At 27.3% G+C, this 115,343-nt stretch carries 96 protein-coding genes and 2 pseudogenes (1 of these 98 cut by a window edge); 49 read left to right on the forward strand and 49 right to left on the reverse strand.

All coding sequences use genetic code 11. From position 1 onward, the window contains the following. The 3 genes from BMUR_RS13720 to BMUR_RS13730 all read left to right on the forward strand — a co-directional run. Positions 1 to 938: the 3' portion of an NAD(P)-dependent oxidoreductase gene (locus tag BMUR_RS13720; RefSeq protein ID WP_013115145.1), read on the forward strand. 58 nt of this gene lie to the left of the window's left edge; 938 of the gene's 996 nt are visible here — the last part of the coding sequence; its start codon lies off the left edge, out of view; it ends in the stop codon at positions 936 to 938. A 143-nt stretch (positions 939 to 1,081) separates the two neighbouring features. Then, positions 1,082 to 2,710, forward strand: coding sequence for a peptide ABC transporter substrate-binding protein (locus BMUR_RS13725; protein ID WP_013115146.1), 1,629 nt, complete (start codon positions 1,082 to 1,084; stop codon positions 2,708 to 2,710). A 584-nt stretch (positions 2,711 to 3,294) separates the two neighbouring features. Continuing rightward, on the forward strand, positions 3,295 to 4,638 hold the full coding sequence (locus tag BMUR_RS13730) for a transglycosylase SLT domain-containing protein (RefSeq protein WP_041750020.1): 1,344 nt from the start codon (positions 3,295 to 3,297) through the stop codon (positions 4,636 to 4,638). A 223-nt stretch (positions 4,639 to 4,861) separates the two neighbouring features. Here BMUR_RS13730 and BMUR_RS13735 read toward each other — a convergent pair whose 3' ends face one another. Continuing rightward, complete coding sequence (locus BMUR_RS13735) at positions 4,862 to 6,532, reverse strand: Na/Pi cotransporter family protein (RefSeq protein WP_013115148.1); 1,671 nt, start codon at positions 6,530 to 6,532, stop codon at positions 4,862 to 4,864. A gap of 128 nt (positions 6,533 to 6,660) precedes the next feature. Beyond that, complete coding sequence (locus BMUR_RS13740) at positions 6,661 to 6,864, reverse strand: TM2 domain-containing protein (RefSeq protein ID WP_013115149.1); 204 nt, start codon at positions 6,862 to 6,864, stop codon at positions 6,661 to 6,663. 250 nt (positions 6,865 to 7,114) lie between these two features. Here BMUR_RS13740 and BMUR_RS13745 point away from each other — a divergent pair, with 250 nt between their 5' ends. From BMUR_RS13745 to BMUR_RS13765, 5 genes are all read left to right on the forward strand, one after another. After that, positions 7,115 to 8,719, forward strand: a complete 1,605-nt coding sequence (locus BMUR_RS13745; protein ID WP_013115150.1) for a tetratricopeptide repeat protein — start codon at positions 7,115 to 7,117, stop codon at positions 8,717 to 8,719. A 177-nt stretch (positions 8,720 to 8,896) separates the two neighbouring features. Continuing rightward, positions 8,897 to 10,810 carry a DNA topoisomerase (ATP-hydrolyzing) subunit B gene (gyrB, locus tag BMUR_RS13750; RefSeq protein ID WP_013115151.1) on the forward strand — a complete coding sequence of 638 codons (1,914 nt, stop codon included), beginning with the start codon at positions 8,897 to 8,899 and terminating at the stop codon, positions 10,808 to 10,810. 97 nt (positions 10,811 to 10,907) lie between these two features. Then, entirely contained in the window at positions 10,908 to 11,870 is a 963-nt protein-coding gene (locus tag BMUR_RS13755; protein WP_013115152.1) for an NAD(P)-binding domain-containing protein, read from the forward strand. 56 nt (positions 11,871 to 11,926) lie between these two features. Next, the gene (locus tag BMUR_RS13760; RefSeq protein ID WP_013115153.1) at positions 11,927 to 12,358 is read left to right on the forward strand and encodes a PTS sugar transporter subunit IIA; all 432 of its coding nucleotides are present in this window, start codon (positions 11,927 to 11,929) and stop codon (positions 12,356 to 12,358) included. A gap of 10 nt (positions 12,359 to 12,368) precedes the next feature. After that, positions 12,369 to 12,671 (forward strand): PTS sugar transporter subunit IIB, encoded by a 303-nt coding sequence (locus tag BMUR_RS13765; RefSeq protein WP_013115154.1) that lies wholly within the window; start codon positions 12,369 to 12,371, stop codon positions 12,669 to 12,671. 85 nt (positions 12,672 to 12,756) lie between these two features. Here BMUR_RS13765 and BMUR_RS13770 read toward each other — a convergent pair whose 3' ends face one another. Genes BMUR_RS13770 through BMUR_RS13780 form a run of 3 tightly spaced genes read right to left on the reverse strand, consistent with a single transcriptional unit; the run spans position 12,757 to position 15,343 of the window. Next, on the reverse strand, positions 12,757 to 14,598 hold the full coding sequence (locus BMUR_RS13770; RefSeq protein ID WP_013115155.1) for a bifunctional metallophosphatase/5'-nucleotidase: 1,842 nt from the start codon (positions 14,596 to 14,598) through the stop codon (positions 12,757 to 12,759). 58 nt (positions 14,599 to 14,656) lie between these two features. Then, positions 14,657 to 15,016 carry a hypothetical protein gene (locus BMUR_RS13775; RefSeq protein ID WP_013115156.1) on the reverse strand — a complete coding sequence of 120 codons (360 nt, stop codon included), beginning with the start codon at positions 15,014 to 15,016 and terminating at the stop codon, positions 14,657 to 14,659. Between the two features lie 27 nt (positions 15,017 to 15,043). Beyond that, a complete protein-coding gene (locus BMUR_RS13780) occupies positions 15,044 to 15,343 on the reverse strand; it encodes a hypothetical protein (protein WP_013115157.1) in 300 nt (99 codons plus the stop codon). 164 nt (positions 15,344 to 15,507) lie between these two features. On the opposite strand from BMUR_RS13780, the gene pepF reads away from it, so the two are divergent. Further along, on the forward strand, positions 15,508 to 17,328 hold the full coding sequence (pepF, locus tag BMUR_RS13785) for an oligoendopeptidase F (RefSeq protein WP_013115158.1): 1,821 nt from the start codon (positions 15,508 to 15,510) through the stop codon (positions 17,326 to 17,328). 126 nt (positions 17,329 to 17,454) lie between these two features. Then, a complete protein-coding gene (locus BMUR_RS13790; RefSeq protein WP_013115159.1) occupies positions 17,455 to 17,658 on the forward strand; it encodes a TM2 domain-containing protein in 204 nt (67 codons plus the stop codon). Between the two features lie 103 nt (positions 17,659 to 17,761). Here the strand turns inward: BMUR_RS13790 and BMUR_RS13795 are convergent, their stop codons facing one another. From BMUR_RS13795 to BMUR_RS13805, 3 genes are all read right to left on the reverse strand, one after another. Beyond that, the gene (locus tag BMUR_RS13795) at positions 17,762 to 18,577 is read right to left on the reverse strand and encodes a pyridoxamine kinase (protein WP_013115160.1); all 816 of its coding nucleotides are present in this window, start codon (positions 18,575 to 18,577) and stop codon (positions 17,762 to 17,764) included. A 10-nt stretch (positions 18,578 to 18,587) separates the two neighbouring features. Beyond that, complete coding sequence (locus tag BMUR_RS13800) at positions 18,588 to 18,812, reverse strand: hypothetical protein (RefSeq protein ID WP_013115161.1); 225 nt, start codon at positions 18,810 to 18,812, stop codon at positions 18,588 to 18,590. Positions 18,813 to 18,951: 139 nt separating this feature from the next. Further along, positions 18,952 to 20,004, reverse strand: a complete 1,053-nt coding sequence (locus tag BMUR_RS13805) for a hypothetical protein (protein WP_013115162.1) — start codon at positions 20,002 to 20,004, stop codon at positions 18,952 to 18,954. Positions 20,005 to 20,463: 459 nt separating this feature from the next. Between BMUR_RS13805 and BMUR_RS13810 the strand changes: the two genes are divergently transcribed. The 5 genes from BMUR_RS13810 (at position 20,464) to BMUR_RS13830 (ending at position 26,324) form a co-directional block, all read left to right on the forward strand. Beyond that, the gene (locus BMUR_RS13810) at positions 20,464 to 23,100 is read left to right on the forward strand and encodes a calcium-translocating P-type ATPase, PMCA-type (protein WP_013115163.1); all 2,637 of its coding nucleotides are present in this window, start codon (positions 20,464 to 20,466) and stop codon (positions 23,098 to 23,100) included. A gap of 200 nt (positions 23,101 to 23,300) precedes the next feature. Next, positions 23,301 to 24,707 carry a tetratricopeptide repeat protein gene (locus BMUR_RS13815; protein ID WP_013115164.1) on the forward strand — a complete coding sequence of 469 codons (1,407 nt, stop codon included), beginning with the start codon at positions 23,301 to 23,303 and terminating at the stop codon, positions 24,705 to 24,707. 121 nt (positions 24,708 to 24,828) lie between these two features. Beyond that, positions 24,829 to 25,410, forward strand: a complete 582-nt coding sequence (locus BMUR_RS13820; protein ID WP_013115165.1) for an SAM-dependent methyltransferase — start codon at positions 24,829 to 24,831, stop codon at positions 25,408 to 25,410. 23 nt (positions 25,411 to 25,433) lie between these two features. After that, positions 25,434 to 25,856, forward strand: coding sequence for a SoxR reducing system RseC family protein (locus tag BMUR_RS13825; RefSeq protein WP_013115166.1), 423 nt, complete (start codon positions 25,434 to 25,436; stop codon positions 25,854 to 25,856). Positions 25,857 to 25,874: 18 nt separating this feature from the next. Beyond that, on the forward strand, positions 25,875 to 26,324 hold the full coding sequence (locus BMUR_RS13830; RefSeq protein WP_013115167.1) for a hypothetical protein: 450 nt from the start codon (positions 25,875 to 25,877) through the stop codon (positions 26,322 to 26,324). A 7-nt stretch (positions 26,325 to 26,331) separates the two neighbouring features. Here BMUR_RS13830 and BMUR_RS13835 read toward each other — a convergent pair whose 3' ends face one another. Then, positions 26,332 to 28,632 (reverse strand): DUF3536 domain-containing protein, encoded by a 2,301-nt coding sequence (locus BMUR_RS13835; protein ID WP_013115168.1) that lies wholly within the window; start codon positions 28,630 to 28,632, stop codon positions 26,332 to 26,334. A gap of 186 nt (positions 28,633 to 28,818) precedes the next feature. Between BMUR_RS13835 and BMUR_RS13840 the strand changes: the two genes are divergently transcribed. Beyond that, entirely contained in the window at positions 28,819 to 30,324 is a 1,506-nt protein-coding gene (locus tag BMUR_RS13840) for a DUF4836 family protein (RefSeq protein WP_013115169.1), read from the forward strand. Between the two features lie 19 nt (positions 30,325 to 30,343). Next, the gene (locus BMUR_RS13845) at positions 30,344 to 31,066 is read left to right on the forward strand and encodes a TlyA family RNA methyltransferase (RefSeq protein WP_013115170.1); all 723 of its coding nucleotides are present in this window, start codon (positions 30,344 to 30,346) and stop codon (positions 31,064 to 31,066) included. Here the strand turns inward: BMUR_RS13845 and BMUR_RS13850 are convergent. The 9 genes from BMUR_RS13850 to trxA form a co-directional block, all read right to left on the reverse strand. After that, positions 31,063 to 32,268: a cyclic nucleotide-binding domain-containing protein gene (locus BMUR_RS13850; protein WP_013115171.1), complete on the reverse strand. Its 1,206-nt coding sequence runs from the start codon at positions 32,266 to 32,268 to the stop codon at positions 31,063 to 31,065. The two genes, BMUR_RS13845 and BMUR_RS13850, sit on opposite strands and share 4 nt — an antisense overlap. Positions 32,269 to 32,318: 50 nt before the next feature. Further along, entirely contained in the window at positions 32,319 to 33,479 is a 1,161-nt protein-coding gene (locus tag BMUR_RS13855) for a cyclic nucleotide-binding domain-containing protein (RefSeq protein ID WP_013115172.1), read from the reverse strand. Positions 33,480 to 33,640: 161 nt separating this feature from the next. Further along, a complete protein-coding gene (locus BMUR_RS13860; protein WP_013115173.1) occupies positions 33,641 to 34,795 on the reverse strand; it encodes a cyclic nucleotide-binding domain-containing protein in 1,155 nt (384 codons plus the stop codon). Positions 34,796 to 34,892: 97 nt separating this feature from the next. Continuing rightward, a complete protein-coding gene (locus tag BMUR_RS13865) occupies positions 34,893 to 36,047 on the reverse strand; it encodes a cyclic nucleotide-binding domain-containing protein (RefSeq protein ID WP_013115174.1) in 1,155 nt (384 codons plus the stop codon). Between the two features lie 62 nt (positions 36,048 to 36,109). Further along, positions 36,110 to 37,267 carry a cyclic nucleotide-binding domain-containing protein gene (locus BMUR_RS13870; protein WP_013115175.1) on the reverse strand — a complete coding sequence of 386 codons (1,158 nt, stop codon included), beginning with the start codon at positions 37,265 to 37,267 and terminating at the stop codon, positions 36,110 to 36,112. A gap of 139 nt (positions 37,268 to 37,406) precedes the next feature. Further along, positions 37,407 to 38,594, reverse strand: a complete 1,188-nt coding sequence (locus BMUR_RS13875; RefSeq protein ID WP_013115176.1) for a cyclic nucleotide-binding domain-containing protein — start codon at positions 38,592 to 38,594, stop codon at positions 37,407 to 37,409. 80 nt (positions 38,595 to 38,674) lie between these two features. Next, entirely contained in the window at positions 38,675 to 39,358 is a 684-nt protein-coding gene (locus tag BMUR_RS13880; protein ID WP_013115177.1) for a hypothetical protein, read from the reverse strand. Positions 39,359 to 39,394: 36 nt separating this feature from the next. Beyond that, the gene (locus BMUR_RS13885; RefSeq protein ID WP_013115178.1) at positions 39,395 to 41,212 is read right to left on the reverse strand and encodes a glycoside hydrolase family 10 protein; all 1,818 of its coding nucleotides are present in this window, start codon (positions 41,210 to 41,212) and stop codon (positions 39,395 to 39,397) included. A gap of 167 nt (positions 41,213 to 41,379) precedes the next feature. Continuing rightward, positions 41,380 to 41,697, reverse strand: a complete 318-nt coding sequence (trxA, locus tag BMUR_RS13890; RefSeq protein WP_013115179.1) for a thioredoxin TrxA — start codon at positions 41,695 to 41,697, stop codon at positions 41,380 to 41,382. Between the two features lie 171 nt (positions 41,698 to 41,868). Here trxA and BMUR_RS13895 point away from each other — a divergent pair, with 171 nt between their 5' ends. The 5 genes from BMUR_RS13895 to BMUR_RS13920 all read left to right on the forward strand — a co-directional run bounded on the left by BMUR_RS13895 (position 41,869) and on the right by BMUR_RS13920 (position 46,817). Next, positions 41,869 to 42,579 carry a hypothetical protein gene (locus tag BMUR_RS13895; protein ID WP_013115180.1) on the forward strand — a complete coding sequence of 237 codons (711 nt, stop codon included), beginning with the start codon at positions 41,869 to 41,871 and terminating at the stop codon, positions 42,577 to 42,579. A 19-nt stretch (positions 42,580 to 42,598) separates the two neighbouring features. Beyond that, a complete protein-coding gene (locus tag BMUR_RS13900; protein ID WP_013115181.1) occupies positions 42,599 to 43,816 on the forward strand; it encodes an HsdM family class I SAM-dependent methyltransferase in 1,218 nt (405 codons plus the stop codon). A 389-nt stretch (positions 43,817 to 44,205) separates the two neighbouring features. Further along, the gene (locus BMUR_RS13905) at positions 44,206 to 44,553 is read left to right on the forward strand and encodes an immunity 51 family protein (RefSeq protein WP_013115182.1); all 348 of its coding nucleotides are present in this window, start codon (positions 44,206 to 44,208) and stop codon (positions 44,551 to 44,553) included. Positions 44,554 to 44,612: 59 nt separating this feature from the next. Then, complete coding sequence (locus tag BMUR_RS13910) at positions 44,613 to 46,070, forward strand: tetratricopeptide repeat protein (protein ID WP_013115183.1); 1,458 nt, start codon at positions 44,613 to 44,615, stop codon at positions 46,068 to 46,070. A gap of 243 nt (positions 46,071 to 46,313) precedes the next feature. Beyond that, entirely contained in the window at positions 46,314 to 46,817 is a 504-nt protein-coding gene (locus BMUR_RS13920; RefSeq protein WP_013115184.1) for a flavin reductase family protein, read from the forward strand. Between the two features lie 115 nt (positions 46,818 to 46,932). Here the strand turns inward: BMUR_RS13920 and gdhA are convergent, their stop codons facing one another. After that, on the reverse strand, positions 46,933 to 48,273 hold the full coding sequence (gene gdhA, locus BMUR_RS13925; RefSeq protein WP_013115185.1) for an NADP-specific glutamate dehydrogenase: 1,341 nt from the start codon (positions 48,271 to 48,273) through the stop codon (positions 46,933 to 46,935). Positions 48,274 to 48,462: 189 nt separating this feature from the next. Between gdhA and BMUR_RS13930 the strand changes: the two genes are divergently transcribed. The 10 genes and pseudogenes from BMUR_RS13930 to BMUR_RS13975 all read left to right on the forward strand — a co-directional run bounded on the left by BMUR_RS13930 (position 48,463) and on the right by BMUR_RS13975 (position 65,753). Continuing rightward, the gene (locus BMUR_RS13930) at positions 48,463 to 49,005 is read left to right on the forward strand and encodes a BspA family leucine-rich repeat surface protein (RefSeq protein WP_013115186.1); all 543 of its coding nucleotides are present in this window, start codon (positions 48,463 to 48,465) and stop codon (positions 49,003 to 49,005) included. Positions 49,006 to 49,069: 64 nt separating this feature from the next. Next, on the forward strand, positions 49,070 to 50,530 hold the full coding sequence (locus BMUR_RS13935) for a BspA family leucine-rich repeat surface protein (RefSeq protein ID WP_013115187.1): 1,461 nt from the start codon (positions 49,070 to 49,072) through the stop codon (positions 50,528 to 50,530). 109 nt (positions 50,531 to 50,639) lie between these two features. Continuing rightward, positions 50,640 to 51,797 carry a M20 metallopeptidase family protein gene (locus tag BMUR_RS13940; protein WP_013115188.1) on the forward strand — a complete coding sequence of 386 codons (1,158 nt, stop codon included), beginning with the start codon at positions 50,640 to 50,642 and terminating at the stop codon, positions 51,795 to 51,797. Positions 51,798 to 52,010: 213 nt separating this feature from the next. After that, positions 52,011 to 54,584: a BspA family leucine-rich repeat surface protein gene (locus BMUR_RS13945; RefSeq protein ID WP_013115189.1), complete on the forward strand. Its 2,574-nt coding sequence runs from the start codon at positions 52,011 to 52,013 to the stop codon at positions 54,582 to 54,584. Positions 54,585 to 54,974: 390 nt separating this feature from the next. Then, complete coding sequence (locus tag BMUR_RS13950; protein WP_013115190.1) at positions 54,975 to 57,563, forward strand: BspA family leucine-rich repeat surface protein; 2,589 nt, start codon at positions 54,975 to 54,977, stop codon at positions 57,561 to 57,563. 100 nt (positions 57,564 to 57,663) lie between these two features. Beyond that, complete coding sequence (locus BMUR_RS13955; RefSeq protein WP_013115191.1) at positions 57,664 to 60,066, forward strand: BspA family leucine-rich repeat surface protein; 2,403 nt, start codon at positions 57,664 to 57,666, stop codon at positions 60,064 to 60,066. A 43-nt stretch (positions 60,067 to 60,109) separates the two neighbouring features. Next, a pseudogene (locus BMUR_RS13960) lies at positions 60,110 to 61,288 on the forward strand (BspA family leucine-rich repeat surface protein); the annotation flags it as partial. A gap of 64 nt (positions 61,289 to 61,352) precedes the next feature. After that, positions 61,353 to 63,941 (forward strand): BspA family leucine-rich repeat surface protein, encoded by a 2,589-nt coding sequence (locus BMUR_RS13965; protein WP_013115193.1) that lies wholly within the window; start codon positions 61,353 to 61,355, stop codon positions 63,939 to 63,941. A 274-nt stretch (positions 63,942 to 64,215) separates the two neighbouring features. Next, on the forward strand, positions 64,216 to 65,019 hold the full coding sequence (locus tag BMUR_RS13970) for a flagellin N-terminal helical domain-containing protein (protein WP_013115194.1): 804 nt from the start codon (positions 64,216 to 64,218) through the stop codon (positions 65,017 to 65,019). Positions 65,020 to 65,237: 218 nt separating this feature from the next. Then, positions 65,238 to 65,753, forward strand: coding sequence for a ferritin (locus tag BMUR_RS13975; protein ID WP_013115195.1), 516 nt, complete (start codon positions 65,238 to 65,240; stop codon positions 65,751 to 65,753). A gap of 54 nt (positions 65,754 to 65,807) precedes the next feature. On the opposite strand, the gene speB is transcribed toward BMUR_RS13975, so the two are convergent. From speB to speD, 4 genes are read right to left on the reverse strand one after another with little or no spacing between them, the layout of a single operon-like run. Beyond that, a complete protein-coding gene (gene speB / locus BMUR_RS13980; RefSeq protein ID WP_013115196.1) occupies positions 65,808 to 66,650 on the reverse strand; it encodes an agmatinase in 843 nt (280 codons plus the stop codon). Beyond that, complete coding sequence (gene speE, locus BMUR_RS13985; protein WP_013115197.1) at positions 66,643 to 67,503, reverse strand: polyamine aminopropyltransferase; 861 nt, start codon at positions 67,501 to 67,503, stop codon at positions 66,643 to 66,645. Before speE ends, speB begins: the two co-directional genes overlap by 8 nt. 1 nt (position 67,504) lies before the next feature. Continuing rightward, a complete protein-coding gene (locus BMUR_RS13990) occupies positions 67,505 to 68,950 on the reverse strand; it encodes an aminotransferase class I/II-fold pyridoxal phosphate-dependent enzyme (RefSeq protein ID WP_222832568.1) in 1,446 nt (481 codons plus the stop codon). Further along, positions 68,943 to 69,755, reverse strand: a complete 813-nt coding sequence (speD, locus tag BMUR_RS13995) for an adenosylmethionine decarboxylase (RefSeq protein ID WP_013115199.1) — start codon at positions 69,753 to 69,755, stop codon at positions 68,943 to 68,945. The genes BMUR_RS13990 and speD overlap by 8 nt, the downstream gene beginning before the upstream one ends. Before the next feature lie 578 nt (positions 69,756 to 70,333). Between speD and BMUR_RS14000 the strand changes: the two genes are divergently transcribed. Beyond that, positions 70,334 to 70,864, forward strand: coding sequence for a ferritin (locus BMUR_RS14000; protein ID WP_013115200.1), 531 nt, complete (start codon positions 70,334 to 70,336; stop codon positions 70,862 to 70,864). A gap of 32 nt (positions 70,865 to 70,896) precedes the next feature. Further along, the gene (gene lptB / locus BMUR_RS14005; RefSeq protein ID WP_013115201.1) at positions 70,897 to 71,730 is read left to right on the forward strand and encodes an LPS export ABC transporter ATP-binding protein; all 834 of its coding nucleotides are present in this window, start codon (positions 70,897 to 70,899) and stop codon (positions 71,728 to 71,730) included. 64 nt (positions 71,731 to 71,794) lie between these two features. Here lptB and BMUR_RS14010 read toward each other — a convergent pair whose 3' ends face one another. The 4 genes from BMUR_RS14010 to BMUR_RS14025 form a co-directional block, all read right to left on the reverse strand. Next, positions 71,795 to 72,724, reverse strand: a complete 930-nt coding sequence (locus BMUR_RS14010) for a DUF4340 domain-containing protein (RefSeq protein ID WP_013115202.1) — start codon at positions 72,722 to 72,724, stop codon at positions 71,795 to 71,797. Positions 72,725 to 72,796: 72 nt separating this feature from the next. Beyond that, a complete protein-coding gene (ruvX, locus tag BMUR_RS14015; RefSeq protein ID WP_013115203.1) occupies positions 72,797 to 73,222 on the reverse strand; it encodes a Holliday junction resolvase RuvX in 426 nt (141 codons plus the stop codon). A 16-nt stretch (positions 73,223 to 73,238) separates the two neighbouring features. Further along, complete coding sequence (locus tag BMUR_RS14020; RefSeq protein ID WP_013115204.1) at positions 73,239 to 74,474, reverse strand: peptidase U32 family protein; 1,236 nt, start codon at positions 74,472 to 74,474, stop codon at positions 73,239 to 73,241. A 486-nt stretch (positions 74,475 to 74,960) separates the two neighbouring features. Continuing rightward, positions 74,961 to 76,487 carry a UDP-N-acetylmuramoyl-L-alanyl-D-glutamate--2,6-diaminopimelate ligase gene (locus tag BMUR_RS14025; RefSeq protein ID WP_013115205.1) on the reverse strand — a complete coding sequence of 509 codons (1,527 nt, stop codon included), beginning with the start codon at positions 76,485 to 76,487 and terminating at the stop codon, positions 74,961 to 74,963. 177 nt (positions 76,488 to 76,664) lie between these two features. On the opposite strand from BMUR_RS14025, the gene BMUR_RS14030 reads away from it, so the two are divergent. Beyond that, the gene (locus BMUR_RS14030; RefSeq protein ID WP_013115206.1) at positions 76,665 to 78,167 is read left to right on the forward strand and encodes a glycogen synthase; all 1,503 of its coding nucleotides are present in this window, start codon (positions 76,665 to 76,667) and stop codon (positions 78,165 to 78,167) included. Between the two features lie 42 nt (positions 78,168 to 78,209). Further along, complete coding sequence (locus tag BMUR_RS14035) at positions 78,210 to 78,707, forward strand: YajQ family cyclic di-GMP-binding protein (RefSeq protein WP_013115207.1); 498 nt, start codon at positions 78,210 to 78,212, stop codon at positions 78,705 to 78,707. 80 nt (positions 78,708 to 78,787) lie between these two features. Here the strand turns inward: BMUR_RS14035 and lexA are convergent, their stop codons facing one another. The 5 genes from lexA to BMUR_RS14060 form a co-directional block, all read right to left on the reverse strand. After that, positions 78,788 to 79,414, reverse strand: coding sequence for a transcriptional repressor LexA (gene lexA, locus BMUR_RS14040; RefSeq protein ID WP_013115208.1), 627 nt, complete (start codon positions 79,412 to 79,414; stop codon positions 78,788 to 78,790). 172 nt (positions 79,415 to 79,586) lie between these two features. Then, a complete protein-coding gene (gene rpe, locus BMUR_RS14045; RefSeq protein ID WP_013115209.1) occupies positions 79,587 to 80,237 on the reverse strand; it encodes a ribulose-phosphate 3-epimerase in 651 nt (216 codons plus the stop codon). A 39-nt stretch (positions 80,238 to 80,276) separates the two neighbouring features. After that, positions 80,277 to 81,017, reverse strand: a complete 741-nt coding sequence (rnc, locus tag BMUR_RS14050) for a ribonuclease III (protein ID WP_013115210.1) — start codon at positions 81,015 to 81,017, stop codon at positions 80,277 to 80,279. A gap of 96 nt (positions 81,018 to 81,113) precedes the next feature. After that, positions 81,114 to 82,703 (reverse strand): VWA domain-containing protein, encoded by a 1,590-nt coding sequence (locus tag BMUR_RS14055; RefSeq protein WP_013115211.1) that lies wholly within the window; start codon positions 82,701 to 82,703, stop codon positions 81,114 to 81,116. 31 nt (positions 82,704 to 82,734) lie between these two features. After that, positions 82,735 to 84,315, reverse strand: coding sequence for an AAA family ATPase (locus BMUR_RS14060; RefSeq protein WP_013115212.1), 1,581 nt, complete (start codon positions 84,313 to 84,315; stop codon positions 82,735 to 82,737). 529 nt (positions 84,316 to 84,844) lie between these two features. Between BMUR_RS14060 and BMUR_RS14065 the strand changes: the two genes are divergently transcribed. Genes BMUR_RS14065 through pgsA form a run of 4 tightly spaced genes read left to right on the forward strand, consistent with a single transcriptional unit; the run spans position 84,845 to position 88,177 of the window. After that, positions 84,845 to 85,792 carry an ABC transporter ATP-binding protein gene (locus BMUR_RS14065; protein ID WP_013115213.1) on the forward strand — a complete coding sequence of 316 codons (948 nt, stop codon included), beginning with the start codon at positions 84,845 to 84,847 and terminating at the stop codon, positions 85,790 to 85,792. Then, complete coding sequence (locus BMUR_RS14070; RefSeq protein ID WP_013115214.1) at positions 85,793 to 86,536, forward strand: ABC-2 transporter permease; 744 nt, start codon at positions 85,793 to 85,795, stop codon at positions 86,534 to 86,536. Between the two features lie 38 nt (positions 86,537 to 86,574). Then, positions 86,575 to 87,603, forward strand: a complete 1,029-nt coding sequence (locus tag BMUR_RS14075; protein WP_013115215.1) for a DUF4340 domain-containing protein — start codon at positions 86,575 to 86,577, stop codon at positions 87,601 to 87,603. Positions 87,604 to 87,619: 16 nt separating this feature from the next. Further along, on the forward strand, positions 87,620 to 88,177 hold the full coding sequence (pgsA, locus tag BMUR_RS14080) for a CDP-diacylglycerol--glycerol-3-phosphate 3-phosphatidyltransferase (protein ID WP_013115216.1): 558 nt from the start codon (positions 87,620 to 87,622) through the stop codon (positions 88,175 to 88,177). A 481-nt stretch (positions 88,178 to 88,658) separates the two neighbouring features. Here the strand turns inward: pgsA and BMUR_RS14085 are convergent, their stop codons facing one another. Continuing rightward, a complete protein-coding gene (locus BMUR_RS14085; RefSeq protein ID WP_013115217.1) occupies positions 88,659 to 89,861 on the reverse strand; it encodes a dicarboxylate/amino acid:cation symporter in 1,203 nt (400 codons plus the stop codon). Between the two features lie 428 nt (positions 89,862 to 90,289). On the opposite strand from BMUR_RS14085, the pseudogene BMUR_RS14695 reads away from it, so the two are divergent. The 4 genes and pseudogenes from BMUR_RS14695 (at position 90,290) to BMUR_RS15125 (ending at position 92,830) form a co-directional block, all read left to right on the forward strand. Further along, positions 90,290 to 91,540: pseudogene (locus BMUR_RS14695) on the forward strand (hypothetical protein). A 12-nt stretch (positions 91,541 to 91,552) separates the two neighbouring features. Continuing rightward, positions 91,553 to 92,146, forward strand: coding sequence for an OmpA family protein (locus BMUR_RS14095; protein WP_013115221.1), 594 nt, complete (start codon positions 91,553 to 91,555; stop codon positions 92,144 to 92,146). 17 nt (positions 92,147 to 92,163) lie between these two features. Further along, the gene (locus tag BMUR_RS15120; protein ID WP_013115222.1) at positions 92,164 to 92,511 is read left to right on the forward strand and encodes a hypothetical protein; all 348 of its coding nucleotides are present in this window, start codon (positions 92,164 to 92,166) and stop codon (positions 92,509 to 92,511) included. Then, positions 92,486 to 92,830, forward strand: a complete 345-nt coding sequence (locus tag BMUR_RS15125; protein ID WP_013115223.1) for a hypothetical protein — start codon at positions 92,486 to 92,488, stop codon at positions 92,828 to 92,830. The genes BMUR_RS15120 and BMUR_RS15125 overlap by 26 nt, the downstream gene beginning before the upstream one ends. Positions 92,831 to 92,933: 103 nt before the next feature. On the opposite strand, the gene BMUR_RS14105 is transcribed toward BMUR_RS15125, so the two are convergent. Further along, positions 92,934 to 93,833 (reverse strand): SAM hydrolase/SAM-dependent halogenase family protein, encoded by a 900-nt coding sequence (locus tag BMUR_RS14105; protein ID WP_013115224.1) that lies wholly within the window; start codon positions 93,831 to 93,833, stop codon positions 92,934 to 92,936. A gap of 248 nt (positions 93,834 to 94,081) precedes the next feature. Beyond that, a complete protein-coding gene (locus tag BMUR_RS14110; RefSeq protein WP_013115225.1) occupies positions 94,082 to 95,044 on the reverse strand; it encodes a class II fructose-bisphosphate aldolase in 963 nt (320 codons plus the stop codon). A 351-nt stretch (positions 95,045 to 95,395) separates the two neighbouring features. Between BMUR_RS14110 and thrS the strand changes: the two genes are divergently transcribed. The 4 genes from thrS to rplT all read left to right on the forward strand — a co-directional run bounded on the left by thrS (position 95,396) and on the right by rplT (position 98,585). Beyond that, positions 95,396 to 97,327, forward strand: coding sequence for a threonine--tRNA ligase (thrS, locus tag BMUR_RS14115; RefSeq protein ID WP_013115226.1), 1,932 nt, complete (start codon positions 95,396 to 95,398; stop codon positions 97,325 to 97,327). A gap of 12 nt (positions 97,328 to 97,339) precedes the next feature. Next, positions 97,340 to 97,918, forward strand: coding sequence for a translation initiation factor IF-3 (gene infC, locus BMUR_RS14120; RefSeq protein ID WP_013115227.1), 579 nt, complete (start codon positions 97,340 to 97,342; stop codon positions 97,916 to 97,918). Positions 97,919 to 98,012: 94 nt separating this feature from the next. After that, the gene (gene rpmI / locus BMUR_RS14125; protein WP_008725923.1) at positions 98,013 to 98,216 is read left to right on the forward strand and encodes a 50S ribosomal protein L35; all 204 of its coding nucleotides are present in this window, start codon (positions 98,013 to 98,015) and stop codon (positions 98,214 to 98,216) included. Positions 98,217 to 98,231: 15 nt separating this feature from the next. Continuing rightward, positions 98,232 to 98,585, forward strand: coding sequence for a 50S ribosomal protein L20 (gene rplT, locus BMUR_RS14130; protein ID WP_008725909.1), 354 nt, complete (start codon positions 98,232 to 98,234; stop codon positions 98,583 to 98,585). 242 nt (positions 98,586 to 98,827) lie between these two features. Here the strand turns inward: rplT and BMUR_RS14135 are convergent, their stop codons facing one another. From BMUR_RS14135 to BMUR_RS14170, 8 genes are all read right to left on the reverse strand, one after another. Then, positions 98,828 to 99,991 carry an OmpA family protein gene (locus BMUR_RS14135; protein ID WP_041750022.1) on the reverse strand — a complete coding sequence of 388 codons (1,164 nt, stop codon included), beginning with the start codon at positions 99,989 to 99,991 and terminating at the stop codon, positions 98,828 to 98,830. A gap of 18 nt (positions 99,992 to 100,009) precedes the next feature. Further along, the gene (locus BMUR_RS14385) at positions 100,010 to 101,515 is read right to left on the reverse strand and encodes a hypothetical protein (RefSeq protein ID WP_013115229.1); all 1,506 of its coding nucleotides are present in this window, start codon (positions 101,513 to 101,515) and stop codon (positions 100,010 to 100,012) included. Positions 101,516 to 101,541: 26 nt separating this feature from the next. Next, a complete protein-coding gene (locus BMUR_RS14145) occupies positions 101,542 to 102,765 on the reverse strand; it encodes a hypothetical protein (protein ID WP_013115230.1) in 1,224 nt (407 codons plus the stop codon). 40 nt (positions 102,766 to 102,805) lie between these two features. Continuing rightward, positions 102,806 to 104,026 (reverse strand): hypothetical protein, encoded by a 1,221-nt coding sequence (locus tag BMUR_RS14150; RefSeq protein WP_013115231.1) that lies wholly within the window; start codon positions 104,024 to 104,026, stop codon positions 102,806 to 102,808. A gap of 15 nt (positions 104,027 to 104,041) precedes the next feature. Then, the gene (locus BMUR_RS14155; protein ID WP_013115232.1) at positions 104,042 to 105,256 is read right to left on the reverse strand and encodes a hypothetical protein; all 1,215 of its coding nucleotides are present in this window, start codon (positions 105,254 to 105,256) and stop codon (positions 104,042 to 104,044) included. A gap of 12 nt (positions 105,257 to 105,268) precedes the next feature. Beyond that, entirely contained in the window at positions 105,269 to 105,448 is a 180-nt protein-coding gene (locus BMUR_RS14160) for a hypothetical protein (RefSeq protein ID WP_148218327.1), read from the reverse strand. A gap of 965 nt (positions 105,449 to 106,413) precedes the next feature. Continuing rightward, positions 106,414 to 107,289, reverse strand: coding sequence for a tRNA pseudouridine(55) synthase TruB (gene truB, locus BMUR_RS14165; RefSeq protein ID WP_013115234.1), 876 nt, complete (start codon positions 107,287 to 107,289; stop codon positions 106,414 to 106,416). Positions 107,290 to 107,330: 41 nt separating this feature from the next. Further along, complete coding sequence (locus BMUR_RS14170; protein ID WP_013115235.1) at positions 107,331 to 108,074, reverse strand: hypothetical protein; 744 nt, start codon at positions 108,072 to 108,074, stop codon at positions 107,331 to 107,333. Between the two features lie 117 nt (positions 108,075 to 108,191). On the opposite strand from BMUR_RS14170, the gene BMUR_RS14175 reads away from it, so the two are divergent. Further along, positions 108,192 to 108,815, forward strand: coding sequence for a hypothetical protein (locus BMUR_RS14175; RefSeq protein ID WP_013115236.1), 624 nt, complete (start codon positions 108,192 to 108,194; stop codon positions 108,813 to 108,815). A gap of 57 nt (positions 108,816 to 108,872) precedes the next feature. Here BMUR_RS14175 and BMUR_RS14180 read toward each other — a convergent pair whose 3' ends face one another. The 6 genes from BMUR_RS14180 to BMUR_RS14205 all read right to left on the reverse strand — a co-directional run bounded on the left by BMUR_RS14180 (position 108,873) and on the right by BMUR_RS14205 (position 115,211). After that, a complete protein-coding gene (locus BMUR_RS14180) occupies positions 108,873 to 110,045 on the reverse strand; it encodes an MFS transporter (protein ID WP_013115237.1) in 1,173 nt (390 codons plus the stop codon). Positions 110,046 to 110,229: 184 nt separating this feature from the next. Beyond that, positions 110,230 to 110,874 (reverse strand): phosphate signaling complex protein PhoU, encoded by a 645-nt coding sequence (phoU, locus tag BMUR_RS14185; RefSeq protein ID WP_013115238.1) that lies wholly within the window; start codon positions 110,872 to 110,874, stop codon positions 110,230 to 110,232. Positions 110,875 to 110,925: 51 nt separating this feature from the next. Then, complete coding sequence (gene pstB, locus BMUR_RS14190; protein WP_013115239.1) at positions 110,926 to 111,723, reverse strand: phosphate ABC transporter ATP-binding protein PstB; 798 nt, start codon at positions 111,721 to 111,723, stop codon at positions 110,926 to 110,928. Positions 111,724 to 111,755: 32 nt separating this feature from the next. Then, positions 111,756 to 113,546: a phosphate ABC transporter permease subunit PstC gene (pstC, locus tag BMUR_RS14195; protein WP_013115240.1), complete on the reverse strand. Its 1,791-nt coding sequence runs from the start codon at positions 113,544 to 113,546 to the stop codon at positions 111,756 to 111,758. Positions 113,547 to 113,666: 120 nt separating this feature from the next. After that, positions 113,667 to 114,473 carry a substrate-binding domain-containing protein gene (locus BMUR_RS14200; protein WP_013115241.1) on the reverse strand — a complete coding sequence of 269 codons (807 nt, stop codon included), beginning with the start codon at positions 114,471 to 114,473 and terminating at the stop codon, positions 113,667 to 113,669. Positions 114,474 to 114,698: 225 nt separating this feature from the next. After that, positions 114,699 to 115,211, reverse strand: coding sequence for a DUF2147 domain-containing protein (locus BMUR_RS14205; protein ID WP_013115242.1), 513 nt, complete (start codon positions 115,209 to 115,211; stop codon positions 114,699 to 114,701). Positions 115,212 to 115,343: the final 132 nt, after the last annotated feature.

Genomic DNA, 115,343 nt, shown 5'->3' on the forward strand with positions numbered 1-115,343 from the left:
AGAAAAAATACAATACAAAATTTACATTCTATAAACATTATTTAAATATTGATAATGCTAAAGAGATTCAAGGCTTTGACAGTATAGTTGTTAATGCAAGAGATGAAATAAATTCTGAAGTTCTTGATAAATTGAAAGAATACGGTATAAAATATATGAGTACAAGATCTGCAGGTTATGATAATATTGATGTTGATTATGCTGATAAAATAGGAATAAAAATAGCAAATGTTCCTTCATATTCTCCTAATTCTGTAAGCGAGTTTACAGTACTTTCTCTTCTTGCTCTCATTAAAAATTATAATAATTTGATTATAAACGGATACAATAGAAATTTTATAAGAAACGGGCTTGTAGCAAAGGAATTGAGAAATTTAAATATTGGTATTATAGGAACAGGCAGAATAGGAACTCTAACTATAAAACATCTTAAAGGTTTTTATCCGAAAAATATATTCGTGTATTCAAGAACAGAAAAAGATGAAATAAAAAATTATGCTGAGTATGTAAGTTTAGATGAACTATATAAAAATAGCGATGTTATAATATATCATATACCATTAAGTAAAGAAACTAAAGATATGGTATGTAAGGATTCTATAAATAAAATGAAAAAAGGAGTTTATATTATCAATGTAAGCCGCGGCGGTATAGTTAATAATGAAGATTTGCTTGAGGGATTAAAAAGCGGACATATTGGAGGGGCTGCTTTAGATGTTTATACTAATGAAATAGAATATGTTAATAAAAATATAAAAGATATAGTTTTAAAAGATAGTGTTATAGAAGAATTGTTTAAAATGAAAAATGTTATAATAACTCCTCACTATGCATTTTATACTGATGAGGCACTACTCAATATGGTAACTACCTCTATTGATAATATATTCGAATTTATGAATACAGGAAAATGCATAAACAAAATAATAAAGTCTTAATTTATTTAATAACTTTTTATTTTTTTTAATTGACTAAGTTTATAAAATTATATAAAATATTTTTACATAGATTTGATTAGTAATTATTTTTTATAACTCATACATCTAATCAAAATAAAAATAGTTTAATCATGGAGTTTGATATGAAAAGTGTAAGAGTATTTTTATCATCTATTATCAGCATTGGCTTAGTGATATTGTTAATGCTTTCTTCAATATCATGTTCTAAAGGTAAAAATGAAAATGACGGGATTATTGTCAATCTTAGTGTTGAACCAAAGACTATAGACCCAAGTTTGAATGCCCAAATATACGGAGTAATTTATATTTCTCATGTATTTGAGGGTTTAACTGTAAGAGATAGAAACAATAAAATAGTTCCGGGTGTTGCAGAATCTTGGGAAATAAGTCCGGACGGAAAAACTTATACATTTTATCTTAGAACTAATTCTGCTTGGTCTGACGGTAAACCAGTTGTAGCTGAAGACTTTGTTTACAGCTGGCAGAGACAAGTTGACCCAAAAGTTGCAAGCGAATACAGTTATCAGCATGAACCTGTAAAAAATGCTATGGCTATTACAAGAGGTGAGATGCCAGTAGATGCTCTAGGTGTTAAGGCTATTGATGATCATACTTTAGTTGTAGAATTGGAAGCTCCTACTGCTTATTTCTTGGAGGTAGCAGCATTCCCTACATTTGCACCTTTAAGAAAAGATATAATAGAACAATACGGCGACAGTTGGACTTTAAAGCCTGAAACTTATATAGGAAATGGTCCTTATATTATGTCTGAACGCAATATTGATGAAAATATTGTTATGGTAAAAAATCCTAATTATTGGAATGCTGACAGTATAGTTGCTGAAAAAATAACATTTGTGCTTATGCAAAATGGTGCATCTGCTGTAGCTGGTATAAAGGACGGATCTTTGCATATGGCTTATGAACCTCCTCAGCAGGATATACCTACACTTATGGAGGAAGGATTAATACAGATTAAGCCCCTTATAGCTACTTATTATTATCCTATAAACGTAACTAATGAATATTTAAAAGATCCTAGAGTAAGAAAAGCATTATCTTTGGCTATAGACAGAAACTATATAGTAGAAAATGTTACCAAAGGCGGACAGAAACCTGCAAGCGGCTGGGTGCCTTATGCTGTTAATGATGTTGACGGAGATTTTAGAATAAATGGCGGTGATTTGTATGATGTATCAAAAGAAGGATATTCTAATAATGTTGAAATGGCTAAACAGCTTTTGGCTGAAGCTGGATATCCTAATGGAGAAGGTTTCCCTGTAATAGAGTTTAAAACTGATCCGGGTAATCATGTAGGTATATTTGAAGCAGTACAGCAAATGTGGAAAGAGCATCTTAATATAGATTCTACTATTACTCAGATAGATAATGCATTATTAGGTCAGACTTTACTTGAGAAAAACTTTATGATAGGAAGACTTTATTGGTCAGCAGATTACAGTGATCCTATGTCTATGATGAGTTTATTTACTAGCTACAATACTCAAAATAATGGCGGATACAGCAATCAAAGATATGATGAGCTTATAGGTGAGGCTATGTCTACTGATGATAATAATATAAGAATGAAAGCTATGCATGAAGCTGAAAAAATACTTATACAGGAAGATATGGGAGCTATACCTATATATTTCTTTACAGAGCCTTTGCTTGTTAATCCTAAATTGAAAGATGTTGTATATAATCCATTAGGTTTTCATAAGTTTTTCTATGCATATTTAGAAGAATAATATAAAGTTGTGTGAAATTAGCAGGCGGTATATTTAATTTATACTGCCTGTTTTTTTATATAATTTTTATATTACATACTGATTTTTTATGTGTAATTCTAATTTATTTAGCTAATATTGACAAAAACACTAGACTTGTTTCAAAATTACTTGACAAGATTATATATAAAATTTTGATAATTTATAAATTATCAAAGCAATGTTTTACATGTTGTATAACTTATTATTTTAGTATGTAAATATGCAGTCCTTCGAGACTGCGGGCTGTGCCTGCTTCTTTGGGGCACCAAAAGAAGTGGGCACATACGTGTGGGGCAAAGCCCCAGTTATAAAATACTAAAAATTAAAATAGTGTAAATATTTTTTAATTTAGTTTTGAAACAAATCTACTATATAAATATATACTTTATATAATAAAATCTAAACTTATTTACCATAATATCCGATTTTTTAAATGTTAAAAAAGTTGCAAATCTTTAAATAATAATGTTAAATATATTAATTAAAAAAATAAATAATTTTGAGGCAGGTTTATTATTAAAAAAATAAAGAAGACTATAATAGTTATTTTTCTTGTAATAATGATGTTGTTTGTTAACTCTTGTGATACTTTCGATATGTACATCAGAAAAGCACTTGAAGGAGTTAATCTTTATGAGCTTAGTGTGTTCGGAGAATCTCTTGGACGTGATATAAAAGTAGTTGAGCTTAGAGGGTTTGATGTAAATGATTTTAGAAATGATAGAGTTTCTTATTATATAAATAGATATCAAGGCAGTTGGAAGCCTTATATGCAGAAAATTATAGACAGAGCTCAAATATATTTGCCTTATATTAAAGAAGTATTTGCAGAGAAAGGTGTTCCAGAGGATTTGGTATATTTACCTATAATAGAAAGCGATTTTAATCCTCAGGCAGTTTCGCATGCTGGAGCAGCTGGTCTTTGGCAGTTTATGCCTATGACTGGTGCTATATATAATCTTAAAGTAAATTATTGGTCTGATGACAGATTTGACCCTGAGCGTTCTACAAAGGCAGCTGCTGACCATTTAGTAAGGCTTGATAAAAACTTCAAATCTTGGGTAATTGCATTAATAGCTTATAATGCAGGAGGCGGAAGAATATCAAGAGCTATTAGAGAAGTAAAAAGTAATGATTTTGGAGATTTACTTGATGCAGGTGTGCTTCCAAAAGAAACTGAAGAGTATATACCAAAATATGTCGCTGCTGTTATAATTGCTAAAAATCCTGAAAGATTTGGTTTTAAAATTAATAAACCTAAAGTTGTTTTTCCTCAGGGGGATTTAGTTTATGTTGATGATGCAGCTGATTTATCTGTGATAGCTAAGATGATAGAAGCTGATACTGAAGATTTAAAGGCTTTAAATCCGCATTTGGCTAGAGGGGTAACTCCTCCTGGTATGGTTAGATATCCTTTAAGGGTTCCGGAAGGATTGGGTAATAAATTTAATGAAACATTTGCTAAAATACCAGCAAGCGAGAGAGTTACTTTCAGACGCCATGAAGTAAAAATGAATGAAACACTTTCTCATCTTTCTAAATTTTATGGTGTTCCTATAAATGCTATTGTAGAAATAAATAAATTAAAATCAAAAAGTCTTAATATAGGTCAGCAGGTTATGATACCTATACAGGGGCTTGATAATGCAAAGCAGGTTGATTTAGCTCAGTATGAAGAGGAGCAGGAGAGAATAAGAGAAGGTAAATTTGTTTATTTTGAATCTTTGCCTCCTCCTGATTATGAATATAAGGATATAATGTATCATGTTAGAAGCGGAGATACTCTTTGGATAATTGCAAGAAGATTTAATATAGATATATCCGAAATAAAGGCTTGGAACAGACTTAATAGTAATGTACTTTCTATAGGTACAGAGATATTTTTAAGGATACCAACAAATAAATAAAATAATTATAAATATTTATTTTAATCTTTCATTAATTAGGCTTTCAAGTCTACTTAATACTTTTATCCTTCTCTCCCAAATATAATCTACAATAGAGTCATATATTTTTATTTGATTTTGAAAACAGCAGTGCATTTTTATGATCCAAATTAAATTATATTTTTTGCTAAAGATTTACAACTAGCTATTATATTTTCTTTATAAGTATATTCCCAATAATAAATTATTTATCTTTTCCTGTTATGGCTTCTACTATGTTTACGAGATTAGAAATTGAACGGTTAAAATATACTAATACATCTCCGTATAAATGAGCATTTAAAGCAGGTATCAATGATTTATCAACATTGTCATAATGTCTTTGCCTTGCCTCATAATAGAATGCTTTTATTTCATGATATTTCTGCATAGCTTCATCATATGTTTTTTCTTTATTTAAAGAATAGTATTGAAGTATTAGCTCTGATAAATAGTCTATGAATTTTTTATTATTATCTATCATTTTTAATATATCTGATTTTTGTGTTTCATTAAATAAAGTCTTTTTTTCACTTCCTTTTATAATTGCTTTACCTAAATCTTTTAAATTATCTCCTAGATTTTCATAGTATGTACTTATATTTATAAGAGAAGCGATATTTGCTGAGTTTAAAGTATTTTTTCCAAGCAGTTTGAGTAGGAATGAATGTATTTCCTGATCTGTATTATCAAGCATTTTTTCATGATCTCTTATTTTAGTAAGAAGTCTTTCACTAGGGTTTTCAAATAGCTGTTCTATTCTTGAAAGCATTTTTTTAGCAATTTCGCCCATATAAGTTACTTCTTTTCTTACCTCTATTTCTGCTGATACTGGCATATTAAGTAATTTATCAGAAAGTACACTGACATGTTTTTCATCTTCTTTGTCTTTGATTAGGAAGCATACTATTTTTTCTAGTTTTTCTGTTAGGAAGTAGAATACTATAACGTTTATAATATTAAATATTGTGTGAGCAGCCGCTATATAGAATGATATATTAACATATTTATTATTTACTACGAGGTTAGGATCTCCTATATTCATAAATCCTACAACTATATCAACTAATTTTATATAGTATGGGAATAAGAAGAACATATATATAACACCGAATATATTAAATAAGCAGTGAACTAAAGCAGCTCTTTTAGCATTTGTAGAAGCCCCCAAAGTTGCCAATACGGCTGTAATTGTAGTACCTATATTTTGCCCAAGTATTAATGCTACACTAGTAGGGTAATCTATCAAACCAACTGAAGCCAATGATATAGTAACACCCAAAGCGGCACTGCTTGACTGTATTATAGCAGTAACAATCATACCAATCATTACGCATAAAAATCTGCCGTACATAGTATTTGCATTTGCCATTAAGAAAACTTTTTCAAAATCCTTGGATCCTCTTACTCCTTCAAAAGCCATTTTCATAAGAATAAGACCGTAAAATATCATACCAAAACCCATCAGTATTTCACCAAAGAATCTCAATCTTCTATTTTCCGAGCCGAATGTTACTATAATAGAACCTAAACCTAAAGCAGGTAATGCTAATACATCTATATTTAATGATATTATCCAGCCTGTAACAGTAGTACCTATATTGGCACCTAGTATGATATTTATTGCTTGAGAAAGTGTAAGGATATTAGCATTAACAAAACTTACAGTCATTACAGTAACAGCACTGCTTGACTGAACTATTGCCGTTATTAAAAAACCTAGAGCTATTCCGAATATTTTATTTTGAGTTAATTTGTGGAGGATCTCTTTTAGTGCATTTTCTGTACTTTCCTGAAGTCCGTCAGAGAATACCTTAAGACCATACATAAAAAGTCCGAATCCGCCGATTAAAGAAAAAGCTAGGTTTAAAAACATATGGCATATCCTACTATTTTATTAAGCTAGGCGTGCTTAGTATATTATAAATGCAAAAAAAGTCAATAAAAATAAATTATTATGTTAATTGATTTTTATTGACTTTGCAATTTAATTTAATTAAAATATTATTTTTTTAATTTTCTGCCTTCTTTATCTGTAAACTTATCTAACAGTATCATTACAATATCTACTATGTACCATATTCCAAAACCTCCGGCTGTTATCCAATATAATATACCGGTACCGATTTTGCCAACATAAAATCTATGAACAGGTAAGAATATAGCTAATAAAAGAGTTATAATCCAGCTTCTATCTGATACTTCCATAAAAATCTCCTATAACTATATAATTTTTTATAATTATATAGTTATATGTAAAAAAAGTAAACAATTATTTTTTTAATAATTGTTTTTTTAAAATAAAAATTTTTATTATAAAAAAAATAAAAAATTTTGTTTAAATATAATTTTATGTCTATAATATATATTATGTTTGTATTTTATAAATAAATCATTAAAAAATAATTTATGAATATAATAAAAAGCATTATAAAACTTAAATAAATTGGAGCTTATTATGGCATTATTATCAAAAGAAGATATAGAAACATTAGAGTCATTTCATAGCGGAAACGGCGGATATTTTTATAAAATGTTAAACTATTTAGAAGAGTTTATTGAAAATGGTATAAAGGAGAATAAATTTACATTAGAAGAGGCTAGAGAAGATTTGGATATAGCATTATGGTATTCTTATGCCTGCAATAATATAGGCGATTATGAACATTATTATATGTCAAAGGAGTTTATGAAGTATTCTGAAAAAAATGCAAAAGGATGCGGCACTTGGTATTACAGATATACTGTTGCTCTTATATACTGCGGTAAATTGGAAGATGCATTAAAATACTCTGAACGGGGTGTTATAGAAGAGCCTAATTATCCTTGGGGCTGGCTTGAACTTGCTAAACTTAGACTTCATTTTGGAAATAAAGTTGGGGCAGTTGAAGCAAATAATAAAGGTCTTGAAATAGTGCCTAATGATTATGAGTTTTTAAGACAGGCTGATGAGATAGAGAATTATTATTCATTGGAGGCTTTGGAGTATCATTATATAAATGAAGAGAGTGATAAGAATTTACTTGAAGGACTTGATTACGGAGAGGATAAACTGAATGCTATAGCTTATATATTATGCGATGAAGAAAAATTAAAAGAAATAAAAAATATTATTAATCCTATAGAATGGGAAGCTGATAGTCCGTATTGTAATTTTAAGTTTTATATTGGTGATGAACTTATCGACGGTGTATTTACTATGAATGAAGCTGCTGTATCGAAATTAGATAAAGAGATGATAAAAAAATCTTTAGACGAACTTAAAGAAGTAAAAGAAATATTTGAAAATAATGAAAATTCTAAATTAATATCGGTAAAATTTAATATTGATTATACTATTGAAGCTGCCTTCAAAAATAATGAAACAGAAAAAACTTTTTCAATCAGAAAAATGTTTAATGAAGATTCTGAATATAAAAAAGTTGCAGATGAGATTTTTGATTCCTACGGTATGCCTTTAAATCCTTATTTAGAAGAACTGCCTAATATGGTTATTTTATATAAAAAGGAAGATGATTGTTTGTATTATGCTGAGTGCTGGATTAATGATGAGTTTATAGTAAAACATACTGGCATAGTAGGTAATACAGGAAAAACTGAAGAATATAAATATGATAATGCTAGAGATTATAAAAAATTTTTAGACAGTTTTTATGAAGAATATAGTGATTATACAGAAATATCAAAAGAAGAATATTTTTATTTAATTTTGCAGTTTGAGATAGAGCCGTTTGAAGGTGAATTGCCTAGCAAATATCATGATGCAGTGAATAATATAGGCAACGCTTTACACTCTGTTTTAACTTGGAATGCTTTGGGAAGTCTTGATTCTTGGAGTGCGGGGGAAACTGAAAATATAAAAGGAAAATATGTTATTAATTTCTTTTGTATTGTTATTAATGTTGATATAGCATTTAGACTTATATTAAACGAGGTAATAGAAAATATAAAAGATTATATTAGCTTATCATATGTAAAAATAGCATCCGCCCCTTATATGGATAATGGAGAAGATTATAATTTGTTATATTCTTCAGATTCAAGTACAGATTTTTCTATATAGTTATTAAAAATAAAGTATAAACAATATAAGCTATAAAAATTAGATAATTCTAACATTTTTATAGCTAAATACTGTAATTTAAATTTGTAATATTTAGTTATTCATTGTATAATGTGCACATTAAAATTTAAAAATATTATTAATAAATATTTAAAATAAAAGAGGAAAATTACAAATATGGCTGCTGCAGAAAAAACATATAGCTCGAAAAACATTCAAGTTTTGGAAGGGTTAGACCCTGTTAGAAAGCGTCCGGGTATGTATATAGGCTCTACAGGTGCTCAAGGTTTGCATCACTTGGTATATGAGGTTGTTGATAATAGTATAGATGAAGCTATGGCAGGATATTGTAAGAATATAACTGTTACTATAGAAAAAGATAATATAATAAAAGTAGAAGATGACGGAAGAGGAATACCAGTTGATATGCATCCGAAGTTAAAAATTTCTGCTTTGGAAGTTGTTATGACCAAGCTGCATGCCGGAGGTAAATTCGATAATGAAACATATAAAGTATCAGGCGGTTTGCATGGTGTAGGTGTATCTGTAGTTAATGCTTTAAGTACAGAGCTTATTGCGGAGGTAAGAAAAGACGGCAAATTGTACAGACAAGTATATCATAGAGGTGTTCCGGAAGAGCCTGTAAAAGAAGTAGGAACAAGCACAAAGAACGGAACTACTGTAATATTTAAAGCTGATGCTGATATATTTGAAACTACAGTATATGACTATAAAATTCTTGCAAATAGATTAAGAGAATTAGCTTTCTTAAATAGAGGTATAAGAATAACACTTACAGATAAAAGAGAAGCTGAAACTGTAAGCAATGAATTCTACTATGAGGGCGGTATAGAGATGTTTATTACTCACCTCAATGAGAATAAAAAAGCATTGCATGATAAGCCTATTTATCTTCATAAAACAGAGGATAAAACTGATGTAGAAGTAGCTATGCAGTATGTTGATGCTTATAATGAAAATATATTTACATACTGTAATAATATTAATACAACAGAGGGCGGTACTCATTTAGTGGGATTTAGAACTGCTTTAACTAGAGTTTATACAGATTTTGCTAAAAAATTGGAACTAGATAAAAAGAACAAAATAACATTTATGGGTGAAGATACAAGAGAGGGACTAGTTGCCGTAGTATCTGTAAAAATACCTAATCCGCAGTTTGAAGGTCAGACAAAAACAAAGTTAGGTAATACAGAGGTGCGTGCTGTAACTGAAAAACTTGTGGTAGAAGGATTAAATGACTACTTCTCACAAAACCCAAAAGTTATAAAAGCTATCTTAGAAAAAATTATATCTGCAGCAAATGCTAGAGAAGCTGCAAGAAAGGCTAGAGATTTAGCAAGAAGAAAAAATGCATTAGAAAGTGATTCTCTTCCGGGAAAATTGGCTGACTGTTCAGAACAGGAAGTTGATAAATGTGAAGTATATCTTGTAGAAGGAGACTCTGCAGGCGGTACTGCTAAAGGCGGAAGAGACAGACATTTCCAAGCTATACTTCCTCTTAGAGGTAAAGTTTTAAATGTTGAAAAAGCTAGACTTGATAAAATTATAGACAATGAAAGTTTGAAGCCTATAATTGCTGCATTAGGCTGCGGAGTAGGGGCTTCATTTGATATATCTAAAATAAGATACGGCAGAGTTATTATAATGGCCGATGCTGATATTGACGGCTCTCATATAAGAACCTTGCTTTTAACATTCTTCTTTAGGTATATGCGTCCTTTAATAGACTTGGGACATATATTTATAGCTGTTCCTCCTCTATATAAAATAAGTTTTGATAAGAAAAACTTTACTTATGCATATTCTGATGAACAGCGTGATAAAATATTATCTGAAAATAAAGATAGAAAATATGATATACAAAGATATAAAGGTTTGGGTGAAATGAATGCTGATCAATTATGGGAAACTACTATGAATCCGGAAACTAGACTTATGTATCAGGTATTAACAGAGGATGCTGAAAAGGCGGATCAGTTATTTTCTATGCTTATGGGAGATGAAGTTAAGCCTAGACGTGATTTTATTGAAGCTAATGCAAGATACGTTAAAAATTTAGACGTTTAATCGATATTTTTTAATTTTATATTTGTATTTTTCTTAAATATTTTTATTTTTAATGTAAAGTTAATTTTATAATTTTTGAAAATAAGGAGTAAAATTTATGGATAATAAATATAATTTAATTATAGTAGGCGGCGGTCCGGGCGGTATTGCTGCTTCTGTTGAGGCTTCTATATTAAAAATGGATAAGGTGCTTTTGATAGAAAAAGGAGATAATCACTCTACTACTATTAGAAAATTTTATAAAGATGATAAAAGAGTAGATAAAGATTATAAAGGTGAAGCTTTGGATTTGAAAGGTAATATCAAATTTGAAACAGCAACTAAAGGTGATGTATTAGATTTATTTAGTGAATGTTTGTTTGGTAACTATATAGAGGCTATGTTTAATACTGAAGTTGAATCTATCAAAAATAATGGTGAATATTTGGAAGTAACTACAGTTGATAATAAACAATATGAGGCAAAATATGTTGTAGCTTCTATAGGTAAAATGGGAAGACCAAATAGACCTGATTATGCTATACCTGCAAGTCTTAATGCTGTTGTAAACTTCAATATTTATAAATGTAAGGAAAATGAAAAGATATTAGTAGTGGGAGGAGGAAACTCTGCTGTTGAATATGCTTATCTTTTGGGAAAGGATAATGATGTTACTATAAACTATAGAAAAGCAGAGTTCACAAGACCTAATGAAAAGAATTTAGAGACTATTAAAGAAGATATTGCAAGCGGAAAAGTGAAAGCAAGATTAGGTGTTGATATAAAATCTATAGAAGATAAAGATGGCAAAGTATTAGTTCATTATACTGATGGTGTTGATGAAGTTTATGACAGAGTAATATATGCTTTGGGAGGAGTTGCACCTGTAGACTTCTTAAAAAGATGTGATATAGAATTGGATGAGGCTGGTGTTCCTATAGTTAATGATAAGCATGAAAGCTCTGTTAAAAACTTATTTATAGCTGGAGATATACTTTATAAATCTGGCGGTTCTATAGCTAAGGCTTTGAATGCTGGTTTTGATATAGTTGAACATATAGATAGTTTAATGAAAAAATAAAATATAGTTTTTTATAGGGGGGGTATAAAGCTCCTTTATATAAATATATAAATAAAATGTTAAAAGAGTTATTAAAAGATAATATACAGATAATAGACAGTGTTTCTGATTGGCAGGAAGCATTAAGTATAGGAGCTTACTGCCTGCTTAAAAAAGGTTTTATAAAAGAAGAATATATTAAGGCAATTATTAATGATGTTTATAAATATGGTCCTTATATTGTTCTTACTGATGGTGTTGCTATGCCTCATTCAAGACCTGAAAATGGGGTTATAAAAAAATCTATGAGTTTACTTAAAGTAAGAAACGCAGTAGATTTTTATAAAACAGAAAAAAAAGTATATTTATTTTTTACTTTAGCAGCAGAGGATTCTAACAGCCATCAGGACGCTGTTCTTGAACTTGCTGATTTTTTATGTGATAATGAAAAGTTAAATAAACTTATCACTGAAGATTTGAATGAAAAAGAAATCTTAAATTTAATATAAGGAGTTAATTATGTTAAAAGTATTAGTTGCTTGTGCTAACGGAGCAGGTACTAGTTTAATGATGAAAGAGAAAGCTCAAATGGCTTTAATAACATTGGGGATAAATGATTTGCATATTGATCATTGTGATTTACATAGCTGCAAAATGGATGATTATGATTTGATATTTTGTCCTATAGCTTTTGTTGATGATTTTAAACATGCAGAAGAAAAAGGTATCAAAGTTATAGCTATAAAAAATATTCTTTCTCAAGATGAGTTTAAACAAAAACTTGAAAGTTCTGGATATTTAGAAGAGTTAAAAAAGAAATAATAATTAAGAAGATTATTTTTTCATTATAATAAAAAAGCAGAAGCTATTTTTTATGAGCCTCTGCTTTTTTGTTATTCACTATATTTTAGTTATTAGGATATAAAAGTTTATAGTCTTTTTTTATTCCAGCTTTAAGATAATCATCAGGTATTACTTTCCAGTTATTGAGTTTCTCTACTGTAATAGCCCCATTCTGTGCTTCAAACCAATTTATTATATAATATCTTAAATCTTTATCAGTAGATTTTAAAACTAAATCCATGTTCTGTAAAGTTTTTAAATCTATCCCAGCACCTTGTGTAAGATGTCCGCCGCCGCCGCTTCCTCTGTATGAATTGATAGCAACTTTATATTCTTTATCTAATTCAAAATCTCTTCCATCGCTTAATGATTCTATAATAACTTTTTCTCCTCTTGGTTTTGTTACATCAACTGTATAATTTAATCCTCCTACACTGTCATAGTTATATGTAGGTGTGAGAGTGTCATAAGAGTTGTATCTGCTATTAAAAATTAATTCTCCGTCTGCATCCTTTTTGAAAAATATTATATGATCATTAATATTCGTCATAGTATTAAACCATCTGCCATAAGAATATTCCATAATATCTTTTATCTGCTTTCCTGTTAATTTCATCACATAGAAGAAATTTTCATAAGGATATAAATTGAACATATCTCTTACTTTTATAGTACCGCTATTTAAAACAGCGTCTTTACTTAAAGGGGCAGCAAATGAAAGATCTGCTTTTTCTCCTAATTCTTTTTGAGCTATTTCAAACTGCAGTTTATGTATGAAACTTAAAAAATAACTGTCGCCGAATATTGCTTCATCGGAAGTGAGTTTTGTATTTAAAGTTCCTATATCTCTTGACACCCATTTAATTATACTCTCTTTGGAATTATTAAATTTATCTAAAAACTCTTTATCAGGCTCAAAAGAGGAAGGATCTAATAGTTCTCCATCTAGTTTCATATTCCATTCTTTTTTATCTTTATTATACTGCATACTTACATCAATAGAAACTATAGCTCTGGCTGCATTAATGCCCCCATATATAGGGACTATCTTTCCGCTTGGGCTTTTTACTTCCTTAGTTTTTTGTCTTGTTTTTTCATCATAGCCCAATCCAGACCAGCCTTGATGATCATGACCTACAAGTATAATATCAAAACCATCTACTTGCTCAGCTACTAACTGACTTGCATTTTCATTTTTATATTTTTCTTTATCTTCTGTATAATTAGCCCCAGAATGAAAAAGCCCTATAATAATATCTGGTTTTTCTTTATCTTTTATAACCTTTATCCATTTTTTAGCTGATTCAACCATATCTTCTGCTTCTAAACCCTCATATAATACCTTAGGAAGCTGTCTATCTATAGCAGGCTCAGTAAGTCCTAGTATTGCTATTCTTATATTATTTTTTTCTATTATGCTGTATGGTTTGAAATAAGGTTCTTTTGTATTTTCATTTACTATATTTGCAGATATTAAAGGAGATTTTAATTCTTTTGATAATCTGTCATAAACACTATGTCCAGCCTCTATATCATGATTTCCAACTCCTACAGCATCATAATTCATATAGTTTAAAACTTCTGACCATATATGAGGTTTATTAGTAGCAACAAAATTATAATAGTATACTGTGGGCTGACCTTGAAGTGAATCTCCATTATCAAGAAGTAAAATAGTTTTTCCTTCATTTTTAAGCTGTTTTAAATATGAAGATACATGTGCCATAGATGTATTTTCTTCAGTATCTGTAATAAAATTATATGGAAAAATCATTCCATGAATATCAGTTGTCTGTACTATGGTAAAGTCAATTTTACCTTCTGGATAAACCCTATCTTTATTAGCATTACAGGATACAAGTAATGTTGATAAAAAAATACTCATTATTATATAACCCCTTCTCATACATTTCCCCAATATTTCATTTGTTTATTATAACATGAATAGAACAAAATATATATAATTATTCAATTTTTAAAACTTTTTTTACTACATCAATATTAGCAATTATAAAATTAATAGAATTAAATATATAATATAACGTAAATACAATAAGAATTATAAGAAAACCTCTTTTAAATATTGTTCTTCCTTTGCTGTCCTTATCTTCAGTCCAGAACAAGTCAATTATATCTTTCTTTTTTCTTTTATTTTTTGATTTATTTTTTTTGTTTTTATTTGTTTCATCTATTTTTTTCTTTTTTGAGAATATTCTAAATATTAAAGAAATAATTATATATATGATACATGCAAATATTACAAAGTTAAATATTAAATAAAAAGTCATTATTTGTTCTATATCGTTTAAATTTAAATTTTCCATTTTTTATTCTCCTTAATTTTTTATTTTTTAAAAATAACAGGCTACAGTCTGCTTATTTTGTAAATCTGTATATTCTTCTTTCCAATAATGCGGATCATTAATTTCTTTATATTTTACAGTATATACTTCTATTTTTGAAGTAAAGGGCTTATCTAAGAAAATAAACAAGTGTTCTTCATCACCAAAGCCTCCAACTGATACTTCTCTTATTTTATTTCCTGATTTTAACTCACTATAGAGTATTTTTTCTAATTCATTATTTAATTTAGATAGTTTGTTATCTTTTATAATTTTATTTAATTCTTTAATTTGCTGTTGTTTTTTCATTAAAAATAATATACTGCCTCAAAATAATTATTTTATACTATTTTATTATATAATTATTTTTTATTTTGTAAAATATAATATTATGTTATAATTTACAAACATTGATTATATATGTTTTTATATACGTTTTGATAGAAAATATTATTTTAAGGAGAAAATGTTATATGAGTAATGAAAATAAATTAAACACCCTAATAGAAAGAAAAGATGTAAAAATAGATGATACTTGGGATTTGAGTTTATTATATAAAACTGATGAAGAGTTTGAAAAAGATTTTAAGATAATGGAAGAGTTTTCAAAAGACGTTTCAAAGTTTAGAGGAAAATTATCAGATTCGGCAAATGAGCTAAAAAATATATTAGATACTATAATGAAAGCCTCTATAACTTTAGAAAAATTAGGCTCTTACGCTTTCTTAAGACAAACAGAAGATTTAACTAATAATGATTCTAATGTGAAAGTGGCTAGATTTGCAAAACTCTCTTCGGAGATTTCTGCTAATATGAGTTATTTTGAACCAGAATTAATGAGTATAGATGATGAAAAAATGAATAGTTTTTTGAAAGATGAATCATTAAAAGATTATTTAATTTATTTAAATAAAATACTAAAATACAAACCTCATACATTATCAGAAAAAGAAGAGAGAATATTGGCACTTCAAAGCGAATTATCTTCAACTGCTTCAAATGTATTTGATACTTTAAATGATGCCGATTTGAATTTCGGAGAAATTGAACATAATGGAGAGAAAATACCATTGACGCATGCAACATTCTCTAGTTTTCAGGAAAGCGATAACAGAGAATTAAGAAAAAAGAGTTATGAACAATTTTATAAAGAATATGATGAACATAAAAATACTTTGGCAGAACTTTATGCAAGTCAAATAAAACAGGATATATTTGATGCTAGAATAAGAAACTACAACAGCGTACGTGAAATGGAATTATTCGGCGATGATATACCAGTAAGCGTTTATGACAGTTTGATTGAAAGTGTACATAATGCCTTGCCTGCGGTTCACAGCTATTATAAATACTGTGCGGATAAATTAGGAATTACTGATTTCAGACAGTATGACAAATATGCTCCAGTAGTAAAAGATATTAAAATAAATCATACATTTAATGAGGCAGTAGACGTTTTGAAAAATGCTTTATCTCCATTGGGCGATGAATATGTATCTACTCTTGTAAAAGGTCTTAATTCAAGATGGGTTGATAAATATGAGAATAAAGGTAAGTCAAGCGGGGCATTCTCGTCTGGCTGTTATGTATCAGAGCCTTATATATTAATGAACTTCAGAGATGAAAGTATTGAATCAGTATTTACATTGGCACATGAGGCTGGACACAGTATGCATAGCTATTACAGCAGGAAAAATAATCCTTTTCAGCATCATGATTATACTATATTTGAAGCGGAAGTGGCATCTACTTTTAATGAAAAACTTTTATTTCATTATTTAATGCAAAATGAAAATAAAAAAGAAGTTAAAGCATTTTTACTTAATAAGGATATAAACGGATTTGTTGCTACAGTATTCAGACAGACTATGTTTGCAGAGTTTGAGCATATTATTCATAAAGAGGCTGAAGATGGTAATCCTACAACATTGGAGCTTATAAGAAGCGTTTATAAAGATTTGCTTAAAAAATATTTCGGAGATAATGCTGTGCTTGAGGAGACAAGCGATTTAGAGGCTTTGAGAATACCGCATTTTTACCGTTCATTCTATGTTTATAAATATGCTACTGGTATGTCAGCTGCTGTTGCTTTATCTAATGGAGTGCTTGAAGGCAATGCTAAAAATGACTATACTAACAGAGATAATTATTTGAAATTCTTAAAAAGCGGGGGAAGCAGAACTCCTATAGAGAATTTAAAAGTTGCTGGTGTTGATATGACCAAACCAGAAGTAGTAGAAAGTGCTTTAAAACTTTTTGCTAAAGAGGTTGAAGAATTGAAGTCATTGAACTAATTAATTATTAGTTATTAAAATTGCAAAGGCTGGTATTGTATTTGATGCTAGCCTTTTATTTTAGGTATTGCATTTTTTTATTATATAGTATACACTGGTACGGTAAATAAATTTTAAGGAGAGCTTATGGAAGTTTCAGAAAAGAGCTGGGTTGTTACATTAATTTTAGCAATATTCCTTCCAGTTCATAGATTCTATGTAGGAAAAATAGGAACAGGTATATTATATCTAATTACTGCAGGCGGATTTGGTATATGGTACATTATAGACATTGTAATGATTATATTAGACAAATTCACTGATAAGGAAGGCAGAAAATTAAAAAGATAATGTAAAAATGATAATTATTTAAGAAGAGAGTTAATTATTTTTTGACTCTCTTCTTTTTTATTTATATACATATTCGAAGATTAACTAATATTTATATTATTTTTTAATCGTCAAGCAAATGAAGTCTTTTTTCTATAGATATGCCGTATAGTCTGTCATCATTATCTTTTACTGATAGTTCTACCGCCTTGTATATAAATTTTGTAGCTTTTTCTAATGCTTCTTTTATTGAACAGCCTTTAAGTATATATCCTAATAAAGAAGAACCGAAAGCATCTCCAGTACCCGGTATCATTATATTTATTTTAGGATAATAGCTTGTAATGAAATTATTATTATCGTAACATAGACAGCCTACATATTCATCTTTTGATACGCTTGTAACTATTACAGTATTAGGTCCCATTTTTGAAATATCTTGAGCCATTTGTTTTACTTCATCTTCTGAATATTTTTTTAATGGGTCTTTATCTAGTAATACAGCTAATTCAGTTATATTAGGCGTTATTATATTGGCATGTTTTATTATGTTTTTCATAGACTTAACATGTTCGTTTGACATAGAAGGGTATAATTTGCCATTATCTCCAAGTATAGGGTCTATTAAAATAGTGTCTATATTAAAATGTTTTATAATGTCTATTACAATATCAGGCTGTTTTCCAGAAGATATCCAGCCAACATAAAAAGCGTTAAATTTAGGATTTCTTAATTTTAATTGTTCTATTATTTTTTCTAGCTGTTCAGTCAAATCAAAAGCACAGAACGATTCAAAAGCGGTATGATTTGAAAGCAGAACGCTTATAAGCGGTGAGACTTTTATTCCAAAATATGATAATACTGGTATATTAACAGTTAAAGAAGCCTTTCCGTATGAACATAAATCATTAAGAAGAAGTACATTAAAATCTTTTTTCATAATACTATTATTATTTAAATATAATAAGCGATTTGCTGTCGGCAAGCACTTTGTATCCTGCAATCTGAGCAAAATATGCAAACTGGTCAAGAGTTATATCGTATCTGTCTTCTATTTCTTCTTTAGTAACTTTCATTTTTTTAGTTCCAGACATGAAAGAATTAAGTTCAAATCCGCTGCTTCCAAATTTTCTTTCTACTTCTTTTTGAAACGGATTTTTTTTACCTCTTCTCATTTATTACTCCAAAAAGAATATTATTTATTAGGATATCATATAATAATTTTTTTTTCAATTATAAATTTTATTAAAAAACCTATACATATTAATTTATGAATAGGTTTTTTAAATAATTTATTTATTATTGTATTATTGGTTAAGCACCTTGTTTTGTTAATACGATAGTTCCGCCTCCGTCTGGTTTAGTATATACAGCTTGTGTCTTATCATTGCTAAATACAATTTTATGTTCTTTAGTAGGGTATCTTGAGGAGTATTGATATATTATTAAAGTATTTCCAATAATTACAGGCGTATATCCATATGTAATAGTATTTATTTTAGCATCAGTAGTTGTTACTGTTAAAGTTGTGTTATTATCTGCTGATTTGTATGTTCCATTATATGTGCTAAATAAATCATGTTTTACTAATTTTTCATACTGAAGCTCATTATTTATATAAGTATTTCCGTATATCAATTTATTATCATAGAAATATAAATCCTGCTTATTAGCAGTGCCTCCAGACTGAGTATATGTTATTGTGAGTACATTTCCATTAGTTAATGAAGCTTTTGAATAATTTATACCAAAGTTATCATCCATATATATTTGTCCAGATGTATCTATAAGTATATAGTATTTTTTACTGTCATCATAATCATAATAGTAGTAATTATAAGAATATGTTTTTAATCCTTCTATAGGCTCTCCAATAGTTGTTGTATATCCTTTTTGTGAGGAATATGTTTCTTGTTTAAATACCGCATTTGCAAAAAGATAAATATTTCCGTCTTCCCCAAAGTTTAAAGTATACATTTCATCATTCATATCATATCCGGATACCGTGCTAGTAGTTTTTCCTGCTATATATATTTGAAGTTTGTTTTCAAGCAATACTCTAGTTGCATCTATTAATGTTCCATATCCATTATATATTGTATTACCATCTATTATATATCTTACATCGAGGCTTCCATCTTCATATTGTGCATAATATACTCCATTATGATTTTGTAAAAATTCGTTTATTATAGAATTGTCTGTTGTTGCCTGAGGTTCTTTTGCTAGTTCTATGACATCGCCATTACCTATGAGCTCCTCATTACTTAAAGGCTGGGTTGAATCTACAATAGAAGCAGAACAGCTTATTAAAAAGAATGCTGCTAATAAACTTATTAATATTATTGATGAAAAATTCTTAATCATAATATTTTCCTACTTGTTTAATTTGAGATTGTTTTTAGATTTTGTTTTCATATGGTTTATTATAAAGATATCGCAAGTATATAAAAAATCAATACATAACATATATTTTTTTGTAACTATATATTACTTTTTTATGTTATTTAATTGTTTTGTGTAAAAATATAAAAAAAATTGTGTTTTTTATTTACAAATATTGACATTATTTTTTTTTATGTTATCATAGATGATATACATAATTAAATACTCATGAGGGAGTAATTGGCGTATTTACGCGGCAAAGCCAACATCGCAGCTCTTAATTAGTAGAGTTTGGTTAGCCTTAATTAATGAGACTCAAGTATAAATAAATCTTTAAAGATTAGTATGTCTTATATTCTTTGATGATTTATTTATACATGAGTCTTTTTTTATGCATTTTAAAATTAATTAAACAAAAAATAATTAAATGAGAGGTAATTAATGAACGGTTTTTTAGGAAGTAAAGATGATATTCTTAAAACCCTTAATGTTGATCCTAAAATCGGATTAAATGAAGAGGGCAGAAAGGCTAGTTTTGAAAAGTATGGTGCTAATAGCTTTACAAAAGAAAAAGGTACTACATTACTGCAGAAAATATTAGAATCATTAAAAGAGCCTATGATATTAATGCTTATATTTGCTGGCATTATAGCAATAGGCGTAAATACTGTTGCCTACTTTAATGGAGGACATGCTGACTTTTTGGAATGCTTAGGTATATTTTTAGCTATAAGTTTGTCTATCACTATTACTATAGTTATGGAAGGTAAAAGTGCCAAAGCATTTGAGGCATTAAATAGTATTAATGAAGATATTAGAGTAAAGGTTATAAGAGACGGAAATATAGAAATAATCAATCAGAAAGATTTGCTTGTAGGTGATATTGCTTTTATAGAGACTGGAAATAAACTTCCGGCTGACGGCAGATTATTAGAAAGCGTATCTTTAAATATTGATGAATCTGCTTTAACAGGAGAAAGCGAACCAGTAGAAAAAGATGCAGAAGCTATACTCACAGATGAAAAAACTCCAGTAGCTGAAAGAATAAATATGGCTTATTCCGGATCATTTGTTACTACAGGTAATGGTAAAATGGTAGTTACTTCTGTAGGCGATGCAACTGAATTTGGTAAAATAGCAAGAGAGCTTTCAAAAACAAAGAAAACATCTACACCTTTGCAGGAGAAATTGGCACAGCTTGGTAAAAGAATAGCTATGTTTGGTATAACTGCTGCTTTAATAGTATTTATAATTCAGGTGGTTAATTTTGTAAGAACAGGAAATGCTAATTTTACTACTATATCAGAGGCATTTATTACAAGCATAGTATTGATTGTAGCATCTGTTCCAGAGGGACTTCCTACAATAGTTGCAGTTTCACTTTCTATAAATATTATAAAAATGGCCAGACAAAATGCTTTAGTAAAAAAGATGGTAGCATGCGAGACTATAGGAAGTGTTAATGTTATTTGTTCTGACAAGACTGGTACTCTTACAGAAAATAAAATGACATTAAATAAACTATTTGCTAATGGTGAATATATAGAGCCTGAAAATATTAAAAATGAAAAGATTATAAAAAACTTTGCTATCAACTCTACAGCAGATGTAGATTATAAAGATAATCAGGCTAAGTTTTTGGGAAATCCCACAGAATGTGCATTACTTGTGGCAGCAAGCAAGTCCGGTTTTAATTATAAAGAGATAAGAGAAAAATCAAAAACTATATATGAATATCCTTTCTCATCAGATACAAAAAATATGACAACAGTTGCCAAGATAGATAATGAAACTATTGTATTTACAAAAGGAAGCCCGGAAAAAATAATGGCTATGTGTAGTATAGGAGAGGAAGAGAAAAAAGGTATTGAAAGTGCTATAGAAAAATTCCAAAATGAAGCCAAACGTGTAATAGCATTTGCTCATAAAATAGTTGATGATAATGTTGAAAATGTTAGAGAAAAACTTGAAAGCAATATGATATATGACGGATTTGTAGCAATATCAGACCCTGTTAGAAAAGAGGTTTATGATGCAGTTGAGCAATGCAGAAGTGCTGGCATAAACATAAAAATGCTTACAGGGGATAATATAGTTACTGCTACTGCAATAGCTAGAGAATTAAAAATACTTAATGAAAACAGCATAGTTCTTGAGGCAAAAGATATTGATGCTATGGACGATAATACATTAAAACAAAATTTAAGCAAAATATCAGTTATAGCAAGAAGCACTCCTACAGTAAAAATGCGTGTAGTTAATGCTATAAAAGAGATGGGAAATGTAGTTGCTGTTACAGGAGATGGTATTAATGATGCTCCAGCTATAAAAAATGCTGATGTTGGCGTAGCTATGGGTATAACAGGTACTGAAGTATCAAAAGAGGCTAGCGATATAGTTCTTCTTGATGATTCATTTGCTACTATTGTTAAAGCTGTTCAATGGGGACGCGGAATCTATGATAATTTTCAGAGATTTATACAGTTTCAGCTTACAGTTAATTTAGCTTCTGTAGTAGTTGTTCTTATTTCTACATTAACAGGTTTAAAATCTCCTTTTTCTGCTATACAGTTATTATGGATAAACATCATTATGGATGGACCTCCTGCTATAGCTTTGGGGCTTGAACCTATAAGAGATAATTTGATGAAGAGAATGCCTACAAAAAGAAATGCAAGCATAGTAACTAAAAAGATGATATTTAAAATAGTATTTTCAGCAGCAGTAATGATTACATTATTTATGCTTCAAAGCAAATTGAATATACTTAATGTTGCAGAGGCTGAGCAGTCTACAGTATTATTTGCTATGTTTGTAATGTTCCAGATATTTAATTCATTCAACAGCAGAGAATTAGGTTTTGACAGCGTATTTAAATATTTTTTGAATAATAAACTAATGCTTTTAAGTATGGGTATTACTTTTGTACTTCAAATACTAGCAACTCAGTATGCAGGAGCATTTTTCAATACAGTTCCTTTAAGCTTCAATACTTGGCTAAAAATTATAGGAATATCATTAGTTGTTATCATAGCTGCTGAAGTATTGAAGATATTTATAAGATTGTTTAAAAGATAATTGTGTTTGAGTAAAATTGATTTGCAGTTATGTGGAATTATTCTCATAACTGCTGATTTTATTTTTGATATAAAATTATATTATTTTACATAATAAAAAAAAGTTAGTTTTTATAGGAAAATTATTTTTAATACTTTAAAAGTATTGTAAAAAAAATCCGAATTTATATATAGAATAATAAAAAATAAAAAGAACAGAGTATGAACTATAGTATTTATATTTTAGTATTTATATGTGTATTTGTTACACTACTTCTCATATTAAAAAGATTTTTCTTTGGAAGTAAAAAAAATAAAAGTTCTGATATAGATAAAGTTAATTCATTTATTTCAGAAGGAAAAAATGATATGGCTTTACTTAAATTAAAAGATATTTTAGCCAAAGATAAATCCGGTACTAAAAGAGCGAAAATACATGCTATGATAGGAGATTGTTATGCTAATATGGAAGAGTATTCTTTTGCAATAGTAGAATACAGACATGCTATAGATGATGGGTACAATACTCCAGAAACTATTTTATCACTAGCAAGGGCTTTGGATAAAATAGACAGAAAAGAAGAGGCTTTAGCTCAGTATCTTACTTTATTAAAAGAAAATGATTATAAATTAATAGTTGATATAGAAATAGGCACTATATATTATAAAAACAGACAGTATGATACAGCTATAAAATATTTCTCTGATGCTATAGATATACAGCCTAATAATTCTGAAGCTTTAAAATATAAGGCTTTTTGTTTTGTAAATATGGGCAATTATAATGAAGCTATATCCATTATGAGTAATGTATATAAAAAAATGCCTGATGATCCAATACTAAACTATAATTTGGGAAGGGCATATAAAGGCAGAGATGATTATAAAACTGCTATTAGATATTATTCTGTATCTTATAAAGATAAAGAATATGCTGTAAAATCATTGTATGAAATGGGGCTTTGCTATATTAAGCTTGAAAATATAGAATCTGCTATAAAAACTTTAGAAAAAGCTATAAATTATGAAAGCTACGATAAAGACTTGAATTTGGCTATACTTTATACCTTATCAGAATGTTATGATATAGTAGGCAATATTAACAAATCTATGGAAATATTGGAAGGTATTATAGTAATAGATCCTAACTACAGAGATGCTAATGAAAAACTTAATAATTATAAAGATTCCAGATATAGTGAAAATATTAAAAAGTTTTTCAAATTGGAAGGCGAGGACTTTATCAATACAGCTTTAAAAATTACAGCAAGTATAGGACTTATACCTTATACATTAAAAACTACAGATAAAAAATATCTAATAATTTTTGCTAAAGAAAATAGCAGTCCTCATTCCCCTAAAAAAATAATATATTTCAGAACATCTTACAGCCCTATATTTAATGATGAGCTTGTACATTTGTATGAGTATGCTGTAAATGCTAATATTTCTAATGCTGTGCTTATAACTTGTGCTATGGTAAGCCCGGATGCTATAAGATATGCAGCTATGTCTAGGATAGATATAGTAGGAATAAAAAGGCTTGAAAATTTATTAGAAAAAGCTGTTCTTACTAATTTGCCTGTAGGAGTTACAAGAACTGAAGAGAAATTAAATTGGGTATTGTAAATTATAAATATTACAGAGATTATAAAGAGCAATAGATTTTATTCTATTGCTTTTATTTTTTTTATATTATAATATTTTATCATATTGCTGATTGATTATTAATGACAGGTTGAATTTTACAATGAAAAAGGTACAGGATTTTTATTTTAAAAAGGCTAAAGAAGAAAACTATAAGGCAAGAAGTGTTTTCAAATTGGAGGAGGCACAAAATAAATTTAAGTTTATAAAATCATCAGATACAGTTCTTGATGTAGGCTGTTCTCCGGGGTCTTTTAGTCAGTATATGCTTAATAAGATACTAAAAACAGGCTCTGTTGTAGGTGTTGATATACTTCCTAATTCATTTGCTCATCAGAGATTTACTTTTATGCTAGGCGATATAAAAGATATGGACGCTTCAAGTTTTAATAATACATTATTTGATGTTGTTGTAAGCGATGCTATGCCGAATACTACTTCGGACAGAGAAACTAATCATTTCAGGTCGGTTTCTTTATGCAGGGCTATATTTAATTTGGCTAAAGATGTATTAAAGGAGAATGGACATTTTTTTATAAAAGTTTTTGATGGTAAAGATTTGCAGATGTTCAAAAAAGAGCTTAGCGGATATTTTGAGAGTGTAAATGTATTTAAACCTAAAAGTTCGAGAGATGAGAGCAGGGAAGTGTTTTTGTTTTGCAAAAATTTTAAAAAGATTATTTAATCAAACATAAGGATATAATAAAAATGAGAAGAGAATTTGCTTTGGTATTAGAAACTTATAATAATAATGTAGCTAAAGTTGAACTTCAAAGAAGTGCAAGCTGCGATGGATGCACTATGTGTTCTAAGGGTAAGCCTATTGTCCTTAGGGCTTTTAATAATATAAATGCTGGTAAGGGAGACAGTGTAGTTATAGAAGTAGAAGAATTAAAAAAAGGAACTAATTTTTTTGTTTATGTTATTCCTCTTATATGTCTTATAGCAGGGTATTTTATAGGAGCATATATAACAAAATTGGCAAATATAGAACATGATTTAGGACCTATATTTTCTTTTGTTATATTTTTTGTATATGTTATTTTTGGTATATTAAGATTAAAAAAAGACAATAAAATAATAGCTAATATTATTTGCAGGAATGACGTTATTGAAAACTATAGCAAATAATATTTTAAGGCTTTATAAATGAAAAAAATAATATCTACTGTAATAACAATTGTCTTGGTATCAATTATAACATATTTATTTATTTCTAAAGATAAACCTTATGAAGAATTTTATACTATAGGTAATGATGCTGTTTCTTCTGTTAATAAGATTACTGGTCTTAAAATTCACCCAAGAACAGATATATCAGATGAAGGCGATATAAAAATATTAACTTTTAATAAAGTAGACGATGTTCTAGCTTATAGTGTAAGATATGCTGATTATCTATGGAAAAATGAGGGTTATTATATTACAACAAATTATAAATTTGGAAAAGAAGACTACGGAAAAGTGGAATTAGCTAAAAATTCTTCTGAAGCTGGTAAAGTTATTAGAATAAATGTTGACTGCAATACTAATAATTCTTTTAAAGTTGTTTTGAGTTTAATTAACGGAAGTTTAATAATGAGAAATACTAATGAGTGAAATATTTTTATATATTATCCATATTAAAGTTAAGCCAATATCCGAGCTCTTTAAATGATTTTTTCTCTTCATCTCTTTCAAATTTTATATCTCCGTTTTTATATTTCTGCAGTATTTTATAAAAAATATTTTCAAATGTGTTTCTGTCTATAGGCATATCATTATTTGATAGAAATTTTATATCTCTTAGAAGATCATAAGTTATAAACGGATTTCCAGTGTTATATAATTCATTTAATGCTGTTTTTATATTATCACCTATTAAACTTGATATACCGCTATTTGATATAAATATTCCGGCATTTCTAGCATCTTTCAAATTTTCAGAAACTTCATCGTATGCATCGCGTCCTCTTTCTGTAATTTTTTCTCTAAGTATAGGAGAAGCCATAGCTCCCATTATTCTTCTATAGTCATAGTCTGGGGTTATACTATTTAAATTAAAATATGTAAATAGTTTTCTGTATTCTGGGTATATTTGATGCATTAAAGTATCTAGTTTTTTGATATCCTCTTCAAATAAACTATCTGCTAATTTATCTCTTATATCTGATGTTAGATCTTTCAAATACATTGTGTAAATTGTAGCTTTATCTAAATTATCATAAACTTCCGATATTTGAATTTGATTTTTAAACTCATGGTTTTCTTTAATCATATGAACTTTGAAATATATATCAGCTGCTATATTATCTATTAATATACCTTCTACATAATTTTTTTCTATTTTAGTTGATTTTATTTCATGTTTGAAAATATTTATATTAATATCTCGGTATTCAGAAGCAGCAAGATTAAAGATAAAATAGTTTATAACATAAAGTTTAGTAAATACATCAACCTTAGCTTCTTTTTCATAAAAATATCTTGCATTATGATGTTCTGGCTTATTGCTTATAGATTTTTCTAATGTTTTTAAAAACTCTTTATGAGCATCATTTACAAAAGAAACACTTTTATCTTTTACTAATAATCTTGCATAATGGAAAGACTGCTCAGCGTACTGCATATTTTTTATAGGTTCAAGTCTTGATACATCTTCAAAGAACCAGCCGCATGAAGTATATGAGAATAGTGAGTATTTATAAGATTCCATTAAGAATACAAACTCTTTGAATGATATATATTTACTGCATATTTCGTATAAATCTTTTGCATCCAAATCATTATATATGGCACGCACATATTCTTCTCTTAAAGAGTTTCTAGTTTCATCAGTAAAGTCTAAAAATTCAGCGAATAATTTATCCTGCATTTTTCTTAATATATCGAAAGCATCACGCAAAGGACCTCTCCAAGATAAATCAAGCCCTTCCCAGCCTCCGCAGCCGCAGTTGCTTCTCCACCTTTCAACACCATGTGAACAGCTCCAAGATGTACCTCTTCTCCCTGTGCCTTCATGGAGTATAACCTCTTCTGTAGGAGGATACATACTTAAATAATGTTCATAATTAGTAGGGGTAATATTATCATAGTATACATTTTCTTTAAAATATCTTGCTAAACACATGTCGGCAAACGGCTCATGGTGTCCGTATGTTTCACCGTCAGTTGCTATATTAACAAGTCTTCTTTCTCCGTATGCATTTCTTATTCTCTCTGCGAGTTTATCTGAAGAGGTGAGTAAATGTTCAAATGCTATAGCTTGAGATACATAATGATCATAGAAAAATACAGCAACTCTTTTTCCATTATGTCCGTAAAGCCAATAAGGTTTTGATGTGTCAATTTTGGCACCTGAAACATCTATAGTGGTTATATTTTTTACATAATGTGCCTGATAAGGAGATAGTATTGTAAACTTAACTCCGCAGTCATATAAAGCATCAACTACATCCAAATTGATAGCAGTTTCTGAAAGCCACATACCGCTGGATTTTCTTCCGAAATATTTTTCAAAATTATATAGTCCCCATTTTATCTGCACTCTCATATCTTCTTTTTTTGCTAATGGAAGTATTATATGATTGTATACCTGAGCAATAGCGTTGCCGTATCCTAGTCTTGCTATACTTTTTTTATCAGCTTCTAATATTCGTTTTAACAGATCTTCTCTTGTTTTTGCTATATAATCAATAAGTGTAGGTCCGAAGTTAAAACTAATATATTCGTAGTTATTAGACATGTCAGTTATTCTGCCGTATCCGTCTAATATTCTTGAGTATGCATTAGGACTGTAGCATTCATTTGTTATTCTTTCATTCCAATCATGAGCTGGAGCTGCACTTGCTTCCTTCTGTATTTCCCCAAGAAAAGGATTTTCTCTAGGCGGCTGATAGAAGTGTCCGTGCAGTATTAAATATCTCATAATTTGTCCTGTAAAAATAAAAATAAAGTATATTTAATGATTATAAGTAATTTATATATATTTGCAAGATTTTTTTATATTATATCAAAATTTTTTATTTCTAAATTTGATTATACTTGACTTTTAATTACAGTCTAATATAATATGTTATAGGTAATAATATAACTTTTGAAGGAGCCATTCATTATGAAGAGAGTAGTATTAGCGGCATTATTTTTATTGATATTTAGCACATTTATATATGCTGTAGATAAAAAATATATACCTAACAATGCTGACAGCGTTTTTTCCTTAAATGCAGATACATTGGCACAAAAATCTGAAATTAATTTGCAGGATCTTTTAAATAAATGGTTTATGCAGAAATATGCTGACAGATATTTAGAATACAGAGATGATGAGTTTGTAGCTGAGGTTATGACTAATAGATTAAATGATTATATTGACTTTTCTAAAACAGCAAGAGTGGTTTTCTTCAATGGATATCAGCAAATGTCTATAATGCTTGATGTAAAAGATATTACTGAGCTTGATAAATTGATGATTAAAATGTCTAGCCAAGAAGATAAACTTGTTTCTATAGCTGACAATGCTGCATACAGATATTTAGCTTTAGATGAATATAATTTAATATCTTGGAACAATGAAGTATTTACAATTAGTTTGAAATTAAAAGATAATTATTGGTATAATGAAGAATTAAATAAAGATGATATAACAAATATAGCTAATTATATATTTATTAATAACACACCTTTGGATAATGAAACTTTTTTATCATTAGAAAATGAAACTAATGATGCTTCTGTTTGGGCTAATTTATCAGTATTAGCTGATGATACTTCTGATTTTGCTAGATTCTTATTTGGAAGAAGTTATGACGGCATACCAAGAGATAGTTATAAAGATGCAATTCTCACTTCAAAAGTTAATTTTAATAATGGCGAAGCAAATATAATGGTTGATAGCTATACCCCTAATTATCCTTATGATGCCTCTCTTTTAAAAAAACAATTAGCTGATAATATATACAGTTTTGCTAATGGTGAAAATAATTACGGCTTTCTTTCTTTGGCATTCAACAGTAAGGAGCTTGCAAATCATATGAGAAATATTATGGTAGATATAAATAATCTTCCATTTGAAGAAGAATTAAAAATTTTGGAAGAATATGGCATTGATGCTTATAAGTTTATAGAACTTTTAGGAGGAGATATATTTGTGTCTGTATGGGATAACCCTGATAATAATACAGACCCTAATATACTTGCTTCTGTTTCTATAACCGATGCAAGTTCTGTTGAAATAATACTTGATGCTTTATCAGAAGATTCTGCTGATGATATTTATACTATTGGCGGATATTTATGTTATATAAAAGATTCTATATTATATATTTCAAGCAATTCTGATATTATAGATTCTATTATTAATGGAGAGCTTCCAGCTTCATCAATATCTTCTGATAAACTTGATTTGGCAAAAAATAATACTATGTCTTTATATTTAGAGTTTGATCCTAATTTATCCTTGTATGGAGTAGGTGATGACTATACAGAGGCATTTGAATCTATTTATTTTACTTCTAATATATTAGAAAGTAATCATACTCAAATGATATTAAAAATTAATACAAGAGATAAAGAAAGAAATTCACTTTATATAATAAAATCTTTTTTTGGACTAGAATAATATTATATTTTTGTATAATATGAGATTAGATGAATATGTTTATAAAGAGGGATACACAGAAAGCAGGTCTAAAGCACAGGATATAATACTTGCTGGCTGTGTATTTGTAAACGGAGTAAAGGTAACTGCTAAGGCTCAAAAAATAAAAGATACAGATAATATAGAAGTAATTCAAAATATAAAATATGTATCTAGGGCTGGTGATAAACTTGAAAAGGCGTTTTCTGTATTTGATATATCAGTAGAAAATAAAATATGTTTAGATATTGGTGCATCTACTGGAGGTTTTACAGATTGTTTACTCCGTTATGGGGCTAAAAAAGTTTATGCTTTAGATGTTGGGCATAATCAGCTCGTTTATAAACTTCGTTCTGACAGTAGGGTAGTTTCTATAGAAGATTTTAATGCTAAAGATATTAAAAGAGAAATGTTTAATGATGAAATACCTTCTGTTGTGGTAAGCGATGTTTCTTTTATATCAGTTTCTAAAATAGCACCTGTAATATTTAAAGAATTAAATGATTTAGAGTTTTGGGTTAGTTTAATAAAACCGCAGTTTGAAGCAGAACGCGGAGATGTATCAAAAGGCGGCATTATTAAAGACGATATTTTAAGAGATAAAATAGTCAATAATGCTATTGATAGGATTACTAACTCCGGATTTAAAGAGATAGACAGAACAGTATCCCCTATAAAAGGTTCTAAAGGTAATATAGAATATTTGGCACATTTTGTTATTTAATTATTATTTTCTATTTTATATGAGTTTCTTTGTTTGTATATATCATATTCTTTATAAAACTCATCTACATTATTAACTACTAAATAACCGCCGTCTAGTATATTTAATGCCTTTATTTTTTTCAAATCATCTTCTATATTTGGTCTGTATTCTATACCTATCATAGAACATATATCATTTATATTATATTGAAAACTTATTCTGCTTACGCTTTTAAATAATAATTCATTTTTTATTAATGCTTCTATAATAATTACAAATTTACTTACTATATTATTCGCTTTAAATGCCCTTATTCTTGATATTGTACCGTATATTCTCATGCTCATTACTTTTACAAAATATAATCTGAGATTTCTGTCTGACTGTACCAAATTAACCGCATCTTCTTTTTTTATTAATTCTACTATTGAGTCATGAAGCACTATTGCTGTTGTTAAAAGTAATTTATTTTTTGAAAGCGGCGAATATCCGTTAAGAACATCATTTGTAGAGAGTACTCTTCTTGTAACTTGTTTATTATCAAATATATTATACACTCCAATCTGTCCGTACTTTATAACATATAGATAATCACTCGCCTGAAGTTCTGTATAAATACAAGTTCCTTTCTTATATTTGTATATATTGTCTTCAATATTTTCTGCTTCTTCTATAGGTTTTATATTACCAAATAGATTGTTAAGTTCTTTTATTTTATCATCGTTATTTGGATATAATTCAGCGTATTTTTTATATAGTTTATAGGCAGCATCTTTAAATCCATTTTTAGAATATATTTTACACATTTCTATTATATTGATATTACTCATTCTATTTCTGTGACTGTTGTAATATGGATTGTTTTCTTTATTTAGAAAATAATAATACCTGTTGAGCCATCTTTCTATATTAATTAAAAGATAATCATATATCTTATTAATAAGACTTACATTATCGATTTTTTCTATTTCATTGATATTCATTTCTATTACTTCTACATCTTCTAAAGCTTTAACTGTTGAAAAATAAGGTTCATTTAAAACAGCATTAAATAATCCTATAATTTCTCCTTCTTTATACTCTATAGTATAATTATCAGCAAAATAACTGTATACAATAACACTTCCTTTCTTTATTATAAAGAATGTATATTTAGGTTCCTGACCTTCTATAAAAATAGTAGCTGATTTATTGAATTTAATAGTATTATAATTTAACATAGTCAATCCATATATAGTTTGACAATATTTTAATACATTTATAGAGTATGTCAATAATTATTTTTTTGATATTCGTGATATTCTTTGAAAAAATTATTTATATTAGTTATCTTTATGTATTTATCTTTTACAATTTCTACAGATTTAATTTTTCTTAAATTATTAAGAATATCATTTTCAGATATATTATTCACTGAGTTTTTCATATCGTCTATTGTATGATACAACAGTATGCTTTCTGATTCTTCAAATAAAATTTCTATTTTTAATATAGTAGATATTATTATAAATAATTTTAAAGTTATATTTTCTTCTTCTATTGCCCTTATTTTATATAATACATTAATAATTTTTACAGACATCATTTTTATATTGTATGATCTTAATTGCTTATCTTTAATAATCATTTCTAAAAACTCTTCTTTTTGTAAAGTTTTTACATACGATGTTTCTAATGCTATTGCTGAAGTTAATAGAGGTTTATAATCAGACTTTGGACCGTATCCGTCTAGTATGTAATTTTTGCTATATGCTTCTCTTAATAAAAGATTTCCGTTAATAGCATTATAAACACCTATTTTTCCAGACATTATTATGTATAAAGAATTACTTGGTTTTAATTCAGTATAAAGACAGCTGCCTTTCATATATAAATATATATTATCGCTGAATTTTTTAGGCGGAGGCATAGGTTCTAATTTTGATAATTCTATTTTTACGCTTTCCACATCTTCAGTATAATCAAATTCCTTTATATACTCATCATATAATTTATAAGCAGCATCATAAAGTTCATTTTTTTTATATATTTCTGCTATAACAAATATGCTTTCTTTATAATACAAATCCAGTTTGTTTTTGACCAAATTACTATAATATTTAGAAAGCCAAGTTTCAAGTGTAGAGTTTAAATAATCATATATTTTTTTTATTAAATCTGTATTTGTCAAATTTTTAACATCTGAGAGATTCATTTCTATTACTTCTGTTTCTTCAGTTGTTTCTATTGTTACAAAATAAGGCTCATTGGTTGCTAAATTCATAAGCCCCGCAATAAAGCCTACATCATATTCTCTGTCATAATTTTTTGAATTGCTTGAATATGATTTAGCTTTTCCTCTGGTTATTATATAAAATACATCTTTAGGGTAGTTACCTTCTTCATAGATTAAATAATTTTTTGGAAATTTTGAAGTTTTATAATTATTCATTTTATAATATTTATATTTATTATTTTACTACTTTTAATTATAATTATTTTTTGAAAAAAAACAAGAAAATTTAATACATTACTAAAAATATTATGTTCTTAATATTTTTGCGGTTTTGCATATTATATTTTATTCTGTTAGCAGTTTATTAAAAATATTGCTTAAACCGTATATTTTTTGTATTCTTCAAAATAACTTTGAAAATTAGATATTCTTATAGCATTAAAAGAATCAAGCTCCAAATATTTTATTTTATTGAGTGCCGTGCATATTTCCTTATTGCTATATTCTATATTCAGCATGTTCTTTAAATCTTCTATTTTATAAGGGAGATTAACATATTTGGTTTTATTAAATAGTGTTTCTATTTTTAGAATGGAGTATATTAATATCATTAATTTTATATTCAATTCTTTTGTGTTGATAGCTTTAATTTTTAAAATAGCACTGTTGATTTTTGTCGCTGTAATTTTTATATAATTAGCTTTGAACTCTGTATCTGTATTTATTATGTTCATTAAGTTTTCTTTTTTTAAAACTTCTATTATAGAATCTTCAAGTACTATAGCTGTTGTGAATAGTGCTTTATATTCCAAAACAGGTCTGTAGCAGTTTATGATATAGCCGGAGGGATAAATCAGTCTTACAGTTTGTTTTGAATTTACTATGCTGTATATTCCTATTTTACCAGATTTAATAATATATATATTACTGCTTGGTTCAAGTTCAGAATATATACAGTATCCTTTTTTTACTTTATAAATATTTTCTCTTATTTTTTGCGGCTTATCTGCAGGTTTTGTATGCAGCATTAATTTTTTAGCACTATTTATATGAGAATCATCTTCAAATAGTCTTATACAGCTTGAACATATTTTATACGCGGCATCTGAAAAATTATTATCATTATAGATATTTGCCATAGTTAATATATCTTCTTTATTATATAAGTCTGCTTTATTTTTGGTTATCATAGTATAATATTTGCTTAGCCAGCTTTCTAATATATAAGAAAAATAATTTGAAATTTTATCTATTAAATTATAATTATCTATTTTGGTAAGATTTTCCACTTTTATATGTAAAAGTTCTACATCTTCTATTACTTCAACTGTTGAGTAGTATGGTTCGCCTGTTATTGCTGAGATTAAACCTATTATATCTCCTTCTTTATAATAATTTATATGTGTCTCATAAAATTTATTATATGCAGCAGCTTTTCCTTTAACTATTATATAGAAATATTTTTCAGGTTCTTCTCCGTCTTTAAATATGATATCTGATTTTTTAAATTTTACTTTATTATACTGTTCCATTTTTCTCTGTTATATTTAATATATTATTAAAATGTACAATATAATTATGTCAACAATAAAAATTGATAGGCTTTATCACTAATAATAGTAGAAATTATTATTTTGTATAATCTTCATATTCTTTAAAATAATTTACTATATCTATTACTATGATGCTGTTTAAAGAATCTAATTCTATATATTTAATTTTTTTTAATTCAGAATATATTATTTCATTTTCTATATCTAAGTTAAGCATATTTTTTATATCATCTATTTTATATAATAGTTTTAAATATTCAGGCATAGAAAATAATGTTTCTATTTTTAATATAGAGTATATAATTAATATGAATTTATGTCTTATATTTTCTTTTTTTACAGCCTTAATTTTTAATACTGTACTTATAATTTTTATTGAAATCATTTTTATAAATTTAATTCTAAGCTCTGCATTACTATATAGGTTCTTTATAAGTTCATCTTGATTTATAATTTCTATGACAGAATCCTCTAAAGCTATTACAGTTGTGAGGAGCGGCTTATACTCCAATACGGGACTATATCCGTTTATAATATATCCTGATGTATATACAGCTCTTGTGATATATTTACCATTAATTATATTGTATACTCCTAACTTTCCAGATTTTATATAATATATGTAATTACTGATTTCTAATTCACTGTATAGACAGTATCCTTTTGTTATTTTTAATAAATTTTTTTTGATGTATTCAGGTTTTTTAGCTGGAGTTAAAGATTTTATAAAATTGTTCACTTTATCAATATTGATATTTTCTTTAAATGAATTTAAATATGCTTTGCAAAGTTTATAGCTTGCATCTATAAATCCGCCTTCTTTATAAATGCTTGCCATAGTTAATATATCATCTTTGTTATAAAGATCTATTTTATTTTTAGTAATTATCGAATAGTATTTGCTAAGCCACCTTTCCAATATAAAAGATAGATAATTTGATATTTTATTTATTAAATGTTTATTATTTAACCTATTAATATTTTCTGTTTTTATTTGCCACAATTCACAATCTTCTGCTGTTTCAGATGTAGAATAGTAAGGCTCTCCTGTTACAGATTGAATTATACCTATAATTCCGCCTTCATTATATTTTATTGTAAAATTATCACAAAAAGTATTGCAGGATAATATTTTTCCTCTAGATATTATATAGAAATAATCTTTTGCTTCTTCTCCGTTTCTAAATATAACGGTTCCTTTTGTATATTTTACTAATTTGTATTTATCCATATACTTAATACACGTATAAAATATTTACAATTAAATTATAATACTTAGACAAATTATGTCAACTAAAATATATAATTTTTGTATTTTTTTATATAATTTATAACATCTGATACTTTTATGTTTTTTAAATTGTCTATTTCTATATATTTTATATTTTGTAATTGTGAATATATATCTTTATCAGAATTATTTATATTAAGCATATTTTTTATATCATCTATTTTATATAATAATTTTAATGTTTTCATATCTTTGCAAAATAATGTTTCCATTTTTATTATAGAATAAATAATAATTATTAGTTTTTTATTTAATTCTTTTGTATTGATAGATTTAATTTTTAATACAGCATTATAAACTTTCATAGCAGCCATTTTTATAAAATCCATTCTCAATGCCCTATCTTTGTCTATCATCTTTACCAAATCTTTTTTGCTTATAATCTCGATGACAGCATCTTCAAGAATTACAGCAGTAGTTAAGAGAGGCTTATATTCAAGAGATGGCGGATATCCATTGATAATATATCCGTTTGAATAAACACTTCTAATAATTTGTTTTTTATTTAATATACTATAGATACCAATTTTACCTGATGTAATTATGTAGATATGGTTTGCAGGATCAATTTCTGAATATAAGCAGTATCCTTTTTTAAATTTAAAAGATGTTCCTCCTATATGTTTAGGTTTTTCAGATGGTTTTATATTATTTAATATTTTTTTTATCTCGTCTATGTCATTATTATCAGGAAATATCTGCAAATATTTTTCAGCCATTTTATAAACAACATCTGTATAACCATTATTTTTGTAAATTTCTATCATAGTCAAAATGTCATCTTTATTATACAAATCCACTTTATTTTTAGCTAGAATTGTATAATATTTGCTAAGCCAAGTTTCTAAAACGAGATAGAGATAATCATATATTTTATATAATAATTCTTCATTATTGATATTAATTATACTGTCTGTTTTTATTTTTATAACTTCTGTTTCCTCTATTACTTCTATATTGGAAAAATACGGTTCATCTATAACAGAAGAGACTAGTCCTAAAATACTTCCTTTTTCGCTGTTATATTTATAAGATTTATAAAAATCATTATAACATAAGGTTTTACCTTTAGTAATTATATAAAAATAATTTGAGGGTTTTTCCCCAGACTTTATAATAATATCATCTTTATTAAATTTGATGATATCATATTTAGACATAATACTCCTATAAAAAACACTATTATTTTTTAGACTTCACTATTATTAGGCGGTCATTATAATATAAAGGATAATTATGTCAATATTAAAAAATTAATATTTAACTATGTATTAAAAATATAAATAATTTCATAAAAAATCATTCTATTATATTTGAAGTGGAGTTTCTTTTTCTATACATATTATACTCATTAAAGAAGTTCTGTACATTTGGAATAATTATTTTGCCTTCTCTTGAAAATAATATTACTTTCGTTTTATTCATTTCTGATTTTATATAATCTGCATTTTCAATTCCAACCATAGCACATATATCATTAGCTGTATATGGAAGTTCTAAAAATTCAGCATTTTTATCAAACAATAATGCTGTTTTTGCAAATGAATATATCATATTATAAAATTTACCAACTCTGCTTTTTATGCTTATGCTGTAGCTTTTTATAACTGTATTGTATATTCTTCTAGCCATAATGTTTACTAAATGATACTGTAGTTTTGTATTTGTAGATGCGAGTTTCAAAAAATCTTCTTTATTGACTATCTGTAAAACAGTATCTTCTAATACTATGCAGGTTGTAAGAAGAAATTTGTTGCCTAGTATAGGTTTGTATCCTATGATATTTCCGCTTTGGAATATAATTCTTGTTATGAGCCTTCCGTCAAATACGCTATATACGCCTACTTTTCCGTCTCTTATTACATAAAGTTCAGTGTTGCTTTCTAATTCAGAGAATATACAGCTTCCAGACTTATATTCAAATAAATTATGGTTTATTTGTAAAGGAGCTTCTATTTTTTCATTTCTTTCTATCGATAATATTTTATTATTTACTTCACTATGATCTCTATCTGGGAACATTTCTATTATTTTTTTATACATATAAAGAGCTGCAGATTTAAAGCTATTTTTTTCATATATTTCTGCTATTTCAAAAGCATTATTTTCTCTGTAATTTTCTATATTTAATGTTTCTGCCAATTTATGAAAATATTTTCCAAGCCATATTTCCATAAATTTTATTAAGTGTTTATATATACTTTCTATTATTTTGCTATCTTCGATATTATATATATCTTTTATATGTATTTCTATTAATGTTGCATCTGTTACAGCAATAGCAGTAGAGTAATAAGGTTCTGATAATATAGCCGGAACTATACCTATTATATCACCTCTTGTAAACTCAAAATTTGTATTTTCTATGACATAATTTTTATCTATTATAGTTCCTTCTTTAATTATATAAAACACATCGCCTGAATTTTCCCCTGCCACGAATACAGCAGAGTCTTTTTTAAACTCAACAACATTAAAATCTATCATAATAATAACCCCTAAACTTAATATAATATATTATACTTTATAATTTTTATATAACAAGAATATATAATTACTTTTTTACATTAAAAATTATTATATTTTAGAGCAAATGTTTTGTTATTAAATGAATCTTCTATTATTATACTATCTTCTTTGAAGTATGCATTATATGTAAAATACAAATTATGATTATATTTATCGAATATTAATTGTCTTATACTAACTATATTAATATAGTTTTGGCTTTTAAATATATTATTAGAAAAGCTGTACAGCATATAATCAAATATTCTTTTATATGCTCCATTCTCTTCTTTGGTTATATAAAATCCATAGAAAAGTATTTGATTATTATAATATTCAAAGTCTATAAAAACCCAAATGCCATTAAGCTGATTATTATTATATAATGGTTTATTATGATAAAAATTGAATATGTTATTTTGATTATTTAAATCTAATATTGAAAAACCAGATAAATCTCTATTAAATATAAAATAATTATCAGTATGTTTTATTATTTTATACATACGCGAATCATCACTTTTATAATTATATATTAATTCATCTTTTTTATACAAGGTTCTGTCATATCCTATAATATCCTTATTATGAATAAATCCGGTGTATTTTTTATGAATTATATAATAATCATCATTTAATATAGTTTTCTTTTCTTTTTGGAAATATTCATCTTCAAACAAAATACCATATTTAAGCCAATGATTTTTATAGAATTCTGTGTAGTATAAATTTTCTAATACCATATTATAATTATATTAATAATAATTGTATTTGTCAAATTAATCATTTATTATTTTTAAATATTCACTTTCATTATGTATTCTGTCAAGTGCTGTAATGTAATATATGTAAGTCTTTTTTGATGTTGCAGTTTTATCTTTATATACTATTTTAGAGTTGGTATTAAAATTTGTTCTTCTTATTTTGTCTATCAATTCTATACCGCTTTCACCTACAGTTTCTCTGTATATAACATAATATGATGATATAGAAGGTAATACATGTCCGTATTTATCAGTTTTGTATTCGTTAGGGTCTGTAAATGATATTTCTATGCCTCCGAAAACCTTTTTTATAGAAGGATTTTCTAATTTAATAGGAGCTTCACTCATATTTTTCATTGTATTCATAGTAGGTACTATTGCTTTGAATATATAATTATTTTCTTTTATATATTTTAATGCTAAGTTTCCAAAATCTCCGCTGTCTCTATCTTTTTTATACATACTATGCATAGTAAAAAAAGATGAGCCTTTTATAGAGTTTATTCCTATTTTTCTTATATAATCTATTTGTTCAGAGATAAGTTCTATATTCTGCCAAGGTTCGGTATTAGTTTCTCTTCCCATTTTATATAGTGCATGACCTATATATAAATCAGCAGTATTTGTTGCTCTTGCTTTTTTATATTCATTAACCCACCATTTTACTATAGTATCAAAAGGTGCTGTTTTATGATAAGAACTCCAATACACTTGCGGTATTACAGCATCAATATACATTCTGTTTAAACCGTCTTTATCTGAAGCATTTTCTAATGAAGATGTCTTTTCTCCGTTAAGAAGCCACAATAAAACATCAGCATGCAGAGCATCAAAATTAGGATTATATGATTGTGTAGCACTTCCATATTTGCTTCCTATATATTCAGAAAGCTTTGTATTATTTCTCCAAACTCCTGCGGGGGATATAGTCCATTTTACATAAGGCTTTCTTGATTTTATTTCTTTGTATAAATCACTTACAAGTCTGTTTATATTATCTCTTCTCCAAGCATAAAGCCCATTTACACCATAATCATCATAAGATGTATTATTAATATCGTATCCGCTTTTTTCACCGTATTTTTCTGCACTTATTCTATCAGGCCAATCCTTATATGTTTTACCTCCTGCAGCATTTTGATAAAAATAATCGTCAAAGTGTATGCCGTCAACATCATAATTCTCAACTACTTCAATAACAGAATCTATTATATATTTTGAACTTATAGGCTCACCGGGATCTAAATATATTCTGTTATCATACCAATGTATAGGCTTAAGATTATTAGATACATATGTATGAATAAAGTTCTTTTTAGAAAATTGTTCTTCATAAGTTTTGTTTGTATCATAAGTTAAAGACATTCTATATGGATTAAACCATGCATGAACTTCTAAATTTCTTTTATGTGCCTCATCTATTATAAACTTAAGCATATCAGTTTTGAAAGGGTATTCGTCTTTTTCATCGCTTGAAGCTGTACCAAAAAAATATCTTGTTGTAGGATTAATCTTTGATGGAAATATTACACCAGCATCTGGTTTTACCTGCACAAATACAGCATTAAAATTATTTTCATATAATGTATTTAAATGTTTTATAATAAGTTTTTTCTGTTCATTTTCGCTTCCGCCCTTTATAGGCCAATCTATATTAGCAACAGTAGAAAACCATGCCGCTCTGAACTCTCTGTATAATGGATTTAGGCTTCTGTCTTCTTCCATATTTTTTATAAGCATTGTTCTTAATTTATATGGCACTGCAATATTTACAGTTTGACATGAAGTTATTAATAATATTGTAAGGGATATTAATATAATGATTTTTTTCATATTTAATTCATTTTTTATTATTGATTTATTATTGATATATTTTTCAGATTATATACTTAATAGTAATAACAGTCAATATATAGATACGATTTTGATAAAAAATAAAAAAGGGACTTATAAAAAGCCCCTTTATTAAATTCTAAAATATAAGTTAATAATTAAAATAATTATAGCATACTGTCTACCATAGCTTTAATATTTTCTATAGTAGCTTCTTCTTTAGTAACTTCTTTAACTTTAGCACCATCTTTATAAACAGCTATTGTAGGAAGACCTAATATTTTTTCACGAATAGCTAATCTTCTAGCTTTAGAAGTATTAAAAGAATAGAATGGAACTTTTCCTTCATATTCTTTAGCTAATTCATGAACATGAGGCATTAATGCTTTACAAGGTTCGCAAGTATCGCCAAAATAGTCTACTAAACATAAATCCTTTGAATTAATAACTTTTTCATCAAAATTATCTTTATTTAATTCTTCCATTATAAAACTCCAGAGATATATTTTTATAATATACATTATATAAAAAAAACATTCTTAGTCAAGCTAAAAATATATTATTTTTTATAAAATCTACTTATTAATATGTAAATTAAAGCTGTTTAATTTGAAGTTTATCTTGACAATTTTTAGTATTATGAATATATTAATACAATGCTTAGTGATATTTTTATAGACATACAGAAGAATAAAAAAGAATGGCTGAAAAGCAAAGAGGGCAATGAGTTTGAAGACAGATTTGAAGCTTCTTTAAAAAGATACGGATTTAATAGAAGAATATCAAGTGATAAAGAGATAAAGAATATACTCTCATCTGTAAAAAATGATGTTTTAGATAAAAGCTCTGATAAAATAATCGATAATATTTATGCCTCAAAAGATAAAAGTATGGAAAACTGTTTTATATGCCAGCCTTATGGAAGTCAGAATTTTCCAGACTTTTTAATATTTACAGATAAAAAAATCATTGCTGTGGAGATAAAATACAGCAGCGGTAAATCATCTAGTCCTATGTGGAACAGTAATTTACCTAAGGCTAATGCTGTTTATATATTTGGCTCTTACGGAAGGGGAGATGTTACTTTTTTTATTGGAGGAGATGTTCTTCCTATGAATGAGAGAAATGAGTTAATAAAATTTTTTGAAGAGATAAAAAAACTTGAAGATAATTTCAAAATTAAAATGAAAAAAGAAAGTAAAAATAATCTGTTTGCATATAAATTTGACAGAGGCTTTAATGTATATGTTAGACGAGCCTATGAACAGAATAAAACTATAAATATTAATGCTAAAATAGATTATTTTCTTCATGAAGACAGAATAAAATGCGAAAATAATGTAATAGAGTTTTGTAATAGTTTATAATTTGCTTAAGAGAGAAATAATGCAGGAAGAGTATACAAAAGAAAGTTTTGATTATCTTAAAAATACTGATATAGAAAAAAGAAAAAGACTAGGGCAGTACTTTACGCCTAAAAGTATAAGAGAGCTTCTTTTAAAAAAATTAATATCCATTTCAGATAAAAAAGACAATGTGAAAATATTAGACCCTGCATGCGGAAGCGGGGAATTTATCTTATCTTTCAAAGAATATTTTAATAATCCTCATCTCTATGGATTTGAGATTGATGAGAGTTTAGTTTCTATTTCAAAAAAGTTAATAAATAATGCTGATATAAAATGTATTGATACTTTGAAAATAGATATAGAAAAATCTATTAAATATGATTATGTTATAGGCAATCCTCCTTACTTTGAGTTTAAGCCAGATAAAGAAACGAAGAAAAAATATTCTGATATAATAAGCGGAAGAGTTAATATATTTTCTATATTTATAAAACTAGGTTTAGAGCTTTTAGAAGACGGCGGATATTTAGCTTATGTTGTTCCTCCTTCTATGAATAATGGAGCTTTTTTTAGTAAATTGAGAGAGTATATAATTAATAACAGCAGTGTTGAATACTTGCATATTGTAGAGGGTTCTGATAATTTTTATATGGCAAATCAAAAAGTTATGCTTTTAATACTAAAAAAAACTAATAGTCATAAAAATAAAAAATATATATTTTCAAAAAATGGTATTACGATATTTACAGAAGATAAAACTTTTTTAAACAATGCTTACAAAAATACTGTCAGCTTAAAAGATATAGGATATGCTGTAAAAACAGGAAGCATTGCTTGGAATAAATACAAAAAAAATCTTACAGAAGATAAAAATAATTCTATCCCTTTAATATATTCATCAAATATAGTTAATGGAAAAATAGTTATACCAAATAAAAGAAAACTTCAGTATATAAAAAATATTTCTAAAGAGTTGATAATAAAAAATAATGTTATAGCAGTTAATAGAATAACAGGCTCACACAAAAACATCAATATAAAATCGGCAATAGTAAAAGAAAAAGAGTTTGTATGTGAGAATCATGTTAATGTTATATATCCTTTGAAGAATTATGATAAAACCTATTCATTAGAGTATATTTATAATGCTTTAAATGATGAAACTAATATAAAAGTATTAAGTCTTATAACGGGAAACACTCAGGTATCAAAAACAGAATTAGAAAGGCTTCTTCCAATAAAGATTATAAATTAATAATTTTTATTAGTTTGACAAAATATATTTTTAATGATATAATAAAAAACATATTAAAGAGAAACTCTAAACTCTAAACTCTAAACTCTAAACTCTAAACTCTAAACTCTAAACTCTAAACTCTAAACTCTAAACTCTAAACTCTAAACTCTAAACTCTAAACTCTAAACTCTAAACTCTAAACTCTAAACTCGTTTAAAGTTTAAATTTAGGAGTAAAATACTTGTTTTTAATATTTTATTATTTATGATTTTACTATTCAAAAGATTATAAATTTTAATGATTGCAAGAAGTTTTAATATAAATATTGTGAGTGTTTAGATTAAATGTAATTGACAAACAATTTTTATTAAAAATAATAAAAAAATTTAATTTAAGAGGAAGTAAAAATGAAAAATGATTTTGAAAAACAAATAGAACCATTCTTTTTTGTAGAACATGAAAATAGTGCCTCTCTTTGTTTAAATGTTGGAGAATATAAAGCAGAAATATTTGAAGAAAGAGCAGATGAAGGTTTTGAAGGCGGAGGCTATGATTGGCAGTCTTTGGCTATAGTGTTTTTGGAAGAAAAAGTTCCTGAGCTAAAAGGCATTATAGATTTTGATTCTGAAGCAAGTATGTTCTGTGCTTACAGCAGTAATATTGAAGCATTAAAGAAATTTGCTTTATTATTTAAAGAAGCATGCGAAGATGATAAACTTATAAGAGATTTATTTTCTAGGGCTGAACTTGATTAAACATTCATATTTTATTATACTGTTGAAATAAATAATAAAAAATATTAAAAGGAAACATGATGAATATAATTGAACAAATAAATCAATTGCATGAAAATGATGAACATGAAAAGATTATTGAGATTATAACTGCAATCTCAAATGAAGAAAGAGACAGTGAACTTTTTAGTATGCTTGCAAGAGCTTATAATAATATTGGAAAATATGATGAAGCATTAGATAATTTAATGTATATAAGAGAAGAAGGCATTGATGATGCTTTATGGAATTATAGGGTAGGATATGCTTATTATTATAAAGGTGAAAAAGAAAAAGCAGAAAATTATTTTAAAAAGGCTTATGATTTAGATAATGAAGATACAGATGCTTATAATTTTTATATGCTTTGTTCAGAAGACAGAGATGATGGTATCAATTTTGAAGAGAGAGTTAATAGATTTTGGAAATGGTTTGAAGAAAATGAGAAAGTTATATTAGATTTTATAGATAAAAAATCTGATATGTCATCAGATGAAATAATTGAATTTGTTTCTAAAGGGGTGTCTTTAATATCTAGCAATTTGCAGTTTAATTTTGGCGGTAATTATGAGTTTACATTCACTGTAGAAGGTAAGGAATATTTGTTTTATCTTACTCCTAGGATAGTAGCCGCTATGCCTGAGAAATTAAAAAGCAAATGGAAATTTTCTCCTTATATGCAAAAACAAGATATAGATAATTCTAATTTTATAATATATAATAAAGATTTAAGCTTTAAAGAAATTTTAGTATCTGCAGAATATGATGATAATACTAATTTTTTTAATTTGAAATTCTATAATAAAAAATTAAATGAATTAGAAGAATATTATGCATATAATGCTTTTTATATAATGCTTGAGCATGCAGTAGGTGAGAATATATTAAAATTATATTTATTAGGAAATGTTGAAAAAAGTGATAAAAAACTTGATAACATGATAGAGCTTCCAAAACTTTATGACTTTATAACAGATACTTTAAAAAGTAAAAATAAAGATATTATTGCAGATCCTATCAATAGATATACAGTTTATGAGTGTAAACCTACAGACAATTTCTTTAGAGAAGATATATTCATTGGAAATACTTGTTATATGGAGCTTATTAGTGATTATGCTAATTATAATATAGATGCGGTTGTTAATATTTCAAAAATGGGAGCAAGAGCTGTATATTTAGCCTATGTATTTGCTGATAATAAAGATAATAATTTTGAAGATGAAGATATAAATAAAAAACTCCTTGATGAAAGAAATAAAATTACAGATGAGCTTGAAAGTATTATGGGTGAAAAGGGAAGCGGTAAAGAAATAGGTGTAGTATTGGGTAATGCATTTGGGGTAGTTAGCGGATATATAGATTTGCTTTTATACAATCAAGATGAGTTTATAAAGAGAGCTCAAGAAGTATTAAAGAATTATAATTATAAATTTAGACTTCTCAAATTCAGACAGTATTCAGATATTATAAAAACTTTTAATGAAGATATTAATTAGTAAAAATATTAATAATAAAAAATGCAGTTGTGTTAACAGTATTTTTGAAAATAATTTTTTAAATACTTTATATGCTATATATAATTTGTTAAAAACTGATGCTATAAAAATTAAATTAACTTTGGTTTTAGATGATACTACATTTATAGCTTTACTAAAAGTTAGTCTCTCACTTTTTTGTTCGTACTTGTTTTTTATGATGAAGTCATTATAATTTTAAATATTTTTAATAAGGAGTATTTCATGGAAAAAATAAATTTACCTAAAGCCTCAAAAATTACTTCTCCGAATCCTGTGGCAATAGTATGTACTCAGAAACCTGATGGCAGTACAAATCTGGCAGCTGTATCTTGGTATACTTATCTATCTTATAATCCAAATATGATAGCTTATGCAATGTCTAAAAGTTCTTACAGCGGTGAATTAGTTAGAGAAAATAAAAAAGTTATAATTACAATTCCAAGTGAGAATATTAAAGAAATAGTTATGAAATGCGGTATGTATAGCGGAAGAGATATTGATAAAATATCAAAATTTACAATAGAAATGCAGGATATTCCTACAAGCAGAATAAAAGTTCCTCTGCATAGTGCTGCTGCAATACAGTGCATATTAAAAGAGTATATTGAAACAGGAGATCATTATTTATATATATGTGATGTCGAAGAAGTGTATGCTGATGATAAAGAAAAGGCCGTATTTTCTTGGGAGGGCTACACTAAAATATCATCTGCTAAAGAGGCATAATTATTTAATTTTTTGATATTTGATGAGTTTATATTCTTTTGTTTTTAAATATATTTAAAAAACATAATGCTGTCAGTCATTTTACACTAACAGCATTATAAAAAACTATAAAGTATTAAACTAAACCGTAAGGTATCATTATATCAGCTACTTTAACAAAACCAGCTATATTAGCACCTTTCAAATAGTCGCCTTTAAATCCGTATTCTTCAGCAGTTTGATAACAAGTATTATGTATGTTAGTCATAATGTTTTTAAGTTTATTATCAGTATAATCAAAATCCCATTTATCCATAGAAGCATTTTGCTGCATTTCCAAAGCAGAAGTAGCAACACCGCCGGCATTTGTAGCTTTTCCAGGTGCGAACAATACTCCGGCTTTTTGGAATATTTCAACAGCTTCAGGAGTAGCAGGCATGTTAGCTCCTTCAGTAACAGATATACAGCCATTTTTTACTAATGTTTCAGCACTTTTAGCATTAAGTTCGTTTTGAGTAGCACAAGGCATAGCAATATCACAGGCAATATCCCAAATATTTCCGTTTTCTATATATTTAGCAGAAGAATGAGCAGAAGCATATTCTTTGATTCTTTTTCTTTCTACTTCTTTTAAGCGTTTAACAGTGTCTAAATTAATGCCGTTTTCATCATAAATAACTCCGTTAGAGTCAGAACAAGCAACAACTTTAGCACCTAATTGGGCAGCTTTCTGCATAGCGTATATAGCAACGTTACCAGAACCAGAAACAACTACTTTTTTACCTTCAAAACCATTTTTACCATTAGTTTTAAGCATAAGGTCAGTAAAATATACAAGTCCATATCCAGTAGCTTCAGTACGTACTAAAGAACCGCCGTATCCTAAACCTTTACCTGTTAATACACCCGGCTCAAATCTGTTTTTAAGTCTTTTATACTGTCCGAATAAATAACCTATTTCTCTTCCGCCAACTCCTATATCACCAGCAGGTACATCAATATCATAACCTATATGTCTTTGAAGTTCAGTCATAAAGCTTTGGCAGAAACGCATAACTTCATTATCACTTTTTCCTTTAGGGTCAAAGTCAGAACCACCTTTACCTCCGCCTATAGGTAAGCCTGTAAGAGCATTTTTAAATATTTGCTCAAAACTTAAAAATTTGATGATACCTAAATAAACAGATGGGTGAAAACGAAGCCCGCCTTTGTAAGGTCCTATTACACTTGAGAACTGAACACGGAATCCTCTGTTTACATGTATTTCGCCTTTATCGTCCATCCAAGGTACTCTGAACATTATTTGTCTTTCAGGTTCGCACATTCTCTCAATTATTTTTTGTTCAACATAATGAGGTTTTTTCTTTAATACAACTTCTAAAGTGCTTAATACTTCTTTTACTGCTTGGTGAAATTCTACTTCACCAGGATTTCTTTTTACTATTTTGTTATAAATAGCTTCTAATTGTTCATTCATAGTTAATCCCCCTATTCTTAATTTTTATTTACTGGAAATATTATACACTAAACAGTATTATTGTCAATAGTAATGTTACCGGTTTTTTGTTAAATTGTTATTTTTTTTTATAAATTTATAATTTTTATATAAAAAATTGAAAAATAGTTTAGAATACTGTATTGTGTAAAAAATTAAGGATATATTATTATGACTAGAGAAAAGTATAAACCAAAAACAAAAGAAGAATTAATAGATTTAATAGAGAAAAAAGTAAAATTTAATAAAATAGATACAAGTTTTATAACTGATATGTCTGGAATTTTTGAGAATTCTATATTAAGGAATTTCAGTGGTATTGAAACTTGGGATACATCTAAAGTAGAAAACATGATGAGTATGTTTGAAGGGGCTCAAAGTTTTAATCATGATATATCTTGCTGGAATGTGTCTAAAGTAAAAAATATGAAAAGTATGTTTTGCCGTGCTTTAAAATTTAATCAGCCTTTAAATAACTGGGATGTTTCTAATGTTACGAATATGGAGAACATGTTTAGGCTTACGAAAGTCTTTAATCAGCCTTTGAATAATTGGAATGTTAGTAAAGTAAAAAATATTGATGGTATGTTTTGGGTGGCAGAAAGTTTTAATCAGAATTTAGATTCTTGGGTATTATCAAAAAATGCAAAGATGTATATGGCTTTTTACTGTTCAGCTATGAATGATAATACACCTATTTGGTATAAAAATTAGAATTGATTTATAATAGATTTAAGTTTATAAATTATATTATTTAAAATTTATACTTGAGATTTTTATGAAGAAATATAAACCTGCAAATAAAGAAGAATTAAAACAATTAACTGAAGATGAAAATATTAATCTTGGAAGTATTGATACAAGTTTAATAACTGATATGAGTTCTTTATTTAAAGAAGCTTCAAGAAAAAAATTTAATGGCATAGAAACTTGGGATACTTCTAATGTAACAGATATGCATGATATATTTTTTAATTGCAGAAAGTTTAATAATGATATATCAAAATGGAATGTATCTAATGTTGAAAATATGAGCTGTATGTTTTTCGGTGCTGAAAGATTTAATCAGTATATGAGTGATTGGAATGTTTCAAAAGTTACAGATATGAACAGTATGTTTTTTGCTTGTAAGAACTTTAATCAGTCATTAAATAATTGGAATGTATCTAATGTTAAAGATATGAGTTTTATGTTTTACGGGGCATCATCATTCAATCAGCCATTGAATAATTGGAATGTAAGCAATGTAAAAAATATGTATGGAATGTTTAACGGATGTAAGTTATTTAATCAGGATTTAAACAATTGGAATGTTTCTAATGTAGAAAATATGAGTTGTATGTTTTTTGAGGCAGAAATTTTTGATAAGCCTTTAAATAATTGGAATGTTAGTAATGTTAAAAAAACGTATAGTATGTTTGGAAATTGTAAAAAATTCAATCAGTGCTTGAATGATTGGAATGTTTCTAATGTTACAGATATGAATTGTATGTTTAAATATGGTGAGAGTTTTAATCAGCCATTAAATAATTGGGATACTTCTAATGTTGAGAATATGTATAGTATGTTTGAGGAAGCTTTAAACTTTAATCAGCCATTAAATAATTGGAATGTTTCTAATGTTACAGATATGGGAAATATGTTTTGCAGATGTAAGAGTTTTAACCAGCCATTAAATAATTGGAATACTTCTAATGTTAATAATATGAGATGCATGTTTTTTGGAGCAGAAAATTTTAATCAAGATATCAATAAATGGAATGTTAGTAAAGTAAAAAATATGCTTTCTATGTTTGAGAATGCTTATAATTTTAATAGTCCTTTAAATAATTGGGATACTTCTAATGTTTTATATATCAATCGCATGTTTTTTTACGCAAAGAATTTTAATCAGCCTTTAAATAATTGGAATACTTCTAATGTGAAAAATATGAACAGCATTTTTTCAGGCTGTGAAAGTTTTAATCAGTCAATAGAGGATTGGAAAATAAATAAAACTTGTGTTATTGATAATATTTTTGAGAATGCTGTTTCTTTTAAAAATACAAAATCAATACTTAATATTTATTTTATTGCTAGAGGAAATCATAAGAAAAAACTTTTATCTATGCTTGAAGAATGCGATATTAAAGAAGTTTATATGGAAGCTGTTAAACATTCCAAATTAAAAGATTTTATTAAAAAATTAGAAAATGTTTATTATGATGAATTAAAAGAATTAATTGATAAGAAGAAATAAAAAATTAATTAGATGATAAGTTTTAATAATAATTATATTGACTTAATAGTAATTACTTAATATACTAAAATAAAAAATATAAATATATAAATATAGGTATCAATAAAAAATGGATTGCAAAAAGTTAAATGATATTATTATTTCTATGAGAAGAGATTTGCATAAAATACCAGAAGTGGGTACAGAACTTCCAAAAACAAAAAACTATGTTATAAATAAATTAAAAGAATTGGGACTATCTTATAAAGAGTCTTCAATTGATAGCGGACTTGTATGCGATATAGGAAATGATAATGGTAAAAATATAGCAGCAATTAGAGCAGATATGGACGCTTTACCTATAGAAGAGGAAACAGGATTTGATTATGCTTCTAAAAATGGGAATATGCATGCATGCGGACATGATGCTCATACAGCCTGTTTACTTGGGGCTGCTTATTATTTAAGTGAAAATAAATCAAGAATAAAAGGTACTGTAAGATTAGTTTTTCAGGCAGCGGAAGAATTAGCAGTAGGTGCTCATAATATGCTTAATTCTGGTTTGCTTGATGGAGTTAATGCTATAGTGGGTACTCATATAGGTACTTTGGCTGCTAATGTTCCTAGCGGGGAGTTTGTATTAAAAGAAGGTGCTTTAATGGCTTCTAATGACAGAATATTTATAAAGGTTATAGGTAAAGGTTCTCATGGTGCTTATCCTCATCTTTCTGTTGATCCTATATTAACAGCAAGTCAGATAATACAGGCAATCTATAATATTAAAAGTAGAGAGATACTTGCAACAGATCCTATAATAATTTCTATATGTATGGTTCATGCTGGAAGTCAGTATAATGTAATACCATCTGAAGTTAATATCGAAGGAACTTTTAGAACATTCAGTGAAGATACTAGAGTTTTTATAACTGAGAGAATAAAAGAAGTAGTTCATTCTATTGCTAGTGCCAATAGGGCAGAAGCTGAAGTTATAATAAAAAGGCGTGGTGCTCCTGTTATCAATAATGCTGATATATACAAAGAGCTTGATGAAGTATGCAGCAGTCTTAACTTTAAAAAGGCTTCTCATTATGAGCTTTCTATGGCAGGTGAGGATTTCGCTGATTATTTAGAGAAAATTAAAGGAGCTTTTATATTATTTTCTACAGCCACAGAAAAAAATATAGCTCATCATAACAGAAAATTTGAAATAGATGAATCAAAATTATATCAGCCTTCTGTACTTATGAGTGAATGGGCTATTAAACATTTGGAGCTGAACAATTATTAAAATTATACCTAATTTCAAAATTTATCAAAAAAAATTATATAATAAAAAATTAATAATATAATTATTCTTGAATATAAAATAAATTATCATATTGGTATGAATAGTATGCTGTAATCAGTCATATAAAAAATAATTTTATTTTTTATATAGAAAATTTACACAATATATATTATACTACAACTAAAAATTATGTAAACTTATCAAGGAGCATATATGAAGAAATATAAACCTGAAACAAAAGAAGAATTAGAAAAATTAGTATATACTGATGGAATAAAACTCTATGATGTAGATACAAGCCTTATTACTGATATGAGCGAACTTTTTTATAAAAGCAGCAGAAAGGATTTTGAAGGCATAGAAGACTGGGACGTTTCAAATGTTGAGGATATGTCATATATGTTTGCATATATGAGTTATGATAGTTTTGAAAGCCGTTCTAAAGCTAAGTTTAATCGTAATCTTAATAATTGGAATGTATCCAAAGTTAAGCATATGAGTTTTATGTTTTATTATTGTCATGATTTTAATCAGCCTTTAGATAAATGGGACGTTTCTAATGTTGAGGATATGTTTAGAATGTTTGATAATTGTAAAAAATTCAATCAGCCTTTAAATAGTTGGAATGTATCCAATGTAACAAATATGAGCGGTATGTTCCAGGTAGCAGAAAGTTTTAATCAGCCTTTAGACAAATGGGACGTTTCTAATGTTACAACTATGAGAGCTATGTTTAATTATGCTAAAGCGTTTAATCAAGATATAAGCAATTGGAATGTTAGTAAAGTTGAAGATATGGGTTATATGTTTAGTATATGTGTTAATTTTAATCAGCCTCTTAATGATTGGGACGTATCTAAAGTAAAAACTATGGAGGGTATGTTTAGAAGTGCTTTTAAATTCAATCAGCCTTTAGATAAATGGGATACTTCAAAGGTTGAAAATATGAATGAGATGTTTAGTCAATGTGACAGCTTTAATCAGCCTTTAAATAGCTGGAATGTATCCAATGTAAAAACTATGGAATCTATGTTTCGCAGTACTGAAGCTTTTAATCAGCCTCTTGATAAATGGAATACAAAAAAATTAAAAACAATGTTTGGAATGTTTGACTTTGCTAAAGGTTATAATTGTTTTGATTCATTATCAAAATGGGATTTAAATAAAGTATCAGAAATGAGTAATTTATGCTTTGAAAAGTATGAAGAACTGCCTTTAAAAATCAAAGCGTATCTTCAGGCATTTTATGGTTCTTATAAAGATTATTTAACTATTACAAAAGAGAATGTAAAAGAAGTATATGATTTAATATCAAAAGATACAAATAAAAAAATTTTGTCATTAAAAAAGAGATTAGAAAGCGAGTTTAGTGAAGAACTTTCATCTGTTACGGATAATTATAATTTCAAAACTATAGAAGAAGCAGAAAAATATGTTGAAGATAATTATAATAAAAAAGATGATAAAAAGGTGAGCTTTATAAATGATTATAAGGTTTTGATAAAAGATAAATCAAGAGAAGTTGAAAATAAAGTTTTAAAATATATATATTTGGAATATTTGCTTCTTAAAAGAGATGTTAAAAGATTAATGCAGGTTGACAATATCGTTAATTTACTTGATAAAGAATCGTTTATAAATTTTGCTAAAAATATCTATGAGGAAACTAATAAAGAAACAGCTGCTTTTATATATGCTATATACGGAGGAGATGAGGCCATAAAAGATATATATAAAAAAGAACATGACACAAAACTTTCACTTATAATAATTAAATTAAATATAGAAAGTAAATATGCACTTAGATTATTATATGAAATATATTCAAATACAAAAAAATCTGAAGTTCGTTATGAGGCTTATAATTTAATTGAGGAAGTTATGAAAAAAATGGATATTAGTTATAATGAATTCCAATTAAGATATTCATCTGATTTCGGATTTGATTCTAAAGGGGAAAAAACGTTGAATAAAAATTATAAATTAATTTTGAATAGTGATTATTCTTTGAGGCTTTTTGATATAAATAATAATAAAGAATTAAAAAGGCTTCCCCAAAACTTTGATGAAGATTTAAAAGAAGAAGTAACAAAATTAAGAAAAGAAATTCCTTCTTTTATGAAAGATACTTCTTCTGCTTTAGCTATTTTATTAGCAAGCGGAGAGAAATACAGTTATGATGTATTCAAAGAGGTTTTTATTGATAATGCTATGATGAATAGATTTGCTTCATCTTTGATATGGAATCTATATGATAAAGATGATAATTTTATAACTACTTTCAGATATTCAGGCGACGGAAGTTATTCAAATTGTGAAGATGAAGAAGTAAAAATTGATGATAATACTTTTATAGGTTTGGCAAGCCCTGTAGAAATGGACGATGACACTATAAATAAATGGAGAAAGCAGCTTGAAGATTATGAAATAGCACAGCCTTTACAGCAATTAACTGTCATAAAATTAGATAAAGATAATTTGAAAAACGAAGTAGAAAAAATAGATAATTTAGAAATAGCTTATGGTACTTTCGAGGCTTTTGGTGCAAGATATGAAATGTATTCTGAGTATATAGGATATGATGTCGTTAAAAGCTATTCATTAAAAACAAAGAATGGAGATACTTTTACTATAGATGCTGATGTTGATTCCAATACTGATTTTCATGATAGAGTAAAAATTGATATTTATTTTGATAATGAAAATGGTGAAGAGGTGAGTAAAAGATTTATCTATACTTTATTAGTATTAATGATTTGGGATTTTAGACTTACAGATTTATTTTAATTTTATTGTTTGCAGTGGCTTTAACCCCACACACCCACTTCTTTTGCGACCGAAGGAAGTGCCTGTGGTATTGCCACAAAGAAGCTATATCCTAGACAGGCTCGGATACGCTTAGCGAAAGGCTACATTTTGGATTTAATTTTATGAATTACCTTACATTTAAGACGATTTTAGTATGATTTAGTATTAATTTTATACTTGCACTTTCGCGAAGCGTGCCTACGGCAGCAACTTTGGCGAAGCCCACCTGCGGTGTGCGGCGGGAAAAAGTTGAATAAAAAAATTGACAAACTTAAAAATTTTCAGTATATATAAATAAGTATTATTATTAGTAGTTAATTTAGTGCTGCTATTTATATATATTAAAATTTATAATGAGGATATGAGATGATGAAAAAATATAAACCAACAACAAAAGAAGAATTAAAAAGATTAGTATTCACCAACAACGGTATAAAACTTAGTTGTATTGATACAAGTCTTATTACAGATATGAGCGACCTTTTTAATAAAAGTGAAAGAAAAGATTTTGATGGCATAGAAGAGTGGGATACTTCTAATGTTGAGAATATGGCTTATATGTTTGCATATATGGACTACAATGTTTTGGGACAATATTCAATGACAGAGTTTAATTCTAATTTAAATAATTGGAATGTATCAAAAGTGAAAAACATGATTTATATGTTTGCTTATTGTACATATTTTAATCAGCCTTTAAATAAATGGGACGTTTCAAATGTGGAAAATATGTCTGGCATGTTTTTGGGTGCTAAAAAGTTTAATCAGCCTTTAAATAATTGGAATGTATCTAAAGTGAAAGATATGAGCGATATGTTTCATAGCTGTGAAGTATTTAATAGACCTTTGGACAAATGGGATGTTTCTAATGTTAAAGATATGTCTAATATGTTTAATGTGGCTTTGAAATTTAATCAGAATATAAATAATTGGAATGTATCTAATGTTGAAGATTTATCAAAGACGTTTCGTTATTGTAAAGCTTTTGATCAGCCTCTTAATGATTGGGACGTATCTAATGTGAAAAATATGCAACATATATTTTCGGACTGTGAAAATTTTAATCAGCCTTTAGATAAATGGGATACTTCTAATGTTGAAAGTATGGAATTTGCATTTAGAGCATGCGGTAAATTTAATCAGCCTTTAAATAGCTGGAATATGTCTAAAGTAACAAATATAGAGCATATGTTTGCTTTTACACACGAATTTAATCAGCCTCTTGATAAATGGGATACAAGAAATGTCATTAGTGTAATGCTGTTGTTTGCCTATGCACACAAGTTTGATCATTATGAATCTTTAGCAAATTGGAATTTAGACAGTTTACAAGCTATAAATATAATTTGTGATGATAAGGATATGGATAAATTACCTACAAGAATTCAAGTATATAGGCAGGCATTTTTTCCTAAGGCCGATATTATAAGTATAACAAAATTTAATGTTAAAGAAATATATGAGCTTATTGCAGATGATAAAAATAAAAAAGTTGTAAGATTGAAAAAAAGACTTGAAAGTGATTTCTCATCAGAGCTTTCATTTGTTACAAATAATTATAATTTCAAAACTATAGAAAAAGCAGAAAAGTATGCTGAAAGAAATTACAATGCTAAAAAATATGATAAGAAACTTGAATTTATAAAAAAGTGCCATGTATTAATAAAAGATAAATCAAGAGAAGTGAATATAAATCTTATAAAGTATATATATTCAGAATATTTGTCTTTAAAGAAAACTATTAAAAAATTAGAAAAAATTGATAATATGGTTAATTTGCTTGATTTAAAATCATTTGTGAATTTTACTAAAGAGATTTATTTAAAAAATCAAGATGAAGTTATCACTGCTTTTGTTTATGCTATGTACGGAGGAGATAAAGCTTTAAAGAAAATATCAGAATTAATGTATACTATTGAATCAAAAAATCTCCTTACAATGATAAGCTTCAATATAGAAAGCAGATATGCTCAGAGTTTATTATATAAAATATATATAAATTCAACTAAAAGTGCAATTCGTAAAGAAGCAGTAGAAATGATTAATGACTTACTTGAAAAAATTAATATAGGCTATACTGAATTTAGATTAAGATGTATGCCTAATTTGGGATTTAATTCTAAAGGTGAAAAAGAATTAAATAAAGATTATAAATTAATTGTCAATAATGATTATACTTTAACTTTATTCGATATAAAAAATAATAAAGAATTAAAAAAAGTACCTCAAAGTATTGATAAAAAATTAAAAGAAGAAATAAAAGAATTAGGTAAAGAAGTAGATAAGTTTATTAATCATATCTCACATATTTTAGGTATTATGTTAATAAACGGCGATATATTAAGCTGCGATTTATTTAAAGAAGTTTTTATTGATAATTATTTAATGAATAAATTTAGTTCTGGTTTAATATGGAACTTGTATGATAAAGATAAAAACTTTATAACAACTTTCAGATATACAAGCGATGGAACTTATACAAATTCTGAAAATGAAAAAATAAAAATTAATGCTGATAATTTTATAAGTTTGGCAAGTCCTATAGAAATGGACGATGAAACTATAGATAAATGGAGAAAACAGCTTGAAGATTGCCAATTATCACAGCCTATAAATCAATTAACACTTATAAAATTAGATAAAGATAATTTGAAAAAAGAAATAAAAAAGATAAAAAATATAGATACAAGCTACGGAGCTTTTAAATTCTTTGCTAAAAAATATGAAATGCATAGCAATGATGTATTAGAAGATAATGTAACATATACATTTACATCAAATGATGGAGATATTTTTACAATGTCTGCAAAAGTTGATGAGGATATAGAATATGATGATTTAGTAAATATTACTATCGATTTTAAAAAAGATAAAAATAAAAAAGAAATAAGTAAAAGATTTGTTTATACATTTTTAGTATTTATCATTTTGGATTTTAGACTTACAGATTTATTTTAATTATAACAAATAATTTTTAGGCATCATAGTTTTGTGTCTTCTATAAAAATATAATTGATTTTTATAATATTATATATCCATATTGAAATTAGGGGAATTGATGAATAAACATAAACCAGCAGCAAAAGAAGAACTTAAAAAATTAGTATTTACTGACGGTATAAAACTTAGCGATGTAGATACAAGCCTTATTACAGATATTAGTGAACTTTTTCAGAAAAGTGAAAGAAAAGATTTTGAAGGCATAGAGGACTGGGATACTTCTAATGTTGAAAATATGTCTTGGATGTTTAGAGAATGTTTAAGTTTTAATCAGCCTTTAGACAAATGGGATACTTCTAATGTTACAAATATGAGCGGTATGTTTAGTCTTGCTAAAACTTTTAATCAGAATATAAATAATTGGAATGTTAGTAAAGTTGAAGATATGAGTTATATGTTTAATGCATGTGGCTCTTTTAATCAGCCTCTTAATAATTGGGACGTATCCAATGTAAAAACTATGGAGGCTATGTTTCATTCCGCCATTTCTTTTAATCAGCCTTTAGATAAATGGAATACTTCAAAAGTTGAAAACATGCATGATATGTTTTGCCGATGTAAACAATTTAATCAGCCTTTAAATAGCTGGAATGTATCCAATGTAAAAACTATGGAATCTATGTTTTATTCTGCCGATTCTTTTAATCAGCCGCTTGATAAATGGAATACAAAAAGATTAAGTAAAATGTACTCAATGTTTAAATATACTGACAGTTATGACTCTTATGACTCATTAGCAAATTGGGATTTAAGTAAAGTATCAGATATTAGTGATTTCTGTTCTAACTATGAAAGATTCTATGAAAAATTGCCTTTAAGACTTAGAGTATATATGCAGGCATTTTATGGTTCTCACAAAGTTTATGTACCTATAGAAAATAATGAAGAATATGATGATGATTTTATATCAGAAGAATATGATTTAGTATCAAGAGATTATATAACTATCACAAAAGAGAATGTCAAAGAAGTATATAATGCAATATTAAAAGATACAAATAAAAAAGTTATGGCATTAAAAAAGAAATTAGAAACAGAGTTTAGTGAAGAACTTTCATCTGTTACTGATGATTATAATTTCAAAACTATAGAAGAAGCAGAAAAGTATGTGGAAAACAATTATAATAAAAAAGATGATAAGAAGGTAAGCTTTATAAGTAATTATAAGGTTTTGATAAAGGGTAAATCAAGAGAAGTTGAAAATAAAGTTTTAAAATATATATATTTAGAGTATTTGGTTCTAAAAAGAGATGTTAAAAAATTAACACAAATTGACAATATAGTTAATTTACTTGATAAAGAATCATTTATAGAGTTTATCAAAAATATTTATAATGAAACGAATAAAGAAACCTCTGCTTTTATTTACGGAATATATGGAGGAGATAAAGCCGTAAAAAATATATATAAAAAAGAAAAAGATACTAAACTTTCACTTTTAATAATTAAATTAAATATAGAAAGCAAATATGCACTTAGATTATTATATGAAATATATTCAAGTACAAAAAAATCTGAAATACGTTATGAAGCTTATAATCTAATTGAGGAAGTGATTAAAAAAATGAATATTAGCTATGAGGAGTTTGAATTAAGATTTTCTCCTGATTTCAGCTTTAATTCTCAAGGTGAGAGACTATTAAATGAAGATTATAAATTAATTTTGAATGGTGATTATTCTTTGAGTCTTTTTGATATAAAAAATAATAAAGAATTAAAAAAGATTCCTCAAAACTTTAATGAAGATTTAAAAGATGAAATAACAAAGTTAAGAAAAAAAATTCCTTCTTTTATGAAAGATACTTCTTCTCTTTTAGCGATTTTATTAGCAAGCGGAGAGAAATACAATTATGATGTATTCAAAGATGTTTTCATTGATAATGCTATGATGAATAGATTTGCTTCATCTTTTATATGGAATTTATATGATAATAACAATAATTTCATAACTACTTTCAGATATTCAGGCGACGGAAGTTATTCAAACTGTGAAGATGAAGAAGTAAAAATTGATGATAATAGTTTTGTAAGTTTGGCAAGCCCTGTAGAAATGGACGAACACACTATAGATAAATGGAGAAAGCAGCTTGAAGATTATGAAATAGCACAGCCTTTACAGCAATTAACTGTTATAAAATTAGATAAAGATAATTTGAAAAGTGAAATAGAAAAAATAGATAATTCAGAAATAGCCTATGGTACTTTTAAGGCTTTTGGTGCAAGATATGAAATGTATTCTGAGTATATAGGATACGATGTCGTTAAAAGCTATTCATTAAAAACAAAGAATGGAGATACTTTTACTATAGATGCAGATGTTAATTCTAAAACCGATTTTCATGACAGAGTAAAAATTAATATTTATTTTGATAATGAAAATGGTGAAGAGGTGAGTAAAAGATTTATTTATACTTTATTGGTATTAATGATTTGGGATTTTAGACTTACAGATTTATTTTGATTATAATAAATAATTTTTAAATTTATAATTAGGATATTAGATTATGAAAAAATACAAACCAGCAACAAAAGAAGAACTCAAAAAATTAGTATTTACTGACGGTATAAAGCTTAATTGTGTTGATACAAGTCTTATAACGGATATGAGCAATCTTTTTCATGAAAGTAAAAGAAAAGATTTTAAAGGCATAGAAGATTGGGACGTTTCTAATGTTGAGGATATGTCTTATATGTTTGCATATATGGACTATAATTTTATTTTAGACTTATCAAAAATAGATTTTAATCCTAATTTAAATAATTGGAATGTATCTAAAGTTAAAAAGATGAGTAATATGTTTGCCTATTGTTCTAATTTTAATCAGCCTTTAGATAAGTGGGATACTTCTAATGTTTCCGATATGTCATTTATGTTTTTGGGGGCAAAAGTTTTTAATCAGCCTCTTAATGATTGGAATGTTTCTAATGTTAAAGATATGAGAGGTATGTTTAAGTTAGCAGAAAGTTTTAATCAGCCTTTGGATAAATGGGATACTTCTAATGTTGAAGATATGTCTTGTATGTTTAATCTGGCAAAAAACTTTAATCAGCCTTTAAATAATTGGAATATATCTAAAGTTGAAGATTTATCAAATATGTTTAGTTATTGTACTATTTTTAATCAGCCTCTTAACGATTGGGACGTATCTAATGTAAAAAATATGGAATCTTTGTTTGATAGTTGTTCTAATTTTAATCAGCCTTTAGATAATTGGGATACTTCTAATGTTGAAAATATGTTTAGAATGTTTGATGATTGTAAAAACTTTAATCAGCCTTTAAATAGCTGGAATGTATCCAATGTAACAAATATTGCATACATGTTTATGTTGGCAAAAAGTTTTAATCAGCCGCTTGATAAATGGAATACAAAAAAAGTAATTAGTATAGCATTTTTATTTCAATATGCCGATAAGTTTGATCATTATGAATCTTTAGAACATTGGAATTTAGATAAATTAAAAGATATAACTTTAATTTGTGATGATGAAAATAAATTGCATACAAGACTTAAAGTATATATGCAAGTTTTTTATCCTAAAGAAGATTATATAACTATAACAAAAGATAATGTTAAAGAAATATATAATCTTATTGCGAAAGACAAAAATAGAAGAATCTCTAGATTAAGAAAAAAACTTGAAAGTGATTTTTCTAAGGAGCTTTCATCTATTACAAAAAATTCTGATTAAAAAACTATAAAAAAATAATGAAAAATGCTATATTAAAATCAATTTGGAGAGAATTATGAGAAAATACAAACCAGAAACAAAAAAAGAATTAAAAAAATTAGTATTTACTGATGGTATAAAACTTTGTTATATTGATACAAGTCTTATCACAGATATGAGCAAACTTTTTTATGAAAGCAAAAGAAAAGATTTTGAAGGTATAGAAGATTGGGACGTTTCTAATGTTACAAATATGGATATGATGTTTGCCTATATGGGCTATAATGCGTTGGTAAGATATTCAAATATAGATTTTAATCCTGATTTAAGTAATTGGAATGTATCTAAAGTAAAAAGTATGAATAATATGTTTGCTCATTGTTCTAATTTTGACCAGCCTTTGGAGAAATGGGACGTTTCAAATGTTGAAGATATGTCCTTTATGTTTTATGGTGCGAATGAGTTTAATCAGCCTTTAAATAATTGGAATGTATCAAAAGTTAAAAATATGAGAGGTATGTTTCAGGAATGCGAAAATTTTAATCAGCCTTTGAATAAATGGGATACTTCTAATGTTGAAGATATGTCTAATATGTTTACTCGGGCAAAAGTTTTTAATAAGCCTTTAAATAAATGGAATACTTCTAAAGTTAAAGATTTATCAAGTATGTTTGCATATTGTGATATTTTTAATCAGAACATTAATGATTGGGACGTTTCTAATGTTACAAATATGGATTCTTTGTTTAGGCAATGCGAAAAATTAAATCAGCCTTTTGATAAATGGGATACTTCTAATGTTGTAAACATGGAAAAGACATTTTTCTCATGCATGAAATTTGATCAGCCTTTAAATAGTTGGAATGTGTCTAATGTAGAAAATATGGATATGATGTTTTATATGGCACAAACTTTTAATCAGCCTCTTGATAAATGGAATACACAAAAACTAATCACTGCTGCGGGACTATTTAGATTTGCCTATAAGTTTGATAATTATGAGTCTTTAGAAAATTGGAATTTAGATAATTTAGAAGAAGTTGGTACTTTTTGCGATGATGAGGATAAATTACATACAAGACTTAAAGTATATATGCAGGCCTTTTATCCTAAAGAAGATTATATAACTATAACAAAATTTAATGTTAAAGAAATATATAATCTTATTGCAAAAGATAAAAATAAAAGAATTGTAAGATTGAGAAAAAGAATTGAAAGTGATTTTTCTAATGAGCTTTCATTTGTTACAAATGATTATAATTTCAAAACTATAGAAAAAGCAGAAAAGTATGCTCAAAAAAAATATAATGCTAAAAAAGAAGATAAAAAACTTGAATTTATAAAAGATTGCCATGTTCTAGTAAAAGATAAATCAAGAGAGGTAAATATTACAGTGATAAAGTATATATATTCAGAGTATTTATCTTTAAAAAGAATGATTAACAGATTAGAAAAAATTGATAATATAGTTAACTTGCTTGACTTTGAATCATTTTTTAAGTTCATTAGAGAAATTTATTTAGAAAATCAAAACACAGAGATTGCAGGTTTTATTTATGCTATGTACGGAGGAGATGAAGCTTTAAAAGAGATATCTGAATTAATATTATTAGGTATTGATTCAAAAGTTTTCCTTATAATGATAAAATTCAATATAGAAAGCAGATATGCTCAAAGTTTATTATATGAAATATATTCAGATACAAAGAAAAATGAAGTTCTCAAAGAAGCTGGAAAAATGATTAATGAATTGATTGAAAAAATGAATATTGGTTATACTGAATTTAGATTAAGATGTATGCCTAATTACGGATTTACTTCTCAAGGTGAAAAAATATTAAATGATGATTATAAATTAATTTTGAATAATGATTATTCTGTAACCTTATTTGATATAAAAAATAATAAAGAATTAAAAAAGATTCCTCAAAACCTTGATGAAAAATTAAAAGAAGAAGTCAAAGAATTGAAAAAAGAAATACCAAAGTTTATTAACCATAGCACTTCTATTTTGAGTATTACATTAATAGACGGTGATATATACAGCTATGATTTGTTTAAAGAAGTTTTTATTGATAATTATTTAATGAATAAATTAGCATCTTCTTTGATATGGAATCTGTATGATAAAGATAAAAAAATTATAACAACTTTTAGATATTCAGCTGATGGGAGTTATTCAAATTGTGATGATGAAGATGTAAAGATTAATTCTAACAATTTTATAAGTTTGGCAACTCCTGCAGAAATGGATAATAAGACTATAGATAAATGGAGAAAAAAGCTTGAGAATTATGAGTTATCACAGTCAATAAATCAATTGACACTTATAAAATTGGATAAAAAGAATTTGAAAAAAGAAATAAAAAAGATAAAAAGTATAGAAGCAAGTTACGGAGCTTTTAAGGCATTTGCTAAAAGATATGATATGTATACCAATGATGTATTTGGATATAATGATACTATAACATATACATTTCCTGCAAATGACGGAGATATTTTTACAATGTCTTCAAAAGTCGATGCAGATACAGAATACGATGAGCCAGTAGATATAACTATTGATTTTAAAAAGAGTGAAAATAAAAAAGAAATCAGTAATAGATTTGTTTATACTTTTTTGGTATTTATAATTTCAGATTTTAGGCTTACTGATTTATTTTAGTATTTACTGTCTTAAATATTATATAAGTTAATTATGTGTATTTTGTTTTATATTTTTTTATTTATTCTTTTAAATTGCTTATAATTTATTACAGCAATTATTAAGAATTCCGATTTTATAAAACATGAGATAATAATTATATTATGATAACTTTATATAATTTTATAAAAAATATATTATTTTTATAAATTTTATAATATAATAATTGCATTAAAATTTTAATGAGTTATAATTTTTATTGCGGGTTTTTGGGGGATAGTTATTGGAGTAATTTATGATAATAACTAATAATTTAAATGCTATAACAGCAAATAGGTTTTTAAAAGTTAATGCTAATGACAGCAGAAAAAAATTTCCAAAATTGTTTGCAAGCGAAAAAGGTCCTTTAGTACAGGCAAGATATTTGATGCGTGCTGAAAAAAATACTCAGGATGGAATATCATTTGTTCAAACAGCTGACGGATATATAGAAGAGACTATGAGTATACTGCAGCGTATAAGAGAATTATCTATAAAAGCTTCAAACGGAGTATACAGCAATACTGACAGATTATATATGCAGACAGAGGTATCTAGTTTGATAGATGAAATAGATAAAATAGCAAGTCAGTCACAGTTTAATACTTTAAAAATATTTACAGGAAGATTTGCAAATTCTGAAAATGCTTCAGCAAGTATGTGGATACATATAGGAGCAGGAAGATATCAAAGAAAAAGAGTTTATATTGCTACAATTACAGCAAATTCTCTAAAATTAAAAAATGAGTTTAACAGTTATATCTCTATATCTTCGGTAAGCAATGCAAATAAAAGTATAGGCATAATATATGAGGCTATCAAACATGTTATAAAACAAAGATCAGATTTGGGAGCATATCAGAATAGATTTGATGAATACACTCATGGACTTATGACTTATTATGAAAATATGGTTTCTTACGGAAGTAAAAAAATGGATAAGGATATAGCAGAGGCCTCTATTTATGAAACAATAAGTTCTATAAAATCTCAAGCGGCTTTGGCTATGATTGTTCATTCAAATAATATGCCTCAGAATGCTTTGATATTATTACAGTAGTTTTTTAAAGTTTAATATCAATTCTAATGAATATTCTTTTTTATAACAAATTTTTAATATGAACAAATATTAAAAATTTGTTATAAATGTTTTAATTTCTATAATAATATTTACAAAAATCAAAAAAAATGTAGCCTTTATTTATTATTAGTATATTGTAATAAATGTTAGAATAATATAAAATAATGTTAGTAAAATCTAAAAAATGGAGTTTTTATATGTCAATAATAAAAGAAGAAACAGTAAAATTATTAAATGAGCATTTAAATTTGGAACATTATTCAGCTAATTTGTATTTTAACATGGCTGGCTGGTGTGAGAAAGAAGGCTTAAAAGGCTGCAGTGCTTTTTTATATAATCATTCAGCTGAAGAGCATACACATTTGGAGAAGTTTAGAGAGTTTATAAATAAAGCTGGCGGGCAGGCTATAATGGGTGAGATGAAAGCTCCGGAGTTTAGTTTTAATAATGTAGGAGAGCTTTTTGAAAAGATAGTTAAGCATGAAGAGTATATTACTTCTTGTATTAATAAACTCGTTGGTATAGCTATTGATAATAAAGACTATGTTACATTAAAGTTTTTGGAGTGGTTTGTTGAAGAGCAATTAGAAGAGGAAGAATTATTTAATGATATTATTAAAAAGATAAAGATTTTAGGAGATTTAAAAGGTAGAAATCTTTATACATTTGATAAATATATAGGTAATTTAGATTCTAAAGAACATAATTCATAAATATTTAATAAAATGGGTATATTAAATATTAGTTAATATACCCAATTATTATAATCATATTATCATAAGCATTTCTCTTATAACCTTGCATGCTGTTATAGTTGATACTTTACTCCCATCATAATCTGGTGAAAGCTCATTAACATCTGCTCCTACTATATTTAATCCTCTCATATCAAGTATAGCTTTCTGAAGTTCCTTATAAGTAAGTCCGCCTGCTTCTGGAGTTCCAGTTCCTGAAAATATAGAAGGGTCTAAAACATCTAGGTCTATTGTAATATATACTGGTTTATCTTTTATTTTTTCTTTTGCTTCTAATATAGTATTTGCTGAAAACTTTTCTAATATAGTATGCTTTTTAGCAAATTCATGTTCTTCTTTAGTCATAGACCTTATGCCAAATTGATATAATTCTTTACTTTTCATAAGCTGATAACATCTTTGCATAACGCATGCATGACTTAAACCTTCACCTAAATAATCATCTCTTAAATCAGCATGGGCATCGAATTGTATTAATACTATATCATTATATTTTTCAAATACAGCCTTAAATGCAGGCAGGGTTACTAAATGTTCCCCGCCAATCATAAAAGGTATTTTGCTGCTTTCTACAATTTTTTTAGAAGTTTGATATATGATATCAAGAGCCTTCTCTCTATTTCCCATAGGAAGCTCTAAATCTCCATAATCAAAAACTTTCAAATCTTCCAAATCTTTTTCCTGATAAGGAGAATAAGTTTCTATACCAAAAGATTCTTGTCTTATAGATTGAGGTGCAAATCTTGTTCCCGGTCTGTAGCTAACAGTTCCATCATAAGGAGCACCGAATACCACTATATTGCTTTCTTCAAAACTACAATCCAATGCCATAAATATATTAGGCTGATTATTCATGATGAGACTGCTCCAATAGTTTTTTTACATAAGTAGGCAAAGCAAAACAGCCCTTATGTATATCAAGATTATAATATTTTGTATCCAAATTATGTTTAAGCCACTCTTCTTCTTTGAGGTCTTTTATAGGGTCTATAGTTTTTGAGGCAAATCCGAAAAGCCAATGTCCGCTAGGGTAGGTTGGTATATGAGCCTGATATACTTTAGCTATATTAAATGTTTCGTATATATTTCTGTGAGCCCTTTGCATATTGTAGGCATAATCACTGTAATAAGGACATTCATGCTGATTTACGAGTATTCCGTCTTTACTTAATGCTTTATGACAGTTGCCGTAAAACTCTCTTGTGAATAATCCTTCACCAGGTCCAAATGGATCTGTGGAGTCTACTATTATTAAATCGTATTCTCCTTCTTTAGCATCTCTTACAAACTTTAATCCGTCCTGAAAATATAAACTTACTCTTTTATCGCTTAATCCAGATGTTGTTGATGGAAAATATTTTTTGCATACTTCTACAACTTGTTCATCTATTTCTACCATGTCAATCTTTTCTATAGTTTTGTAGCGTGTTAATTCTCTTACAGTGCCTCCGTCTCCGCCTCCTATTACAAGTACATTTTTTATATTGCTGTTGCTTGCCATTGGGATATGCACTATCATATCATGATAAATAAACTCATCTTTTTCCGTTACCATAATAAGACCGTCTAGTGTGAAGAACTTGCCGAATTCTTTTGATTCAAATACATCTATTCTTTGAAAATTAGTCTGTGCTGAATATAATTGTTTTTCTACTTTGATTGAAAATTTTGATTCCTCAGTATGATTTTCTGTATACCAAAGCTCCATTTTATTCCTCCATTACTTGTATATTATTTAATTCTATATCTTCTGTGCCTTGCATTACACAGCCTTTTTCTTTTGCATATTTTATATATGTTATAATCTCTTGAGTGATTTCTTCCCCCGGGGCTATTATAGGTATACCGGGAGGATATGCCATTACAAACTCTGCTGAAGTTTTGCCTATTGAGTTATCTAATTTTACAGAATGCTTATTACTATAAAATGCCTTTTGAGGGCTATATTTTACTATCGGATTAATATATTCATGATCAAATAAATGAGTATAGTCTTTTTTATACTTTCTTTTTAATTCAGCCAATGCTGCTATAAGTCGTTCAAGCTCAAGATTTCTGTCGCCTACTGATATTATAGCCAAAACATTTCCTATATCTCCAAACTCTATTTGTATATTATATTCATCACGCAATTTATCATAAACTTCAATTCCAGCAAGACCTATTTTTCTAGTATGTATGCATAGCTTTGTATTATCAAAAGAATATATATCATCATTATTTATTATCTCTTCACCGAATGCATAATAATCGCCTATTTTATTAACTTCTTTTCTAGCATAGTCTGCCATATTAATAACTGTTTTAAAAATTTCTTTACCGTTAATAGCCAATTCGCTTCTTGCTATGTCCAAACTGCTCATAAGTATATAGCTTGGGCTTGTAGTCATAGTAAGATTGATTATCTGCCTGACATGATTACCATTGACATTATTATTTATTAAAAGTGCCGATGACTGAGTGAGAGAGCCTCCTGTTTTATGGAGACTTACACAGCTCATATCGGCACCTGCCTCCATAGCACTTATTGGAAGATTATCTCCAAAATAAAAATGTGTGCCATGTGCTTCATCTGCTAGGACAAGCATGTTGTTTTTATGAGCTAATTCTACTATTTTTTTTAAGTCAGAGCATATTCCATAGTAGGTGGGGTTATTAACAAATATAGCCTTAGCATCAGGATTTTTCTCTATTGCTTTTTTTATATTTTCTACAGACATTCCCAAAGATATACCCAATTCCTTATTAACCCCCGGATTTACATATATAGGCACAGCACCGCATAAGACAAGAGCATTAATAGCACTTTTATGCACATTTCTAGGAAGTATTATTTTATCTCCGTATTTGCAGGCAGTAAATATCATAGCCTGAACAGCTGATGTAGTGCCTCCAACCATGAAAAATGATTCTTTAGCTTTGAATGCTTCAGCCATTAATTCCTGAGCTTCTTTTATAACTCCTATAGGATGAGTAGCATTGTCTAAAGGCTTTGATGAATTATAATCTATTTGAACGCATTTTTCTCCGAGTACATCTATTAAAACTTTGGTGCTTTTTCCCTGCTTATGTCCCGGTACATCGAAACTTACTATTCTTTTTTTTCTGTATTGTTTTAATGCTTCAACAATAGGAGTTCTCTCTTGTCTATTCATTATCGTATACATTGCTTCCTGAATATATTTCTATCATTTCCTGACGAAGATCATTAGATATTTTTAGTCGTTCTTTAGGGGTAAACTCATTAACATCTTTTCCAAAGAGATAATTACTGAGATTAAGTTCTTTAATTATCATCATAGTATGAAATATATTTGCACTATATATATTTATGTCATGAGCATCGTATCTTTCTTGAATTTCTTCGCTTATATAATCCTGTATACTTGTTATTTTATGATCTATAAAGCATTTTTTTCCGTCTATTGTACGGGTAAATCCTCTGACTCTGTAGTCTATGGATATTATATCAGAATCAAAGCATTGTATTAAATAGTTAAGTGTTTTAAGAGGTGATATTTTACCGCAAGTAGATACATCAATATCAACTCTGAATGATGATATGCTCTTATTTGGGTGATACTCTGGGTATGTATGTACTGTTATATGGCTTTTGTCCAAATGTGCACATACTGTTTCTTTTTCTACAAATGAAATATTGCCTTTATTGCAGGTTTCATCAAGCACAGTATCATTTAAAGGTTCTTCTGATATTAATATAGTTACGCTTGCCCCTTGAGGATCATAATCCTGCTTTGATATGTTTAGTATATGAGCACCTATTAAATCAGTTACATTGCAAAGTATTTCTGTTAATCTTTTAGAGTTATACTGCTCATCAATATAATCTATATATTTTCTTTGCTCTGGTTCTGTTTTGGCATAGCAGACATCGTAGATATTGAAACTTAAACTTTTTGTAAGATTATTAAATCCATATAGCTTAATCTTGTCTGGCATAAAAATCCTCCTCACATCTTGTGCAGAAGGAAATCTTATATAAAAAAATACAATTATTTTTCTAACATAAGTTTCCTTACATAAAGATAAATAATTGTACTTGATTAGATCTTTAACTATTTTTTAGTTTATTTGAGCCTATACAGTAATTTTATACTTTTACTGCTCATGTTGATCATTCACAAGTACGTTTATTCCTTATAAATAATTTAACACGATTGAATCGCAAATCGGCTTTTGACCCGGCTGTCCGTATGGCCTCTTTTCCCCTTTTTTGAAGGTTAAGGTCAAAATAATTTTACCAAAATGGATGCAATAGCAATCAAATAAACCACTCGATTTTCTATTACGCGACTTATTATATACTTTTTTTATTTTTCTGCAAGTGTTTTATTAATAAAAAATAAATTTATAATATTATAAAAGTTATTAATACATGATATTTTTAGAAAATATGTTATAATATATAAACATATTACTAATCTTTCATTCATTTTAAGTATTGTAAAGATTAATACATTAATATAAAATAAAAAAGGTTATAAAATATATATTTATTAAAAAAAGGAGTTTTTATTATGTCTATAATCAATAATGAAGAAACAATTAAAGCATTGAATGTTCAATTAAATAAAGAATTGTATTCAGCAAGTCTTTATTTTAATATGGCTAGCTGGTGTGATAAACAAGGACTTAAAGGCTGCAGTAAATTCTTATACGGCCATTACAGAGAAGAGCTAGAACATTTTGAAAAGTTTAGAGATTTTATTAATAAAGTAGGAGGACAAGCTACTATCGGAGAAATGCATGCCCCTCAGAATGATTTTAAATCAGTAGAAGACTTATTTGAAACTGTAGTTAAACATGAAGAATATATTACTTCATGCATAAATGAACTTGTAGGATATTCTTTTGATAAAAAAGATTATATTACTTTAAGATTCTTAGATTGGTTTATACAAGAGCAGCTTGAAGAACAGGAATTATTTAATGATATTCTTGATAAAATAAAAATCTTGGGTGATTTAAAAGGCAGAAATTTATATACATTTGATAAAGCCATTGGTAATTTGGATGCTGAAAAACATGGTACAAGTGTAAGTTTATAATTTTAGAATAAAAAATAAAATAGAGAGGGTGTATGCTTGGTAAATTTTTAAATATTTTCAAAAAAAAAGATGATGTCAGTAATATACCCTCTGATAATCCAATAACTGCGGAAAATTTCTTCAATTATGATAAAGCAAATCCTTATGAAATTCGTGCTGTTAATCTTACAAAATATTATGGTAAAAGAAAAATAATAGGAGATATTTCCTATAGTGTAAAACAAGGTGAGATTGTAGGGCTTTTAGGACCTAATGGTGCTGGTAAAACTACTAGTTTTTATATTACAGTAGGGTTTGTTAAAGCTACTGCAGGAAATGTATATTTAAATGATTTAGATATTACAAATCTTCATATGCATCAGAGAGCTACACTTGGTATAGGATATCTTCCTCAGGAGGCGTCTATTTTCCGCAAGATGTCGGTAGAAGATAATTTGCTTTCAATACTTGAATATAATAAAGCATTATCTGCAAAGGATAGAATGGATATAACTGATATGCTTCTTGCTGAGTTTAATATTACACATGTAAGAAAACAAAACGGATATACTCTTTCAGGAGGAGAAAGAAGAAGATGTGAGATAGCAAGGGCACTCACTGTTAATCCAAAGTTTATATTATTAGATGAGCCTTTTGCAGGAGTTGACCCTATTGCCGTTATAGATATACAAAATATTATAGCTTCTCTTAAAGATAAAGGTTTGGGAATATTAATTACCGACCACAATGTACGCGAAACTTTGAGAATTACAGACAGAGCATATATTATGGGTAATGGTCAAATATTGGTAAAAGGTACTCCTGAAGAGATAGTTAATAACCCATTGGCACGTAAAGTATATTTGGGTGAATCTTTCACTATGTAATTATATATAAATAAGGCTTCACATTTTTACATGCAAAGCCGTTATTATGAATATCTTTTAATAATTATTTTGTTATATTATTAATTGCCTCTATAAAAGTATTAAATGAGCTTTCTGTCATATAATATCGGTTATTATCATTATTTTTAACTATTTCATAATTATTGTCATCTAGTTTGTTTAATATCTCATATGTTTTATTATTGTTGTCAGAAGTTTTTATATTTATTTTATATAGTGCATCATTTTTATTTATATTTTCATTAGTTATTAAGCCGTCAGCATTTAAATTAGCTAATGTAAATATGCTTGTATAAACATCATTGGCTTTTACTTCTGTATTATTCCATGTTTTAATCCATACATTGTTCGTATTATCTTTAGGTTTTTCTAAAGTATATGCATTGTTATTATATTCTATAGTTATATTTTCTATATCATCATTTTTGATTTTTGAAATAGTTTTATTTATCAAGTCATTTTCATTTTTATCAAAAATATCTTTAGGATTAGAAGATGTATTTCCAAGAAGATATATATTTTTATCATTATTTATTTTAGCATATACGCTATTTCCGAATGCAGATTTCATACCAAACTTTATATTTCTTACATTTTTTGAAGAACTGTCAAATGCTTCAACTGATAATACTTCATCATCAGATAATTTATATTTTAATATAGCTTCATCATCACCCCTAGAAACTATCTCTACAGGCTGAATGATATTTAATGCATTTGTCATAGCTTCTATAAGTGAATTGTCAGCATTATATTTATCATTAACAGTCCATTTATTATCATTATATTTTATTGATATAGCTTCATTAGCTCCTCTATTTATAATAATTTCGGATATATTTGAATTTATTGCTTTTAGGGTAGGTAAGGAGTAACCTTTATTTTTTAATAGAATTACAGCTATTAATATTATTATTAATACTGCTATTATAGATGATAATGTTATATATTTTTTAGTTATATTTTGATTCATATTTTATTACCTTTTTATTATATTTTGAAAACTTATAATATATAACTATTTAATTATAAAAATAGTAAATAATTATACGTTATCATTTTTATTATTCATATTTAAAACGTTTAAATAATTTTCTAATATTAAAGCAGCAGCTATTAAATCATTAGCTTTTTTTTTAACATTCTTTTTTCTGCCTCTCAATATATAATCGGCTTCTTTTGAAGTGCCGTATTCATCAACAAAAACAACATTCACTTTTACACTTTTTAGAAGAAAGTCTGAAAAACGTCTTATTTCAGAGCACCATTCACTTTCTTTACCTTCATCAGATAAAGGAAGCCCGAATACAACAGTATCAATATTTTTTTCTTCTATTATGTCCATCAAAGCACGCTTAACTTTTTTTGCATTGCTTTCTTCTATAAGAAGCAAAGGAAAAGGGATTTTTATATTCATATCCATAAAAGCAGTGCCAGTCTTTTTGCGTCCGAAATCTACACCAAGTACCATATTTTTTAATATTCTCTTAATCTTCTTCTATAGTTATAATATCATATTTTTTGAAATTATGTGCCCCTGATTTTATATAAGCATTGTCTATATTTCTAATGTTATCAACTTCTACAAACTCATTATCTTCTGTTTTTATAAATAGTTTGAAGCGGTTATCATTATGATTAATAAAATCTTTGCCTATGTATACTAAATTATCTCCATTTTTTATAGTGTTGTATACTGTAATTTTAGCATATTCTTCACTGTCATCAGAAATCATACCCATAAGTCTTCTGCCTTTCAAATATCCTTTTAATGTAGGCTTAATATTATCTCTTCCGAAATAAAAACCAGTATCGCTTTCTCTTCTGCTTATAGTATCAAGTTCTTTTAAATAGCTTGCAATAGGTTCTTTTTTTATTGCTTCAGGATAAGAATCGTATCCTATTCTGTCAAGCAAATCTAATAATACTCTATAAACCCTTACAGTGTTAGCAACATAATATACGCTTTTCATTCTTCCTTCTATCTTTATGGAATCAATACCTGCTTTTTGAAGTAAATGCAAATACTCCGCCATCTGCAAATCTTTGCTGCTTAGTATTGTAGAATGATTTTCTCCTTCTTCTATTTCCATAAACTCTCCGGGTCTTGTTTTTTCTTCTATATATGTTTTGAAATTCCATCTGCAAACCTGTGAGCATTCTCCGCTATTTGCATCTCTGTTATTTAGGAAGTTTGATAATAAACATCTTCCAGAATAAGACATACATACTGCCCCATGTACAAAAGTTTCTAATTCCAAGTCGGTATTATCTCTGATTTCTTTTATCTCATCTAATGATAATTCTCTTGCAAGTATTATTCTGCTTGCTCCTAATGTTTCATACATTTTGCAGGAATAGCTGTTAGTTACAGAAGCCTGAGTACTTATATGAATATTAGCATTTGGTATTATTTCTTTAACTATTCCTAATACTCCTAAATCTGAAACTATAAAAGCATCTATATTTAAATTTTGAATTTCTTTTAAATATTCTTTTAAATTATCTTTATCATATTCATGCAAAAAAGCATTTAAAGTTAAATACATTTTTTTATTTAATTTTTTTGCAAGATTTCTGCATTCAGAAAGCTCTTCTATAGTTGTATTTTTACTTTGATGTCTTAAATTAAATAATGCTCCGCCTATATATGCTGCATCTGCTCCGTAATGATATGCTACTTCTAATTTTTCTTTATTTCCAGCTGGTGCTAAAAGTTCCATTATTTATATATCCTATTAGTTTTTTATTTTATCTATTTTATATTAAAATTGATAAAAAGTATATATCAGTTTTATATAGTTTTTATTTTTTAAAATAAAGGCTATTTATTCATATACTAAATATAAATTAATAAAATGCCTTCAGATATTTATAATTATGATGTAGCTATATATTCATAGTTATTGATTATAAAGAACATCTCATACTTTTATTTATTAATAATATAGTCTTGAAAATATTATAAAATATACTTATCAAAAAATCTAATTAATATATTTATACTATTATTAATTTTCAAAAAACATAAAAATATTTCACATACGCTATAAATTAGAAATTTAATTTACAAAATAGCAATATTTTTGCTTCTTTTTCTCATAATACAATCATAAAGTAATCTTTGAAAATCTAAAAGTTTCAATTATAAAAAATACTAAGAAATAAAACAGGGTAAACACTTATCAGTTTTGAGACTAGTATATTAATTAAATATTTTTATAACGTTTTTTTAAAGCCTCTCTTGCTATTTCTCTGTCATCAAAATGTATTGTTTTATCTGGAAATATCTGATAAGTTTCATGACCTTTGCCTGCTATTATAACTATATCATTTTCTTTTGCTTCTTTTATAGCTTCAAATATTGCTTCTTTTCTGTCTATAATTTTTTTATAATCTTTATTTTTAAATCCTTTTTCAATATCATTCATTATTTGATTAATATCTTCTGTTCTTTGATTGTCAGCAGTGAGTATAGATATATCCGAATATTTTTCTGCAATGCTTGCCATTATAGGACGTTTTTTTCTGTCTCTGTCTCCGCCGCATCCAAATACGACTATTACTCGTTTGGGATTTAATTTTCTAGCCTCTTTTAATATATTTTCTAAGCTGTCTGGAGTATGGGAATAATCAACAGCAGCAATAAATGGGTGTTTTTCTTTTGTTACTATTTCAAATCTTCCAGCCACCTGAACCTTTCTCATAGCTTTAATTGATTTTTCTATGTCTAGTTTATATTCAGAAACATAAGCTAATACTGATAAAGAGTTTAAAATATTAAATCTTCCAAGCATTGATAATTTTACTTTTGATATAAACTTACCCTTAGAATAAAACTCATATTCTGTGTTTTTTGAATTAAGAGAAATTATTTTTCCGTAATAATCAGCTTTTTCATTAAGTCCGTAAGTAACCATTTTTATGCCAAGTTTTTTTATGTAATTTGATATTTGCTTAAAGTTATCAGTATCTATATTAACTATTGCTAATTTTTTATTTTTAGAGCTTTCTTTTAGAAGTGAGAATAATTTTAATTTTGCTTTAAGATAATTTTGCATATCTCCATGATAATCAAGATGGTCTTCTGTGATATTGGTAAAAATAGCTGTATCATAATTTAAATAATCGCATCTGTCCATCGCAAGTGCCTGAGATGATGCTTCCATAACTATATGAGACACTTCTTTTTTTAATGCCTTATCAAATATATTCTCTAAGTCAATAGATTCTGGAGTTGTGAGGTTAGTTTTTATTTCTGTTTTTCCTATCATATTTTTAATTGTACCTATTAAAGCAGTTTTATTTTTATTTGCTTCAAGTACTGATTTCAATAAATATGTTGTAGTTGTTTTTCCGTTAGTACCAGTGATTGCTATAGTGTTAATCTTTTTAGTAGGCTCATCAAAAAACTTTGCCGAAATATAAGCTAAACATTCTCTTGGATTTTTTACTGCTATAAAATATACATATGTGTGTTTATCTTCTAATTCTTTTATAAAGTTTTTATCAGCTGAATTATCATATATTATGATAGCCGCTTTATTGTTAATGGCACTTTCTATATATTTATGTCCGTCATCTTTTAATCCCTTTATAGCTACAAAAATATATTTATTTTTTATTAATTTAGAATTATATGCTATGCCTCTTATTTCTATATTTAAACATTCTTTAGTTAATTGCTTTTCTTTTGATACTTTATATCCTTTGATAATTTCTTTAAAAAGTTTCATAATTTAATCCCATTTTTATATTTCTTATATAGAAAATAAAACAATTTTTTAAATTTTATAGTAAAAAATATATTTTATTTTCTGTACCATATTATACAAATAAATAGCTTGATTTTTAGGCGTAAAAGATATATAACTATATTGTAGTAAAACTTTTTTCTTATATGGAATTATATTATGAATATATTTATGGTATCCAGTGAAGCCTACCCATTTTCTAAAACAGGAGGGCTGGGTGATATTGCAGGAAGTCTGCCTTTGGAGCTTTCTTCCATAAATACTGGAAAGACTACCTCTTCAAATATTAATGCTTCTATGGTTGTGCCATTATATAAACAAAATTATAAACTTATAAATAAAAAAGATATATTAACTACATTAGAAATAGAACATGGTAAAAATATAGTTAAAGTTGATATTGCTAGAATTAAACACCCAAATAATAATAATATAAATGTTTATTTTATAAAAGAAGATAATTCATTTAAGAGAAATGGTATTTATTCAGAAAATGGTATTGATTATAATGATAATGCAGGCAGATTTATATTGTTTTCAAAGGCGGCAGTTAAACTTATAATATATTTATACGAAAAAGAAAATTTTAGGCTTGATATAGTACATATTCATGATTGGCAGACTGCTTTAATAGCTTTATACATAAAAGAAGTATTTAATGAAGAGGAAGCATTAAAAAAATTAAAAGTAATTTTTACTATACATAATTTGGCATATCAGGGTAATTTTTCTGTTGATATTTATAGTCTTTTAAATGTTTCTTGGAAGTTTTTTGTACATAGCAGATTAGAGTTTTATGGTAATGTTAGTTTTATAAAGGCTGGAATTATACTGTCTGATATCGTTACAACTGTAAGTCCGTCATATGCTAAGGAGATACAGGGTGAAGAGTTCGGATGCGGACTTAATAATTTGCTTTCAGATTTATCTTCAAAATTATACGGTATACTTAATGGCGGTCATTATAAAGATTGGGACCCTAAAACAGATAAATATATAAAAAATAATTATGATATAAATACTGTTTCTAAGAAAAAACTTATAAGAAGTTCATTATATAAAGAGTTTGGTTTTGTTAATAAATCTTGTCCTCTTGTAACTATGATTTCTAGGTTTGATCCTCAGAAAGGGCTTGATTTGATATATCAGTCTTTTTTTGAACTTTCAGCTTATGATGCTAATTTTATTTTTCTTTTCAGCAAGAATAATTATTTTAAAGATTTTGAAGAAGATTTTATAGAAAGATCTGTCAGAGCAAAAAATATAAAGGTGCTGTTTACATTTGATGAATCATTAGCACATAGGCTTACAGCAGGAAGCGATATGTATTTGATGCCAAGCAGATTTGAGCCTTGCGGACTTAATCAGATATATAGTATGAAATATGGAAGTATTCCCATAGTGCATGCTGTTGGAGGGCTTAAAGATACTGTTATAAATTATAATGGGACAAAAAATATTAATAAGGCAACTGGGTTTGTGTTTAATGAATATTGTATTAAAAGTTTTGTACGCACTATGGATTTAGCTTTTGATTTATATTATAATAAGAGAGATATATGGGATAGATTAGTAGTTAATGCTATGAGTAAGGATTATTCTATTCATAAATGTGCTTTGGAATATACTAAACTTTATAAAAAAATGCTGAGTAATAAATAATAATAGAAAAATTAAATTTACAAATTTACAAAGGAGTTAATTATGGCAAAAGATCCAAGTTTTGATATAGTTTCTGAGGTTGATATGCAGGTTATTGATGACTGCGTTAATGTTGCTGCCAAAGAAATAGATAATAGATTTGATTTTAAAGGACAAAATATACAAATAGAACTTAATAAAGGAGAAAAAACTATTACTATAGTAGCCCCTGCAGATTTTGTACTTAATCAGGTAAAAGATATTTTATTTCAGAAATTTATTAAAAGAGGCTTAAATCAAAAATGCCTTAGAGAGAAGAAAAAAGAAAAAGCAGCAGGAGATGCAGTTAGAGAGATTAATGAAATAGTGCATGGTATAGATAAAGATTTGGCTAAACAGATAGTAAAAGATATTAAAGATATGAAATTAAAAGTACAGGCAAGCATACAAGATGAGCAGGTAAGGGTGTCTGGTGCTAAAAAAGATGATTTGCAGTCTGTAATAACTATGCTTAAAGGTAAAGATTATCCTATACCTTTGCAGTTTACAAATTATAGATAATTGATTTTATATCATTATATATAATTATTATGAAATAAAAAAGAGGGACTATAAAGCCCTCTTTTTAATAAGATATATAATCATACTTTTAACCTTATAAGTCCTACAACTTTTCCAACTAAAGCAACACTTTCTTTTATTATAGGCTGATAATTTTTATTTTCTGATATAAGTTTTATATGATCTTTTTCTCTGAAAAATCTTTTAATTGTTATCTCTTCATTTCCGTTATCATCAATTTTTGCTACTACTATATCTCCGTTATCAGCCTGATTAGTAGGGTGTACTAGCACCATATCGCCTTCTTTTATATGGGCATTTATCATAGAATCGCCTATAACTTTCATAAGGAAATTACCTTCATCTTGAGCTATTGATTTTGGAAGAGAGTATGTTTCTTCTACAGTTTCATCAGCTACGTCCATTAAAAGACCTGCTTTAACTTCATTTGATAAAAGCGGTATTCTTACCATATTATGATTGCCTTTTTCTGATGTATCTATAGGTACACTTCCTCTTGCTCTTTTACCAGTTTTTTTTACGTACCCCTTTTTTTCCAAAGCTGTAAGATGTGTTGTTACTGCTGTTGGAGAAGCAAAGTTAAAATGAACCATAATTTCTTTTACTGTTGGGGGATATCCGTTTTCATTTGTAAATCTTTGTAAAAAATTAAAAATATCTCTTTGTTTATCAGTTAATTCAGTCATATTTATACCTCTTTATATTTGCATGCAGTATTTGTTATTATACTATATAAAAATATGATGTCAAGTTATAATGTGAAAAAAATAATATTTTTATAAATTATCATAAAATTTATAATAATATATTAAATATAAATATCTGTATAAAATAATTCTTGAATAATAATTATTTAAATTATTTGTTTATCCTAAGTTTATTAATAGTATCTTTTTTATTATCACTGTCAATTATAGCACTTCCTGCCACAAGAAAATTTGCTCCTGCTTCAATTACCATATTGCATGTATTAAGATTAATTCCTCCATCTACTGCAAGAACTATATCTCTATTACCAATTAATTTTTTAGCCTCTTTTATTTTTTTTACAGATGATTCTATAAACTTTTGTCCGCCAAATCCCGGATTTACACTCATTATAAGTATATAATCAATATCATCTATAATAGGCTCTATAAAATCAACTCTTGTATGAGGATTTAATACTATACCTGCTTTTATATTATGTGCTTTTATTTGATAAATAAGTCTGTGAATATGAATATTGCCTTCATAATGTACACTTATAATATCAGCACCAGCTTTAGCAAAATCATCGATATGTTTTTCTGGATTTACTATCATAAGATGAACATCAAGCGGAATACGGCTTGCTTTTTTTATATCAGAAACTATTTTGGCACCGAATGTAATTTGCGGAACAAATACTCCATCCATTATATCCAAATGAAGATAATCGCTTCCAGCTTCTTCAAGTTCTTTTATGGTATTTTCTAAATTTGAGAAAGATGCTGTAAGTATTGAAGGAGCTATCATAATTTTATTCATATGTTTTCCTTATATTGTATTTTTATTAAAATTATATTATTACTTATTTTGTTTATTTTTCTTTATTGTTCTGCTTACTCTTTCTATATTTTCTAACGCTTTTTTAGCAGCTTCAGTTTCTGCTTCTTTTTTGCTTTTTCCTATTCCAGAAGAAAAGTTTTTATCATTAACATAAACTTCTGATTTAAACATCTCATGATTATTTTCATCATGGTATTCATAAGATTTATATACTGGGCTTGTTTTATGTTTTTTTTGTATAAGTTCCTGAAATATAGTTTTATAGTCTTTATCAAAGTTTTCTATATCGAGATTATTAAGTCTGTTTTTATATGCTTTCATAACGAATTGGGCAGCATTATTAATACCAGAATCCAAATATATAGCACCTACTATTGCCTCAAATAAATCTTCAAGCATATTATCTCTATAGCGTCCCCCGGAAACCTCTTCTCCATGTCCTAAAAGAATAAAATCTCCAAGTTTTAATTCTTTTGAAATATCAGCTAAACTTTTCTGAGAAACCAAAGATGATTTTACTTTGGAAAGCAAGCCTTCTTTGCTTGTATTGTATTTTTTAAACAAATAATCTGATATAATAAGAGAAAGAACAGAGTCTCCCAAAAACTCAAGCCTTTGATTGTATTTCATCTTCTTTTTAGATTCATTGGCATAAGTTCTATGGGTAATAGCCTCTAAAAGATATGATTTATTTCTAAACTCATATTTTATAACTTCCTGACAATTATTTAATATCTCTTCTATATTTATAATGTTCATAATACTTTCTGCCTAACAATATAAGCATTATAATACAATGAAAAAAAATACAGTCAAGAAAATATTATTATTTTTTTATAATTTTATATATAAATATTAAATATTAAAGATATTTGAATACATATTTTCAGTAATCTCTTTAACAGAACCTCTTGAAGAATCATAACACCAATTATAATCAAATATGCTATTTTTTACATTAAAGAGAGGAGTACTTCCTATTATAAGAGAATAGAATCTATTTTCATTTTTCTTTTGGGCTTCAGCCAATTTATAATCATCATCAGTAAAACCATTAAATACAAAGTCAGAAATAAAAAGCAAATCAGACTTTTTATAATTCTCAGTATTCATAGTTTTTATGGCATGCCTCAATGCAGGTACAGCATCAGTTCCTCCATTAAAGCTTAATCTTAAAAACTCAATCAAATTATCCATAGTATTAGGATATGTTAAATCCATAGTTTCTATTTGCGTACTAAAATTTATAAGATAACAGTTTCTTTTCTGCTTCATTGCACGACTAGCCAAATATAATGTAACAGCCTTTGCAACGGTTTCTGGCACTCCGCTCATAGAACCGCTTGTATCAACGCATATTATAATAGGACCTTTTTTATCATCTTCTACAACCTTCATCTCATCTTCAATCATTTCATCATAATAATAATCAGTATAACCCTCTTTCTTAAAAGTTAAAAGTCTGTTTTCAAAATATTTAACTCCAAATAAAGTTTCAAGTACACCTTCAGCTAGAAGCAGTTTTTCCTGCGGAAGTATATTATGTATATCCCTAGAATAAGTTATTCCAACAATCTCATCTTCTGAATTAATATCTCTTACACTTGTATGAAAAGTTTCCTTTCTTAAAACTTTTTCTATTCTATAACTTTCCTCTTCCTTTACAAATCTTCCTAACATATCACATAATTTTTTTATATTTTCATTGCTTTTTATAAGATTGGCAAGCTGTTTTATATATTCAATATCTCTTTTTAATAAATTTCCTAAACTCAAATCAAATAAACTTCCTGTCTCTTCTCCTAAAGCATTCTCAAGCTCCATTATATCTTTTAAATAATCAAGAAACTCTTTTATTTGTTTAAAAAACTCTTCTCTAAATTTATCTATTTCATTTAAAGACCAGTCAATATACTTATTGTCCAAAGAATTTTTCCAATTATCCAAAACAGATTTTCTTATAGCCTTTATATCAGTATCTTTTTGTATTTTAATATCTTCTGAATCTTGATTATTTTCTGTTTCTTTGTAGTAGTTATTTTTATCAGTATCAAACTCTTCTTTTTCTATTTTTTGCTTTATTTCTGTTTGTTTAATTTTTGGCTTTTTATTATATTTGTTTTTAAAATCTTCTAGTTTACTTTTAAAAAATTGAGTATCAGCATTTGAATCTATTTTTTTATAATGATTAATATCATCTAAAATAGATTTTTCATCAGCACCATTATATTTAAAATCATTATAAGATTTTCTATAATCTCTATAAGCATTTTCAAAAGGGTTTTTATCTTCTATATGAGATTTTATTTTATTTTCAAACTCTTCTAGTCTTTTATCTATCTCTTTTTCTACATTAGAATTATTGAGAAAATTAAAAGCATTAGAAAATTTTTTTATAAATACATCTTTAGTACTTTTTATACTGTTAAAAACATCTTCAAACATAATAAAAAACTTCCATTTTTTAATAAACAAATTAATTATTTATAGTCTGGCACTGCTCTACTTTATTTTTTTCCTGCTCTACTTCAAGTCTTTTAGATTTAAAATCAGCTATGTAATCTTCATAGCTTTTTAATATTATATTTCTATAGCATTCAGCAACAAAAGGAGAATCTATTTTTTCGTTTTGATTTTTTAAATCTTCTTCAGACTTTTTTACAGCATTGTCTATTTTTTCTGTTAATTCATCACAGCTTTTTATATAATTATCTTTTGTTCTTGAAGTAATTGTTTTATATGTACCTTTTTCAGATTTTATTGGTAATTTTACTAATAATTCTTTATCACCATTATTGAAATAATAATATCTATTATCAGAAGTAATTTTTATTATTTCAGAATTTTCAAATAAGCAATCAAAATCAATAATAACTTTATTTTTCTCATCTAAAGGTTTAAAATTATCTTTTGTATTAATTTTATCAATAGGTATAAACAAATTTATAGTATGTTCATGTCTTCTAGTATTATAATAATTATCTTTCTCAAAATAATCTATATGTATTTTACAGAACTCTTCTCCATCTATTACTTCTGTATCATAAACATTTTTATCATTTATACAATCAGATTGTATATCTTTTTTTAAGGTATTAACTTCACTTGACAGCATTTCAAAATCTTTTCTGCTTATTTGTGAAAAACTTTTAATAGATTTTTCAACTATTTTTTTCACTGCCTCAATATTTTCTTCAAGCGTCCATATACAATGAGTTATTAAAAAACAGTCTACTGGAAGTATTTCTTCTCTGTCACATAAATATGCTGCTGTTTTTAATATATAAACAATATTTTTCCATCTTCTGTCTGAAATATATATTGTATCATTATTGCCTTTATTGTATTCATCTATTTCATCTTTTATAGAGCATATTATATTAAGTACATTTTCAGGAACTTTTATATCTTCTATAATACTTTTTAACTTTTCCAAATATTGTGTAGATATTTTTTCATCATCATTAAAACTAGCATCAAAAGCAACATCTTTATCAGATATTAACTTTACAAAATTATCAACATCTTTAGCAGTATCAACAAATAAACGCATTATAAATCTGTCATACATTGCCTCAAGTCCCTGACCTTTAGGAGGAGTCTCATTGCTTGCTGAAACTAATGCCTTTAATGGCACTTTCTCTTCCGCACTTCCGTTTCTATACACTTTTTCATTTATTATAGTTAATAATGTATTTAATATAGCAGGACTGCTTTTCCAAATTTCATCTAAAAATACAAAATCGGCTTTAGGTAAATATCCTTCAGTCTGTCTTTCAAATTTATCTTCTTTTAATTTAGATAAGCTCACAGGTCCGAATACATCTTCAGGAGTTGTAAACCTATTCATAAGCTGCCCGAAATATGTAGAATCTTTAAAAGCTGAAGCTATTCTTCGTACTATCAAACTTTTAGCAGTGCCCGGAGGACCGTATAAAAATACTGATTTTCCAGCCAAAGCACATAAAAAAGTTAAGGCAATAACTTCATCTTTTTCATATAACCCTTCAGAAAGTTTTTTTATTATATAATTTACTTTTTCTTTATTTAATTCCATATTATAATACCTTAATAATTACTGATTAATTATGATAACATATATATTAATCAGTAACAAGTATAAAAATATATTTTTAGATTTTATAATTGTTTTTTTACTTTATATATATTATAATGTTTTTCTACTTATATATTTTTGTATTAGACTTGTTTCAAAACTACTTGACAAGATTATATATAAAATTTTTATAATTTATAAATTATAAAAGCAATGTTTTACATGTTGTATAACTTATTATTTTAGTATATAAATATGCAGTCCTTCGCTACTACGGGCTGTGCCTGCTTCTCGCCGAAGGCGTACTTCGTATGGGGCACCACCGAGTAGGTGCCTAGGCGGCAAAAGAAGTGGGGGCTGGCACGACTGTGTGCTTCGCAGCAAAGCCCCAGTTATAAAAATACTAAAAATTGAAATAGTATAAATATTTCTTAATTTAGTTTTGAAACAAGTCTATTATCAAATTTTAAATAATGATTTAACAAAAAATTATTTTTTTAAATTTTAAAACTATTAAAAAAGGAATAAAATGATATCTGTAGAAAATTTAAACAAATACTACGGCGATTTTCATGCTTTAAAAGGTGTGAGCTTTGAAATAAATGCAGGAGAAATAGTAGGTATACTAGGTCCAAATGGTGCTGGCAAATCTACTACTTTGAGAATACTTACTTGCTATCTCTCTCCTACAAGCGGAAATGCTGTTATTGACGGAAAAAGTATATTAGATAATGAGATGGAAGTAAAAAAAGTTATAGGATATTTACCAGAATCAGCACCACTTTATGATGATATGAGTGTGTTTGATTATTTAGTTTATATGGCGGAAATTCAGGAACTTGAAAGAAGCAGATTAAATGAAAGACTTAAATATGTTGTAGAAGCATGCAGTTTGAAAGATGTTATATCAAAGTCAATAGGGGAGCTTTCTAAAGGTTATAAACAGCGTGTAGGTATTGCAGGTGCTATAATACATGATCCTAAAATACTTATATTAGATGAACCTACAAACGGACTTGACCCAAATCAGATAGTAGAAATTAGGGAACTTATAAAAGAACTAGGTAAAGAAAAAACTGTTCTTATATCAACACATATATTAAGTGAGGTTGAAGCTACTTGTTCTAGGGCCATTATTATTAATCAGGGTAATGTTATTGCTGATGCTGATCCTAAACATTTAACTTTAAATAACGGCAAAGAAAATAAAATATCTTCAAGAATAAAATTATCTGTTAAAACTAATGATGATAATAATAAGATAATAGAAAAACTCAAAAAAATAGAAAATGTTTATGATGTGGAAATAGAAAACAATGATAATTTGAAAGATATAATAGTATATTCCAATGATGAAGAGCCTAGAGAAAAAATTTATGCTTTTATAAAAAGTACAGATTGGATAATATATGAAATGATAAAAGAAAGAGAAAATTTAGAAGAGGTGTTCCATACACTTACAAAAGGAGATAAATAAGTGGAGAATGTTTTTTCAGTAAATAAAATAAATCATATTATAAATAAGTCTATTGTTATACTAAAAAAAGAATTAAGACATATTTTCTTTTCGCCTATAGCATATATATTTTCAGCAATATTTTTGATAGTAAGCGGAGTATATTTTTTCTCAAGATTTTTTATACTTCAGCAAAATGACATGCAGGATTTTTTCAGCATTCTGCCTTTAATACTTTCTTTAATAATACCTCCTATAACAATGGGACTATTATCAAGTGAGTTTTCAAGCGGTTCTTATGAGCTTATAAGTACTCAGTCAGTTTCTCCTTTAGAAATTATAATAGGCAAATTTTTATCAGCTGTTATATTTATGCTTTTTGCCTTAATTCCTACTATACTATATCCTATTACATTAATGTTTTTAGGAAGGCTTGATATAGGACCTGTAATAGCTGGGTATATTGGGAGTATATTTCTTATTATGGCATTATGTGCTATTGGTATATTTGCATCATCAACAACCAAAAATCAGATAGTGGCTTTGATAGTAGGACTTGCTATTATGATATCATTAAATATGTTTTTAAGATATTTAACCTTGCTTTTTCCCGCCTCTGTTAATATTATAGAAGTTATAAGCGGGGATTATCATTTTGCTAATATTGCAAGAGGGGTATTAGATTTGAGGGATATTGTTTATTTCTTGTCTGTTACAGTGATATTTTTGTATTTGTCAAATATTATGCTGGAAAACAAGAAATAATTTACGATATTAAAAATTAAAATAGGGATTATGTAAAAATGAAAAAAAATATTACAAAAATTATAGTTTTACTTGTTATATTGGCTGCAATAAGTATTATAGCTTTTATTACTACAAAACAAAAACGTTTGCAAATTGAAGCCAATAAGCCAAGAACTCAGCTTTTTGAACTTAATGAAACAAATGTTACAAAATATGAATTAAAATATGCTGAAGAGCCGATTATTGTAGAAAAAATAGATGAAACTTGGAAGGTAATTTCTCCTTCTAATAATTATAAAATAGATCAATTAGAGGCTTTTGCTAATGTTAAAAATTTCAATACTTTGAATATTGATATGACTATTACTAATCTTTCAGAGCTTGAATCATTCGGACTTGAAAATCCTAGCAATGAGTTTACAGTTTGGGAAGGAAATAAAGAATATAAAATATTTGTAGGAAATAAAACTCCAGATGAAGAAAGATACTATGTAAAATATAATGATGAATATTTTAGTGTTGAGCTTATATATATAGAGGCATTAAAGAAAACTATTGATATGCTAAGAGATAAGCAGATATTTGACAGACCTATATATATAGATTCAGTAATTAGAACAGAAAGCAATGTAAGAGATTATACTAATATCATAAGAAAAGAAAACAGAACTAATTGGGTTGTTGATGGAGTAGAGGATGAGGTTAATTTAGATAAGGCTTATAGAGATTTTGAAACTTTATCTTTAGTTAAGGCTGTTGGATTTGTGTATGATGATAATATGATAAAATATTTGGAGAGATTATTTAGAATACCAGATGCTGCTATTACAATATACATGGAAGATAATACTAAAAAAAGTTATGAAATAGTATATGATAATAATGATAATAGGGTATATGTAAAACCAGAAAGCGGAGTAATATATGAAGCTGATTATTCTATATATGCTGCTGCTATGCGTGACAAAAACTACTATATAAAGACAGAAGATGATGATAAAGAAATGAATAATTCAGATGATGAAGTTTATAATGACAATATGTCAGAAGATAATATGAGATTAGATGAAAATATTCAGCAATAAATTATAGGAGCAAATTATGAAAAAGCAAATACCTAATTTACTAAGTATTAGCAGAATAGTTTTATCACCGCTTGTTATATTTTTATATTTTTATAATTCTATGATAAGTGCAGTACTTGCATTAATATTTCTGATAATATTAGAGATAACTGATGCTTTAGATGGAGCTATGGCTAGAAAACTGAATTTAGTTAGTGATTTAGGTAAGGTATTAGACCCTTTTGCGGATACTGTATTTCATATAACTATGTTTACAATATTTTTGTATGAAGGTTCCATGCCTATATGGATGTATATAATTTCGCTTTATAGGGATATGTTTTCTATGTTTATAAGAATATTAGGAGGACTTAGAGGGTTTGCAGTCGCTGCTAAGTTTAGCGGAAAACTAAAAACTGCTTCAAGGGCTGCTGCTGTTGTTATAATATTCTTAATAAAAATATTAAAGCATACTTCCATAGTTTTACCATATAATGAAATAATATACTATAGCTTATTAGTTGTAACAATAATAACTATATATTCATTCTTTGATTATATGCCTTTAATAACTGGAAAGTCGGCTAAAAAATAATTTAACTCATTTAATTAATTTTTAGTATTACAATAAAAGCTGATAACTTATTATTTGAGTTGTCAGCTTTTTTATTATAATAGACTTGTTTCAAAAGTACTTGACAAGATTATGTATAAAATTAATGTTTTAAATGTTGTATAATTTATTATTTAAGTATATAAATATGCAGTCTTTCGCGACTGCGGGCTGTGCCTGCTTCTTTGGGTCACCACCGAGTAGGTGCCTAGGCGGCAAAAGAAGTGGGGTTTTGCGTAAGCACGCAGAGCGGCACTCTGTGTACTTCGTAAGGGCAAAGCCCCAACTATAATTAAAAAATATTAAATAAAAATTTATAAATATTAATAAAAATTTAGTTTTGAAACAAGTCTAATTATACCCATTTATAATTGTTTAGGTATATATAAAAATAAAACCGCCTATAAAATATTTTATAGACGGCTTTTTATTAATTATATGGCAATTTTATTATATGTCAGTTTTATTCTGATTTTACAACTTTTTTCTTGTATATAGTATCCACTATAACACCTAAAGCATTATCGCCAGATACATTGCATGCAGTACCGAATGAATCTTGAGTAATGTATAAAGCAACCATTATAGCACTTAAAGGACTGTCAGGACCGCCAAGACCAACCATATAAAGGAAAGGCAAAGCTGTCATTATAGAACCGCCCGGAGCACCAGGAGAAGCTATCATAGCTATGCCAAGCATGGCAATGAAAGGAAGTACTGTAGTGTAAGTTATAGGTATTTGATGCATTAAGCATACAGCAGTAGCACAGGCTGTAATTGTTATCATAGATCCTGCCATGTGTATATTAGCACAAAGAGGTACTACAAAGTTTCTTATTTGTTCAGATATTCCATCTTTTTCAGCACATTGTAAATTTACAGGTATTGTAGCAGCTGATGACTGAGTACCTAAAGCTGTTGCATATCCGGCTATTTGGTTTTTCATAAGCATAAAAGGATTTTTCTTTCCTATTGTTCCGGATACTAAGAATGCTATTAATAAATAAAGTAAATGCATTATTATTACCACTATAAATACTTTCCATAATATTCCTAAAATTACAAAAGTTTTTCCAGACCTAGTCATATCTACAAAAGTACCACAAATATAAAGAGGCAAAAGAGGAATTATAGATACGCGTAAAACTTTATCTATTATAGTTGATAATTCTTTAAAAACATTGTACAAATAATCACCTATTTCTTTTCCTCTCATAGTGGAAATACCAAGTCCTATTATGAAAGCAAATAAAACTGCCGCTAAAGTATCTAATAGAGGTGTTACAGTTATTGATAGATAAGGTGCAACAGAATTTCCAGCAGCAGCAGATATTTTTTGAATATCATCAGGATTCATAAAACTAGGAAATAGATTATAAGCTACTAAAAAAGATGCTGAGCCTGCAATTAATGTAGAACCATAAGCCAATAGACAAGTTACAAGAAGCAAAAACCCCGAGCCTTCTTTTAAGTCAGCTATACCCATAGACACATAGGAAACTATCATTAAAGGTATTACAAACTTCAAATACGAACTAAATATTCCAGATGCTGTAACAATAATTCTAGATATTACTTCTGGTATAAAGTGCTGCCCAAAGAATATACCAAGCAGAATTCCTATGATTAGTCTAGGTACTAATCCAAGTTTAAATTTTTTTTCCATGCATTTCTCCTAAATTAATGTTTATACTATATAATATATACAAAAATCACAACAAGTAAATAGATGTCCACATTTTTTTTATTTTTAACTACTAATAGAAATATTAAAATTTTATTTAAAAAACTTTTACATTACATAAATTATCTTTACAAAAAATATAATAGATTTATAGTAAAACATTATATTTTAAATACAATGTTTTAAAATATAAGATTATTATATAATATTAAAAAATATTTATATCTTAATTAAATTTATATATATTTATATGAATTTAAAATTCTAAATAAAAAAATATAATCATTATTTCTTGTATTATAATTCAATGTCTGGTATTATTGAAAATGATAAAAGATGAAAGCAGTGATTCTAGCATAGATCAATATTCATTTTGCACTTTTTAATTATAATTTTGGATTATTTTATATATGAAAAAAACTATTTTAATATTTTTTATAATAATTTTATCAGCATTAAATCTGCATTCTCAGTTTCCAGGGCTTAATTATAATACATTTATCAATGCATATATAGACTATACTGGAATGTATAATAATATTCCAAAAGAAACACTAGATATTTTAACTTCAAGCGAACAAATGAATAAATTATTTGATGACGGAATAAAGTCTTTTACATTCGGAGAACTCATATCAATAGCTCAAAATCCGGAAAAAATTTTGGATACTACAACTAATGAATCTGTAATATTATTGGTTGGTACTACACTTGGTTTTTTGGAAGTTGCTAATATGCAGCAAGGAACAGCTTCTGTAGTTCTTAATGCCTTGAAAAAGAAAACGGCATTTAATGCTGCTTCCTGAAATAATACAGGTCTTCTTATACCTATGCATACTCCTATAGGAAGTTTTGGAATTAATTTATATAGTGATGTACCACTTCTTCATATTGATTATATAAGAAATTCTACAAGAACTCAAAATGATTATGAGGCTTTGTCAAAGGCATTGGATATATTGCCTATACCTCATGTTAATGCTTATTTACAGGTGAATTTAGGGGCTATACCTTTAGCTTTAACTTTTAGATGAGGTATTTCTTTAGGATTTAAAGAAATTTACGGAGCTTTTATCAATGATGTAGAAATATAATCTATGGGGTGGAATATAGGAGCTTCTCTAAAGGCTTATTTATTCAGAACTAAATATTTTTTCGGCGATTTAAGATTTGATTTTAATTATGATGTAGGCAATTTAAATTTGGATGTGAGAAATAGAAATATATATGTACCTTTATATTTAGGATTTAAAGGCGGTACAGAAACAGGTGTTGTTTTTAATGGAAATGCTTTTTTAAGAAGTAAGTGGAAAACTTTTGCTTTAAGTCCTAAACTGGTATTTGGATTTAAAATGAAAGAGAAAGTACCGGTTATACAATATTTAGCAGCGTATTTTTCAGTTGGGGCAGATATAACTTTTGGAAGTATGGAATCAACAGTAGGGGTAAATGGTATTGGAAGTTATGCCAATATAGTTGGACAGGAAATAACAGCAAATGATTTATATATACCTAATTCCAGTGATAAACAATCTTATAAACTTTATGATATGAGAATAGGGTTTCATTTTGATATATTCTATCAGTCATTAGCTATTGAATATGGTATATTTACAAAACAATTTGCAGTTTCATTTATACCTATAAACATAAGGTTTTAATAAGGCGGTATTATGAAATATATAAAAATATTTTTGATTTTAATTATTCCTTTTATTTTTACTTCCTGCTTTATACCAGAAAGAAGATTATATTTTTCTTGGAACAGACCTCATAAAGTTAAAGACAAATGTGATTATGAGTTTAATGTGAATAGTAATATTTCATTGATTAAAACAGAAAGAGGGTATTTGCTTGATACAGATAGAGAAATATATTATAGGCTCGGGGAAGAAAAGCCTTATAATATAGAAGATTATTCTTATGTTATGAATGAAGTTATGACTTTTATGAGCAATAATAGAAATAGTATTTTGATAGTAGAAGGGCATGCTGATATTACGGGGCATAATAATGGAGATATTAATTTCAGGCTATCAGAGAGAAGGGCTAGCGTTATAAGAGATGTTATACTTTCTTCAGGTTTTTCATATAAAAGAGTTCAAATTTTTGCTTATAGTGATATAATTCCTAAGTATATTACTAATATTTCACAAAACAGAAGAGTTGATTTTGTAGCTCTTAAATGTGAGAGAGAATTAAGTAATTATCTTAATTATTATAGTAATTATTACAGCAATATTACAGCAAGTAATATTACTGAGTAATTGTTAGGAGTTATATTATGTTAAAATTATCGAAGATTGTTCTAATAAGCAGTTTATTGGTATTAGTTCAGCAAATTTCATACGCTAAAATCGGCGGATTTGAATTGATAGTTAATGTTCCTATAGGTGCCGGTATTACTTTAGTTAATAAAAATGTATCAGTTGCCGGCAATCCTAAATTAGGCGGAAATTTTCAAATAGGGCTAGAGGCTAATATAGGGTATATGTTTCAAATAATGGATAATATGGGAGTAAGTCTTCTTGGTTCTCTTGGATATGATTTTACTGGTTTTAGTTATTCTAAAAATAATAATACTGAAAACTATAAAAATACAGTTCATGATATATATAGGTTTTTATCCTAAATTCAATATATCTGGATTTTCTATTGGTATTAATACTGGAGTGAGATTCGATGTAAGTTCAAAATTACATTATGAAACTTCATCTGCTTCTGAAAATATTAATAATGAAGTTAAGCCGAGAACATATATAAGAGGTACTTTTGATTATTCTGTATTTTTCAAAGATAACATGGCTATTAATGTCGGACTGTATATAGGATATGACTGGGGATTTGCATGGTCAGATACATATGCTAATGCTGATGTTGTAAAAAATGAATCATTTGGAAATTTAGATTTGGGTATTCAGGTGGGATACAGATTTGGACCTAAGTTTTAATTAATACATAATCAATAATCATATTTCTGTTTTTTTATAAAGGGCATACTGTTAAAAATAGCATGCCCAACTTATTTTATATTTGAAACATAAAGTAGATATATTATTTTTTTATTATTTCCATACTCCAATCTGGACCGCTGTAAACTTTGTACTTATCAGAGAAATTTCCCATATTTACAGCAATAGAGAAATTAAGTTCTGAATTAAAATATGCCATATTATCACCTTCAGCTGCATCTCCAAAAGTATTAACAAGTTTAACATCTCCATTCCATATTAAATTTCCTTCATTGTATATAGAAACATTTAAAATATCTCCAACCTTTATTCCATTATCAAGCATTAATTGACGAGGAAGAGAAGACCATACATTTCCGTACTGCACATCAAGTATAGGAATATTTGCAAAGAATTTACCTTCTTCATATCTTGGTTTTTGATAATCTATTTTTGTTATATTAGTTCCCAATGATTTTCCCGCCTGTTCAAAAGTTATTTGTTTTGAGGCTAGTCTTGCTCCAGTATATACATAAACATCTCTGCCATGAAAAGTGTATGATTCCTGAGAGTTAGTAAGTCTGTTTACTGCCTCATCAATTTCTCTTACTTCTTCTATTCCTAAACTTTCAGCAACAAAAGTTAAAGATCCGTTATCAGGAGTTACAAAATAATAGTTATTAGTAGTTTTCATAACAACCGATTTCCTTTCGGTACCAACTCCGGGGTCTACAACATTAACAAATACTGTTCCTTCAGGCCAATATCTTGCAGTTTGATCTAATCTCAAAGCAGCTTCCCATATATTAAATGCAGGTATTTCATGAGTAAGGTCATAAACTTTTAAATCTTTATCTACAGTTAAAGCTACTCCATACATGCTTGCAACGGCGTTGTCTTTTCTTCCAAAATCTGTTTGAAGTGCAAGCGGAGATTTATCAATTTGTTTTTCGCATGATATAATTAGAATAAATAATGATATTATTAATATATACTTTTTCATTTTATTTCCTTTTTTAATTATATATATTTTTTATTTTGTTAAAAAAATTAAGGGCATAAGAATAAACTCATACCCTTGAATATTTTTTTAATAATTATTGATTTAATAATTATTTAGTTTTAGCATTTAGAGCGTCTTTTTGTCTTCTTATTCTTCTTAAAGCTCTTTTGCGTTTAACTACTTTTCTATGCTGTTTTCCCACGTTATCTCCTTTAATTTAAATTTTTTATTTTATTTATATTTTAAAATTATATTTTTCCGTTAGAACCTAATACATTATTAATTTTATGTATGTATAATTTTTTCATTTCATCACGAGCAGGTCCTAAATATTTTCTAGGATCGAATTCTTTAGGATTGTCGTGGAATACTTTTCTAATAGCTGCAGTCATAGCAAGTCTTGAATCGCTGTCAATATTAATTTTACAAACAGCACTTTTTGAAGCTTCTCTTAATTGTTCTTCTGGTATACCTATAGCATCATCTAATTTACCGCCGTATTCATTAATCATTTTAACATATTCCTGAGGTACACTTGAAGAACCATGTAAAACGATAGGGAATCCCGGAATTTTTTTCTCAATTTCTTTAAGAATATCTAATCTTATTTCTGGGTTTTGACCAGGTTTAAATTTATAAGCACCATGACTAGTACCTATAGAAATAGCAAGAGAGTCAACACCTGTTTTTTTAACGAAATCTTCAACTTCTTCAGGCTGAGTGTAAGTGTGATGCTCAGCAGAAACATCATCTTCAACACCAGCAAGTACACCTAATTCACCTTCTACAGTAACGTCATATTTATGAGCATACTCAACAACACTTCTAGTAAGTTCTACGTTTTTATTGTAATCATAATGGCTTCCGTCTATCATAACAGAAGAAAAACCATATTCTATACAGCTTTTACAAAGTTCTAAACTATCGCCATGGTCAAGGTGTAAAACTATAGGAACATTAACACCTAATTCTTTAGCATATTCAACAGCACCTTGAGCCATATATCTTAATAATGTTTGATTGGCATATTTTCTAGCTCCGGAAGATACTTGAATAATGACAGGGCTTTTAGTTTCTACACAAGCCTGAACTATAGCTTGAAGTTGTTCCATATTATTAAAGTTAAATGCTGGTATTGCATAACCGCCGCTTATAGCTTTTTTAAAAAGGTCTCTGCTATTAACAAGACCTAAATCTGAGAATTTAACCATATTCTTCTCCTTAATTATTTTTTTATTCTTAATTCTTATTTAAAAGATATAAAAAATACTTTATTAATAATATAGTAAAAATAATATTTTTTCAATAAAAATACTAATTTTTTATATAATTAGAATTCAAAAAAATATTATTTAAAAATCAAATAAAATATTAAAAATGACAGCATACAAATTATACACAAAATAAAAACCATATTACTAATTTAAATTATTTTTGTATAATTTTAATAATTGACTTATATGATTTGTTGACTATTGTTTTTATATATGTTATAATATTTCAAAATATCTGCATAAGTTTTTTTATGCAAATATAAGTATCAATTCAAAAGAGGTGTTATAATGTCAAAAATTAATTACTTAGGACAATCCTATGAATTGTCCGATGGAGAGTCTCTGTTAGACTTTCTTAAACAAAATGCTAAAAAAGATTCCAAAGATGCAGTAGCTGCTAAATTTAATGGAACAGAAGTTGACCTTACATATACGCCTGAAACAGACGGCGATTTAGAATTGATACTTACAACCACCAATGAGGGGCTTGAGGTCTTGAGACACTCTACAAGTCATTTAATGGCACAGGCAGTTAGAAGACTTTATCCTAATACTCAGGTTACTATAGGTCCTGCTATTAAAGACGGTTTCTACTATGACTTTGATGCAGAAAAACCTTTTACAGAAGAGGATCTTCCTAAAATAGAAGATGAGATGAAAAAAATCATCAAAGAAAATATACCTGTAGTAAGAAAAGTTATGAATAAAAATGAGGCTATAGAGTATTTTAAAAAAGCTAACGAGCCTTATAAAGTTGAAATTATTGAAGGTATAGATGCTGATACTGTATCTTTTTATGAACAGGGCGATTTTATAGATCTTTGCCGCGGTCCTCATGTTCCTTCTACAGGATATATAAAATCATATAAACTTATGTCTGTAGCTGGAAGTTATTGGAGAGGAGATTCTAATAATAAAATGCTTTCCCGTATATATGGAACAGCATTTGAAAGTAAAGAAGCTTTGGATAAATATCTTAAAAGACTCAAAGAAGCAAAAGAAAGAGATCATAGAAAATTAGGTAAAGAACTTAATTTATTTAGTTTTCATGAGGAAGGTCCCGGTTTTCCTTTCTGGCATCCTAGAGGAATGGTTATTTATAAAGCAGTAGAATCATATATAAGAAATGAAAATGATAAACGCGGATACGTTGAAATAAAAACTCCTGCTATTCTTAATGAAGAGTTATGGCATAGAAGCGGACACTGGGATAATTATAAAGAAAATATGTATTTTACAGAGATTGATGAAACTAAATACGCTGTAAAACCTATGAACTGTCCGGGCGGTTTGATTGTTTATAATTCTAATATACATAGCTATAGAGATTTACCTTTAAGAGTTGCCGAATTAGGTTTTGTTCACAGACATGAGCTTTCCGGAGCTTTGCATGGACTTTTTAGAGTTAGAGCATTTACTCAAGATGATGCTCATATATTCTGTACTGAAGAGCAGCTAGGTGATGAGATTATTAATACTATTGAATATTATTTATCTGTATATAAAGACTTTGGTTTCGAGAACTTTGAAATATTTGTTTCTACAAGACCAGCAAAATCAATCGGAAGCGATGAGATTTGGGAGCTTGCTACTAAATCATTAATTAATGCTTTGGATAAACTTGGTATAAAGTATAAAATTAATGAAGGAGACGGAGCTTTCTATGGTCCTAAAATAGATTTTAATATTAAAGATGTTCTTGATAGAAACTGGCAATGCGGTACTTTACAAGTTGACTTCTCACTTCCTATGAGATTTGAAATAAGCTATGAAGGTAAAGATGGAAGAAAACATACTCCTGTAATGCTTCACAGAGCTATACTTGGTTCAATGGAGCGTTTTATAGGTATATTAGTTGAACATTATAATGGTAAGTTTCCATTGTGGCTTTCTCCTTTACAGGTAGCTGTTGTTAATGTTCTTGATGAAAAATCTCAGATAGACAGAGTTAATGAAGTTGCTAAAGCATTAAAAGATGCAGGATTTAGAGTTGAAACAGATGAAGGAAATGAAAATTTAGGTACTAAGATAAAAAAATACCGCTTGCAAAGAACTCCATATACAGTTATAATAGGAGCAGAAGAGGTTTCTAATGGTAAATTATCTATTAGAACACGTTCTTCGCAAGAAATTAAAGATATGGATTTAAATGAGTTTATAGAGAAGCTCAAAAAAGAATCTAAGGAGAGAATGAATGATTCTATATTTACTACTAAATGAGGTAGATAAATAATGGCAACAGTAAAAAAAGAAGGAGAGAGAATTAATCAATTTATTACTGCACCAGAAGTTAGAGTTGTGCATGATGAGAGAGGAAGCCTTGGCGTAATGAGTATTAAAGATGCTCTCGCACTGGCAAAAGAGGAAGGTTCAGATTTAGTAGAGATTGTTCCAACAGCAGAACCTCCTGTTTGTAAGATTATCAATTATGGTAAGTATAAATTTGATATTCAAAAAAAGAGTAAAGAAGCTAAGAAAAAGCAGAAATTAGTGCAGCTTAAAGAAATCAAGATGCGACCTCAGATAAGCATACATGATTATAACTTTAAAATGAAGCATATTCGTGAATTCTTAGAGGAAGGTAATAAGGTAAAAATTACTATAATGTTTAGGGGTAGGGAAATGGCTCATACGGAATTTGGCTATGACCTTATCAATAAGATTATACAGGATTTGGAGAATGAAGCAGCTACAGAAAAACCTGCTAAATTAGAAGGTAAAAATCTATCAGCAGTGCTTAATCCAGTAAAAATGAAAAAAACTTCTTCTGATTCGGAAAAAAATGAAGTTTCTGAAAATACAGAAGACTGATTATTTTATCAATTAAATAGCCCACTAGCTATGCGTACTTATCATACGTATAGATTGAGCATACAGTAAATATAATTTTAAAGGATATTAATTTATGAAACAAAAATTAAAAACAAAAAGCGGTGCAAAAAAACGTTTTAGATTTTCTAAGACAGGTAAAGTAAAATTTGCTCATGCATTTGGCAGCCACAAATTCTTAAGCAAAAGACCTGACACTAAAAGAAAGTATCGTAAAGCTAGAATAGCTGATGATACTAATATGTTAGAAATGCCAAGATTAATGCCTTACGGCAGATAATAAAAGGAGAGCAGAATGAGAGCAGTTAGCGGTGTAGTAAGAAAGAAAAAAGTTAAAAAAATATTAAAGATGGCTAAAGGTTACTATGGTTCTCATAGTAAACAAATGAAACAGGCTAAAGAAGCTGTAATAAGAGGATTAAAATACGCTTATCGTGATAGAAGACAGAAAAAAAGAATGATGAGACGTCTATGGACTTTAAGAATCAATGCAGCATGCAGACCTTTAGGTATATCTTACAGCAAGTTCATTAACGGACTTAAAAAAGCTAATGTTATAATAGACAGAAAGGCTTTATCTAATTTGGCTATTGATGATTATAAAGCATTTGAAGCTGTAGTTGAAGTAGCTAAAAAAGCACTTGCTTAAAATAAATTAAAAAATATTTACTTATGTGTAAAAGTTGCCGCTAGTATTTATTAATACTAGCGGTTTTTTATTGTTTAAAATATTTTTTTAATTAAGTTATTGAAATTTATATTGATTAGAAATATGCAAAGTTATTAATTTAAAGCTATAAGTTTTAAGAATATAAAAAATTACCGTTAGTATACAAATTAATGAATACTAACGGTTTTTTATGTGGATACCTAGTAATTATGGAATTGTCATTATTTATATATATTAAAGTTAACAGTATTTACCCCGATAGGATTATACTTCTTTTTAACTTTACTTATATAGCTTCTTACAGCATATTTAGATGAGTATGGTATAATTTTAAACTCTAATCTTCTATTTTCTTTAATGCGGTTTGTATTTTTTATAAATTGTTCCTCATATCCTAAAGCTATAATTCTATTAGTATAGTTTCCATATTTATTTATGGATTGCAGAAAATTAAGTGATCTTTTGTACGACATGTATTTACTTTCATTAAAGCTATGACCTTCTACTATAACTAATAAATCAGGATTAACATCTAAAAACATAGATATATATTGTATAATATTATCGCTGTTGTTATCAAATGAGTATGAGTTTTTATTAAATAATATTTCGCTGCTATTTTTAGTTTGTAAAGATATACCTCTATCTGAATAATCTAATTGAAATATATTTAATGTGTTTATGTTATAAGATTTCATTGCATCTTTTATTTTTATTTCTGGGCTAAAAGTATATTGTCTGTATGTATATTTTTTTATATTATTATTTATATTTTTATATGTGTTATTTTTCTTTTTTACATTATTTGTAATGCTGTTTGTATTATAATCAGTGATTAATAGAGATTTTTTAGTATTTTCTATATCTTTTGAATAGAATTTCAAATCTTTTTTTGATTCAACAACTATAAATTCAAGCCTTCTATTTTTTGTATGATCATAATAATCATCTCTTTCAGTATATTTAGGGTTAGTGTATCCGTAGCCTAATGGTATTAATCTGTCTTTTAAATTTGCTCCATATTCATTTATTTGCTGAGAAAATGCTAATGCTCTATAGTATGAAAGCATAACATTACTTGTTCCGTTTGGAGTTTCATTATAAAATGGTCTGTAATCGGAATGTCCTTCTACAATTAAATATGTATTAGGATTAGCCTGCAGAAACATCGCTACTTGTTTTACTTTTTCTAAATTAAATCTGTCAAAACCATAGCTTCCTAATCTAAAATTAATATCTGTATTGTCAAGAAAATATAATTTGTCTCCTATATCTGTTTTAGATATGTAAAAAGAATTGAGTAAATTATATCTGTTTGTATATACTGCAGGATACATACAAAGGCTCATATTTATCATTAATATAATAGTAAAAAAATATTTCATTTTAAATTATACTCCCAATTAGAATTTAAATATAAAAGGCATAAATGTTATTGCAAATCTCTTTGTTCTTATATAATATTCAACAGTAAGCGACTGATAGAATATATCCAAAGTAGCTGAAACTTTATAATCATAGTAGAAATAATCTCCCTTTGACTGAGCGGTAGGGGCTATTAAATCTTTTATGGTATCATTATTTCCTGCTATGTTAGCGTATATATAAGGGAATTTTATATCACCTTGATATGATAGTAAACCGTAAGTAAGATCTACACCGCCCGAAAAGTATAAAGCAAAATAATGTATATAAGGAATTTTTTCCTGTGATTTGAACCCTACTGTTAATTTAGGACTTAAAGAAAAAGTATGCCATTTTGTTTTACTTCTAAAATCACCATTGAAAACTAATCCTGTATCAACCTTATCTTCTCCCATTTGTACAGGGTAATAGAAGGTATTATTAAATCCGAAATCTAAATAACCCATATCATAATTAGCATTCAGACGTAAATCTGTAAAGAACCAGCTATTTCTGTATATTAAAGTTTTGAATTCCAATCCGGCATGAAAACCGAAAGATTGTATATCAAGGTCTGTTATAAACATTTTGTATAGTTCTTTAAACCCTAAAAGACCTCCCACTCTAAACCCCAATGAAAATGGAGCAGTCCAAGTATTTACTTCTCCTACAAGCTGTAAATATGGCAGAGGAACAGCATCTATTGCATCAAGAACAACATCATAATTTCCTGAAGATATATCTTTATCTGAGGCACTAAGTTTATTTATATTAGCAGGAAAATCAGAATATACATTAATACCTAAAGAACCTAAAGGAAAATGCATAGGTATTAATAATCCGTAGTTTTCACCTGCTGTTGATATATTGGCAAATTTAGTTTTTAATCTGTCTACGGCTTTACTGGCTATTTGATAATTTCCATTAACTGCTTCCATATATAATAGAGATGTACCTATAAATGAAAGAGCAGCAGCATTTGTAGTATAATTTAGTATATCAGCAGGATTTTTAAATACTGTTATAAGCTGAAGAGGATTAAAACTATCTATTGTTTTTTTATAAAGATCATTTAATTGCTGATTTTCTCCGATAAAGTCTTTGATATTCTGTTTTAGAGGGTCTGAGTATCCTCTTTCATTCATATATAAATCCAAAATATCAGTATATTTTAATTGTTCTACAAACTTATCAGAATTAACATTAAAATCTGTAATACCTACTGTTTGACCTAAAATCATATCCGTAGCAGATGGAATAGATATTGTTATTTCTACAGATTCTTTTATCCCGTCCTCCGTATTATTTAATATATCTTTTATATCCTGTGGTAATACCGTACCAATAGCAGGATTAGTACTTATAAATCCTTCTATATCTAATAGAGTTCCGCTAACAGTTCCGCCATTTATGGTATCATAATTATCAACTAGTTCTGCTTGTAATTTAGCTATTGATGTAAAAAATAGCATAAAAAATATAGTCATTATTTTTGTATTTTTCACTTTTTTTATTCTCCTTCACTTTTTATTTAATCTTTTTGAATATCTACTATATCTATGACATAGTGTGTTATTGGTTTGCTTGAAGTAGCGTATACTGTTGTTCCAAAATTTACTTTTGCTCCCATTTTATCAATGACATCTAAAAAATATTTATTTGCTTTGTAGTTGGCGTCATTTAATATCGATTCATAGCAGGCGTCTTCTATTGCTGAAGTGTCTCCTCCGCTTGCAGCCAAAGACAATGCTTTAGTCAAAGACTCCTGAGCTTTTGTTTGATAGGTATTCATATCATTTTGTAAATCTGATATTATATATAATTCCGGACCGCCATGTTCAGGCAAACGTACTAGATAATCTTTTCCATTTTTTTTGACAGGTAGTAGCCATAATTGACCAGCAGCATCAGTGGCACCCATATATACATAATTAGTATCATTGTTCAAATAATTTGTTGGGTTTAGTCTAAAGTCCGGATTAGAACTTCCGTTTTCATTTAAGCCTATGTCAAACATATGATGATTATTAAAATCTTCTTCTTTGAAGTCAAATTTAGTTTCTAATCTTTTTGCTAACTGTTTCATTCTGTCGGATAATCTTGATATGCTGAACTCTCTTGCTCCGCTTGCATATACATAAGTGTATGTTTTACCGTTCTGAGCAGTTATAGGTATTTTATATTGATCTGTAGCTTCTTTTTTTGAGGCATCTGATGGTATTTGAGATATTTCAGTCCAAGTTATAATATTTTTACTTGAGTAGTATTTACCGCCGTCTTGTATAAATATAGTATCCGCATTTGTATATGCTTCTCCATTAACTATCTTTGTAAATGCGTTTATTATTCTGTTGTCATCAGGAATTGAACTATCAATATTTGTTCTTATCTCTTTCATATAGAAATTATCATTTACATCTATTTCCAATAAGTTATAATATGAATTGTTTGTAATTATCATAGTTTTATTTGCCGAGTCATAAGAACATTTATCTCTGGCAGTTAAATAATATTTTCCATTAAAATCAAAGAAGTGAATATACCAATTATAAATTAGGCTTGTTTGTCCGGTTTTGTATATGCTTTCAACAGGGATAACCTCTACGGCGGCATCTTTAGAAGGTATGCTCAAATTTGCTATAGGGTCTTCTACAAACTGAGTTCTATTTGGTATGGAAGGATTGAAAACATTTCTTCTGCAGGAAACAGAAGTTAGTATAATTAAACTTGTAATTATAAATATTTTTATTTTCATATATAGTCCTTTAATAAATAATTTTTATTAAATATTTTACCTACTGAATATCCACTATTTCTATTACATAATGAGTTAAAGCATAATTAGGTACAACATATGCAGTTGGAGTAGAAGTTTTAAATACACTCTCATACTTACCTATAAAATAGTTTCTTACTTCATATTCCAAATTATTTCTTATAGACTGATAACATGCTTCTGCAATTTCTGCTTTACTAGAATTAGGATTTGACACAAGAGCAAGGGCCTGAGTTAGGGCAGTATCAGCTTTTGTTTTTGCTGAGTCTCTTTCTGTTTTTAAGGTGTTAATATTATACATACCAGAACAATATTCAACAAATCTTATTAAATAATCTTTTTCTCCGTCATTAAAAGGCATTATCCATACCTGATGCGGAGTTTGCATGCCTATCCAAGAATAATCTGTATCATTTTCTATATAGTTTGTTGGATTCATTCTATAATCTATTTGATTGTCTCCGTCTGTATCCATTCCTATATCAAACATATGAAGGTTATTAAAATCTGCTTCATTAAACACCATTTTTGTTTCATATCTTTCAGCAGCCTGTCTCATTCTGTCTTCAAGTCTGTTTATACTAAACTGCAGACCTCCGCCGTTATACATATAAGTGTATTTTCCAACTGTTATTCTTGAAGTGTCCATAACTTCAATTTTTGTAAGACCTAGACCTGCAACATCTAAAGCAGTATTATTATTAGTAGTCCATTTGGATAGATCCGCACTGCTGCTTTGATAATATCCTTTACTTAAATCTGCCATGTTTATAGGAACATATATATCAGAGCCTTTTATATAAGCATTGCCTTGAGCTATTGTTGTATATCTTGCATATAATCCCGGGTGATCCTGATTAAGGTTTACAGCAACCTCCTGATATTTCATGCTTTTACCTATTTTTATTAAATGATAGTTTCCTCCGGGAGCAGTTTCAGCATAAGTTCCAGCCTGAGTGTCGTATATATATCTTCTAAAAAATATTATATAGTACTCACCGTTAAACTTAAAAAATCTCTCAACATGTGCATATACTCTTCCCGAAGTACCTTCAAATGTATATGGTGTAACTTTGATAGCAGCATCTTTAGAAGGTATACTCAAGTTCGCTATAGGATCTTCTATAAACTGAGTTCTATTTGGTATAGATGGATTAAATACGTTTCTTTTGCATGAAACAATAAATAAAGTGAATATAATTAATACAAAAGATATACTTATTAATATTTTAGTTTTCATTTTACTTTCCTATTTTTAATTATCTTCTTGAATGTCAATAAATTCTATTACATAATGAGTTAATGCTTTATTAGGTGAAATATATTCATTACCTTGTAATCCTCCCATTTTTGTTGCAACATCATAAAAGTATTGATTAACTTTATAATTAGCATCAGCTTTTATAGATTCATAGCAGGCTTGTTCTATTTCTGATTGAGGTTTGTCTGAAGCAACGGCAGCCAATGCCTTTGATAATGCATTTTGAGCTTCTGTTTTATATTTATCTATCTCTGTTTGTAATCCTGATTTAGTATATGAACCAGGACTACAATGTTCTACAAATCTGATTAAATAATCTTTACCGTCTTTTTTTACAGGCATTAACCATATTTGATGCGGAGATTGTTTTCCTATCCATACATAATTTGTATCATTTTCAATATATTCTGTAGGGTTTATTCTAAAATCAGCAGTAGTTCCTGTTGAAATGTTTATTCCTATATCAAACATATGATGATTATTAAAATCTTCTTCATTAAATGTGAACTTTGTTTCTAATCTTTGAGCTAACTGCTTCATTCTATCATCAAGTCTTTCTATACTGAATTGAAGTCCTCCTCCTGTGTAAACGTAAGTATAAGTTACACCGTTATCAGCTTTAATCTGTACTCTATTTAAATCTACAGCTTCCATTTTTGTAGTTCCTGCAGGTTGCGTGCTGCTTCCTGTATCAGTCCAGTTTTTGAAGTCGGAAGTTTTAAAATAATTTCCTGCTGATGAGTCCTGCACATATACGTATGAAGAATCTTTATATGCATTGCCTTGAGATATTTTAGCTATCCTTGTATATTCATTATTATTTCTGCCTACTTTTATATTAACTTCTTTCATTTTGAAATTATCATTAACATCTATTTCTAATATATGCCCGTCAACTCTTCCATTTAGTGTATCAACAATTACTTGATTGTTTGCATCATAGTAATATCTGTATGCAGCAGTAAGATAATAATGCCCGTTAAACTCAAAATAATGTTCAAAGTGTCCGTAAACAATATCTCTGCTAATTGATGTTTTTACAGGTGTAACCTTAACTGTTGCATCTTTAGAAGGTATGCTCAAATTTGCTATAGGAGCTTCTACAAATTCCGTTCTATTTGGTATAGATGGATTAAATATATTTCTTTTGCATGAAACTCCAGTTAGTATAATTAATATACAAGATATAGTTATCAGTATTCTATTCATTTATTTATCCTGTCAATTTTCAATATTTTCATCATGTTTATTAATTAAATAAGAATATTTATTGATAGAGCAAGTATTTGTAACTTTTTCATTATTGAGAATATCGATACTTATAGATTTAACTTCTTCTTGTAAAATAAAGATTGAAATTATTGATACAATTATTATAACTGTAAATAATACAATAAGCATCAGACCCCTTAATATAATAATCAATGATAATAAAACTTTTCTAAACATTATTATAATCTCCTAAAATAAAATATTTATATATAAAATTATTTATTATCAGAATTTGATATGCTTTTTTCTTAATGGAGAAATATACGATTACTTTATTATAATTTTTGTGTTTTACATTATTGGTATATATTAGTTTTAATTTGTCTAATATTAGAGGTTTTATCGGTTTCAGATTGTTTATATATATTTTTGATAATAAGAAATAATAGTAATATGATTTTTTGAAAAAATGCTTATGGTTTGTTAATGAAAAAATAAAGTTTAAAGAATTAGCTGTGCTGTGCTGTGCTGTGCTGTGCTGTGCTGTGCTGTGCTGTGCTGTGCTGCATATTTACTCCTAAAAACTATATTTTAAAAATATATCATATTACATATATTTTACAAGTATTTTTTTCTTATCAATATATAAAATGTATTATATGTAAGATGATTAACATATATTTTTATATCTGTTATGTAATTATCTAAAATTTTGCAATATGGATAGATATAATAATTTTTTAATGAAAAAAGAAAATTTAAAATATTAGATGTTCTGTTCTGTTCTGTTCTGTTCTGTTCTGTTCTGTTCTGTTCTGTTCTGTTCTGTTCTGTTCTGTTCTGTTCTGTTCATATTAAGAATCTCGTAAAAAAAATTTATTTTATTATATCACATAGTAAATATTTTTCAAGTATTTTAAAATTCATTTACATATTAAATAATATATTTATTTTTTCTTACTTTAATTTTTATACATCTTATTATTTTACTGAAAATAATAAGAAATTTGATAAAATTACTAAAGTTAATTTCCAAGCGGCCGATAATATATCTAGTTGATTGGACTACCCCCCAATAACTATATTTGTAATAAGCCGCTTTGTTCATCCCACAAAAGCGGTTTATTTTTTTATAAATAAAGCTTTCAAATTTATCAGACATCTATAAAAGAGTAGACATTCTTATCTTTTTTTTCTATAATTGCTAGAAGATTTTCTTTATTATCGGTCAATGATAAATATCTATTTTTTATTTTTATATTTTCTATCATTTTGGTATTGCCGCATAGTATTTGTTTTATTGTATTATCATCTTCAATAATTTCCTTCTCAAAGTTATTAAACATTTCAAAGAATGAGAGCATTTTTCCTTTTTTTATATCTTCTATACTGCAGGCTGTATCAATATTATAATTTCCTATAGATACTCTTGTTAATTCTTTTGTATAAGCTAAGTTACCTGTTATATTTCCTATATCCCTTATTATAGACCTTATATAAGTACCTTTGCTTACTGAAGTTTTTATTTTGAAATATGGATAATCATATTCTAATAATTCAATGTTGTTAATACATACTTCAGCATCTTTTAATTGAAAACTTTGATTATTTCTTGCCAAATCATAAGCTCTTTTTCCATTAATTTTTTTAGCACTGTATATAGGAGGTTTCTGCAAAATATTTCCTTTAAAATTTTTTTTTATAATTTTTTCTAATTCTTCAAAACTTAATTTATTATTGATATCAGATTTTTTTATTATATTTCCTTCTATATCATCAGTATCTCTCATTTCGCCAAATACTCCTAATGCAATGTATTCTTTAGGCATATCATCAAATAAGAAAAATAATTTGGTATATCTTCCAAATGCCAGTATTAAAACCCCGTTTGCAAAAGGATCTAATGTTCCTGCATGACCTATTTTTTTTTCTATAATATTTTCTTTTTCTCTTAATGTTTTTTTTACCTGTTTTATAGCATCAAAAGAAGTTATGCCTATAGGTTTATTTAAGATACAAAAACCTTTCATAAATATTTATCCCTTATATTATTTATTATGGATTATATATTTTAGCCTCTTATTATTTGCAGAGAGTTAAAATATATATTTAGAATATTTTCAGATATACTTGATATATTACTATATTTTTTTGAGAACAAATCATTTCCTATTGATTTAACTAAATCATCTATAGTTTCTATATTATGTTTAAGTGTCCCAAGCTGCTGCTGAGAAAGATGAAGCAGATGTATATTGCTTTTATCAAATTCGGCTATTGTGGTTTTAGTAGCTTCATCAAGCAGATAATAAACCACTATTAATTTTTCTTCTTCTTCCTGAGTAAGCACTGTATTAGATGTATTATATATTTTTGAGAGTTCTCCCATTCTATATGCTATTTTGTATATTGAGTTTAAATTATCAAAAAACCAATTAACATTATTTCTTTTTCTTAAATCGGATAATACATATTTGATATCATGCAGTATAGAATATCCTGCACTTTCATCTTCCTTGCTTGATATATAATAGTGAGAGCGTATTAATATATCCTGCAAGCTGTCAAAATCGGTTTTCCATTGTGGGTCTTCGGTATTAATATTGTAGTATTTTTTTTTAAAATCATTCCATACTATAATAAATTTTTCTATAGCTCCTTTTCTGTCAGTATTATTAACATCTCTTATAATTAATAATGTATCCATATACTCTTTATCCAAAGAAGCCATATCTTCTAAAAAATTATCCTGTTTCTTTTGACAAGATGTAAACATAATTAATAATAATAATAAAATAAATGCTTTAATATTCAATATAAAGTCTCCAATTATTTATATAATTTTTATCTCTATTTTAAATTATGATTTTACAAATAGTAACTATGATAAGTTAAAATAATTAATACATTAAAGGATAATTTATTATAAATCATGAAAAAAAACAAGCTATATATTTTTATTATATTGATAATTCTAATATCATGTTCAGGCAATAATATCAGAAGAGGATCACTACATTCAAAAGCATATACAGATATAAGTTTTGAAGTAAGCAGAATGAAGGCAGAAGATGCTATGTATTATTATATAGCCGAACAAACTGCTCCTTTAATCAATAGAAATGATTTTAATATAGTTGCCGTTTCATTGAAAGACAGTAATCTTATAGATTTTTCTAATGAGGATATTGTAGCTTTTAAAGAATATAAAAAAGATGATAATTTTTATACGGAGATAAAATTGAAAGATGATACTATATATGATAGAACTATAGAGGTATTAAACAGATTAAAAAAAGAGGGCAGTATAGATGATAAAATATTCAGAGCAAATGCCTCAATAGAAATATCAGAAAATGCCAAATTAAATGCATATACCAGACAAATGCTCACACAAAATGCTTTAAAAAGGGCATATGAATCTTTATTTAAAGTATTGCTTAGTAATAATATAGAAGTTAATAAAGCAGTAAGTTTAACTAACGAGGCTTATATATTAGAAGAAAGCTACAGTTCTAATGAATATAATGTAGTTGTAGAAACTATTAATGATTGATTATATAAGCAGACTATATATTATTATATAGTATGCTCTAAATTTATTAACTTTATTTTAAGCTAATGATTTTTTAATATATTTTTTATCAATTAAAAGTCTTATTATTATAGATATAAATGTTAATATCAAAAATATTATTCCGCATATAGGCAGATTATTAATTGTTGTATTTGTTATAAATAGTCCGCCTAAAGAAGTTCCTATTGTTATTCCAAGATTTCCAAAAGATATAAAAAGTCCATTTGAAAATTCAGGAGCTTGAGGAATTGCTGATGTAATCCAATACTGCTGAATATTGTTACCCATTCCGTATACTATTCCCCAAATAAATGATATTGTAAACATTAAAGCAGATATACCTCCTAAAATAAATACTAAAATATATATTAGAATAAATATAAATGGATATGCTGTAACAAATTTTATAGCATTTTTAGATAAAAACTTTCCTGCTAAAAAATTTCCTACTATGCTTGATATACCAAATATAAAAAGTATAATGCTTGAATATTTTCCAGTAATATTTGATATATCTTTTATATATTGAGCAAAATAACTGTATACTGATGACATAGAAGCTGCAATCAAAGCAACAGCTGCAAGTGATATCCAAGTTATAGGAAGTTTTAATACTGAAAGCTGAGAGCCATAAGAAAGTTTTTTGCTTACAGGCATTGATGGAACTAAAAATATTATAGCTATAAATGATACTATATTTAAAGCTGCCGCAAACAACATTGATGCTTTATAAGAATAAGTTTCAGCAAAAAAATTTGATGCAGGAGTTCCTATTACTATTCCAGCAGAAACTCCCATCATTATTATAGATACAACTTTAGGAATATCTTTTTCTTCAGCAGTTTCTGAAGCTACAGTAAATGACATAGAGCAGTATATAGGGTGAAAAATAGCTGGTATTATTCTAAATATTAAAAGAATATTAAAACTATTTGTAAATGCTGATACTATATTGCTTATTATAAATACTCCAATTACTATAAGCATGGATATTTTTTTATTGATACCAGAAAATAATAAAGGCATTATTATACCAGATATAGCTATTGTAAAGGCAAAAGCACTAACTAAAATTCCTGATTTTTCTATAGTTACATTAAAAGTTTCTGCAATTATAGGAAGCACTCCTACTATTCCTATTTCTGTATTTAATATTGCAAATATAGCAAATGCCAATATTAATACTAAAATATTATTTTGTTTTTTCATTATAATAATTCTCCTAGTATTATTAATTTTTGAGAATTATATCATTGAAGTTAACTCAAGGGGCAATATGTAAATTAGAATTTTCTTTGATATTATAGAAATAAATTATATATAAATAAAAAAGTTCTCATACTAAAAAATGATTATAGTATAAGAACTTTTTATAGCATATTAAATAACTATATTATTTAAATCTTTCGCCTGTTGTATAGTAGTAAACCCATTTGGCTATATTTTCAGCATGGTCTCCCATTTTCTCAAAATATTTTGCTATCATCATTAAATATATAGCTTGGTCAGCATTCTCAGCTCCGCTTTTTATCAGATCAACCATAGAATCACGCATTTTATAAAATAGTTTATCCACTTTATCATCGCTTTCTATAACATCTCTTGACAAGTTAGAATCTTTTTCTCTAAAAGCCTTGAGGCAGTTTGTAACCATATAGTCTATTATTTTTGACATCTCTATTATGGTATCAATATTATTTTTATATAGATTTCCTTCTAGTAAAAATCTAATCAAATCGCATATATCTTTAGCCTGATCTCCTATCCTCTCTAGGTCAGTGGCTATTTTTAATGCAGCAGAAACTATCCTCAAATCTGTTGCTACAGGGTGTTCTAATAAAAGCATTTTTAAAGATGCACTTTCTATTTTGTATGATATTCTGTTTATATTTCTGTCATTTTCTATTACATTATTAGCAAGTTCAATATCTCCGTTTATCAAGGCATTAGATGAGTTTCTTAAAGCCTCGAGTATCATATCTCCAGCTTCAGCAACATAATCAGTTAATTTATTTAATTCTTCTTCAAATTTTTTCATTTATTATTTCTCCATTTGTTTTTATAAAATAAATAATATAAAAAATATAAATTATCCGAATCTTCCAGTAATATATTTTTCTGTTCTTTCATCTTTTGGTTTAGAAAATATTTCTTCTGTATTATCGTATTCTACTATTTCACCAAATAGGAAGAATGCTGTTTTATCGGATACTCTCATAGCCTGCTGCATATTATGAGTAACTATTACTATAGTATATTCATTTTTAAGTTCATTAATAAGTTCTTCTATCTTACCTGTACTTATAGGGTCCAATGCACTTGTAGGCTCGTCCATAAGAAGTATTTTAGGATTTACTGACAATGCTCTTGCTATGCATAATCTCTGCTGCTGCCCTCCGGAAAGTCCTAAAGCATTTTTATTAAGCCTATCTTTTATATCGTCCCAAATAGCTGCTTTTGTTAAACTGTATTCTACTATGCCATCTAGTTCTGATTTCTTTTTTATTCCGAATGTTCTAGGTCCGTAAGCTATATTATCATAAACACTCATAGCAAAAAGATTTGACTTTTGAAATACCATTCCTACATTCTTTCTTAAATATGAGACATTAATATTTTTATTGTAAATATTAACTCCTGCTATTTCTATATCACCTTCTATTTTGCAGTTGGCAATTAAATCATTCATTCTGTTAAAAGTTTTTAGTAGGGTAGATTTACCGCAGCCTGAAGGACCTATAAATGCAGTTGTGCTGTTTTTATTTATATCTATATTAATATTTTTTAAAGCCTGAAAACTTTCATAATACAGATTTAGATTCTGAGTTCTTATAACTTTATCAATATTAAAATCAAAGTTTATATTAGGGTTTAATTCTTTAGTCATATGAATATATTAACCTCCATTTCTTAATATTCTTAATAATCTTTTTTTAGCTTTTTATTTACAAAGAATAATAAAGCATTAAGAAATATAACCATAATAAGAAGAATACTAGCCGTAGCAAAAGTTTGATTTATATAAAGCCCCTCGCTTGAAAACATCCACATCATAACAGAAAATGTACTTCCAGAGCTTAAATATCCTCTAGGCATATATCTTACTGCACCAGCAGTATATATTAATGCCGCACTTTCTCCGACTATTCTTCCAATGCTTAGTATAACCGAAGTCATTATTCCAGAAAAACCGCAAGGAAGTACTATCTTAAATATAGTTCTCACTTTAGAAGCCCCAAGTGCCAAACTTCCCTCACGAAGGCTTGAAGGAATTGATAATAATGTTTCTTCAGTCTGCCTTATTATAGAAGGAAGTATTATCAAAACTAAGGTTAAAGAACCTGCTAATATACTTCTTCCTATACCAAAAAGATTGGCAAATACCAGCATACCAAAAAGCCCGAATACTATTGAAGGTATGCCGGATAAACTATCAGTAAATATTCTTATAACTGATATTAATTTGCTTTTAGCTTTTGAATATTCTGTCAAATAAATAGCCGCAAAAACTCCAAGAGGTATTGCTATTATTAATGACATAAAAAGTATCATAGCAGTAGAAACTATAGCGGGTAGAAGCGTCATTTGAGAATTGTTGCTTTTTCCAAATAAGAGATTAAAGTTAATATGAGGCAATCCTCTTACAAGTATAAATACTACTATAAATACAAGAAAAAGTGTTGCTATTATAGAAGCTATTATTGAAATATATTTGAGTATATCCGCTTTTACTGCTGATACTTGCATTTTTATATTTTTAAAAGAGAAATTACTTATATCATTTTGTAATTCTTTATTTTTATTAAATAAACTGCTTAAAGAAAATGAAAAATATAAATTATTTCTTTTTAATAGAGAAAGTATTATATTTATTATAAGTATAAAAATGAGAAGCACAAATGCCGTTGCAATCAATGCAGATCTATGAATACCAGTAGCATATCCCATTTCCAAAGCTATATTAATAGTCATAGTTCTAAAATACGAGAATAAATCTTTAGGTATAAAAGGAGCATTTCCAGCCACCATCATAACAGCCATAGTTTCTCCTATAGCTCTTCCCATACCAAGCACTATAGCCGAAAATATACCGGATTTTGCAGCTTTTACTATAACGCCGAAAACAGCCTGAGAATGAGTGCTGCCTAATGCTATAGCTCCGTCATAATAATATTTGTATACTGCCTCTAAATTATATTTTGTAATAGATGTTATTGTAGGAAGTATCATAACTGCAAGTATTATAGAACCTGCTAAAACTCCTTCGCCGATGTTATTTGGAGATATGTTTTTTAGAAAGGGCACTAATACTGCCATTCCAAAAAATCCGTAAACTATTGATGGTATTCCTGCAAGCAAATCTATAACCTGCGATAGTATTGTTTTTAATTTTGACGGTGCAAACATCGATATATAAACTGCTGTAAAAAATCCGAATCCTCCTCCAAGAATTGTAGAGAGAATTGTTATATATACAGAGCCTACTATCATCGGAAATATTCCAAACTCTTTTGATGAAGGCGACCAATTCATACCAAAAACAAAATTTAAAAATCCTACTTCTTTAAATATTGGAATACTGTAGATAAATATAAAAATACATATTGAAAATACAACTATAACTGAAAATATAGAACATATAAAAAATATATATCTCATAATATTATCTGCAATTTCATTAAATATATGTTTATTAATATTGCTGTTCAAAATATATATCCTATTTTGTTATTAATTTTTATATTAGAAGAATTTATATAAAAAAATTTTGTAATAATAAAAAAGCCGATATACAAATATTAATTGCCTGTATACCGACTTTGCTTTTTATTAACTAGCTACATACCCATTTTCATTTATAACCGTTTTTCCTGTTTCACTGTTTATGAAATTTAGGAAAGCCTTAGTCCCAGCATCAAGCTCAATTCCCTTTTTGGTGAATATGTAAAAAGGACGGTAAAGTTTATATGAATTATTCTGTATATTCTCTACAGAAGCCGTAACATATTCATTTTGTCCTTTTGCTTTGTATGCCAGAGGCTTTATTGTATCATCAATAGAACCTAGAGATATATAGCCTATTTTTGATGCATCGCTCATAATAGAAGTTTTTACCTTTCCGGTAGCATCAAGTATTTCTACTGTTGATGGAAGAGGATTATCTTTGCCTATCAAAGTTAAATCTGTAAAAGCACTTCTAGTACCAGAACCGTCTTCTCTTGATATTGATTTTGTTATACCATTTACTGCGGTATTCATCATATAAAGATTATACAGCTCTTCTTCGCTTATCTGACTTATATCAGCATCTTTATTTGCTATAATTACTATGCCGTCCTGACATAATAAGTAAGTATCAAGACCAGAAAGCTCATCTTCTTTCAAATTTCTTGAAGCCATTCCTATATTGTTATTTCCGTTTACAGTGTCTTGAATTCCTATAGTAGAATCAGAAGTCTCTACTATGACTGTATAATCAGGATTAAGCTCTTCAAACTTTGCAGCCAATTTAAACATTAGCGGAGAAACTGAAGAAGAACCTGTGATTACTATGTCATTTGGATTTGAAGCACCGCCCGAACAGGAAATAAGCATGAACATGCTTGAAAGGATTAGGAAAATCAAAATCTTTTTCATAATATTGATTCACTCCGAAATAGTTTTTTGTTAATTCTCAAAATTAACGCAATTCTTATATACTAGAAAAAAGATTATGTCAATAACAAAAATGAAATTTAATTTTAATTTTTTAATTTTTTACATAAACTATACCTAGCTATGATATGAATTAACATAATATTAAAATATGTTAACTATATTATGTTAATTTATATATGGATTTTTCAAGTATTAGTATATTTTTTATATTCCTTTGCCTTCTACAGTGCGAAGTTTGTTTATAGGTATATCATTATATTTTGAGGATTCCTCTTTTGATAATCTTCTCCATTTTACAGTTGCTCCTACCATACCTGATTTGTCAAGAGAAGCCTTTAATAGCAATGTATTTTTATCTTCAGTAAGATTTATATTAGCATAGTATGTACTTCCTTGATCTGTATGATATATTCTGCCAGTAGTCCACTGTCCATTTTCAAATACTATATCATATATAAATATTAGTCCTATGAGTTCTTTGTCTCTTAAACTTTTATTAGGATTATGTATATCTAATGTGCTTTTTATATTATCACGCAATTCTACTGCATATGCATAAACTTTATTGTCTATAACTATTATTTTTACTGTTTTCATTCTTCCTTTTGGTTTTTCAGGCATAGCCCAAAATCCTTCAGCATCTTTTGCATTATTAGCTGCATATACTGAAGATGCAAATAAAAGAGTAAATATAATTAATAATATATTTTTTTTCATTTTTATAACCTAAAGTAATTTTTTTATATATTTTATTATATAATTTAAATAATTTTTTACTATATATATTACTGATTTTATTGATTATTATTAATTAATTGTGTAAAATTGATTAATAAAATTGTTTTAAGG

Origin of the sequence: Brachyspira murdochii DSM 12563 (assembly GCF_000092845.1) — a bacterium.
GTDB lineage: Bacteria > Spirochaetota > Brachyspiria > Brachyspirales > Brachyspiraceae > Brachyspira > Brachyspira murdochii.

Bases quoted from the DNA above. Each gene is read 5' to 3' on its own strand.
- BMUR_RS13990 (WP_222832568.1), bottom strand. From the start codon at position 68,950: ATGAATAGACAAGAGAGAACTCCTATTGTTGAAGCATTAAAACAATAC.
- BMUR_RS13730 (WP_041750020.1), top strand. From the start codon at position 3,295: ATGTTGTTTGTTAACTCTTGTGATACTTTCGATATGTACATCAGAAAA.
- BMUR_RS13845 (WP_013115170.1), top strand. From the start codon at position 30,344: ATGAGATTAGATGAATATGTTTATAAAGAGGGATACACAGAAAGCAGG.
- rpe (WP_013115209.1), bottom strand. From the start codon at position 80,237: ATGAATAAAATTATGATAGCTCCTTCAATACTTACAGCATCTTTCTCA.
- gyrB (WP_013115151.1), top strand. From the start codon at position 8,897: ATGGCTGCTGCAGAAAAAACATATAGCTCGAAAAACATTCAAGTTTTG.
- BMUR_RS13905 (WP_013115182.1), top strand. From the start codon at position 44,206: ATGAAAAATGATTTTGAAAAACAAATAGAACCATTCTTTTTTGTAGAA.
- BMUR_RS13865 (WP_013115174.1), bottom strand. From the start codon at position 36,047: ATGGATAAATACAAATTAGTAAAATATACAAAAGGAACCGTTATATTT.
- thrS (WP_013115226.1), top strand. From the start codon at position 95,396: ATGTCAAAAATTAATTACTTAGGACAATCCTATGAATTGTCCGATGGA.
- speD (WP_013115199.1), bottom strand. From the start codon at position 69,755: ATGCCAGACAAGATTAAGCTATATGGATTTAATAATCTTACAAAAAGT.
- BMUR_RS13825 (WP_013115166.1), top strand. From the start codon at position 25,434: ATGAGAAGAGAATTTGCTTTGGTATTAGAAACTTATAATAATAATGTA.
- BMUR_RS15125 (WP_013115223.1), top strand. From the start codon at position 92,486: ATGATATATATAGGTTTTTATCCTAAATTCAATATATCTGGATTTTCT.
- BMUR_RS13880 (WP_013115177.1), bottom strand. From the start codon at position 39,358: ATGGTATTAGAAAATTTATACTACACAGAATTCTATAAAAATCATTGG.
- BMUR_RS13840 (WP_013115169.1), top strand. From the start codon at position 28,819: ATGAAGAGAGTAGTATTAGCGGCATTATTTTTATTGATATTTAGCACA.
- BMUR_RS14160 (WP_148218327.1), bottom strand. From the start codon at position 105,448: ATGCTTATTGTATTATTTACAGTTATAATAATTGTATCAATAATTTCA.
- BMUR_RS14065 (WP_013115213.1), top strand. From the start codon at position 84,845: ATGATATCTGTAGAAAATTTAAACAAATACTACGGCGATTTTCATGCT.
- infC (WP_013115227.1), top strand. From the start codon at position 97,340: ATGGCAACAGTAAAAAAAGAAGGAGAGAGAATTAATCAATTTATTACT.
- BMUR_RS13760 (WP_013115153.1), top strand. From the start codon at position 11,927: ATGTTAAAAGAGTTATTAAAAGATAATATACAGATAATAGACAGTGTT.
- lptB (WP_013115201.1), top strand. From the start codon at position 70,897: ATGCTTGGTAAATTTTTAAATATTTTCAAAAAAAAAGATGATGTCAGT.
- BMUR_RS14000 (WP_013115200.1), top strand. From the start codon at position 70,334: ATGTCTATAATCAATAATGAAGAAACAATTAAAGCATTGAATGTTCAA.
- BMUR_RS14205 (WP_013115242.1), bottom strand. From the start codon at position 115,211: ATGAAAAAAAATATATTATTAATTATATTTACTCTTTTATTTGCATCT.
- BMUR_RS14075 (WP_013115215.1), top strand. From the start codon at position 86,575: ATGAAAAAAAATATTACAAAAATTATAGTTTTACTTGTTATATTGGCT.
- BMUR_RS13965 (WP_013115193.1), top strand. From the start codon at position 61,353: ATGAGAAAATACAAACCAGAAACAAAAAAAGAATTAAAAAAATTAGTA.
- BMUR_RS13735 (WP_013115148.1), bottom strand. From the start codon at position 6,532: ATGTTTTTAAACCTAGCTTTTTCTTTAATCGGCGGATTCGGACTTTTT.
- BMUR_RS13885 (WP_013115178.1), bottom strand. From the start codon at position 41,212: ATGAAAAAAATCATTATATTAATATCCCTTACAATATTATTAATAACT.
- BMUR_RS14110 (WP_013115225.1), bottom strand. From the start codon at position 95,044: ATGGTTAAATTCTCAGATTTAGGTCTTGTTAATAGCAGAGACCTTTTT.
- BMUR_RS13920 (WP_013115184.1), top strand. From the start codon at position 46,314: ATGGAAAAAATAAATTTACCTAAAGCCTCAAAAATTACTTCTCCGAAT.
- BMUR_RS13950 (WP_013115190.1), top strand. From the start codon at position 54,975: ATGAAAAAATATAAACCAACAACAAAAGAAGAATTAAAAAGATTAGTA.
- BMUR_RS14155 (WP_013115232.1), bottom strand. From the start codon at position 105,256: ATGAATAGAATACTGATAACTATATCTTGTATATTAATTATACTAACT.
- BMUR_RS13800 (WP_013115161.1), bottom strand. From the start codon at position 18,812: ATGAGAAGAGGTAAAAAAAATCCGTTTCAAAAAGAAGTAGAAAGAAAA.
- BMUR_RS13955 (WP_013115191.1), top strand. From the start codon at position 57,664: ATGAATAAACATAAACCAGCAGCAAAAGAAGAACTTAAAAAATTAGTA.
- rplT (WP_008725909.1), top strand. From the start codon at position 98,232: ATGAGAGCAGTTAGCGGTGTAGTAAGAAAGAAAAAAGTTAAAAAAATA.
- pepF (WP_013115158.1), top strand. From the start codon at position 15,508: ATGAGTAATGAAAATAAATTAAACACCCTAATAGAAAGAAAAGATGTA.
- BMUR_RS13900 (WP_013115181.1), top strand. From the start codon at position 42,599: ATGCAGGAAGAGTATACAAAAGAAAGTTTTGATTATCTTAAAAATACT.
- ruvX (WP_013115203.1), bottom strand. From the start codon at position 73,222: ATGGTACTTGGTGTAGATTTCGGACGCAAAAAGACTGGCACTGCTTTT.
- BMUR_RS13740 (WP_013115149.1), bottom strand. From the start codon at position 6,864: ATGGAAGTATCAGATAGAAGCTGGATTATAACTCTTTTATTAGCTATA.
- BMUR_RS14150 (WP_013115231.1), bottom strand. From the start codon at position 104,026: ATGAAAACTAAAATATTAATAAGTATATCTTTTGTATTAATTATATTC.
- BMUR_RS13870 (WP_013115175.1), bottom strand. From the start codon at position 37,267: ATGTCTAAATATGATATCATCAAATTTAATAAAGATGATATTATTATA.
- trxA (WP_013115179.1), bottom strand. From the start codon at position 41,697: ATGGAAGAATTAAATAAAGATAATTTTGATGAAAAAGTTATTAATTCA.
- BMUR_RS15120 (WP_013115222.1), top strand. From the start codon at position 92,164: ATGTTAAAATTATCGAAGATTGTTCTAATAAGCAGTTTATTGGTATTA.
- BMUR_RS13815 (WP_013115164.1), top strand. From the start codon at position 23,301: ATGAACTATAGTATTTATATTTTAGTATTTATATGTGTATTTGTTACA.
- speE (WP_013115197.1), bottom strand. From the start codon at position 67,503: ATGGAGCTTTGGTATACAGAAAATCATACTGAGGAATCAAAATTTTCA.
- BMUR_RS13765 (WP_013115154.1), top strand. From the start codon at position 12,369: ATGTTAAAAGTATTAGTTGCTTGTGCTAACGGAGCAGGTACTAGTTTA.
- BMUR_RS14010 (WP_013115202.1), bottom strand. From the start codon at position 72,724: ATGAATCAAAATATAACTAAAAAATATATAACATTATCATCTATAATA.
- BMUR_RS13935 (WP_013115187.1), top strand. From the start codon at position 49,070: ATGAAGAAATATAAACCTGCAAATAAAGAAGAATTAAAACAATTAACT.
- BMUR_RS13770 (WP_013115155.1), bottom strand. From the start codon at position 14,598: ATGAGAAGGGGTTATATAATAATGAGTATTTTTTTATCAACATTACTT.
- BMUR_RS13745 (WP_013115150.1), top strand. From the start codon at position 7,115: ATGGCATTATTATCAAAAGAAGATATAGAAACATTAGAGTCATTTCAT.
- BMUR_RS13970 (WP_013115194.1), top strand. From the start codon at position 64,216: ATGATAATAACTAATAATTTAAATGCTATAACAGCAAATAGGTTTTTA.
- BMUR_RS14145 (WP_013115230.1), bottom strand. From the start codon at position 102,765: ATGAAAATAAAAATATTTATAATTACAAGTTTAATTATACTAACTTCT.
- BMUR_RS14025 (WP_013115205.1), bottom strand. From the start codon at position 76,487: ATGAAACTTTTTAAAGAAATTATCAAAGGATATAAAGTATCAAAAGAA.
- BMUR_RS14180 (WP_013115237.1), bottom strand. From the start codon at position 110,045: ATGAAAAAACAAAATAATATTTTAGTATTAATATTGGCATTTGCTATA.
- BMUR_RS13780 (WP_013115157.1), bottom strand. From the start codon at position 15,343: ATGAAAAAACAACAGCAAATTAAAGAATTAAATAAAATTATAAAAGAT.
- speB (WP_013115196.1), bottom strand. From the start codon at position 66,650: ATGAATAATCAGCCTAATATATTTATGGCATTGGATTGTAGTTTTGAA.
- BMUR_RS14035 (WP_013115207.1), top strand. From the start codon at position 78,210: ATGGCAAAAGATCCAAGTTTTGATATAGTTTCTGAGGTTGATATGCAG.
- BMUR_RS13795 (WP_013115160.1), bottom strand. From the start codon at position 18,577: ATGAAAAAAGATTTTAATGTACTTCTTCTTAATGATTTATGTTCATAC.
- BMUR_RS14175 (WP_013115236.1), top strand. From the start codon at position 108,192: ATGAAAAAAAACAAGCTATATATTTTTATTATATTGATAATTCTAATA.
- BMUR_RS14055 (WP_013115211.1), bottom strand. From the start codon at position 82,703: ATGTTTGAAGATGTTTTTAACAGTATAAAAAGTACTAAAGATGTATTT.
- BMUR_RS14020 (WP_013115204.1), bottom strand. From the start codon at position 74,474: ATGGAACTTTTAGCACCAGCTGGAAATAAAGAAAAATTAGAAGTAGCA.
- truB (WP_013115234.1), bottom strand. From the start codon at position 107,289: ATGAAAGGTTTTTGTATCTTAAATAAACCTATAGGCATAACTTCTTTT.
- lexA (WP_013115208.1), bottom strand. From the start codon at position 79,414: ATGACTGAATTAACTGATAAACAAAGAGATATTTTTAATTTTTTACAA.
- pgsA (WP_013115216.1), top strand. From the start codon at position 87,620: ATGAAAAAGCAAATACCTAATTTACTAAGTATTAGCAGAATAGTTTTA.
- BMUR_RS13930 (WP_013115186.1), top strand. From the start codon at position 48,463: ATGACTAGAGAAAAGTATAAACCAAAAACAAAAGAAGAATTAATAGAT.
- BMUR_RS13830 (WP_013115167.1), top strand. From the start codon at position 25,875: ATGAAAAAAATAATATCTACTGTAATAACAATTGTCTTGGTATCAATT.
- BMUR_RS13835 (WP_013115168.1), bottom strand. From the start codon at position 28,632: ATGAGATATTTAATACTGCACGGACACTTCTATCAGCCGCCTAGAGAA.
- phoU (WP_013115238.1), bottom strand. From the start codon at position 110,874: ATGAAAAAATTTGAAGAAGAATTAAATAAATTAACTGATTATGTTGCT.
- BMUR_RS13975 (WP_013115195.1), top strand. From the start codon at position 65,238: ATGTCAATAATAAAAGAAGAAACAGTAAAATTATTAAATGAGCATTTA.
- rnc (WP_013115210.1), bottom strand. From the start codon at position 81,017: ATGAACATTATAAATATAGAAGAGATATTAAATAATTGTCAGGAAGTT.
- BMUR_RS14135 (WP_041750022.1), bottom strand. From the start codon at position 99,991: ATGAAATATTTTTTTACTATTATATTAATGATAAATATGAGCCTTTGT.
- BMUR_RS13755 (WP_013115152.1), top strand. From the start codon at position 10,908: ATGGATAATAAATATAATTTAATTATAGTAGGCGGCGGTCCGGGCGGT.
- BMUR_RS14060 (WP_013115212.1), bottom strand. From the start codon at position 84,315: ATGGAATTAAATAAAGAAAAAGTAAATTATATAATAAAAAAACTTTCT.
- BMUR_RS13725 (WP_013115146.1), top strand. From the start codon at position 1,082: ATGAAAAGTGTAAGAGTATTTTTATCATCTATTATCAGCATTGGCTTA.
- BMUR_RS13775 (WP_013115156.1), bottom strand. From the start codon at position 15,016: ATGGAAAATTTAAATTTAAACGATATAGAACAAATAATGACTTTTTAT.
- pstB (WP_013115239.1), bottom strand. From the start codon at position 111,723: ATGACTAAAGAATTAAACCCTAATATAAACTTTGATTTTAATATTGAT.
- BMUR_RS13790 (WP_013115159.1), top strand. From the start codon at position 17,455: ATGGAAGTTTCAGAAAAGAGCTGGGTTGTTACATTAATTTTAGCAATA.
- BMUR_RS13805 (WP_013115162.1), bottom strand. From the start codon at position 20,004: ATGATTAAGAATTTTTCATCAATAATATTAATAAGTTTATTAGCAGCA.
- BMUR_RS14085 (WP_013115217.1), bottom strand. From the start codon at position 89,861: ATGGAAAAAAAATTTAAACTTGGATTAGTACCTAGACTAATCATAGGA.
- BMUR_RS14105 (WP_013115224.1), bottom strand. From the start codon at position 93,833: ATGAAAAAGTATATATTAATAATATCATTATTTATTCTAATTATATCA.
- BMUR_RS13940 (WP_013115188.1), top strand. From the start codon at position 50,640: ATGGATTGCAAAAAGTTAAATGATATTATTATTTCTATGAGAAGAGAT.
- gdhA (WP_013115185.1), bottom strand. From the start codon at position 48,273: ATGAATGAACAATTAGAAGCTATTTATAACAAAATAGTAAAAAGAAAT.
- BMUR_RS14030 (WP_013115206.1), top strand. From the start codon at position 76,665: ATGAATATATTTATGGTATCCAGTGAAGCCTACCCATTTTCTAAAACA.
- BMUR_RS13855 (WP_013115172.1), bottom strand. From the start codon at position 33,479: ATGAATAATTATAAAACTTCAAAATTTCCAAAAAATTATTTAATCTAT.
- BMUR_RS13910 (WP_013115183.1), top strand. From the start codon at position 44,613: ATGAATATAATTGAACAAATAAATCAATTGCATGAAAATGATGAACAT.
- BMUR_RS13820 (WP_013115165.1), top strand. From the start codon at position 24,829: ATGAAAAAGGTACAGGATTTTTATTTTAAAAAGGCTAAAGAAGAAAAC.
- BMUR_RS13945 (WP_013115189.1), top strand. From the start codon at position 52,011: ATGAAGAAATATAAACCTGAAACAAAAGAAGAATTAGAAAAATTAGTA.
- BMUR_RS13810 (WP_013115163.1), top strand. From the start codon at position 20,464: ATGAACGGTTTTTTAGGAAGTAAAGATGATATTCTTAAAACCCTTAAT.
- rpmI (WP_008725923.1), top strand. From the start codon at position 98,013: ATGAAACAAAAATTAAAAACAAAAAGCGGTGCAAAAAAACGTTTTAGA.
- BMUR_RS13860 (WP_013115173.1), bottom strand. From the start codon at position 34,795: ATGGAACAGTATAATAAAGTAAAATTTAAAAAATCAGATATCATATTT.
- BMUR_RS13850 (WP_013115171.1), bottom strand. From the start codon at position 32,268: ATGTTAAATTATAATACTATTAAATTCAATAAATCAGCTACTATTTTT.
- BMUR_RS14095 (WP_013115221.1), top strand. From the start codon at position 91,553: ATGAAATATATAAAAATATTTTTGATTTTAATTATTCCTTTTATTTTT.
- BMUR_RS14200 (WP_013115241.1), bottom strand. From the start codon at position 114,473: ATGAAAAAGATTTTGATTTTCCTAATCCTTTCAAGCATGTTCATGCTT.
- BMUR_RS13875 (WP_013115176.1), bottom strand. From the start codon at position 38,594: ATGATAGATTTTAATGTTGTTGAGTTTAAAAAAGACTCTGCTGTATTC.
- BMUR_RS13895 (WP_013115180.1), top strand. From the start codon at position 41,869: ATGCTTAGTGATATTTTTATAGACATACAGAAGAATAAAAAAGAATGG.